Here is a 106983-nt window from a genome sequence, read left to right on the forward strand (position 1 = left end):
GCGATAGTCAAGATCTTTGGATTGCGTTAGATGAGTTCCCGACAGCCGAAAACAGAGCATGGGATCGCAATCATTTCAGAACAAGTGGCGCATTCAAAGCCTAACCAATTGAAAAGTTAAGTTATCAAGGAAAAATCATGCTGTTTCGTAACAACATAAACGCGTTGCGAGCTTTAGCCGTTATCGCCGTTGTCCTGTTTCACTTCAAAATCGACGGGTTCAACGGTGGGTTTACTGGAGTTGATGTCTTTTTCGTCATATCCGGATTCTTGATGACCGGAATTATTTTTAGCGGTCTGCGAGATGGAAACTTTTCGTTGTTTGCTTTTTATGCTTCCAGGGCACGCAGGATCATTCCAGCGTTGGCTGTGATGTGCGCTGCGCTTATGGTGTTCGGCTTCGTGTACTTGTCCCTGGATGACTATCGCGAGCTTCTGCGGACGGTGAAAAGCAGCTTGTTTTTCATGTCGAACGTCACGTTTGCCAAAGGCGGTAGCTACTTTGACGCGCCTTTGCATGAGAACTGGTTACTTCACACCTGGTCGTTGTCAGTCAGTGGCAATTTTACCTCCTGTATCCAGTCATCCTGATGGGACTGTTCAAGTACTTTGGCGATCGCGGTACTCGACATGCGCTGGTTGCCCTCGGGGCATGTTCGTTGATCGCTTCTGTTGCCGTCACTTCTACACATCCAGTGTTTTCGTTTTACATGCTTCCAACCAGGGCTTGGGAAATGATCGCTGGTGGGCTGGTGTTTCTCTTTCCGATGGGGCTTTCTCGCGGCGTTAGAGCAGCTTTTGAGGTGCTCGGCCTGGCGCTCGTAGGGACAGGCGTGTATCTCTTTTCAGAGCAGGATTTTTGGCCAGGCTACTTGGCTGTGGTCCCGGTGCTCGGTACAGCGCTGGTGATCTATGCGAACACGAATTCCATATTCAGTAGCAATAGAGTCCTGCAGTTCGCTGGTAAAATTTCCTACTCGGTTTACCTTTGGCACTGGCCGATCGTCGTCTTCCTTTACACCTGTGGACTGTTGGGCAGCACTGTTCACGCGGCCTGGGCGATTCTCATGTCCTTTGCACTTGGCGCGCTGTCTTATTACGCGGTCGAGGCTCGGGCAAAGAAAATCACAAGGACCTCGACCGCAATCTTCAAATACGGCGGCGCCGGTCTGGCCGTGGTGGTGTTGGCTGCAATCACTGCTTCGGTGGTCAAAGACCATCCTCAACTACGATTTGCATTTGCCGACCAGGGCCAGCCGGCCTACACCAGCAAGCTCTATACGCAGGAGTGCTACCCGAATGACTTCGGCGCAGCTGATTGCAAGCTGGGTTCGGGAAAGGTCGCAGTGATCTTGTTTGGTGACAGCCATGCCCAGTCCACTGCTGCAGCCGTCCAGCTGGAAAACAAAGACGCCGCGCTATCGTGGGCGCGCGGAGGTTGCCCGACCTTGCTCAACTTCCAGATGCAAGATAAAGATCTGGACAGCAAGTGCCAGGGATTCAATCGACTTAAGGTGGCGGCCCTCAAGGTCATACCCGGGTGTCCCGGTCGTCCTGTTCAGTCGAGCAGCGCTGTACTCGGACCACAGTCGAGATAACGGCTTCCGCGTGTTCTTCAATGGCGATAAGTCGCAAGATTCAGAGGCCTTCGCCAAAGACTTTACTGCTGAGTACGCGTCTGCGCGATCGCCGAGCAGCACCCGGTGTACATTGTCAGGCCGATTCCTGAAATGCCTTTCAGCGTTTACAATCAACCTGCAGTCGCGGATCCTTGGTAGCAGTTCAGACATCACAGTGCCTCTTGAGAGTCATCAGAAGCGCACCCGCCTAGCAAATGCGGCGATTGATACCGCAGCAGCGCAGTGCCATGCGAAGATCATAGATCCTGCGCCATACCTTTGTCCGAACGGGCACTGTCTGGGCTCAAAAATGGAGTGCCTCTTTACTTCGACGATAACCACCTGGTTGATTCTGGTAATGAACAATTACGTGGACTGTTCAAATCGGTGTTCGACCCAACATAAATTGTTTATGTGGGCTCTCCCACCATTATTTGCCGGCACCTCGGAGTTGACCAGGTGCTGGCTTGCTGGAGCATAAGAGAGAAAATATGGTAAGGCACGTCATTCATTTATTTTTCTTCAGCAATATTTTTGCAGGTCTTATCATTCTGGGCTCATATTTTGTTGAGTTTAATCTTAATATCTGGATTCGGCTTGGTATCTACGGCGTTGTTGTTATGGTTCTTTTCGTGCTGGCTTTGATGACAAGCTTTTATGAATATTTCAAGCCGCGTCCTTTGTCGCAATTTAATGGAATTGAATCTGATTTCAAGTTTTACTCTCGGTTGAGCTGAACTACTTAAAAAGGGTACAGTGAGTCGTTCCGAGCTTCTTCGCTACCATGCAGAATATCGGAATGAAATAAGTGTTGAGAGGGCGCGTAGAGGTTCGCCGACTAATGGATGCGTAGATTTTTAAAAATATCGTGGAAGTCTTGGTGAGATTAACGCAGTAACACTCAGTGGCGGATCAGACGAGACAAACTCGCTGTTGCGATGAAAGTCTTCGATTTAAGAATTAGCCACCAAGGGCAATTTGATCCACCAGTTCAATCAGCTTGACAGGATCTTCAGCTTGATTCGTTTCAATTGAGCGCAGTGTTATCTCTTCGCTGCGAAGTGCCTCACGCAGCCGTTTCAGCTTTGACCGCAAGCTGGCCTGTTCCATTCCAGCAGGTACGTAGCTATGGGAAAGCCAGGCCACTGCTGCAGTCGCATCGGGCAAAAGCATCTCGATATCGGTCAGACCTTCTGACTGCCATTGCCACTGGTATAGCCCGAACCCGGTGGCTAGCAATGCATCGCGAGTGATGTTTGCGCCGCCCAGGTTCATTTGAAGTGAGACAAGTAATTCCGTCCGTAGAGCTCTTTCAAGTGGAAGAAGCCTTGAGTCTGTAGATCAGGGCGCGCGTGTTCTTGGTCGCAGAATTCAGCGTATCGAGATTTCCGTATAGCGCCATGTAATTGGCGATACAGCCGAGCTCCGGTGCCTCCTGGCCTGCATGCTCAATTGCGAAGTCGACCAATGCATAGCCGCATTCTGGTACGCCTTCGGCGATAAATGTCAGAGCGACTGTCCACAGTGCTTCCGGCCCCGATCGAGCGAAGATTTTCTGAGCAAGTGTCAGACTGTTAATCGGTCTAGACAGGCTTGCCACAAATTCTCGTTGTGCGAGCTCTCGTGATTTGCGGTAGAGGCATTTGCAAGGCGTTTTTTGCCACCCAGGCGGGCTCAGTGATGGGCTTCCAGGTTCGCAAAGCGCGTGGGTCAGGACTCAGCCGGCAAGGCCGCCATATCTCATCATAGAAATATCTTCCAACCATGTCGGTGCGAGATAGCTCACCACCCGCAGTAGGGTGGGGTATCACAATGTACGATGGACTCCAGTGGGGAGAATAAGCTGTAGTCATCGCCCGGGTGCCGGTTGTGTCAATGCGCCTGCATCACGATCATGGTTGACATGCGTTGCAGCTGTCTGTGTGAGGCTGCTAATTGTGTCGACCAGGCTGGACAGCAGGGTCGAGTTAGCCCCCTCAGATACCCGAAGGATCGATGAAAGGTCCAGTTTGCTGAGTGTTGAGAGGAACGCGCCTGAGTTTTGAGTGGTTGTGAAGGTGTCAGCTGCTTTTTTTGCGAACTCAACGGCCAGCATCGCAGGCGCAAGACCAGGTACAGCCATTCCCGCCAATTTTGGGCCAAACTCAACAAGGGCTCTGCCGGCAAGATCGTTGATGATGTCGGCCTTCCCCAGCAATTTTCCCATTTCCATGGGGTTTGTCCCCATGCTGATGCCTTTAGAAAGAGTGCCGGTGCCGGGAATGAAGTTTTCCCCGCGCGTCAGGGCTTGTCCGAGCATTGGCATAGCTCGACTGGCCAGGGCGTTTTCAGCCAGTCCGAACACTTCCTTTGCCGCAAGGTGGCGCAAAACCTGTGGGCCCAGGAGACGAATGCCCTGGCCGGCAATCAGAGGAGTAGTGGCAGCATTTAGTACCCCTTCGTCACTGGTTGTAATTGATAGCCCGAGGCGCTCTGTTGCGATGCGGCGTTTCGGTTCGGGCACACTGGCATGCCGCCGCTTGCAGTGGGTTGAGTCTTATAGACCCTGTTCATTTGTGTGCTTGGATTGAAGCTGGGCGAGGTATAGGTCGTTTTGACGGGCGCCAGGATGTTGGACGGTGTGTTGCCGGCAACACTTGAGCTGAGCGAATCGAAAAGGCCGGTAACGTTCCAGTCAGCAGCAATAGCTGGCTGAGCGAATAGCACGGCCAGCACAAGAAAACAGTTTCTGTTCATTGTCTCTCCATCCAGCAAATGTTTTGTTACCGAGATTATAATGGTAAAATTACTCCAGTTCCTAATTGAGGTTCAAGGATGCCTACAAGTCAAGTAGAAGGCCTACCTCACGGCGTGTCTTGGCGTACGCCTGGTCTCAAGATGCTCAGGCCGGATCAACTGGTGCCTGGTCGTTTCCAGCCGCGGTCGCATTTCAATCAAAAAGCTTTATTGGAGCTGGCACAGAGTTTTTTGGAAAACGATCTGGGAATCATTGAGCCCATCGTCGTTCGGCCAAAGGCAGGGGACGTTGAGTTGTATGAAATTGTCGCCGGTGAGCGCCGGTGGCGAGCGGGATCGCTGGTGAAATTAGAGCTCTTGCCGTGCTTGGTGCGTAACTTTACCGATCTTCAGGCTTTGCAGGCTGGACTTGTTGAGAACGATCAACGTGAAGATCTCAACAGTTTGGAGCGGGCACGTGGTTACCAAATGGCGATCGACGAGTTTGAGCTGACTCATGAGGCGCTGGGCCAAATGTTGGGGGCCAGCCGGGTGGTGATTACCAACCACTTGCGCTTATTCACGTTGCCTCTTGCAGTTCAAGAGTTGCTCGAAGATGGCCAGCTCAGCGAATCGAAAGTCCGCTGCCTGTACGGACTCAACACGGCCGCCGCAGTTCGTATTGCGCGCGTGGCAGCTGAGCAGCGTCTCGGGTACAGGCAGATTGAATTGCTGGCTCGCGCCGAAAAAAAACCGGCCAAGCTATCAGCTACGCCCGCTCGTGACGATCCTGATGAGCGGCGTTGGCTCGATGTCATGTCGCAACGGCTCGGCCATGAAGCGACGCTGGAAAAAGCAACCAAGGGGAAAGGCGGTTATTTGCGGATCAGGTACACCACGATGGACGACCTGAGCTCGATAACCAAAAAGCTGCTGAAGGGCCATGATTGAAGAGGCGTCGAGATGAACAGTTTGGTGTCGTTGGGGCCGACCTCCTATTCAATGCCAGGTGGTGGAGGGCGTTGCGGTTTGCTCGACTTTGTTGCGAAGGCGCCAGTTACCAATAATGGGTGGAGCGTTGTCCATTTGGACATTGCCAACTTTAGACTCCTCAACAAGCTGCTCGGGCATGAGAGCGGCGACAAAATCCTCAGGTGATTGGCGCTGCCCTTTGTGAGGACGGTAGCGACATCATTGGTTTCACGTCGCCGGCGACGCGTGGGTAGGGGTTTCTGAGCGAAGAGATCCTTACCTGGTGGAACAGCAAATAAACCAACTGCGCAAGACGGTGCGCGCGCGGGTGACGGAGGCGGTCGGCAAACCTATTCGAATCGATGCGGCAGTTGGCCTGGCTTCTTGCCCTGATCTTTCTCATGCAGTTGCTCGGGCCGAAAGTGCCTGTCGGCAGGCCAAATCTTCGGGACGTGGATTGATTGCCGTGGACTCTGTCAAGGACGATTGGGAGTCCACCGATTTGATTGATCGGTTCATTCTCGGTGGTGACCTTGAAACCATCGTTGAGCTTTATCGCCAGCGAATCCAGTACCTGGATGGGAAGCATCACTTCGAAATCTTGTCCCGTATCGGTGGTGAGTCGGTTGGAACCGCGATGGTGATGATCGAGCAGCTCGGGCTGGTTCAGGAATACGACCTGATGCTACTTCGTATGGCGTTGAAAGCCATTCCAGAGTGTGCCCCGGTTCACACCGTCAACTTCTCAAGCCTTACGGCGTGTGATTCGGGAGCAATGCTTGAGGCGATCTCCATTCTGAGAGGTCGGAGCAACATTGCTATTGAGATCACCGAAACCGCAGAGATTCAAAATCTTGCCTTAGTGAAGCAGACGGTCGACATGTTGGCTTCTGCCGGCGTGGCTGTATACCTGGATGATTTCGGTGAGGGCGCGGCGTCCCTCGGCATGATTGATCTGCCTTGGAAAGCGGTGAAGCTGAGCCGGAGTATTTGTGGTGAGGGTGCCCCGCGGGATGTGCTGGAGGCGGTGATCAAGTTGGCCAAGAATCGTGGCATGGTGGTTATCGCCGAGTGTATTGAAACGAAAAACCACATGGACTATCTCACCTCATGCGGTGTCGATGCATTCCAGGGCTATTACATTCATAGGCCCGAGGCGTTCAAGTTCGGGTGATTCCAGCCGACCATTTGTATCGTAGGGTGCTTCGCTTGATGCGACGCCGATGTTGTCTGTGTGTTCTACTCACGCAAATTGTTTTGCTGTTTCTCCAGGTAATAAAAAAGGCCGCGGACGCTTAGATAGTTCCGGGGCCTTTTCTTTGCGGGTTTGAACTTGCCGCGGGCCCTTCAGTGGCGAACGCTACCCTCCAATCCGGCTGCGGATTTGAGTTTGAAAATCTCCCGCAGCGCCGGGGCAATCCCATTCGACATATGCAGGTCTTCGCCGGTGATGCCCAGGGACTCATTGATATAGGCCATCGCAAGGGCGTATTGCGCGTACAGCCGGCGATAGTTTGGTTCTTCTGTGACCGATGTGATCGCGCCACGACAGGGCTGGCCCGGACGCGGCATCGGTTTGATTTCTGCACTGATGGCCACCAGCTGTTCAATGAGGAAGTCCAGGGATTGAATGCCGATCAATTTAGCGCGCCGTCCATTCAAGTGAATGTACAGGGATCCATCACTGACCTCGATCTGATCGTCTGTGCCGACGGCTTCAGGGTAAGCGCAGGGCGCATCAATGGGGTAAAACCTGGTGGTAGGCGTCATGAATACGTTCCTTGTTGGGGTTTATATAGGGTCGCTATATGAAGCAGCCGCTGGCCTGCTGGCGACCAAAAGCAGGCAGCGCCTCAAGCATGGTATGCTCATAAATCAAATCGTGCTATAATTTAATATGACATATACAAAAATACATCAACAAGGAGAGAGCATCGTGAGCGACCTACGCCAAGAATACCCCTGGCTGGATGGTTTTTCTGACGAGCAGGTGAAGGCCGCCACGCATGCCAGTCGACACGGCCTAGTTTCAGCGGCGCCTGGTTCAGGGAAAACGAAAATGGCGATCGGGTATTGCGGTTACCTGTTGTCAAACAAGGTGAAGCCCGATGAAGTGTTGGGGCTCGCTTTTAACGTGGACGCAATTAAAGAGATCAATGCCCGGCTTGCTTCATTGCCGATGGTTAATGCCAGCAAGCTGAAATTCCGCACTATCCATTCCTTTTGCAAGGAGGTGCTCCAGGTTGCGGAAGAAGAAGGTCTGCTGCCTGTCCGTCAGCTGCTCGGTGAGCCTGAAGCGGCTACCCTTGCGCGCCGTGCCTGGCGGGGCCAACTGGCAACAGTGGAGTTTACGACGTCGATGAGTTGAAAGTCGGGCTGTTGCGCCAGGGCTTGACGATGATGAAGGCTGGCCTGGTCCGGCTGGAACAGATCGATAATCACGAGGACTTGCTGGAATACGCAGAAGATGATGAAGAAGTGGCCATGGCCATTCTTGAGCATGAGCGCATTCGCAAAGAGGAAGGCCTCAGGACGTTTGATGACCTGATTTATGACCTTGCTTGCTTGTTCCGTGACTCCCCAGATGCCGCAAAATGGGCGGGTAACGAGTTTGAGCACATCATTGTCGACGAGTACCAGGATGTTGATGATGCTCAGCAAGAGGTGATTATTGCCCTACTGGGGACGCGCGGTAACTTGATGGTCGTGGGAGACGAGGACCAGTGCATCTACGGGTGGCGTGGCGCGAACCTGTCCTACATGATGAGTGGGCTCGAAGAGCGCTTAGGCAAGAAAATGTCACCCGCTATCAGCTGAGTGAAACCTTCCGTTACGGTCATGAGGTCGCGGTGGCGGCCAATAGTTTGATTCGCAACAATGAGGACCGACCGCAAAAGCTTTGCATCTCCAACACCGGCACCCCAAGGACCTCCGTGCAAATGCGTATGGCGTCAACCAAGACCGGCGATCGTTACTGGCCCCACGCAATCATGCAGGACCTCAGGGAGTGGAAGGAGTCCGGGCGCAAAATGCGAGAGGCGGCTGTGCTGGTTCGCACCTATGAGTTGGCAGCGCCGCTGGAAATGCATCTGATTCGTGAAGGCGTGCCCTATCTGATTGAAAGCCGCGGCATCATGGGCATGCCAGAGGTGAAGGCCATTAATGCGTACGCCGTGATGAGCGATGCAGAGCTGTTCCGTGAGTGTGGAGCGGAAGGCCGGCAGGAAATGCTTGCTTCTGTCCTCAGTTCGCCGGGGATCTTCTTGACGCGGCCACTTATCAAAAAGCTGTCCGGTAGCCTGGCAAAAATGGAACTGGCCGACATTCCGAAAATGATTCGGTCGTTGACTGAAAACGATGGCATCAAGCCAGGGCAATTGAGCGGACTGCGGCGCCGTGCGGACGTGCTTGAACGTTTGGCCGAGCCTGGTACGGCCATGTCCGAGTTGGCCGGAATCATCTGGAAGCAGTTGGACTGGCGGTCAGACGTTCAACGGCGCATTGCAAATCCATTGAAGCAGGCTGATCGTCTGAATGTGATCAACTTGATGTCCCGGGAGGTGTCCCGCTACGAAAACGCAGGAGCCATGCTGGACGCATTCTCCGAGCGAATGGACCAACAGGACCAGCCAGAGGTGATGCGCGACCCCCTCCTAATTACCTCGGTGCACAAGTCAAAGGGGCTGGAATTTCCGCTTGTGATCGTCCCGGGTATGATTGAAGGGCAATTCCCCACTTCATGCCGGACCGTCCAGTCGATATGGAGTCCGAGCGACGCTTAGCCTATGTGGCGTATACCCGGGTGAAAGAAAAATTGATCCTGGTCGCGCCGAATGATCTCGCGCTGGCAAATCGTTGGAAGATCCCGGTCAACCCCAAAGAGTCTCGTACGCCTGAGGAGTCGGCAAACATCACCAGCCGCTTCCTTACGGAGATGGACCCTGCAGCGATACGGGCGGCGAGAACGTGGTTCTACGGGGACGGCAATCATCCGATGGTGGACTCCTTGTCTGAATATGTTGTGAAGGTTGGAGCGACAGGCGCATCAACCCAGGACCTGCCGCCACTGACCGCGGATCTGACCATTGCCGAATTGGTGGAGTTGGCGGCAGAGCCTGAACCGGCACCCGAATATGAATTTCAGTTTTGATAGCTTGAGGATCCTCCATTGAGTACGCCAGAAGAAACCCAGGCGCAAACCGGAGCAACGGCTCTTACCGAACTGTTCCGCAAGCACGCCAAAATTGAAACTGCTCAGGAGCAACTGTCGGGGTAATCGGTAAGCGACACAGCTTGGCCGACAGTATCGCTACTGCGGCGCAGCAACTGGCTGTGATCCAGGCGGAGATTGCTCGCTTGGAGTCTGAAGACTCAACTCTTTCTGCCGAGCAGGCGGAAATTGAGGTCTGGTTGAGCGCGAATGCTCCTGGTGACGGCGTGTCGCTTGATGACCAGGTACTTAATTTTGTTGAGTCGCTTGCGCTGACGGTTGCGGTTCCCGATGTTGGAAAGTCGACCAGCCGCGGTCGATTTGATGCGATCGAATCTGAACTACAGCGTTCAGGGTGGGCAGACGATGGCATGGGACTGATTGTACGAAATTTTTCGGCGGTCGAGAGCAGTCCTCCTGCAGGGTACGTCTACGTGCAATTCAAGGCCAATGAGGCCGGGCCGATTTTGACGGAGGCGGGTGAGCAGACGCTGGTTGTCGGTATCGCAATGGCCACCGGTGTAAATGAATACGACCTGCGCACCGACCTGCGCCGCAAGGTGTTGGATGACTTAAATGGTTCGGTGGTGGAGATCGTGTCCAAACTGAATGCCAAGGCGGATGAGCTTATACACGCAGCTCTCGATGTCACCGAGAGCAGAGCTGATACGCGTGATCTGCGCAGCCCGTCGGATGACCTTCGTGGCGTTTTTGAGGATGCCAAATGCGATAGTCACTTTGTGGCGCCTGCCCTAATTCCAGCGGGTGCGGATGGGCATGAAGTAATCACAGGCCATCTTGACGACATGCCCGGGTTTGATGACGTCGGCATTGTGGCGAATGAAATAGATGAGGTGCAGGGTTTTGGCGGTCCCGAGCTCATCCCCGAAGCTGTATACGAAGAAATTCCTGGCTTTGCTGATGATGTGGTCTCGCTGCCAGCTCCAATGGTCCAGGAGTCAGAATCGACAGAGTATCAGTTCAATTTCTAATTGGTGTTAGGGTCGCGACGTTGTTTGCTTTAGAGATTTCGATAGTATAAAGTCTTCATCGTGTATTTTGCATTTGTTGTAAGGCATATGACGTTCCCCTTCCGTTACCTGTGCCTGGTCAGCAATATCGAAGTACACCCTTGAGCCTGCCCTTCGGCGGGCATTTTTTTAACCAAGGGGTGACCGATGAGAGTTTCCTGGGGTCTCGATGCCGCGGCTTTGAAAGCGCAAAAACAGGTTGAGGTTTGCCTCGACACAAGTCAGGCCATTAACGGACACGTTTTGCTGGTCGGAATGAGTGGAGCTGGTAAAACCTTCCAACTTCGCAAGATGATCCGGCAGATGACCGACTCTGCCGCCGCGGCCAATGAACCGCTCCCGCGCTTCCACGTTTTCGATGTGCATGGGGACATTGATATCCCCGATGCTTCCCTGGTGCTGTTTAGTGAGCAGACCCAGTGGGGATGAATCCCTTCGGGTTAATCCGGATCCGGATTACGGTGGTGTGCGCAAGCGTGTTCAGGGTTTCATCAAGACCGTCAATCGTGTGATGCGTGCATTGGCCCCTAAGCAGGAAGCTGCGCTGCGCAATATTTTGCACGACGTGTACGCCAAGCACGGTTTCAACCAGTACGAGCCATCCACTTGGTTGGTTGACGATTCCGTGGGCCAGCTGATGTCGGAAGGCGGGGATAACCGGTTTTACATCGACGTTCCGATCGACGAAAAAGACGATGCCAAGGCCTTAGGGGCTCGCTGGGATGGCAACCTAAAAAGTTGGTTTATTCCATCGGGCGAATACCAGGGCGCGATTACACGCTGGTCTCCCAAAATGACTGATCGATCACACCCCTCGATCAGTGATGTTTTGCGGATGGCTCGTAACGTCCTTCAACAGTTGTTCCTCGGCACTGGGATGACTGCTATTACCAACCTTGAGTTGTCCAACAAAGCAGCCGCTGCGTACCAGCGGAAACTGCTGGAGGCGTTGCGCCGGGGTGAGAAAGCTTTCGAAGATGAAAAGCTGCAGGCCGACCTGGAGAAAGCCAAAGCCAAAGCGATTGAGGCCTACACTGCGTACGCTAATTCGATCGTCACCGGGCGCGAGCTCGAAAGCGTCATGAAGTACGACAGCACCGAGGTGCTTAAGTCCGTGGTTGATCGCTTGGAAAATCTTGACGGCATTGGCATCTTCAAAGCCACTCCGCCGCCGTTTGATCCTGACGCCAGGGTGTGGCGCTACAACATCAAGCCCCTCTCGATGGATGAGCGAAAGCTTTTCGTATTGTTCAGGTTAGAGGAGCTCTTTCTCCAGGCCGTCCAGCGCGGCGAGCAGAAGAGCATCTTAGATGTGTTGATGCTGGACGAGGCGCACATCTATGCCGATGACGACGAAGACAACATCATAAACACCATCGCCAAAGAGGCGAGGAAGTTCGGTATTGCGATGATTTGCGCCAGTCAGTCCCTCACGCACTTCCCCGATGATTTTATCGCCTCCGTGGCCACCAAAGTGGTACTGGGCATTGACGAGATGTTCTGGCGCAGCTCAGCGACCAAGATGCGATTGACGGAAGATGCACTTAAGTGGATTCGGCCTAAAAGGTCGATGCTCGTTCAGTTAAAAACGCATGGCGAAACGCGCAATGACTGGAAGTGGGTGGTCATCCCTCCAAACAGCGTTGGCTCTTAGAGGCTTAAATATCATTTAATGCTATTAAACTTTTATTTCCGAGATAACCCCGATGAGCGAACTCGATTTTGCTTCTATCTTGCGAACCAATGAGCTTATTGGTTCGATTACACAATATGCCTCAGCGGTTCACAGTGATATGAATGTCACTTGGTATGAGAAGATGTTAGAGGCGTTTGAAACAGAATTGTTTGATCGAGGATATAGGTTTTGCCATAAAAGTGCAGATGACGAGTTATACAAAGTTCATCTCAAGATCGCGACGAAAATGGAATTAGGTGAACTTGTCATGCTTGCTCGTGCACGACATGTCTCGCCAACTCAGTCAGTTTCGGAAATCCGCGAGCGTATTTCCAGGCTCAGGCCTGACGGTGATGCAATTCTCTGGGTCGACGGTATTTTAGCTGCACTCGAACGGAAAGGTCTCTATCTGGCTCATTCAGATAATTTGCCTCCATTTTTACGGCCTTCAGTTGAGCCAGTTCGAGCCGCCCCCCAAATCCACAGCAATGAAGGTGGAAGACGGTCCACTTGGAGAGTATGGGCCTCTTTAACGGTTATCTCGATATTGCTCGGCGGGTTGGCGGTTAAAGCACCATCCATTATCGAAAAGTTCAAGGCTCGCGACTTTTCTTTTAGTGAGTTGGGCATTGACTCATATCCCAACCTTGAAGAATTTCCGAAAATAGAAATGGCTTCACCCGGAGCGCACCAATATCCAACAGCAATGCGCGATTGGTGCAGTGGCGATGAGGTGTTTTGCGCATCTATAAGTACAGGCAACCTCACTGAGGCGTTGAGGGTATGATTTCAGCGATCCCCAATAGTAACGCTAAGCAATTCAAGGTGCGTCTTGCGGTATTGCCAGTCGATGACTACGAAGATAGCAATTAGATATGTTATTTTGTAATTAAGTCCAATGGCTGATGCGCAGCCATTGGATTATATATCGATCACTTATCTTGAGTATTTTCTTTAAGATTTGAAGCGCTTTTAAGCACCTTGGATACAAGATCAGTGGAACTACCAGATTGGGAGCGGCCGTCACTGAAAAGAATGTGCGGAGTGCCTTGGAGCTGTGTCTGTCGGCCGACGTCCTGGTAGCGATCAAGAACAGGTTCACCACACTCCTGCCTTTCTAGCTTCTTACCTGCCATTGCCTCGTCCAGCAGTGACTTTCTGTCGCCGGCGGAGCACCAAATGTTGCTCATGGTGTCCCAGGCGGATCCCTGCCGGCCGCTGCGAACGTACGGCAGATATCGAACCTCAATACCTGCTTTATTCAGGTCGGGGATTTCTTTGTGAAGCTTGCGGCAGTAAGCACAATCAACGTCTGTCATGACGTAGATGAAAGCCTTGGCTGACTGGTTTGGCGAGTAGGCAACGTAGTCGTCTTTGCTGATGGTTTTGAGCAAGGACTGGTTAGCCGCTTCCAGGGAGAATTGCGTCAGGTCGACTATGGATTCGTTGGATACCTCATAAAGGCGGCCAACCATGATTGTTTTGTCGCCAGGTCGGCTATAGACCAAGTTGCCGCTGTCCAGGCGCACTTCGCACAATGACAGCGCATTGGCCGAAGCGACTGCCTGAATGCTCGCCGGTTGCCCAGTCGATTTGCCCAGGGCGGCAGTCAGCCATTTGTAATCGGCTGGAGTACCGCAGTTCAAACCCGGATCCGGATTGTCGTTCGCCACTGCGCAGTTTGTGACGCCGGTGAGTGCGCAAGCGAGCATCAACATAGTGGTGTTTTTCTTGACCAAGGAGCCTCCTCAGATTGCATTCTGCAATCAGTCAATTGATTTGCTAAAGCGTATATGGAAATATAACATTCATATAGTTTGTGTCGCAATGGTTCAGCATCGGGCTGGATCAGCTCAGTCAAATCACCGGAGCAAGGTTATGGAATCGAAAAGCGGGTCTGCATATCGGCGTCTGGCCATGACGCTGATTGCGCTGCAGCTGGCCGGCTGCGCTGCCCCAGGTCAGCTTCCGTCTGGCTTTGGTGGTGTTTTCTCGAAAACTGAGCATGCCTATAAAGGGCAGATGAGTGCGCAAGATCAGGCTTCATCTCGTGCCGCGCGTTCGATTTTCACAAGCACCTCCACGGGCGTCATCGGGTATGCGCAGCCCGAGTATCAACGCCGTCTTGCCCGGTTCCACTCTGCTCGGGATGTGATCAAGGCCACCGGCAACCAATACTCACAGGAACAGTTTGTGGAATTTTCGTCCGCGCTGACGGACTTGCTTTCGTATGTGGATCAAATTGAAGCAGGTGTCAGCACCAGGAAAACCGCCGTAAGTCAGCAACGGATCCAGGCGAGCTACCAAATTCAGCCAGGGCAAACAGTTACCCTGAACTTCAACGGTTACTGCATGAAAGCCGGTCCTGATCGTCCATACCTGGGGGAGGGGATGCAATTGATCGGGGTAAACGACGTCTGGTCGCCGGCCTACGCCGGCGTGTATCGCAAGGTGATGCAGCAAGGCCGGCTGGGAGAACCGACTCCTACCCGTGTCTACCGAGGTGACCAGGCTGACAAGCAAGTAGCACTCTGGGCTCTGCAGGGGTTGAATGACGGTGAACTGAATCCGAAGGTGGCCAGCTCGATGACTGCGAAGCAGCGTCAGGTACTTTACAGCGCCGGGCTTTCACCTGTTGAGCTCGAAGCCAAAATTCAGTCAGCCAACTATTTGAATACGTCCCAGCCGGCCCTGACAGGTCTGTTGAGCGGACAGGGCCTTAATGGCTTGATTAGTGGCGCCGTCAAATCTGCCGGTTTGGGGTCTGGCTTTGGAAATGGTGAAGTCGCAAAGGCTGCACGCAGCCTCCAGCAATTCGTCGATATCCCCAAACTTCTCACGAGTCCTCAGGTACTCAGCGATCCGGCAGCCCTCGCGGTGGGCTCAGCAACTGGGCTGGTGCGCCATCGGAACGGACCCTTGTGGAAAACGCTGATGCGTTGAGCCAATACAGCTTGCTTGCACCTGGAGTTGCCGCCCAGACGATATCGAGTGGCCAGTTGTCTGGGCAGTTCAAAGTGACAAACCATTCCAGCTCAGCATTTAATCTGCGTCCCGCGGAATACATCGCGAATGCCAGGTCCGACACCCAGCCAGTGGGGCTCGCTAACTGGGCTCTGTCCGACACCGCTCCTGCTGCACGAGTCGAGCACACCGGCTCAGATGACGCGATCAAAAATGCGCTGAAGGGCGATCTTGAAAAATTGGCGATGGATAAGTCATTTGCCGCTTTCACTAATCCCAACCCGGCCTTCATGGCGTTCGCAAAAAGTGTGTTCAAGTCGAAACTCACTCAGGACCTGGTCACCTCCCTGCCGGTCGTTGGCAACATCGTTAGCATGGGCATGCTGCTAAGCGGCAAGAATCTTGATGGGTCTGAAATGAACAATTACGACTACGCGTCAGCTGCGATCGGTATGGTTCCGGTGGTGGGGAATGTGGCTAAGGCGCTCGGTGGAAGCGCGAAAATTGCTGCGCAAGAAATTGCTCATTTGGGCACTCGTTTCCCGGCGGGCTCCCTGGATGCTATTGATCTCGGGTTGAACGTAATTGGCTCAAATACCGCTGAAGCCGTCTCTGACGGCACGCCTGGCTGGTTATCTCGGGAGTTTGATGCGGTCGCCGGCAAAGCCATTTCCTATTTGCCAAAGACGTCACAGGCAGTTGCTGCACGCGGTTCGATTCTGTGAGGTCATGCACCAGAAAAAGAGGCCTGCTTGCAGGCCTTTTTTTACTCGCTGCTCCTGCAGGGGGGTGGGCAGATGATGTCGTGTTGATTGATCGGGGGACTGTGCCGACGTCCCAGGTGCAGGTCGGCGATCGCGGAGAGCTCACGATCAAGCAGTCATTCAAAACATACCCCGTTTCAGGGAGCTCGTGGCAGGAGGTGATGCGATCACTGTCCACCTCCCCACTTGATGTGAAAGGTGAAACAGCCTACGGCATCACCAATTCAACTTGGGACTGGCGATATGACGTGGTGAGTGACGAATCCAGTTGCTGGCCATCCCATTTTTCGCTGACGGTTGAGGTCGTTGTCATTGTGCCGGAATTGGTGGGGGCGAGCCTGAGAGAAGGGGAGATGAACCTCTGGCGCCAGTACGCCAATGGTGTGGCAACTCACGAGCGGATTCACGCCCAGGACGCGCTTGATCTGAGCATGAGGGTAGTCAACAAGGTCGTAGCTTTGCCTCCTTTGAGAAGTTGTAGCGAGGTGGAGAGCGAGATCAGGACCATCTACCAGGACGAAAGAGTCTGGTACGAACAGCGTGCTGCTTTTGTCGATTCACAAGCGCTTGGGTTTCCGCGAGATTTCCGCTTTATTCGGACTGACTGAAAGGGCTTTTAGCGTTAAACTCACAATGACGTATATCCGAAGATAAACTATCAGGTAATAAATATGCGGCTTATAAAATCAACGTTTGCACTGGTCGCGTTCGTGCTTTCGACTCCGGTGCTGGCCTTTGCTGCCCCTCTTGATTGGCAGTGGAACGACCCGGCGTCAGTTGGTTTCTATTCGGGGAGTATTGGCCTGAGTGGTGGTGCCGGCGCGAGCGCTTTCTCGCGCTACGACGCAGGCTCGACTCCCAACATGACCAATGACACGGTTTCCACGCCGCCCGTTCTCTTGATGGCCGGTGGGGTTGATGTTGATTTCTCAATCAGCAACACGGGCGTCGCCATCGCTAAAAAAGCGTGTACGCCGCCGGCGGTCCTGGAGGTGTACGCGACCCCTGTTACAGTCTGTGATAGCGGGACTGCAAGCAATATTCAGGGTTTCAATGTGACCGCGACAAACACAGCAACAACTTTTACGCCTCAACTCTGGATCTATGTTGCTGGTACTGGGTGGAAGCAAGTGGCAGTCAACAATGCGTGTGGCCGACTGGAAGTGAAGCAGCTCTGCAAATAATAGGTTCAGCAGGCCTCAGGGGTCAGGGTGTCATCAGGTTGTGGCGTCATGACCAGAACCTGGCCTGAGTTGTAAGCGACAATTTCCTTCGAGCCGTCCTGGTATTCGACAATAAGTCCGTCGAAATCTCTTTCCTCAAGCGCCACTTGGATTTCCCTGCCAAACCCCGCGTCTGTAGCCATGGCTGACTGCAAAAGGCTTTCTGCCGTGCTCCAAGAGAACAGCTGGCGGACCAGGTCCACGGCGGGCGAATCGAGATCGACATCGTGTTCGAAGGTTGCTCGATAGTAGTAAGGGGCGTGAAGGGTGACCTGAGTGGCCAGGACCACCCCCTCCTCGCCGGCATACTGTTGCGCGGCAAAATCATCAGCCAGGTATATCCCCGAACCAAATGTCCCGCGAAGTGAGGGCTTAAGCGCGCTGTGGTGTTGTTTCGCGCCGTGGAAAGCCTGTAGCACTACGGAGTTGCTCGATTCGCAGATGCGTTTCCTCATGGCTCAAAGCTGTCAAGGGTGTAACCAGGCTCCGCACTTTCATAAGGCAGGTTCACCAAGTCCGCGGTGGATAGGGGGGCAACTGGGAAAACTCCCCAATCCATTGCGTGAGCAATCTCTGTGTGAGGAATGAGTGGACTGACTACAGCATGACCGGAGACGCCGAGGATGCCATCGATTCGAATTCCGTCACCGGTCACGATGATTGTGGAGTGAATGAGTGGCTCTCCATAGGCGGATTCGATGTCCTCAACGGACATGTCGACCTTCGTTGTGCGCGAGTCAGGGCTGGCTATCATGTCCCGCAGTACAGAAATTTCGTGCAACAAAACGCTCGTCAACGGGATTACTGTCGCGACGGTATCCGGAGCTGATTCAGGCGGCAGTTTGGTTTTGAACGGAACATAAAGTTGAACGGGTTTTAGGTCTGAGCGGTGGTTCAAGGTGATGCCCTCCCCGGAGAAGTCCATTGCTGAACCTTCAATATAAAAACTGTGCGCCGGTGACTCGTCCCAGCTCACCTCCTCAATGGTGACCCCGTGATGCTGCTCGTGAGTCATTCGCCGGGTTAGCAAGCGGTGTAGGTCGATTGTGCACTCGGCTTTGAGGGCGGCCTCTTGTGGTGACGTCGCCCAAATGCCTGATGTGGCCACGCGAGCCGTGGTGTAAAGGTTGACTCGATATTCCCTCAACTCTTGAGGTGTTTCCTGCAGAAGGGCGTGTTCGTAGCCTGCGCGTAACGGAGTGATCACGCCGGCTTGGCCGTCCATTTCCTCGAAACGAATAATTTCGCCGGTGTCGCCCATGTGGCCTGCGACCAGGTTATCCACCACGGTGGTAATCACCCCACCCCGAAATTCAATCGCGCGTGCCTGGGCCACATTCAGGGCTGTTGTGAGGTTGGTAAATGTATCGGCGGTGGGATCATTGAGCTCTTTGCCCGGGTTGATGCTCAACAAGCATTTGACTGAGAAGGTCATAGGGTTCTCTCGCGAGAGTGCAATAGTAAACAGATGCGAATTATAAGACATAAAATGACATCAAGTCTCACCCGGGCTTGTAATTATAATAATCGTTAGAAATAATCGAGTATTGATTTATTTTGCAATTGCGTCAGAATAAATTTATCAATTCATAATTGTTTTCTCACACAGGGCGTTTTTATGACCAAATCGGATATTGTCGACGTCGTTGCAGCATCGACGAAACTGTCCAAAGCGGATGCTGGGCGCGCGCTCGCGTCAGTTCTGGAGTCGATCTCAGAGGCGTTGAAGCGCGGTGAAAGCGTGTCGATCATTGGCTTTGGTACTTTTTCCGTTAAGCATCGTGCCGCGCGAATCGGGCGCAACCCGCAAAACGGCCAGGCCATGGATATCCAGGCGAGCCGCAATCCGAGCTTCAAGCCAGGGAAAAGTCTGCAGGAAGCTGTGAATGCGTAAATAACTGTGCAGACAGGCGAAGCCCCTCATGAGCGAGGGGCTTTTTTTTGGGCTGGAGTAATTGGTGGTGAAAACGAGGGATTAAGAAGCGTAACTTGCCGTCGACAATAATTGTTTGGCATGGATTCGCATAGTTATGCGGGCCTAGCTTGACCAGCTCCGCACGGAACCTTTGTCGACGTGAATGAATCCGCGTTTTGCGTAGAGGCCCACGCCACCCAGTCCGAGCATTTTCCCCATGTTGGCCAGCAGCACGGGGGACACGCCAGGCATATAGATGTCGGAGGCGCGTCCATAAAGGTGCATCGAGTTCTTGGCAGCACCTTCCAGCGTGGAATTGTGGTGCGCTGTCCGATACCCGGAAAGGACGTGAATATCGTGTTTCTGGCCATAGGTTGCCAGCCACATCTGCATAATGAAGAGGGTGTCGAGCAATCCGGTGTCCATGTTGACCGCGGCGCTGTACTTCACATCGCGCAGAAGCCAGCACGCTTGGCGGTAACCATCTACATTCCAGCCCCCTCGCTGCGTCCAATAACAAAGTGTGGCTTTTTCTTTGCTGTCCGGACGGATGAGGCTCAAGTTACGGTCGCGATTCAGCGCCTGGGCGCGCCAGTCAGGACCGGCAGCGCTCCCGATCTCTGGAAAGGCCAATGCCGCTGATGCACCCAATGAGAACTGGATAAAGTTTCTTCGAGTCAGCACGACTGACCTCCGTTGGCTGCGTTCAGAATTCGATTGGTGGTTCCGAGGACTTTTCGGTGATAGCCCAAAAAGCCAACTCCAGGGCAGAAACTTGCGCCCCGGTTTCTTGATAGATTTTTTTAGGGTCGATGTTCAGTCGGCAGGCTAGACCGCTCACAAAAGGCGCGTCGGTCGGCTTGATGTCGATGCCGTCGATGTTCATCTGGCGGTATTGGCTGGCCGCCGAGAATGCCGGCTGAATGACGCCCCTGAGCATTCCGAGCTCGGGTCTGGAGGAGATCCAATCAACTGAGGCTAAACCCAGGTGGTAGAGGGTTTCACTGAGCGTCTCAAAGGTGTCTGTTTTAAGTTGCTCGATAGGACATGAATGGGTCAGCGGTGGGGCGACTGCTCCTGCGCCGGGCGTTATCTTCTTCTGCAGTTCCTGCAGGCACGTTTTGTACGCTCTGATACTGGACTGGAGTGCGTCATGAATATCGGGGTGCTTTTTCATAAACCGCACACTGGGGTCGTTGATAAAATTTAGAAATAGGCTGCTTGCAAGGCTAATGACTTGCTAGAGCAATTACAATAGAATAAATCTACACATTTCTATTGTGAGTGTTGGCTATGCGCAAGCCTGTCGACGACCCCTATGGTTTCGAACTGCCGGTTCCGGCGCCGAGGGTAGCTGCGTCCTCAAAGAAGCAACGTGCAGGCAGCTTTTATTTGTATGTCGACTTGGTGCCAACCTCGGCATGGTTCTCAAATTTAAGGGCTGAACTGTCTCCTGGTGAATGGAAATCCTGCGCAGCCTACACCGCCAAGCGAGCCGGTTACTGCTGTGAGATTTGTGAAGGGCGAGGGCCCAAATGGCCGGTCGAGTGCCATGAGCGTTGGTTATTTGATGAGGCCACAGGGATTCAAAAACTCATCGGCCTTGAAGCGCTATGTCCGGATTGCCATGAGGCCACGCATATTGGCCTGGCTCAGGCCCGTGGCCATTATGAGCGCGCTGCGGGCCATTTGATGCGTATCAATAGGTGGTCTGCGGAGGAATTAAAAACACATCTGCGAGAAGCGGTGACAGTTTTTAACAGGCGAAGCGACCGCCCGTGGCAATTGGATGCGAGCCTGCTTATGACGCTTCCGATTCGGTTGAGCGATAAAAGCAAGGCGTTGATCGAGCGACACGCCGGTGCCGCTAAGATACCTCCCGGTGCGTCGACCAGGGATCAACTTATTGAACTAACGCTGGGCCGGTGACTGCCAAAAGGGGAATCATGAAGTTCGTTCCGAAAAAATACGCACCGATTGAGCGAGTTGTACTTCTGGTGATCGGGGTATCTCTAGCTTGCTGGGGGCTTGGTGGTTACGTATCTGGCGAACTGTACCTTCCAGGTCGCCAGGACGGAATTTACCTGCGTGATGGGTTGAGCCTCGTTCTCGGGGTCGTCGGAATTCTCTCAGGCGCGCTCGCGTGTTTCGCGGGTATCGTCGATCATTATGATGAGAGAGACAACGAGCAGAAGTACGCAGTTTTTTTCAAGCGCTGCAAGTTCACAGCGATCGCGTGCCTCACCTCAGCTGTCGCTTTGCAATTACGCTCGTAGTTTCCTACGCAATGCCAATAGTAAAAGATAAGAATTTATTGGCGTTTAGGCTATAATATTGTGGTCAATCAAGAGGAATTCTGGATGCGACCTTACTTGAAGCCAGTCAAAAGTGCGTCGGAACAGCTTAGTGATCTGTTGTCAAAACCCAACGCCTTCCTTATCGAGGCTTACCCTCACCTGGTGTTGATGCGCCTGCCTTTTGCGCAGCGAATTGAAGTGATGCGTCGTCAGTTGATGCCCCCTAGACCGGGCCCACGCAAGCGTTTGGCTAAGGCTGCAGGCGGGCATGATCATCAGGGTCAAGTTGAGGCTCGGATCCATGACGAAGCGAATTATCGTGTCCTGAGTGAACTGAATCCATTGGTTTTGGGTGTCGAGCTCCTTGCGGAGGCGCTGGAAGAGGTTGTTGGCTCTGGTGTAATCGACGGTGTCATGTCGGATGACGGCGAATTGAGCAGCAGCAACTTACTCGCTGCGATGGTTGTGTCGGAGATCGGCGCCGCGGGAGAGTATGGCCCACGTCCTGGACGCCGCAATTCACCCCGGTGATCCCCATTTCAACCCCTGGTAGGGTAAGGCAAATGACTGGTGCTTTCTCTGACCCGTTTACGGACTTTCCAGTGGCTGAAATCCCATTTCCTGTGGGTGTTGATCGACTGGTCGGTGTTTCTCTGACGAGAAAGCGCAACCTCGGCCTGGTTCTGGGAGGTGGGGGAGTTGAGACATTGCAGCTTGTGCTTCAAGCGCTACACCTTGCTCTGGCGATCGAGGTCGAAAGGCTCCTGTGGTGCACCGGATTAGATGTTGATGGAAGGTCCCAGGTAGAGCCCACCTGGGATCTACTCACAGCGGATTTTCCGGGCAGGGTCAGTCGTTTTGATGATTCGGTTCCTGGATTCCCCTGTCTCGGCGAGCATCATTTCAAAAGGAGGACGGTCCTTTTGATGGATGAGGGTTTTATCGCTGCAGGTGGTGGGTTGGTGGAGGTGCCCGAAGATGTGGTTGCCATCCATGTCATTTCAGCCGGGTCTCCTAGGGTGGACTCGGCGCCCGCCCCGGCGGTTTCGTTTGTGCTGAGTCCGTGGCCAGGACAGCAAGGCCTGCTTACACGGTACTTGCTCACTCTGCCTAATCAATCCTCCCACTTCGTGGATTTTGAGCGGTGGCAAGGCTGGTTGACGACCGCTGTTCGCAAGTGTCGAGAGCAGACTACTTCGTCCATCCGGTATGTAGAAGAGCGCTGGGGGGCCCAGGCCTCGCTCGGTCTCGGTGAGCCACTGACCCCGCTCGTTGCTGACGCATCCTTGGCACAACTCTGTGAATGGCCTCGGAAGGGTGTGGTTGGATATTCCGGGGAATGAAGGGGCTCGCAATGCTTGCCGTTGCTACGCTTGTTCCTCGCGGACAGACTGTCCAGTCTGTCCGCTTGCTTTCACTGTGTTAAGGCTGGTTCCCAGTCCGGCGTCTCGGGAGGCGGCCTAATCCCAGCATTTGAGTCAATGAGCGTATCTCGCCTCGACCTCCATTCCTGTTCCTCACGCTGAGCATCGATCTCCGTCCTGTCAAGCTCGGCTTCAGCCCACCCGTCATTCCAGGCCTTCAGCAGATAGGGGATTTCCTTCAACAGCAGTGGAGGGCTGGGGCGGACGCCTTTCTCCCAGCGCTCTGGCGATGTATAGCCGCTGGAGAAGGCGTTCTGGGATGCGGATTCCAGGAGTTCTTCGTCGTCGGAAAATGAGAAGCGCTCATGAAGGCCGCGCGCCGAGAGTGCGTGTTGAAATGATTCGTCTCCAGCGCTGAAGGCCTTTTTCAAGTCGGAAAGGGTAGGGGCGCCCGTGCGATAGGTAACCGCCAGGTCGGACGCCGAGCCCAGGTCTATATCGATCGCTGCGAGCCCTTCCTCCAGCGCCATGGCCAGGTCACCGCATTGAATTTGGTTGGTCATTTTATGCATGGACTGAACCCCCAGTAATGCGTCTCTCAATAGCCGGCAATGATTCTCCGGCCAGTGACAAGTGACGGACAAGAATTGAAGACGCTGCTGCCAGGCAGCCGAAGTCGCCGGCATTGCGTGCCTCAATAGCCAAGCGTGCCGAGAGGGCGATCCTATCAATCAACCTGGTGACTCCATTGACCAGGCGATCGCGCTGCGAGGGTGCGAGCTTCGGACAATTGCCGATTTTTGCAATGACGGCCGTGCCGTCTCTCAGCGCTGTTTCTGCCTTGATGAACAGGTCTTCCTGAAGAATTTCCATGCGTGTCCTTCAAAAGAGTAGAATTTGTGTTAACGCAATTGTGATAGTACATCGTGAATATATAGCAGGCAATCATAGTAGTTTTGGTGACATCTCATAAAGTCAATGTTATTCTTTTGCCAGTGCAATCGCGTTTGACTGCAAATACATACAGGTGCACCTGCCATGCTGAAGCTGACCAGCCTATTAGTCCTCTCGGCCTTTTCCTTCGCGACTCAAGCAGCGGATCTGCTCGCTGCAACTGCAACGCCACCCACTATGACCATTGGCTACGTGACCGAAGGGACTGCTTGTCCTGGCCCTGGGGCAACCGGCTTCAACACGGCGGGTCTGCTACTTTCTTGCCAATCCGGTGTGTGGAAAAAAGTAGGCTCTGGAAATTTTAAAGGCACCTATATAACTGGAACGTATGATGGTGGCTGTTGGCAAGGCAACCCGTTCACAGGAAGCTGTAAATGTCCTGCGGGCTCAACTGGTTACTTGACCGGCCAGGCTTGGCAGTCGTCACCGTGGGACTCCACAATTATTAGTTGTTACGAAGTTAACTAGATTGCCAATCCGGTCTTTGGAAATCGACAGGAGCAGACGTTGCTGGCCTTGGGACTGGCTTTATGACCGGTATCCCAAACCAGTACAAAAATAGGATCACTGGCGGCTACAGTTGCCCGACTGGATTGGTGCCGAACCTAATTGGCGGCATAGCAATTGGCGGTTGCAATCCTTGCTTATCATATTCATGCAGTAAGCCTTAGTAAACGCAAGCTACTTCACAGCCTTGCCAATCCGGTCTGTGGCGCTCTAACGGTGGCGGGAAGGTTTTTACTGGCTTTATTTCGCATGGCCAACAAATACCTCTTCCTTTTGGGAGTATTGCAAGTAGTTGCACTTGGTCGGCATCGGACGCCGCGAATCCACACCCAGCTTCTCGGCCAAACTACGCAGGAGGCAATTACGCTTACGCCGATTCAAATCGTATTGTTAGCTGCGGTTTTTATGATAAAGGAGCATTTAATGTCGGAGGTGTCTGTAGCTATATCATCTCCTGCAATTGACTGTTGACTGTTTTGCCAATCCGGTCTTTGGATGGGAGTAGAGAAAGTTTTGACTCAAACTGGCTCTGCGCAGACCTCTCAGTGCACTGTATGGGCGGACTTTGGGCAACGAATTTGTGCGGGACTCCCATCTACGTACATAGTCTTCCCTGAGCAGTTCACCTATCCACCTAATATTCTTATCTCTATCGGCGTTCCCTTTCCGCTAACAACCTGCAATGCGAATCAACTTGATTGGTTCGGTCATCAAGTTGCAGAAGTTACTCGCAGTGGATTCCGCCTATACGGCGGTGCAAGCCCGATCGGGTGTGGTGCAGCAAATGACGGGGTGGCTGTTAGTAATTTTGATTGGATAGCAATTGGAAGGAAGTAGAGACTAAGTAATCGTTAAGTGTGTTTTCTTCATGTTGACAATGTAATCTGCTACTTAAAACAGGTCCAATAGAACAGTCCAGCCCAATTTAAGTGGGATGCGGCCATATACCAACCCGATGCGTTTTGAAAAATGTACCCGGTTTCTGCTTGTCCAATGGCTGATGCTCCAGTTACGGAACACACTTTCCAAGTAAGATCCCCCAAGAAGCAAGTAGCTCCTGAGCAGGAGCCTTGCGTAATTTTGTTCTCCCAACCCCCTGGCGCTTTCCACAGACCGGATTGGCAAAGCAGTCAATAAAGCTGCCGACAATAGATGATCTTGTAGTCTTCCATGGGCGCCGTCATTCCTGTCATTACATATCCATCAGGGCAGTTCATAGGAACCCAGCCTTGTCCTGGATAGTTAGTTAATGACCAAGTCGCTCCAAGCTTAACGCCAGCCCCTTCCACAGACCGGATTGGCAAGGCTATATCTTAGGGTTTAAAGCAATTGTACGAAGCGCAAGGGCTACATCCGCCGACAGCGATCGCAAACGATTGAGAAACAGAATAGCCGACTGGACAACTACAGCCACCAGTGAACGGATTGCCCGATGCACAACCACCACCAGCCCAGGAAGCGGTCATGAAGGACCCCCCCCAGGTAGTTGAGGTGATCGCTTTCCAAAGACCGGATTGGCAATCTAGTTAACTTCGTAACAACTAAAAGCCAACGACTGCCAAGCCCGGTCAAGTAACCAGTTGAGCCCAGGACATACAGCTTCCTGAACGGGTTGCCTGCCAACAGCCACCATCATACGTTCCAGTTATATAGGTGCCTTTAAAATTTCCAGAGCCTACTTTTTTCCACACACCGGATTGGCAAAACGCACCTCAAAAAAAAGGCCCTCCCCGACAAGGCTTTTTTTTGTCGCTCCAATCAGGCCGTACCTTTCAAGTGGTTTATGGCTCCAGATCTCTAATACTTTATCGAAAATTTTGGTTGTTCAGGCCGCAGCTAAAGGGTCAATCATGACCACACTGGCCTCCTCGATCAGTTCAAGGTACTGGTCTGGTGCCGGAATAGGGGTTGCGTCCCTTAGAGCGGTCATCAGGCGTCGCAACAAACGGTCCTGGGCAGCTGCAAGCGTTGTGTTCTTGCACGCACCGGTGATCACTGGCTCTTCGAAATCAAGGAAGCGGACCGTCACATGGTCTTCACTTTGAAGAAGTATTGCGGGGTAGGGGATTAGATGGTTGATAACTACCTGCCGGCCTTTGCTCTTCCCGCCTTCCAGTTTTTTGACGAGTCGCTGAGCCTTCAGGTGGGTATATCGTTTAAGCATGCTGAGAGATTTGTGGCCGCTGATAGCTGCGACCTCCATCATGTCCAGCGTGCCCAACTCAAATAGCCTACTGATCGCTTCATGACGCAAATCATGGAAGTGGAGGTCCACGATCGCCAGGCGTTGAAGCATCACTCGCCAGGTCGATTTGAGTCCCTGGGACCCGTACTTGAAGACTTGGCCTGTATTTTCGACGCCCATTCGGATGATGGCATCACGCGCCTTCAATGATAGCGGTACGTCACGTCGCGTACCGTTTTTAGTATCTGGGAGGTGAGCTACTCGTGCCTTGAGGTTGATATTCTCCCAGCGCAGACCAAGGATCTCTCCCTGGCGCATCGCGGTTTCAAGTGCTACGACGATGATGGAGTAGAGGGAGTCATTACCATGGTTGTGGGCGTACCGTAAGATCAGGCGCTCTTCCCGTGCGGTGAGCCGCCGTTCACGCCCGGGCGGACTTTTCGGCTTCCTAACCTTCAGTACGGGATTGTCGTCACAAATACCCCATTCAATGCGGCCCAACTCGAAGAGATTTGAAAGCAACGACATTTCAAGGCGAACTGTTGCTGGAGACAGAAGCTTCCCGGTTTTCTGGTTCTTCTGGAGGAGGCGCTCATCGCGATAAGTTGCGATGTCTACTGAGGTGACGGCCCGGGCGTTCATTGGGCCTAAGAACGATCTGGAGAGCTGCTCGACGCGATAACACTCTTGGGCGTAGCCTTTTTTCAGGATCGAAACCCTTGTCTTGTAGTGATCAAGGGCCTGGGCCATGGTCATTTCGGTCATTTTGAGATTCGTCCAGGTCTTGCGCTCGTACGGCCAGCTCGACCAATGAGATGCCGAGCACTTCGCAGAGGGAAATTAGCGTGTCGATCGTTGGGGAACGCCGACCGAGTTCCAGGACAGAAATGTAGGTGCGATCCAAGCCGGCCTCGAACGCCAGAGTTTCCTGCGTGAGGCACCTGTTTTTCCTGAACTCACGAAGGGCCTTTCCGAAGGCTTGGTTGTGCGTGCGGATTTTGCGTTCCCGGCTTGATCATTTGAAGGCCCGGGATTTTCAGCGGTTCCGACTATAGTCGTCTTCCGTTTAAAAGCGGAATTGAGGGGTGCCGGAAAAACGCTGCACGCATCGAAGGCTCTATCTCATGGTCCCGGAGGGGGCAGCAGAGTATCTGAGTCAGCTTTTTTTTTCAGTCGTAGCGGAACGTGCGTCCGCTTTCACATATTGTCTACTATAGGCACAAGTGCCTATAATTGGTCGTTAGACTAGCTGTTCCCCGCGCGTGGCCACCGCGCACTATGTGCCATCAGCAATGTCAGGAAGGTCATCCTGAGGTGGATTGGGACGAAGGAAGTAACTGGGTTAGAATAGGCACAAGTGCATTATGAGGTGTTGGATGTCGAACCAAGACACATTGAGATCCCTGATCAGTCGTGCCTCTATTACCCAGGGAGAGGCCGCCGATTTCATCGCGGAGGAGACAAAGCGACCTTGCAGCATTCGGAGTATCCGGTCGTGGTTGGCGGCCAGCGTACTGAAGAGTGCGCGCCCGTGTCCGGATTGGGCATTGAATGCTTTGGAGACAAGCCTCAGGCGTCAGAACAAGATCAAGTAACTTCGGTAGCGAGAGCTGGGGGTAACTCAACCACGCTCAGAGCTGGGTATTGCTCAATAAGATCTATCAGCAGTTCCCGGATTGTGAACATGCCAGCGGTCGGGTCTTCGCCGGCGCGCAGTCGTTCAAGGGTCTCCAGTGCCGTCGCGGGGATCGCAGTCGTTTGGGGTTTGCCAGCTGTGTCCTTTCGCACGGATCCAGCTGCAATCGCCTGCTCAATCGTCAGCAGGTAGGCAGCACTTTGCCGCTGGGTTGAGACTTTCACGTTTCGCCTCCTCTTTTAAGGCTCAGGCCCATACATACCTCCGCAGCCGATATGCGTGAGAATCTCCCTGCACATCACCAAAGTCGGTGTGCCACTAAACCCACCTGGTGAATTGTATGGATTGTCCATCCATATGACGTCATCACCTTCGTCGTAACTGAAGGTGTGCCCATGGGCATCAACACTTTCTCCTGCGGCGAGTTGCTGCAGGAAATCTTCAGGAGTGGGCAGGTCGAGCTCAGACCATCGACCCGCTTCGATGCAGGTCAACGCTTGAGCGCGTCTGGCCAAGCGCTCTCGCTCAACTTCCGTTTCCAATCGTTCCTTTTGCCTGCGGGCCTCTTCTTCAGCATAGAGTTCCTCCACGAGCTCCCGCTCTTGACCTAATGCAGTGAGGTAGTGGTCGGCAAGTTCTGGGGTCTCCACAAGGAGAGGAGGGACGCGCTCCCCATAAACTGGGTTGCAGCTATTTGCCTCCAGCTCAGCGAGACAGTCCAGTGTCTCAAATGCGCGGCGCCTAGCTGCGGCGACGTATTTCTCACCCTCTCTAATTTCGCTGCAGACAACCACGTCGATCCACTGGAGTCTTGCTGAAAGGCAGAGTTCGAAGGATTGGTTCATGCTGAACTAAGCCTCTCTAAGGAATGGTGTTCGTATCTAATCACAATTGCGATAGTATTACTGTGATGATTATTAAAAGGGACATAGTTGCATGCTCAGGCGGCGCAGCTCACCAGTCACCGGCGCGGAGCTTCTCAAATGCGCGGTCTTCGACGGCTTCGACTATGGGTTGTCATTTGCCTATGTGGAGGGGCTAGGCAGAGTGCTGAGTGGGTTTAAGGCTCGTTGCTTCCGGAAACCCGGCCACCCCCTTCACAACACATGGCGCATCGGAAAGAACCTTGTTCACGAAGAGACTCAAGAGTTTTTTGCGACTCTCAAGGCGATCGCGGGGGAATCGTTCGTGGAAACATACGAAACCTTCACGCGCAAGCTTGATAGGTCCCGGGAGAAGCCGCTAGTGGCGGCGTACACAGCTGACCTCCAAGTCAGAATTGCGACGATGGCTGACGGCAAGGTACTTGCCCGTGGTGACTACCACCCTGGGTTGATTGCGATTTATCGGCGCATGGGCGGGCTTTATCTAGGGCTCAGTAAAGCTTGGAAAATAGCCTGCACTGCTGAAGCTCTACACAGCAGCCTCATCGACGGGCTCGGGCTGCGAGAAGAGCAGGTGCAGATCCTCCAAGGTCGCCATGAGTTGCTTGAAGATGGAGCCCTGGTGCAGGCTCGTGAATGGGAGAGCATCGCCGTTGGCGGCGAACGTCCGGAGCCCACGGGAGAAAGTGAGGACTCAGTAAACGAGGTGTATCTGGCGAGCATCCCACAAATTAAGCCGATCAATTGGACTCCGCGGGTGCTTGAGGAGGCTCTTAACCAGTACCAGCTCTATGATTATCAGCGTGCAGGTGTTGCCCACCTGGTGCAGCGCAGCAGCGCTTTGCTGGCAGACGATATGGGGCTGGGCAAAACCCGACAATCGATCGTTGCTGCACACATCCAGGCAAAGGGGCGTCCGATCCTGATTATTTGCCTGGCCAGCCTGATCATCAACTGGAGTCGTGAGATTCTGGCGGTTTGCCCGGATGCCAAAATCTCGATGCAGGCATCTGATCCCTCGGCCCAATGGATAATCATCAACTACGAGAGGCTTGGACAATTCGTTACGACGGCGTCTCAGTACAATGTGATGGTGATCGATGAGGCGCACCGTCTCAAGGAGCCAACCGCGGAGTGGACGCGCCACGCATTCGACATCGCGTCAAAAGTCCCCAATCGCTACCTGTTGACCGGTACACCGGTGCTGAACCGGGAAAGCGAACTTCATACTCTCCTGCGCCTGTCAGGCCATCCGATCGGACTCATGTCACTCAAGGCGTTTTGTGAGCAATTCGCCGGCAGTAGCGAGTTCCGAGCATCGCTTCGGATCCTACTGTCTGACTGGATGCTTCGTCGTACGAAAGACGTCCTGGTCAATTTGAAGGGTAAGCAGCGTCAGACTTTCGCCTCTCAGATGTCGCCGGCGGAACGTAGCCAGTACCAAGAGGTATTTTACAGCGACAAGTCGCCCCTGGCCCGGGTCGGCTCATTGCGTTCGATGCTGGAGCGTTTCAAGACCAGGACCATTGTGGATATGGTCAGAGAGCTCGATACCCAGGACAAGGTGATTATCTTTTGCGAGTTCATTGAGTCAGTTGAGTGGCTCAATAGAGAGCTGGCCACCCACGGTATTCAGTGTGTGACGCTGACTGGTAAGCATTCTGGCACACGCCGGCAGAAGGCTGTCGATCAGTTCCAGGGGGACGAAAATATTCGTGCATTTATCGGCACCACTGCAGCAGCTGGCACCGGTATCAATTTAACGGCCGCCAATTATGTGTTTTTTGCCAGTCTGCCTTGGACGCCGGCCTTGCAGGATCAGGCCGAAGACCGTGCCTACCGCAATGGTCAACTGCGCCCGGTAATTGTGAAAATCCCACTTGTTGACGATTCAATTGATCAAGGTTTGTGGAGCATGCTCGCTGCGAAGCGGGCAGTAGCACGGGACCTGATAGAACCTGACGATGCGGCTCAAAGAGCCGAAAAAGAGTTCGCTTCGGCTTTAATGAACGCAGCATAGAAGCACTACGTCTGTTCGAGTAGCCGTCCCTCCTGGGCGGCTACTTATAAAAATCAAATGACTATATAAGCCTACTCATCATCAAAGTTATAACTACCTGGCGCAAGGTTTTCGAAGCGTGTGTATTTACCGATAAACGCCAGGCGCGTAGTTCCAATTGGGCCGTTACGCTGCTTACCGATAATAATTTCAGCGATTCCCTTATGTTCGGTTTCCGGGTGATACACCTCGTCCCGGTAGACGAACATGATCACGTCAGCATCCTGCTCGATCGCTCCGGACTCTCGCAAGTCGGAGTTGATCGGGCGCTTGTTTGGCCGTTGCTCCAGTGAACGATTGAGCTGTGACAGGGCGACCACTGGGCAGTTGAACTCCTTGGCCAGCGCCTTCAGAGAGCGCGAAATCTCTGAGATCTCATTGGTCCGGTTATCACCACCAGAACCTGGGATCTGCATGAGTTGCAGGTAGTCGATCATGATCAGCCCAACATCTCCGTGCTCACGGACCAGACGCCTGGTCCGGGCGCGCATTTCTGACGGACTGATGCCTGCGGTATCGTCGATGAAAAGTTTGCGATCGTTGAGTAAGTTGACCGCGGCGGTCAGCCGCGGCCAGTCGTCGTCTTCCAGGCGGCCTGCACGTACCTTGCTCTGGTCAATGCGGCCCAGAGAGGACAGCATTCGCATGATCAGCGATTCACCTGGCATCTCCAGGGAGTACACCAGTACCGCCTTGTCACTACGCAGTACTGCGTTTTCCACCAGGTTCATTGCGAAGGTGGTTTTACCCATGGACGGCCGGCCTGCGACGATGATCAAGTCTGCAGGCTGCAGACCACTGGTCATACCGTCGAGGTCGGTGTAGCCAGTGGATAGGCCTGTGATGGCGTTGTCGGTGTTGAACAGGGTATCGATTCGGTCGATGGCCTTAGTCAGCAGGTCGTTGACGCTGACGGGGCCACCGGTTTTGGGCCGCGCTTCTGCGATCTGGAAGATTTGCCGTTCGGCTTCGTCAAGAATCTCTTCCGCGCTACGGCCTTCGGGGTTGAAGGCGCTGTCAGCGATCTCCGTAGCGATGCCGATCAGTTGTCGCAATGTCGCCCGCGCGCGGACGATCTGCGCATAGGCCTTGATGTTGGCAACCGATGGCGTGTTTTTCGCTAGCTCTCCCAGGTAACCCAGGCCGCCGACTTGGGTCGTTTGACCTTCCTTGTCCAATTGCTCGGCCAGGGTCACTACGTCAATGGGTGAGTTCAGGTCGGCCAACTTGGCAATGGCGCGGAAGATCAGGCGATGGTCATGACGATAGAAATCGCCGTCCGAGACTTGATCCAGCACGCGTTCCCAGGCGTTGTTGTCCAACATCAAGCCGCCGAGCACCGCTTGTTCGGCCTCGATTGAATGCGGCGGGACCTTCAGAGCAGCAGTTTGCAGGTCGTACTGCTCGGGTGCGGCAATATCGTTCATGTCTTCTTCCTCGGCCTGAATGGGCCTTTCGCATAGTTTTTCGTCTTTGGATCGTGTTTACGAAATTTTTCGATATGCACAAGCTCCGACGCGATGGCTCTCCCAACCCGCGGATCTTTGGGCTTAGGGACGTTGCCAAGTTCGGAATCGGAGAAGTCATGAGCGCCTGGTACGAGATTTTCAAAACGGGTGAATTGGCCAACAAAGGCCAGCCTTGAAAACCCGGTTTCCCCCTCTCGCTGCTTACCAATGATGATCTCTGCAGTGCCCTTGAATCGGGACTCTGGGTAATAGATCTCGTCGCGATAGACAAACATGATGACGTCCGCATCCTGCTCTATTGCACCGGACTCGCGGAGATCGGAATTCATTGGCCGTTTATTTGGGCGCTGTTCGACAGTCCGATTAAGCTGCGAGAGCGCGACTACTGGGCAATTGAATTCTTTGGCCAACGCCTTCAACGAGCGTGAAATTTCGGAAATTTCGTTGGTCCGATTCATCCCGCTGGATCCAGGGATCTGCATTAACTGCAGGTAATCGACCATGATTAGGGCAAGCGGCCCGTGCTGGCGGACTACTCGTCGAGTTCTCGATCGCATTTCCGACGGACTGATGCCAGCGGTGTCATCAATGAAAAGTTTGCGGTCGGTGAGGCGCCTGATGGCGTTGGTTAGTTTTGGCCAGTCCTCATTCACCAGGCGCCCTGAGCGCATCTTGCTGTGCTCGATACTCCCTAAAGATGAAAGCATTCTCAGGATGAGCGACTCGCCTGGCATTTCCAGTGAGTAAACCAACACCGCTTTTTCGGCATTCAGCACGGCGTTCTCGACTATGTTCATGGCGAACGTCGTTTTACCCATCGAAGGCCTTCCGGCGATGATGATCAAGTCCGCTGGACGCAGTCCATCCAGTTTTTGATCCAGGTCGGCATAACCAGTGGGTAATCCAGTTACCAGATCGCCAGACCTTGACCTGGCATCAATTTTTTCGGTGGCTTTGGTTAGAAGAGTGCTGATACCCACTGGTCCACCAGCCTTCGGGCGCGCGGAAGAGAGCGCGAGTATTTTCCGTTCCGCGTCCTCGATCAGATCCTGTGTCGACATTCCAGAAGGGCTTTGTACCTGGTCGCTGATACTCACGCAGGTGGAGATGATCTTTCGCAGTTGAGAGCGCTCGCGAACCACCCGGGCGTACGTTTCAATGTTGGCGATCGACGGCGTATTTTCCGCAAGCTCACTTACATAACCCTGGGTGAACCCCACCAGTTCGCCTTCACCCGAGACATTAAGCACTTCTTGCACAGTCACGGCGTCAAACGGCTTTTTGCGCTCCGCCAGCTCGATAATGGCTCGATAGATTGAGCGATGTTCCTGCAGGAAGAAATCATCGGGGTGGAGCAGGTACTGGAGTGAGTCCAGGGTCGCATTGTCCAGCATCAAACCACCGAGCACAGATTGCTCAGCCTCTACTGAATGCGGAGGAATCCGAGGTGCTGCAGCGTCAGCGGCGCCTTCTTCCGCGGTGGCGATCGTATTCAATGCGCAAGTAATCCGCGAAAAAATTGGATGCTTGGAAGCGCAGTGTCCGGTTTATCGAGGTGCGCAGTCCTTGTAGAGCTCAAATTCACCTGCAGGGTCTCCAGTCAATTGCCGGCTCAAGGCTAGGCACATGTGCCTATATAGTCAAGCGTTATTGCAACCAGGCCGTCCGCTGACGTTGTTGGCAGTGTCTTTCAATGCGGCGGTGAATAATCACCGGTTTTCCGCAGATTTTACTCGTCGGCGCTCTGGCTACTGCTGAGGGGGATAGGTCCCCTGCTCTCGTATATTTTATCGCTGATAAGTATCGTTATCAGCGATAATTGATTATTAGACGTTGCATTTGTAACGGGTATTTTTATTTCAAATGATTAAATGTGCTGAGTAATTCGAGCAAATCGCCTTGTATGCTGGTCATCGTGATTCTCAAGGTTGTTTGTTCGGATATCACAACTGTCGTGGCCATCGGCGCCGCTTCTAAACGGAACTACCGGAGCGCGACATCCCCTGCGCATCAAATCGCCATGAACATGTTGACGACCCTTAGTGCGTGAGTCCTAATGTTGTTCTATTGAGTATGTATAGGGTGTGATTTATGAACCGTTTCAAGGACCAGCTTTCTCGGCTGGATAAATGCGCAGCAGCCGTGGCCAACAGCGGCGAGTCTGAAGCTTCGAAAAAGGAAGTCGCTGGTCAGGTTGCGGTGTACGCCGCAGTCCTTATCGATCTAGGGGCTGAACCTCGTCCGAACGAAAGCGAGGTTCTGGTCCCCATTGAACAATTCTGCGTCCTGGTCGAAAGGACGTTCCCGCAAGCCATCGGAGCAAAACGATGACAATTCAAGCAGTTCCTGGCGAGAGCCTGTTTCAGCAGTTGTCGCGCAGCATTTACACAAAATGCACGGAGGGCCTTCGCCGGATGGGTTCCATCGAACTGTTCGGTCTTGCCTCCGTCGTGCCTACGGCAATGACAATGGTGGGGGCAGCGTTTGGCGCCAAATATGGCGTCGACATGGCGCAGCAAGGGTCTGCGGTGCATCAAGCTTACCTTGAGGCAACAAGGGTGGCCGGCTTGGGTGAGGGAGTTGCGAGGGCGCTTACAGGTGGATTTGAAAGTACCGGTGTTGCCGCCTTTTGGGCCGGCGGCGCAGGCATGATCGCATTCCCTTCGCTTGCGATGGCTGCAAAAGCTGTCGTCCATGCGTTTGACCTGGGTAAACCCAAGGTGGAACGTGAGTCCATCATGGAAACTCACCACGATAACTCCAGCCCTTCGATGTAGCTGTCTTAACTGAGCATAGGTTCCATTCAGTTTCAGGTGTGCCGGATGCGCCCATCCCAGGTGGGCGCACCCCTCCTCTCACCCCATTGCAAATTCTCAGCTCGCCTTTCAATAGGTAGCCATTGACACAAAAGAACGCAAGTTATAGTTTGGCGACTACAAAAGCATGTCGCGAGGCATTTATGCGTTCTCCAAATAAGGCTATTCCACGCTCGCCAGCAGAGCATCGCAGTCACTTGGTGAAGCTCCTGCGAGCCAATGCGGGCCGGCGCAACCTCTGGGATGTGTTCGGCGACTTCATTGAAATGTCGGCGCTGGCCATCGCTAACAAAGTGGACCATGCCCAGTTTGATGAGCGCGAAAAACGCTATCTGGCTATCGTCCAGCGCTATGAGCCACACGAGGTGGCGCGCTTTCCGGTGATGTTCGCTGAGCTCACCAATGCTCTTGAATACGGACCAGACGATGTCTTGGGCCAGGTATTCAGCGAGCTGGAACTGCACAACGCCGCTCGTGGCCAATTTTTCACGCCCTATTCCTTGTGTTCGCTTATGGCCAACATGCAGGTACAGGATGGAAACAACATTCGAGAACTGATCGCGCAGCGCGGGTTTGTTACGGTCAGCGAACCGGCCTGCGGCGCCGGCGCGATGGTTATTGCCACTGCTGAAGCCATGCTCGGTGCTGGCATTAATTATCAGCAACATCTCCACGTCACCGCCCAAGACATCGACTCCAGGGCAGTCCATATGGCTTTCATTCAATTGAGCCTTCTTCATATCCCTGCGGTCGTGATTCTCGGCAACACCCTGATGATGGAGGAGCGGGAGCACTGGTACACGCCGGCACACGTCCTGGGCGGGTGGCAGCGAAAACTGAACCGCGGATACGCCCTGGGCAGCGGCGCCGATCCTCATCGCGGGAACGACTCAGATCAAATGGCGCCTGCAGCGCCCCACCAGGAAGAGATGTTACAACGGGAGCTGGTCGCATGAATGACGATCATGACTGTTCAGTTCAACGAGCTCTGTCTCGACTAAGCGACTTTTGCTCGAAGCAGCGCCTAAACATGGCACTCGAAAAATTGGCGCAGGCGGATCTCGAAACAAACCTGCTGCAGGGTGGCTTCAAGTTCAAGCGAGAGCAGGAGCTTTCGAAGCGAGACAAGCCGGATTTTTTGGTGAGCATCGACGGCCACACCATCGTGCTGGAGTTAAAAACGCGCGCGCAGCGTAAGGCAATTTATCGCCAGCTGGAGCGATATGCCCAGCACGCGTCGGTTGATGGTTTGCTGCTGATGACAGGCACCGCCATGGGCCTTCCGCCCCACATCAACAACAAACCTTCTCGTGTCGTATCAATGGGTGGGGGCTGGTTATGAGCTCTCGATACGGTCAGTTAAGCCTGGAAAACGGCACCCAGTGGGTCATGCGCAGTATTGCGCCGCACGTTGCAATTCGCCTCAAACAGTTATTCCCACGTCTGCCAAAGTGGCAGACCGATGAGTATGTTTTCCCAAACGACCTTGCGCATTGTGCAGATATTGCTTGGTTCACTTCGCGCTATCCATTGGCAATCACTCCCACCGACGCCCAGGCCTTGGATTGGGGGCGTCAAAGTTTCGAGCGCGAGCAGGCGCGGATGGAAGAAATCCTTCGTCCGGAATATACCCCCCAGACCACCGTTGGACTCAAACCTGGCTGCGCTATTCGTCACTACCAAAGCCAGGCTGTTGACCTGACACTTGCCCGCCGATCCCTGCTATTAGGCGATGACGTCGGTCTGGGAAAAACGTACACCGCTGCCGCATTGATCCTGCACATGAAGACACGGCCAGCAGCCATAGTCGTGCAAACCCACTTGCAGCAGCAGTGGTTTGAAAAGCTCAGTGAGTTCACCGACTTAAAGCTGCACTGCATCAAGGGAACCCGGCCGTACGAGTTGCCGCCGGCGGATGCGTACATCTTCAAATACAGTCAGTTGCTTGGCTGGATCGATACATTTAGCGACGGTTTTTTCAAAGCCGCTATTTTTGACGAAGTTCAAGAGTTACGCACTGGGACCAACAGCGGCAAGGGGAAAGCAGCCCAGGAGTTGGCACTCCACGCGGATTATCGTTTGGGTTTAAGCGCAACGCCTATCTACAACTACGGTATCGAGATCTGGAACATTGTCGAGATCATCGAACCAGGCCTGCTTGGCAGTCACGGGGATTTCCTTCGAGAATGGACAGATGGTGACAAAAAAGTCACTGACCCTCAGGCACTTGGGACATTCCTAAGGGAACAGATGGTGTTCCTGCGCAGGACCAAACGTGACGTCGGGCAGCAGATGCCGCCGCTTAACGTCATTGTTGAGGAAATTGGTTCGGACGACGAAACACTTCGATCAGTAGAGCTGCTGGCTCAACAGTTGGCTATCCGAACAACCGAAGGGTCGTTTATGGAGCGCGGCCGCGCCGGACGCGAACTCGATCTGCTGATGCGTCGGATCACCGGCGTGGCAAAAGCGCGCTTTGTTGCGCAGTACGCACGGCTCCTGCTCGATGCGGATATTCCAATCATGCTGATGGGGTGGCACCGGGATGTTTATGATATCTGGCTCAAGGAGTTGGCTGACTACAACCCAGTTATGTACACAGGGTCGGAAAGCGATAAACAGAAGATTGAGGCAAAGGAAGCGTTTGTCGCCGGCAAGACCAACCTTTTCATCATGAGCCTTCGCTCCGGTGCGGGGCTGGATGGGCTCCAACACCGGTGTTCCACCGTCATTTTCGGTGAGCTCGATTGGTCACCCAAGATCCACGAACAGGTTGTGGGCCGCCTTGGGCGCGAGGGCCAAGATGAGCAAGTTACAGCGATCTACCTGAACAGTAATGACGGAAGCGACCCGCCTATGGTTCAGCTACTTGGCCTAAAAGCATCACAGGCCCTAGGCATCATCGATCCAAATGCTCCCCTCACGCAGCGGCACTCTGATAAGTCGCGTATCCAAGCACTGGCGGCTCAGTTTCTGAAGCGCAGGTCTGCGGCTTGATGGCAATCCACTTATTTCTTGCAATCCAAGGGCAAGCCAATGACTGATCGATTGAGCGCACTGATTGCCCTTGGCTGGCTACCAGGGGTTGGAGCTGCAACGCTGCGCAAGGCTGCGGTCCATGATGACCTGGAGCGCATGTCCACTGGGGATCTCGGGGCTATTGACCCGCGTATCTCTCGGGCACTTTTGGAGGCAGGTGCCTGGGATGCCGCGCTCCGAGCGGCGGACGCCGATCGCGAGCAGGCTCTGAAAGCTGGGGTTCATCTCTTCATCCATGGCGACCCTGGCTTCCCGCAAACTCTGGCACTAGCATCAGAGGTGCCATTCTTCCTGTATGTCAAAGGGACCCTGCAGGAGCAGAACACCCTGGCAGTAATTGGGACCCGCGCGCCAACGCTCCGCGGATCAGTCGTGGCCAGCAAGATCGCGGCGCACTTCGCGGCGTCGGGCGTGTCCATCGTCAGTGGATTGGCATTGGGCATCGACGCGGCCGCGCATGTGGCCGCGCTCGACGCCGGCGGTCACACGATGGCGGTATTGGCCCACGGACTTCAAACTATCTATCCCAGACAGCACGCCGCGCTGGCTGAGCGCATTCTCGACCAGGGGGGAGCCCTGGTGAGTGAGTACCCGTTTGGAACTCCGCTGGTGCCGAGTCGATTGATCGAGAGAGATCGCATCCAGGCTGGATTGAGTCAGGCTGTGATCATGGTTCAGAGCAAGTCCGACGGGGGCAGCATGCATGCTTCCAAGGCTGCTCTGCGCTACGGTCGTCGACTCTTCGTTCCCACGCCTCTTGACGCCGATCTGGCTGGCGACAATCCCGCCATCGAAATTCCTCGAATGCTTACACAGTCGTCTCCCGAGGAGATCTGCGCACTTTTTCGTTGTGACGAAGAGAAGCTGGTCGAGATTCAGATGATATCTGGTCGTGATGATTATCAAAGAGTCACTCAGTATCTGCAGGACACCGCTGTATGGCCAACTCCACCTGCTCAGCAAACCCAACCACAGGAGACATCGTTCATGCGTGGCAATGACATATCCACTTCTGACGCCGTATGGCTCAACCCAGGTCCTGCTAGAAATTTGCAGACTGAACCCCAGTCACCACAACTGGAAGCAAAGATTTCTCTGCTTCAGGAGCTATCACGCCAACCTCAAGACCTGGATGCGCTTGCTGAGATTCACAGCTTTCACGATGAAATCACCGACCTGGAAAACGTCACGGATGAGATGAAACGTGGGAACAGAGCATATAGCCTAGCTCGCAAGCACATTGTTCAGTACTACGGGTTTGACGGTACAGCTCATGAACAGGACATGCTTCAGGTAATCCTTGATGGCATGGACGCGAGCCCAGTCTACCGACGCACCATGAACGAGGAGGCAACCAGCGAGCTCGACTTTGCGCTGCTGGCGGCTGCTGTAGTGCGCGATCGGGCGATACTTGCAAAAGAAACGGGTAAGGATGTAGGCATGCAATCCACTAGCGTAGAGCCGGCGCCGGAATACGAGTTCCATTTCTAACTGTCTCAGGTTTCTTGCAAACCTCGGTAGGCCTGCCCGGAGGGGTCTACTCTTGCCTTGCATGAATAGGCACATGTGCCTATCATGATCTGCATTATTAAGGAGCCTTCTATGAATCACCCTATGCAGCCTCTCGAACCGGACGAACAATACGGTTTTCGTTTCAAGGAAAACGCGATCGTTACATACCTGCTGGACCACGGCGGCATCGACATGAACGCACTTGCGGTGCTTGATTTTAGTGTGGAAGATCGCGAGCAATTTGCGCAACTCATTGGATACCCCCTGACTGGTTTTGGTGAGCTGAGCTATGTGCGCGCACAAACGTATGCTGTTGCGGCAAGCATGGCCAGTACAGGCAGCACGGAAGTCGAATGCCGTATTGCTCATCTTGAGGCGGAATTGAAAGCGCTGCGAACCTCCGTCGGAATGGTTTCACCGTAAATTGAGTGTAGGGAGTAAAGTTTGGAGCGTCCTCGATGATTAAGCCTTACAGCCAGCAGACTTACGCCGCGGTGATGGATCTCCTGCGTGCCGGTCAGGTCCCATCATGGAGGCGAGTGCGCGAGATTACCGGTACTGGATCTAGCAACGACCTCCTGCGCGAAATCCGGCAAATCGTGCAGGAGGTCGCTGAGCGTGCCGCCGCCGGCGACTACCCAAAGCAGGCGCAGGACGCTTTCTGGTCGCTCTGGATGGAGCTCAAATCCCTCGCTTCCAGTGACCTGGATGCGCTGCGCGAGCAACTGCTGGAACAGAACCGCTTGGCACAGCAGGCCACAACTGATGCGCAGGTAGATGCCGCCCAAGCGAAGCAACAGCTTGCTGAGCGCGAGCGCCAGGTTCAACTGTTGGAAAACCAACTGAGTCTGGCAGGAGCTCGTGAGTTGAAACTCAGTGGCAACATTGAGGAGCTCAACGGCCGGATTGTCCAAGAGCAAGAGAAATTGGCCGCATTGCATCAGACTCACCAATCAGCGATCGACGCGAAAGATCAGGAAATCCGTACCTGGCAAGGAAAGCTGGAAACAGAAACTAATCACCGCCACCAGGTACTGGCTGAGACGGTTGCCGAGCACCAGGTCAAGGTTTCCCGCCTCGAACAGGAAGTCAAAAACGAACTCGAACGCTACGACAACGACACCGCGAAACTGATGCGCCAATTGGACGCCGATCGAACTGAGCATCGCAGGGAACTCAAGGCAGTCAACGCCGAACTCAAGCTTGCTCGCGAGCAGTTGGCAGACTCACGACAGCAGAACGCTGCTGTTGCCGGCGAGAACTCAGCACTGCTCCGACAAATCGAAGACCTGACCAACCAGAGACGGACACTTGAACAGCGCAATGATGCACTCCTGGACGAAACCCGGGCAATGTCCAGCCAGATCGTCGAGCTGTCTGGAGCATTGAGATCTTTGGAAAAGCCAAACCTAGATGCTGATCGGATAACCGAGTGAGCTTTGATCAGCTGCGCTCCCATGCGGGCGCATTGTAATCAAAGGCGAATCATTGGTGGGTGGCCTGAATACGCAGGCGTTGCGTGATCCCGAGGTGGAGAGCCAAGGGGTGGCAACTGGGTAGCCGTTAGGTTGGACAAACGATGTTCTCCTGGCAATGCGCTCAACGATGCCCTGCTGGGTTCGCAACCAGCCAGGCCATCCACCAATGGCTCGCAACTGATAGCTCCCTTCCCGCATGCGACACCTTGAGCCGCGTCCGCGGCTCGCGCGCTCCCTGTCAACTTTCCCCCGCCTCAGTTTTCGATCAGCCCTCTCCCCTCCCCCTCTTATTCAGCCGGTGACCGCAGGATGTAATTTATCGTTGACACGAAAATAACATAAGTATAATTTCGAGACTACGAAACAATACTTGAAAGGATCCCTGCATGTTCAACCAACCCCTAAACGGCATTCCCAGCGCGCTTCGTCGCGTATTCAAACATTTCCACTTCTGCTGCGGGCTTGGTAGCGGCGCTGCAGGGTTTAACGATTCGAAGGCCGTAGTCTCTGGTGTGCAAGCTGAATGGGAATGCCTCGGCGGGATTGATGTTGACCCGGCAGGTCTGCGCGACTTCGAGATGCTCACCGGCGTTAAAGGCACCTTGATGGACCTGTTCACGCGCGAGCAGTACACAGCGTTCCATGGTAAGGAGCCGCCACCCGGGTGGCGTGAGGCGACACCCGAGGATGTACGCCGGGCCGCTCGCAACGAAAATCCTGACGCGGTGTTTATCAGCAGCCCTTGCAAAGGCGCCTCTGGACTGCTTTCTGAAACCATGAGCCAGACGCCTAAGTACCAAGCCCTCAATGAACTGACGTTACGCTGCGTTTGGCTGATGTGTGAGGCCTGGAAACATAAGCCTGTGAAGCTCATCGTGTTTGAGAACGTACCTCGCCTTGCGAGCCGTGGCCGCCACTTGCTTGATCAGATCAACAAACTGCTTACCTACTACGGTTACGCCGTTGCCGAAACCACTCACGACTGTGGCGAAATCGGTGGTCTGGCCCAGAGCCGTAAACGTTTCTTGCTGGTTGCTCGGCACGTTGAGCAGGTGCCTGCATTTCTTTACGAACCTGAAAAGCGCAGTTTGCGCGCAGTTGGGGATGTGCTTAGCCGCATGCCGCTGGCGGGCGATATCGAGCAAGCTGGTCCGATGCACCGGGTGCCTGCCTGTCAGTGGAAAACCTGGGTTCGCCTTGCCCTGGTCGAAGCTGGGAAAGACTGGCGCAGCTTGAGTCGATTTGCGATCGAGGATGGCCACCTGCGTGATTTTGTAATCGTACCTGAGTACCGGGCTGGTTATCTGGGCGTTCATCAATGGCAGGACACAGCGGGCACAGTTGCAGGACGATCAACTCCCACCAACGGCAAATTTTCAGTAGCGGATCCGCGCCCAGCCAGCAACGCCGAATATACCCAGTATGGCGTGCTCCCTTTTGACCGCCATTGTGGCGTAGTCACCGGCCAGAGAAGCCCAGGCCAGGGTACTTTTAGCGTTGCCGATCCACGCATGTCCGGTGAGCGGCACAAAAACGTATTTCGCGTGGTGCCAATGGAACATTCCGCCGGCACCATCACTTCTGGGCACGGGCCAAGCTCAGGCGGGCAGTCAGTTGCCGATCCTCGTCAGCCAACGAAGGGTTTTGGCAAATACCTGGTCACCGACTATTCCAAGCATGCAGGCACTGTGATCGCCGGTAGCACGACCGGACAGGGCGCATTTGCTGTCGCTGATCCTGCGTACAAAAACTCGCACCCCAGCGCGAGTCCAGTTCCAAGTGACGCCCTGCAGATCGCTGATCCTCGCACTGGCATGTCACGGAAAAAAGGGGATGCCTATCTCACCGGTGGCCATTACGGGGTGGTCAATTGGAATGAATCCGCCGGGGCCGTCTCTGCAAGTGCCTGCCACGATAACGGCCGGTGGTCCGTCGCCGATCAAAGAATGCCGGCGCCGAATGATCGCCTCACCTGCATGATCACCAGCCTGGACGGCACCTGGCACCGTCCATTCACGACTTTGGAATTGGCAGCTCTGCAGTCGTTGTTTGATCCGGACGAAATGTGGTCGAACGACCCGCAAACTGCACTGGAGATTCAGAGATCGCAGCACATGCGCAAGCTGGAGCAGGCACGGCACTTTCAGTTGGACGGCATCAACGATGGTTACCACAGAGAGCGTATTGGGAATGCTGTACCTCGCGCTGCGGCCCGAGCGATGGCTGACGTGTTCGCCACAACTCTTCTTCTCGCCGAAGCGGGTGAAACCTTCATGCTCAGCAGCGTACCGGTTTGGGTTCAACCCGTGGCGATGGCACTCAGCGTATCCCAGCTTGTAACCCCCTGAGATCACTTGCACAGCAGGTGATCCCCGCAATAGCGGAACCAATAAAAACTCAGCCGGGCACGCCATTTAACGCGTGCCCAGCTGCCATGGGAGAAACAGTGATGAGTGAAGTTACTGCCGATGTCGACGCAGCGCTGGCCCGCGAGGCTGCGCTGCAAAACCGCCTTGCAGCAGCGAATGAGGCCAACGAAAAGCTGACACATAGCGCCGCGACCATGCAGGCGCTGCTGGCTGGTCAGCATCAGGACACCCTTTATCGGCTTAAGCAGATCGAAGAACTGCGGCACCAGGTGGATGCCCTGGAAGGATTGCTGCGGGAAGCAGCCAAGTTCGAAGTCGGCGAGAACGATGAAGAAGCTTGGCAGGATCTATTGAGTCGCATCAGTCTTGAAACAGTACACGTCGGCGAAACTGTGCCGCCGGCTACCTGCACCTGGTCACAAGACAACAATTCACTGTGGAACAGCACCTGCGGCGTAGCTTGGGCCTTCATGGATGGCTCACCGCATAGTCACGGCATGCACTTCTGCCATTCCTGCGGGAAGACGCTGGTTGTTGGTCAGGTAGCGGGTGATGGTAAGTAAGCCCAACCACTGATTGAACGAGGTTATTTATGAGCCAAGCTGAGTTAATGGCCAAGCTTTCGGGTGAGGGTTGGATCTCAACCGATGATGAAAAAATGCCGATTGGGGTGACTGTTGATGCCGTGTTGGTCTACCAGCGCCGCGGGTTCGGAGGTGTGATCTTGAGCACTCGATACCTCGGTGTCGATGCGGTTCGTACAGAGGAATATCGGTACACCGATCTGACCAACAACGACAAGCTTCTCGCCGCCAGCGACTTTATGGCTTGGAAGCACAAACAGCAGGTGCAAGCATGACCGAAAACAAAACGATTGACGGTGTGTCGCGTTTGCTACTCAGAGACTTACTGGAGCCGCATAGTGCGCGGTGTCTCAAGAGTGCCCAAGATAGGCTGCGCGCCCTGCTGGACGCACCAGCCGTCGAGCGCGCGGATGACCCGGTGGCATTGACAACGGTTGCGGTTATCCGCGAGCGTGATGACGAAAAGCGGCTTGAGTGGCTGCTTGAGGGTGGAATTGCCGAACTTGAGCCAGGCCAATACCTGATCGTCGCTGATCAAAAGGTAACTGACGATGAGGGTTACGGCGAACTCTACCGCCATCAATCCGAGCGGCCCGAGCCGATAGCTGTAGGATCACTTGAAATCGTTGGGCGCGAGTGTTTTCCATCTGAAGCGATGAAGTCCACGCAAGGCTATCGGAAAGAGCCTTGGGTGGATGGGGAATTCAGCCAAGTACCTTCGGAGCCTGGGTTTTACAGGGTCGAGCCGCTTGTTCGCCTTTCGGACGTGACCCGCCTGATCGCCGATTGATCCGAGTTGCACATCACATCAGAAACCGTAATCGCGCAGAAGAGCGAACAGGCCTAGGTGCATGGGGTAAAAAAGATAGCCCCAGCGCCCTACTGGCCTGATCGTCAAGGTCAGCTTTGCGCTGACCAACCAAAAACCAACCAACGGAGCTGCCAAAGCAGCGACTGCCAAGGCTACAGCTTCCCCCTCTCCCGACAACAACATCGCCTGCACCTCCGGCACAAGCATGTTTGCCAGGCAGCAGATTACGCAACTGGCTGTGACCCAGGCCCAGCGCGCAGCCCCCTTACTTCGTAAAGCCATTACCATCACCGCCGGAATCAGAACTGCGATTGCGTGATATCCGAGATGGTCGTGAAGAACGATCGTGAGAATTGCACCGATTGTTCCCAGGAGCAGTGCTTTTGGGGTGCGGTGGTGCACAGCGAGCGTGATGGTCAACGCTGATGACAGCAGCCAAAAGATGTTGAGGTCGTGCCCAAACACCGCGTGAAACATTGGCTGGCTGATCACTCCGAAAAACAGCAGTGATCCCAGATACCTGACATTTCCTGGGGTGTTCAATGAACCACGTTGCTGGCGAATCACATTGCATGCCATCACCAGGCAGAAAAGGGGGAACGCTAATCGACCAGGAATAGCCAGGACCTGCAAGGATGGCCAAATTGCACGGGAGTGATCCAGGACCATCGCTGTGATGGCCAGCCATTTGATGAAGTCCAGCACGGAGATGCGCCGGCGGAGGGCCTTTGCCCCGGCAGTGGTTGGGCACCCGGTTCGATTGGACTGTGCCATGGGAGTGTTTTGCATGCGTGCGCCAGTCAAAAATGGGTGAGGAACCGTGACCACTGGTATTGCAGTAGAATAGCAAGTCGTCTATTGCCAGACTAAAGTTACCGCATTTGGCATTGATCGCTTTAGAGCGGATCGGCCCCGTTATCATCCGGATCTCGTGCGAGATCAAGAGGAGCTTCAGTATGCTGTTACACAACGCGCGCCCGACGAGAATCGTCATGTGGTACGGCGGCCGTCAATGGGATGGGGCGTCGGAAATCCGCCCAGGTCGCAAAGGGGGAACAGAACAAGGCCCAGGCATTTACTGCACGAACCACTATCTCGCAGCCAGGAAATATGCAAAGGAAGAAGGCCAGGTTCGCAAGCTTGAGCTTGAGCCACGCTTACTCCTCGAATCCGCGGCGCTGCCGTTGCAAACCGTTGAAAAATTTGTCCGGGAGAATACGCCCAAACGGGCGCACAAGCCGTTGCTCGATGGGTTGCGTAAGGCAAGTTCGGAAAGCGATCTGAGCAAACGTAATTTGATTGGAGAGGCACCCCATTGCCCCGCCGAGTCAATTTTGAATCTTTGCGTGGAAGCTGAACTTGCGCACGGAGCAAGAGGACTCGCACTGGCGACTCTTTTCATTGTGAACGGAATCGACGCCAGCCTGCAGCGCATTAACGGCGACGAAGTGTGGGGAGTGATCTTCAATCCGGCCTGTATCAAGAGCAGCACGCCGGCGGACCCTGATCACGTCGACGCCGAACATTACCAACTGCCCGATCCCCTATTGTCGCTGGAGCAAGGGTCTTAACAGCTGATTGATTTTTAGCATTGCAAAAGCATATAGTTCACAAGAGCTAATTGGAAATCTTGATGACAGTTGATTTTGAGAAATGCGAACGCGTACGTGTGACGGCCGAAGGCCAGGAAGTACTTGCCTTCTTGGGGCGATGTGACGCCGCGGCCGTGGAGCTCACTTTGGTTGACCAGGCAACTCGCAAAGCCTGGTACTCCAAATTCACGAGCAAACTATCGCCTCGACTCTATTTCGCCACGGAGCTGGCCACTTTCATCGCGGAACAACTCTGCAGCACAGGGGAGGCTGACCGAGCGCTGATCTCCCGTATGGCTCGACAGCAAATCATCAAGCAGCGCAGATTGCGAGCGTTGAGCCAGGAAAAAGCAAGGGCGCTATTCGACGCGGCGTTCAGCATTCCAAACATCGCAGTGGAAGATGATTGGCCTGAAGCAGTTCTTGAGTTGGCCTACGGACTTGACTGGAGAGCACGCTACCCAAGACTTCGAGATCCTGCATTTCAGACACTATTTCAGCATGTGACATTGCTTCAAAAAACGCTCGTTGCCTCCTCAACTTAACTCAGTGCGAGCGTCTCCAAATGCGCAAGATCAGGCGAGCCGTAGGTTCGCCCGGGCGCCCATCACACGCAAGCCGCCACCCGCACCGAGTGATAAGACGATCTCACGCATCCGGCGCTCCAGTCGCTCAACGAATTGAAGATTATCGATTTCAAACAGTCGCGACACACTCCGAGCATTCTGATGAGACCACCATTCGTTGCGCACCAGGTTCACGCTCAGCAGGTGTACGGGAGCATTTTCCGAATGGATCGCGTGCACTACCGTGACTCGGTCGCCAAAGGCGAATGCTTCCGGCGCGACAGGCAAGGCAATCACGCATTCCTTGCCTGTTTCGTCATCCAGGAGTTTGACGCCGATGCCATGTTCGTCAGGTTTGGAAACCCAGATGATCACACCGGTAATCGCGGCAAATCGAACGACTGTTTCGCCATCTTGAAGCGACCGATCGATGGGTGAGGAATGAAATTGCAGAACATTACCGCACGCATTGATTGATGCGTTTGCAGGTGCCGAACCGACCCAATGAGTCTTAGACATTACGCGTGCAGCGCAGAGATGATTGGAGGTGAAATGCGTTGTCGCTGAATTTCGCCAAGCCCTGGTGCTCACCGGTAGAACTTTATCCATAAAGAGGCGCTTTAACTGCTAGTAACGGAGGAGTGATGGCTCGTTGCCATCTGTGAACTGTCGCACAGTTTACGCATCTGAGGAATCAAATATTTCGATATATAGCGAACTTTTGACGCTAAAAAAATGTCATATCACGCCTTGCGATTTCAATCCAACGAAAATATCCGTTTATAGTCAGAGGAAGTGGGCGTTTTCCGATCTATTAGATCGGTCTATCTGATGGAGCAGTAAATAGCTTGGGTTTCCAGCAAAGGCACATCGGCGTACTTTACGTCCGACCGGCGCTGGCGTTTGGCGTGAGTGGAACTCGACAACGGAGGAATGTCCGGACCTTCACCGCAGATGAACAAAGGCAGCGAGGTCTTTACTTTCAGCCTCTCTCCATCGCTCCACGCCAGATTGACGTGGTAGATGTACCCTCCCCGATAGATGTAGGCAAGATCCGGAATCGGGCTCAAACGCATGAGGGAGGTGAGTCTTGATACATCGCGCTGCGCTGCAGCATGCCGCTCCCCTTCCTCCTCCATAATTCTCTCAAGGGCCTCGATCAGCACCGTAGGATGCCGCTTCTTCACAATGTGTTGGATCGTTTTGCAAAATGATATTTTTCGCGGCGTATTTCCCCGGGCGCCTTCAAGCATCAGGGGGCGAACCGCATACCTGATGCGAATCCGTGGCTCCCCTACGGTCGCTATAACGGCCTTCCAGATACCATCTTTAGGTCGAAGAGTTATCCAGTGCGAGAGCTGGCCACCTCCCAGCTCCATACCGGTTGGCAGCCTGGACAAATCCGCGCGCTTTAGTTTCCGCAAGGGGATGCTGATAGCATTGAGATGAGCCCTGGCAGTCTCCGCCGCGAAAACAGATGCAGAGGCTTCTGCCGGCAAGAAAACGGCACCGGTCACACGAAATGCAGATTCATGCTCAACGTCAAGGGAGCACAGTGCACGCCGGAGTTCGGCTGGGAGCTCAGAACGTCTCTGAAATGTCTTGAGACCGAACTCGCCAAAGATCCAGCCTCCTGCATGATGCTTTTCACAACATTGCAGCAAGGCCTCCTGGGTGCTTTTCCACCGGGTAAGTGCAACGCGCAGATCGTCGATCTGAGCCAACAATACTGGCAGGTCGATCGGGGTTTCGGAGCTGGTGTCGGCCATTTCGCTTTCGTTCTTCGTCCTGGACAGTCAGAGCCAGACTACAGGCGAACGAAGGGCCAGGCCACTCGGACCTGGCTTCAATATCCCTGATCCCGAACACTCCTAGAGCGATCAGGCCGCAGAGGTGGACTGGCAGATTTCCGCCACCCAGCAAACCGGGTCGAAATCCCAGGGCGCGCCCGGGTAACGTTGATTCCAATGAAAGGCGTATTCCGTCCAGTTCTCGTAGCCTTCAGCACGTATGGTCGCGTCGGAAATAAGTTCAAGTGGCTCGACCTTGATGGCGGAGATTCTGGCCTTACCGACGGGCTTCGAACGACTAAACCCCTGCAGCAGATTGACGTCGACACTATCTCCAGCTTGGCCAATCGGACAATGCGCAGCCAGCTCCTGCGATGAGAAAAAACAACCAGAACCTGCAGGCCACTCGTAGCCACTTTCGGTTGGTGCCGCCTCAAACAGAGACTGTTGCTCCCCGCGGGCCACCATTTCACGCCGTGTAAGGCCCACGCCGATGGGTATCCGCAGAATGATGCGGCCTGCGCTATCCAATTGCCGAGCCCTCAGCTCGTCCAGCACAACCGGCAGGCTCACGATGCTGTCTCCTCACCGACCAGTCTCCGGCTACCGTCGGTGTGCAACATGGTGACGACACCACGCTGCTCCATTTCCTCAAGGATACGAGCGGCCCTGTTGTAGCCAACTTGAAAGTGCCGTTGAATCGCACTGACGCTGGGCCGTTCTTGGCTGCGTACAAACTCCACCGCGGCTGGGTAGAGTTCGTCACTTTCCTCAACGCCAGCGCCAAGATCGACGTTACCGGTCAGTCCCATTGCCTCCTGCGGAAGCTCCTCTCCCCCCAGCGCGTCGAGGAGCAGCGGCAGAAACTCGCTAAAGGACAACATCATCAACTCAAAACTTGCTGCCAATTGACCCTGCGCCTCATCACCGCCATCTTGCTCTGCCTGATTCTGTAGCAAATCATCAAACTTCAGGCGTTTGATCACCATTTTGTCGTCGAGCACGAACGACAACTTGTCCTTCCATGCAACTGCCAGCTGGGTAACAACCTTGCCGGTGCTCAGGTGCATCTGCAGCTCTTCGCTCGTCAGGTCCTGGCGCTTGCAACGGACGCTACCTCCTTCCTCATGCGTATCGCGCAATTCGCATTCATCGAGCACGAAAAAGTCTTCAGCAGCTTTCTGCGTTTTTACCCAGTCAGTCATGGTTGCCGAGGGGGAAGTTTTCACTGTCGCCGGGCGCACCGGCAGCGTGCCCAGGACCTCGCGAAGCGTGGACAACAGATCTTCAGCACGTTTTGGGCTTGCGGAATTGACCAGGATCAATCCCAGTTTAGGCGCGATCGCTGCGAACGTTGACGATCGGCGAATAAAGGCGCGGGGCAGAAATGCTTGCACGATTTCATCTTTGATTTGGTCGCGTTCTTTTTTGTAAACCTTGCGCATCTGCTCCGTCTCGATCTCCTCAACTTTTTCGGCTACGGCGTCACGGACCACACTGCCAGGGAGAATGCGCTCTTCTTTACGTGCGCCTACCAGCAGGAACTCGCCTCCAACATGCACGAGAGGCGCGTCGGCACCTTTGCCTAAGGGCGCAACGAACCCGTAGGTGGTCAACTCCTGACTTTCGCATGCCCTGGCGCGCTTGGAGCCGAGCGCCTGTTCCAACGCATCGCTGTCAAATGGCAGGTTTTGAGTGAGGCGATAAATAAGCAGATTTTTGAACCACATGGGCTGAGTCCTGAATTGAAGATTTCAAATGTTTGCTAACGCAATATCAATAGCAAAACATTAGACTAAAATGCAAGGCAAGAGTAAATTTGCATAGTCCCCTCTCTTGAGTCCCCCCCCACATGCGATCACCCAATCCAAACGCCGGCCCCCAAGCAAGTAAATGGCTTGATCAACTCCCGCATGACTTTCTGTCCCATCGCGGCACTTGGCGTCAGGCGTTCGAACGCCTGATTGAACTGGAGCCGGTAAGTCATCTGCCCGACCAGGATGAAAAGGGATTCTGGAAGCACGAGTTAAATGCGTTCGATGTCGCCTATCGAGAGCTGGATGTTTGCGTCGACGAGGTAGAGACCGATGAAGTATGGGGAGATCGGTTGCCCCATGATTTCTTGAGCCACCGCGAAACGTGGCGCCAGGGCTTCGAGCGTCTTATCGAACTTGAACCAGAAAGCCATCGACCCGACGAGGATCAAAGAGGGTTCTGGCAGCACGAGCTCGACGCATTCGACCTTGCGTATCGTGAGCTTGATGAAATCCTCACGAAACGCTCAGTAGTGGCGCGCTATGAAGTGCGGCACGGGCAGACGAATGTTCTTTCTACCCACAAGACATTGAGTGAGGCAATGAGGTCGTACGCGCAATGCTTCGCCCTTCGGGATAGCAACCGGCTGTTTGCCGTCGGCACGCTGGGCGCGCATGAATTGTGTTTGATCGATGTCGGCCATGCCTGGCAAGGATCAGGTAATCAGCTCATCTACAACGTTCCAGAATTACAGGCGTTTGAACATGCCCTTTATTTGGAGGGGCTCAACGCCACAAAGCACCCGATCACACTCAGAAGTGACGAAGTGCTCAAGCCTGGAGTGCTCGACACGACTGAAATGGCGGCCATCAAAGCGATCGAACAAAACCCTGCCTTGGTTGGTATTCCTACGCCAGATGAAAGCGCGCCAGAAATCGAAACAGCGGTGCTCCATGTTTCTCCTTGGTAGCTCAGCCAACCAGGTTCGCGAATAAAAGCCATAAGGGCGTTATTCGCCCAAGTTTTCTGTCGACAGGAGTTCGTACCATGAAGAAGCTCATTCCCCCGGCCCTGATCCTGACGATCCTCACCGGCTGCTCCAATATTCCGCCGCAATACCAGTACACCGCCCGATACGGTGGTCTTGGCGCGCTCGCAGGCGCCGCCTCCGGCGCAATAATTAATCACGATAATCGTGCTCAAGGCGCTGTGATTGGAGGTGCTCTCGGCGGCGCCGGTGGTGCCGGCTACGGCTATTACGTGGATCAGCAGGAGTCTGACCTTCGATCGAAATTGCTGGGTAGCGGCATTACGGTTAAGCGTGAAGGCGACAAAATCAACCTCATACTGCCTGAAAATATCGCGTTCCAGCCAGGCAGCTACCGGCTTACTGCCCAGGCCCAGCGCGCACTTGATGAAGTGGCAACGTCACTGCAACGCTACCCGGGTAGCTCCCTGATAATCACCAGTTCAACAAACGCTAGCCGGCCACATGCAGGCGCCGATCCACTGTTTGGACAGCGCGCCGCTGCACTCACGAGTTACTTAATGGCCAAGGGGGTGGAGCCATCCCGTGTCAGCATTCATGCGAGCATTGAGCATGAGACAAGCCGCATGAGCACTCAAAACTCAACATACCAGGTGCAGCAGTCTGCCATTCAGCAACAGGTGCGGCTGCAGCAGGCCCAACTGAATCAACAGCGGCAGCAGTATCAGTACACTCCGGCGCCGGTGTACCAGGCGCCCTATACCGCGAATGCGTCGACTCGCATTTTCAGCAACACCCTGATGCAAGGTATCTCGCAAGCCATTTCGAATGGCCCGGCCGCTGGAATGAGAGCCGGCGCGGCCGCTGCAGCTCGGGGTGCAGGCCAAGAGCTCAACCGCGGAATCAACGGCGCTGTGCGTGACTTCCAGTACAACAGTTTTGATCGCTAACCCCTCCCCCTTGTCAGGCCGGTGCATGCATACCGCGCCTGGCATTGTTATGCCAAACAATGCCAATTCAACCCTAAGAATGAGTGATTACCACTAATCCAGTTTCACGTCAGCTTGCCTGACCAACCTTCCGCGCAGGGTTAATAGGTGGCCGGCAAAGGCATTTTCTGGATTAGTGGTAATTAACTTATCGCGTAAACTCGTTATCAAACATTTGATTGTGAATTAAATGCGCTGCTATATTATCGCAATCATGTTGTTAAATTAGATTGCGCAAGGTGTGCCATGAGACAACCCAACCCCAGCGGGAATGCGTGCCCTGACGCGCTTGATCTGACCTCACTCCACGAATTCGATGAGCTGATCATCATCGGCGAAAACGACCAGGTGATTGGCCTTCAACTCGCTTCAGAGGCAGTGGCCATTGGGATCGACCCAGCCACCCTCTCTGGGCGATTCATCTATGCCGACCTCGAAAACAACCGTGCATACCCCGTCGCCATGCGCGAGCAGGCAGAATTTGTTGGCCAACTACCAACCTACGAGGTCCACGAAATTTCGTATTGCCTCGCTGGAAGAACACACGCCAATACCGATCTATCCCTGGGTAGTTATCACTCTCCGGCAGCGAGACACCGGGTAACAAATGCGCTGCGTGCTTCCAATCAAGGGGCTCACCAGCAGTTATCAAGCGCGCTCGCCTCCGTATTCAGAACCCGCCAGGGTGATCGCGTAATCACCGACCTTACCTCCGATCTCACGGAGGGCCTGCACGGTTCCACCGCCTCCGGCCGGGTTCGTCAGCTCGTAGTTTCAGCTCTGGAAACCCTGTGCGCCCACCTGGACGCGATCACGCCACTGGCTCAAAGGTCCGCCGCGGCGAACATTGGCGATGCAGATCATTACTCTCAACCCGGCCCAGGCCACTGACCAGGAGCATTCGGATGCAAACCCAACCATCCGTGGTCGGCACGGATGCCGACACCGTAATCATCACAACTGAACAACTCCTTGGCATGCCTGAGGACCAGTACATGTCAGCTCCACAACTGCTGTTTTTCGAATCGCTACTTCTGCACGAACTAGACGAGGCCCGGCAACGACACTCCCAGGCACGTCAAACGATTCAGGACAGACCTGCGGTCAGTGACGTTTCCGACTGGGCCAGCGCAGAAGAAGAGCGCGCGTCCGCATTGAGTCATGCAGAACGAAATCACCAGTTATGTCGAAAAATCGCCAAGGCACTTGAACGCATCCACGACGAGTCATACGGCTGGTGCGAAGTCACTGGCGAACCGATCGGCCTCAAGCGCTTGCTGTCGCGCCCTACGACTTCGCTGTGCATCGAAGAGAAACAGCGCCAGGAAGCCAAAGAACTGCATCACCACAAGGCACGCGGTGCCGCCTAACCCCCACCAACCGCATGGAGCACATCATGCTTATCGAAACTAGCCATCGTCTGCAGCGCCTGGAGCGCTGCGCCCAGGCGCTTCAACTCAGTGCTGAACCCGATGAATCAAAGGCAGAACTTCTGACTCACATCGCCGGCTACACCACGGTGCTGAAGGGAGTGGAGGCCGAACGAACCACCATCGAAAACGCCGATGTGGTGGCCGCCGTCGTCACAATCGACGAGTTCTGCGAGCTTGTTGAAAAAAACACGCAGTTGGAGAGCTGAAATGTCCATACCAAAAACAGTACTTCAAAGCGGCGCCCGGGCACTCTTCAAGAAAGTGACCGATTTGTTTCACAACAGCAGCACGCTGCAAGGCGTGGTGAGCAGTGGAGCGAAATCGCTCAGCAAAGAGTCTCCCGACAAAACATCCACCGCCGGCGCCCTGGTGGACATGTTCAAAGAGAAGGGCATCGAAATGGTCCAGGATAAACTCCTGGGCGAGGCCAAGTCGGGCGTACTGCGCAACCTTCTCTCGTCAAGCACAACATCCGGGGGGATGTTCAGCAAGGTTGTAGGCCCTGCTTTGGCCGCTGCAGTCGCTCTTTTGACCAGGGCAACCTCAGCACTTCAAGGCCTGAGCCCAACTCAGGCCCAGAAGGCCCCGGGCACCCCCCTCACCTCGTTGATTCAAACTACCTCGACCGCTCCGCCGGCGCCAAGCCCAGCTGCAGGCACTCCTCTGGCTGGACTGATCACGTCCGGGTCTACCGTAATTCAACCCGCGGTGGATCCCGCATACACCGCCTGGGCGAAACGTGATCGTGAATCGCTGGCACAGTTCACCCACACCGAGATTCAGCTGCGTGAGAAAACCAACATCATGCGCATGTTGGAAACCGACGTGCGTAACGATCCTCATAACGCCGAGGCGAAACGACTGCTTGGTGTTGCATCTCGTCAGTTCGCGGAAGCGACGGACATGCATGTGAAGTCGATCGATGACCGGGTCTCCGTTGAGCAGGCAGGTAAGCAGTTCAAACTCCCAGAGCGCTCCGGCGTTCTCAACGCTCCGGTTCCCGCTGATTGGAACCGGCCGAAGGAAGATGCGTACATCCCGCCGTCCTGGGATCAAAACGATGGGCCAGGACGCTAGTACAGTTTGACCCAAGTTGGTTTTCCAGCAGTGCGGTGGCAACACCGCACTTTCAACCCTGACATCATATTGAGGCGGAATTATGCGCAAGGAGCAGTTAGAGCAAGTCAATGAGAGTGCGGGTAACCGCCCTATTTCAGAATTCCCCCCCGAAGTGGCCGCAATTTTGGAAAAGGATGCCACCCTTAATACCGAGCACTCGATCAAAGACGCATGGCTGGTGTTGAAGGCTGAAGCAGAACGTCACGGATATGGCGCCCAACTCGTCCTCCCGTTTGATATGGAAAATCTTGAGGTTGAATACACCGATCAGAGAGGTATAAAGACCAGAATTTTTTCGGTGCTGTACGACGGTGGGACAGTTCACACAACACAAGACGGGCTCATGCTTTTCACGCCCGACGAAGACACTCCGTGGACGTCCAAGCCCGTGGAGGGGATCTCTAGCAATATGAAAGACCAGGCAGCTCTTTTACGAAGCTCCATCCAGTGGCACAAAAGGAATATGGAACCTGGTGTCGAGGGTGAAGGCCCTCAGCTGAACCCCGAAGGACCTTAATAGAACGCTTTTTGACGTAGCGGCATAGCGATCAAGCAGGAAAAACATCATGTTCTACGAGACAGTAAAAGCGGCATACCAAGCAGGGAAAGTTCGAGTTGGCCTCCCAGCCGTCGGTGGCGGTGACCGCGTCACCATCGAAGCAGAGGGTCTCATCGCTTGCAAGGCAGCATTTCTCTCCCAAGCAGAGCGGCTGAAGCTAGCCGAGCTTTCCAAAACCGAAGCGATGGCCATCAAAGCCAGTCAGTCGACGTAACAGAGAATAGCCGCCCAGGTTCACGCACGCCTCGCCATTGTGCGGGGCTAGGTCAGTATAAGCACACCGGGTTGGCCGAACTGCAATGAAGGAACGAACCATGCTGAAAGCTCGCATTACTTTGGCCGCGTCCGCGCTGGCCCTATTGTCGCTCACAGGCTGTGCCTCGAAGACACAATCAGTGAGTGCCAGCGATTTGTTGTTCCACTCTCTCGCGGGTGGACAACACCTTGTGTGGGAATACGAGCGGGTGTCGCTCAGCGCGCAACAGGCTTCCTCGTTGAGTGCAGCTGCAAGCGGTGACTCTCTGAAGCTGGCAGCAAAAATTGTGGAACAACGGGTATCGGCCAGTCCGCTGCCAGCCTCAAACCCGGTTGCGCTGACCTGTGGCAATCCCAACTTGGTTGTTATCACGTCGGAAGCTTTAACGTCGAAATACGTGGAGCGAGGTTGCACCATTGTACGGCAGGTCTAAGTTCAGGGAAAAATTCATGTCCAAACATACCGGCGATATCTCCAAAGCGCCTCGTCCTGAGTCTGTAGAGGCTGAACTTCCCAAAGTTGGGCCGGGGCGCAGCGACCTTTATCTGGACGCACTCATTGGCACGGCGATGGGTGATAGCTTGGGATTACCATTCGAAAACCTCTCCAAGCGGCGCGTTCGGGTCCTGGTTAGAGGCCGACTTACCCAGCGTTTTTTCGGTGGGTTCGGAATGATCAGCGATGACACCGAACATGCACTTCTGACCGCGAGGGCATTGATGGACTCACGCTCGGATGCGCAACTTTTTGAGCGCCACTTGTCTCGCAGACTCAAGCGTTGGCTGCTGGCGCTCCCACCTGGTGTGGGAAAGGCCACGCTTCTATCCATCATCACAATGTGCTTTCGATCCCCTGTCAAATCGGGTCGGCCGTCTGCGGGCAACGGCCCCTTGATGCGCGCGCCCATTATTGGCCTCTATCATGCCGGCGACCCAGTCACTCGTGATGCCTTTGTGGTTGCGTCAACGGGCATGACCCACACAGACCCTCGGGCCTTGTTCATGTCGGCTGCGGTGGCGGACATTTGCGCAGCATCAATAGCGGGTAGGCTTTCATGGCTTCAAATGAGCGACTTGTTCAGGAAGGCGGCCTATCGCCACGCGACCCCAGAATCACAGGACCATCTGGCCGAGCTTGAGAACCTTTTGTGTGCCCTGGACTATGAAGACGCCGAAGGTTCCTCAACAGAAAGCGCACTGGATGTTATTGGCTGCTCCTCGGGGATCGATGGCTACGTTTATCGAACAGCTCTTGCCTCAGCTTTTGTTGCTAGCAGGGCTCGTAGTGCCCGCCATGCAACCGAAGATGTCATCTTTCAGGGGGGTGATACCGATAGTACCGCAGCACTCACCGCTGCAATGTGTGCCGCCTCAGGGTTGTCTTTCCCGCGACGCGACATCGGCACCATTCGAGATTGGCCGGTTTCTCACGCCTATCTTGAACTGCACGCCCGCGGGCTATCCGAACGGCAGCCTTGCACAATATTGGAACCTAATTACGTGCTCCAAGTGATCAGAAACATAGCGCTTTTCTTCATCGTGGTCGGCCACGTCGGTCGAAGGATGTTGCCGCCATATTGGAGTTAAAAGAGAACCGCTCACCCAAATCGCTTTTGGTGGTTCCCTTCACTCCCTTGCCAGGCCGAACAACGAAAGAAGCTGGTAGCGAAGATCAGCGGTCGAATTAACCATGATCGTTCCTCGGGTTCGTCATCGACCGTTTCCCCGACTTACAGGCTCTTCGACTGTGCCTTGTTTTTTGATTGGGGGCCTGGCCGCGATCGATAACGCCTTGGGCATCTCGGATGAAACGCACATCTCTAACGCATCGAGGTACATAGCGGTATGCGTTGCTCGACCTGGAACCACTCCCCTTTCGGCTCGTACATCGAGAACGGCAAATAGGTGTCGTCGAGCAACAATTGTTTGAACGCTGGGATTGCCATGTGAGGGTCGAAGATCGCCAGATCGAGGGTCGGATGTCTAAACGCAACAACCCAATGCCACTTCTTATGCGCGCCGCGCCAATCGTCCCGCACCTTTAGCACGCCGAGCCCGTGAAATTGGTGCCATCCTTTCCAGCGTTTTGCCTCAGATAACAATCCTACACTGGAGATGGCCATGTGCATCTCCCGAGACGACGTCGAAAATGCTGCCCTTTGCGATCGACGTACGCCCAGTCCAATACTGATGAATTGAACACGCGCCTCGGCGAAGCTCATACCACTGATCATCGCCAGGCACGCGACGCCACAGCCATACGGATCATTCTCAGTCTGAGCAAGTTTTCGAACCCCGCAGTGCGCTTGCCAGTGGCTAGGATCCGGGATAAGCGGAAATGTATTACGGACGAATGACATCGTCACACCCTCTGCCAGCGCTCAGACCAATCCCGCTTAACCTCAGCGTCCATTTTCAGAGCGAGCCAGTGAATCATTCTGTTTCTTATATGTGCGTCTCTTAACTGCATACGGGTTGGCCTGCTGGTATAGGGCACTTCTGGCCATGCCACGTTGATCAAAACCTTCCGCAAAGCTATCTGCTTTTTGAGCCAGGCAAGGGCGCGACCAACTTCACTGGTAGCAGGGATAGACGCATTCCTGTAGCCCTTCAATTGGCGAAGATACAAATGATGAATGGTGGGTTTCTTCAACCATTTCGTCAGACCAAATTCAGCGGTGGCGAGCGATTTTCCCTCTATCCTGAACGAAACTATTCGGCTGTGACCGCTGTAGCAATTACCGCTGTAACCACTCACGCAATGGGACATGGCCTTTCCTTCAAGCCCCAGTTCATCAGGCAACAAAAGCTCAACAATTTCAATTCCTGTAGGCTCATGCAGAAGAGGACCAGGTAACATCGATACCCAAGGTCGATCGTCTTCTTCTGGGTTCGCTTCGTCATCCTTCGAAAGCTCTTGACTCAACCGCGCACGCACGTCGTGCCATTCGCCACTGATATTCAAGAGACGTTTGAGGGTCCACTTTTTTGCGGAATTGTTCCCAAAGCTCAACTCGTTGAATTCGAGGTCGTTGAGATCCCCGGCCCTCTCGCAAATTTCTGTCCACTGACTTGCGGACCACTCAGGCAAACCTGAAAGAAACGGGACAATCAATTCGCGGTGGAACATCCACTCAAGATCGCCTGGAAGCCGCCAGAAGAGCTTGTTCCAGGTCGACCACTCTGTCTTTCCTGTGGGCCGGCGATTTCCCAGTTCAAACCCCCGGTGCACGACACGAAGAGGAGATACCCAACCATTTCTTCCGATCTGCGTGAGGGCGGATCCTACGTGCCTCGGCGACACGCGGCCGGCGGACTTAATAAATGATTCCGAGCACCCATAAAACATGGCCAGGTAAGGAGCAATACTCTTTCCGTCGTCCACCAACACGCCGAGCGATTCAGCCAAAGCCATCCCCTCCTGAACCTCGCTTTCTCCACAGCGATACTCAGTATTCGGGCTGCTAAGCAACAGCACCGGCAGTACGACTGGATAGGCCCGAACCGCTTGAATTCTCCGCTGCACGTCTCCAGCTGAAATCCAGTTGTAGACAGTCGCAGACGGGCAGCCAACCCCACGAGCCACACGCAAAGCATCAGGATCGAGGAAACTGCAGAAACGCTTCAAAATTGCTGCACTCATCCTCATGTAGAAAGCCCTGCGCGGCCCCACGTAGCGCATATCCCGGGACTGGCCATCGTTCAGGCTCAGACCGACATCCGCGGCCATTGCCCGGTAGACCAGCTCCCCGAACGCTTTGCTATAGGTCGTAAGGCTGTCAAACGAGTTGACACACTCTATAACTTCCCGGCAAGCATTCTTTATTTGGCGAATTACCCTTTCAGCCCCGACCTCATCCGGATTGGACGACGGTAAGTCAATGAAGGCATAGCCGTATGTCACATGGTTGCGCCTAATTTTTTTTGGAATAAGTCTCCGAGAATGGATTCGCGAGCCATCGAACAGGTACACGACGTCCTCAATCCGGCAGGCGGCGTGCAACACCCCTTTGATCTCGGCCGAAACACACCAAAAACGATACTCACGGCAACGGGTAACATATCGATGTATAAAGCCATCTCTCTCGGCCTCGGCCACTCTGAAATGGTCCGCCCATGTTCTGGCAACAGCGGTGATCTTGTCCTCAGCCTGGTGCGCAACACCGCTGCTGCTCGACTCAAATTGCGAGGTGAGGCCGCCTAATCCATCCGTCATTTCTTGATCGCTCACTATCGGAAGTAAACACCAGGCAATCCACTACGACCGAGCCCTGATCATTAATTTGAAGGGCATCTACGCGCATGCGGCCACCGGAAAACAATAATAATTTAGTAAGATCGATTGTATATTATCGACACTATCAAATAAATTATTTGGTAGCCAGTGATGACCGTGTGCGTCGACAATATGCGAGCACGAGTTGGACGGATGGTGATGTGCCACCTGGTGGCCACAACTGACAAAGAGCTGCACGCGATGGCTGCAGCGATTGGCGTAGCCCGCCGATGGCACCAGGCCCCACCCAAGCAGGCCAGCCACTACGACATTGCGTTAAGCAAAAAGACAGATCGCGATCAATAACGGAGCTGTCGAAGTTACCTGGAGAGAGGCTGGTGCGATGATGATGCGCCGGCGGATAACCGGATCCATGGGGGAGCCACATGAGGCCTGTAAATGGTGCATGGACTATCGCCAAACACCTGCGGATAAATGCTTTAGGTAAACCGGTTTTTAGGCTTTGATTTTTACTATTCCATCATACTCATATGATGCTTTTTCAGGCTTGGTCAGCCAGCGGGCTCGTGATGAGCAACGACGTGCAGAGTGCGCACATCAAGCAAGTGGCCCGCTCTGTAATCGAGCCTTCCCGAACGAATCTCAAACTCAAGATCATCTGCATACCGCTAAGCGTTGAGCGGCACACACGCAGCGTTTATCCTCTTAGGACACCCCAGCATCCCGCGGGGGTGCCAACCCGATGAGGTACATCCAATGATGAAAGATGGCGTAATAGAACACTGCGAGGCCGGTATCAATACCGTGTGCGACACCATTTTGCTACTGACAGCGGCAGGTCAAAAAGTTGAGCACGCAGTTGAAGCGGCTCGGATTCTCACCCTGCAGTCAGTGAAAGATACCCTGGAGCAGAAACTCGGTAACCGAAGCGCCTCCGAGATCACCCACACCCTTGCGAAGGACCAGGCCCAGGTCGCCGCACCAGCCCCTCAACTCCAACCTGCAGGTTGATTTGCAGCACCGGCCGGAAGATCAGGTCTGCACATTAGGTCTTCCGAGCCGACGATCACCAAACCGCCTAAATTGCGGGTTCAACGAATTGATGGGTGAAGCAGACCGTCCTTTTTGCTTTGTTCAACCACCGGCCGCGTAGCGGCGCGTTACATGGCCTGGCGCAGCCAGGCGACTACACATACCAAAAAATACTACGCGGTCTGGGTAATCTTTTAGGCCGGCCGGGACAACCTCATTTTGGCATTGAAATGCGCCCAACTCTCCTCATCGACAGGGGAGACCTGCACCTGGTCTTCGTCGACAAACCAGAATGCATGCCGAGCGGGACTGCCAAAAGTAAAGTGCACCCGCGCCCGCCCTTCGACCATCTCAACCTTCATCACGACCACCTCAGGCCACAGCACTAGGGCGATCTCTGCGGCCTCGTCCAGAACAGCCTTTTCCATAGCCCGGGCACTGACGAATTTCGCCTCGCAGGCAGACCTACAGAATGCATCACTGCCGTCGATTACCACCTCAGCGACATCAGTGATCACCTCTGCGCACAAGGAGCAGTGAGCCTTGATTCCATGCTCCACCTTAGCCAACAAAGGAATTCGGCCTGATTGGGCATATTCATCAGCCCAGGGTGCGCGCTTGCATTCAACGGGTGCGTCAGAACTTGAACAGATCAATGCGGAGAGGATCTCCCGGGCCTGGCTCGTTGAAATGGCAAACACAACTTCGCGATGCTCACCTGTCGCCTCGTAGGCCAGCAATAGGCTTTTTGAATTAGCCATGGATCGATCTCACGGGACGCACCGAAAGCAAAGGTGATACAAGAATCTGGGATGAGAAAGGCGACATACAAACTCCAATAACTGCAATGGCAACGTGGGCGGCCCCCACCCGCGCTAATGCTTTTATGTATCCTAAAGCATATACATAGATTTGTCCGGTCATAAGGCCAATAGACCCTCGAACGATGTAGTGATGACGATGGCCAAGAGGGCTCAGTCTGACGGTGCAGCCATGCCTTCCCTATCTGGAGGGGTCGCCAGAGGGCATTACACCAGTAATAAAGGCCGCCCCCTTTAGCCCCTCGGTCCAGATGCGGAGGGTTTCTAAGGCTTGCGGCTGCGCAAGAACCTCGGCGCGACGTGTTTCCAGGCTGCGCTGTGTTTCATCCAGGCGCTGGGCTGGTGTGATGTTCAGGTCCCAGCCCAAGTAGTCGCGGATGGCTGATTTCATATCCGCCAGGAGGCTGGACACCTCACTTCGACGCCATTGAGCCATCGTTTGGTTAGCCCGGCGCGGCGGCTCGTCTTGCATCATCCTGCGCAACTGGGAGTAGTCCTTCAAATAGACCGCTTGACCCAAAACCACGCGAGCCACCAAGTACAGCTCCACTATTCGCAACTGCTCGGCAACCGTGTCCGCAGGCAGAGAAAAGTGTGTGCTGACAAGCTGATCGGCCTCTCGCTCCCACAGCCGGCGTTTCTGGGTCACGGCTTTCTCATCGCGGGCCTTGCGCTCTTTCGCATGTTCGACGTTGTACTTGACCGAATCCAACAGCGCAGCGGCGTTGGTCAGCAGCTCGCGTTGCTCGTGAGAAAGCTTCTCGCCAAGACGGCCGAGCAAAGAGCCGTTTTGGGTCAGGCTACGGAGCTCGCGGGCAGCAGTGGTAAGGCCGGTCTGCATCTTGCGCATGTCCTGGGCACTGAAATGGGCACCTAGCTCCAAGACGAGGTCTGCCGTGATGCCTGACGCCCGGGTCAGATCGTTGCGTTTATCCGTCATGACAAGATCGCCTTCTCGACTTCGAAAATCTTCGTGTGGTCGTCGACGCTACCGCCTTGTGCCATAAAACCGCACTGGACTCCCTCTTTCACAGAGGGGTAGACCATGGCGTTCGTTACAATCGACATCTGATTCAAGGCTGAACGCCTGACTTGTAAGCTGCCAGGGCCTGTTCTGCGCTTTTGCAGGCGTGAACACGATAGTCCACATGGGTGATTTCGGGATTCGAATAGTGCAGGACGAGTTTCTCCAGCGCTTCAACCAGCGTCGCTGTTGTCGGTTTTTCCGCACGTGCCGCATTCACAATTGCGACGATGAATGCCGGCGACACATCGTTGAGTGTGTGCGCTTGGTCATCCGCCGGCAGCTTCATAATCTCATCAAGCGCCAGGATCCGGCCGGCAGTGTTGTCCTCGTAGCCGCATTTCGGGCAGCCCTGGTTGTCGATCGGTAGAACCTGGGCACAGCCCGGGCACACCACCGATTGGAGAGTGATCATTTCCGTCATTGCGCATTGCTCCTACAATTCTCGGGAAAAAGCCCTGTTTTTACGCCCTCGGCCCCGGCACTAGCCGAGGCTTGCGGCGCACCTGAGCAACCTTTCCTATATGGGGTCGGCACCACACTCAGGGCAGCGACTACCGTACTTATCAGGATGGTCCTGATAACCGCACGACTCGCAGATTGGGACATTACGCTGTAGACCCAATTGCGCGGCCAACTCGTTGACCATCTGCAACGCGTGATGGACCTGGAGATTGTCGTCTGCGGTCACTTCAATACCAAACGCACTGACAAACTCGATCCAACCCTCTTGTACCGCCCCATCGATAACACGCTTCACACTAAACCCGGACTCACCCGACTCGCAGAAAGCTTTATCAATTTCAATGGGGTCCGTGCTATCGGAAAGAAGCACGACTTCACCCACAACAACGGAAACGCTGCAACCGACTTCAATTAAGCTCTCGGCAGCGGCTATTATAATTTTTTGCTCGTTATTTCTGCGGGCATCTAAGTCCGTGTTGATTTTCCCTAACGCAACGACTGGGGTGGCTGGGGTTATCAGCCCCAACCGAACACCGGCATCGCGGACCAATAGAATGTCGTCGTCATAGCCCCACGGGTTCTCCATCCCATTGTCCATTACGGGCTGGAAGTAGCCATAGCGCATTTCCGATCCGGTGAGTACATGCTTGCCAATTGCGCCGACCAACCATTTGAGCGTCCCCCCGTGCGAAAAGCCGTACCAGGATCCTTCCTTGGCCACGTTTATACGCTGGCCGGTGTAATTGTCGTGGAACCAGACAATGGTGCCCCGGCCGTTCATGGTCAGGTAGCCATCATGGCCGGCGCCAGTGTTGCGGAAGAAGTTGCGCCCGCAGCTGGCAACTACCTGCAGGAACTCATTGGCGTTGATGCAGCGCTCCAGGCGAAGCTGGCTTAGGGTAGGTTTCTTTACCGATGCGGATGTTGTGCTGGGGTTCATGGGATTCATTTCCGTGATGACTTAAGTTGGTGACCCAGCGGTTTAGTGCTGAGCTTGGGTCACCTGGCGGGATGGCAGTTTTTAGAGATCAAGAAAGACCGGTGTATTGATGCTCTCTTGCAGCTGTGCAGGAGTTTCACCATCCCAGTGACCGTCGGCGCTGTGATACGCCCGGGGATCGAAGTCATACGCACAATCAACTTCAGGCGCCCCATTCAGACCAATTGCAGCGCCGACGACACAGCCGTTTTCGAGAATCGCTACAGAACCAGCACCAATCAGCAGGGCCTTACCTGGATTCGATTCAAGCAACTGCCGATACACCTCCAGCACCTGCTTGAACTGCATAACCTCATTCATCGCCACCGCCATCGCCCTCCAGTGAAATTAATCGTCTCTACAGTTTAGTATCGTTCTGTTTAACAGAACTTGTAAAGCCCTTTTTGACTCCTCCTCCCTTCGAAACGCCCACCCAAAATCAAATGCTATGCCGGTTCCAAACTGACGCATCAACGGCCGTCAAAAATCTCCTTTTGCAATTGCAATAGGATAACAGAGTATCTATAGTTTGATGGTGTAGAGATGATATTTGAAAAATCGAAAGAAATACCCGGGCAGATCTTGGCCAACACCTCAAACTGATGAGCAAAACCTCATGAAAGCCTTTATTCCACTCGTCATCCTCTTTGTTTGCGCGGTGTCCGCCAATGCGCAGGCAGAAACGTACACCCCGTCATCGCAACTTGAAGACTTGGCGTTGCAATACGCTCAAGCGCGCTGCGGAGAGATCCAGGCCGGTACGGGGGAAGTCCGGGCGAACAACAACGACAAACTTCACTGCCAGTATTTGCAGGAAATGCTTGTGTCCCCCTGCAGCAATCAGGGCGCCTGTATCGAATTTGGGGCTTGGGCTAATCAACTGAATCCTGCCATTTCGCCGAATGACCGAAACTTCGATGCACTCCTGAAGCAACGCGGGACTGACTTCCGTCGCTCCCTTTCCCCACGCAAACGCTAATGGCGGCTTTCGCCTCCTAAGGAACCCCTATGCCTCTTCGTCACGCAATCGTCCACCTGATCGACAAGAAACCCGACGGCACGCCGGCGGTACTGCACGCCGCGTCCAGCGAGCTGGTTGAAAGCCAGGCGACAGAAAACCTGTTAAGTGACCTCAACGAAAGCTACAACGCTAAACAAGGCAAGGCCTGGGGCTTTTTCCATGCTGAGTCCGGTGCACACCCCTTCAGCGGCTGGCTTAAGGAGTACCTGGCACAGACCACCGATTTCACTGAATTCAGTAAAATCGCAGTCGAGCATCTGCAAAAATTGATGGAGGAATCCAACCTCTCCACCGGCGGCCATGTGCTGTTTGCCCACTATCAACAAGGCATGACCGACTACCTGGCCATCGCCCTGCTGCACCACAGCGAAGGCGTCGCGGTAACCGACCAACTGGACGTCACGCCGTCGCGCCATCTTGATCTTGGCCAACTGCACCTGGCAGCGCGGATCAACGTCTCCGAATGGCAAAACAACAAGCAATCCAAGCAGTACATCTCGTTTATCAAGGGCAAGAACGGCAAGAAGGTCTCGGAGTACTTCCGCGACTTTATCGGCTGCCAGGAAGGCGTCGACGGTCCGGGCGAGACCCGCACATTGCTCAAGGCCTTCAGCGACTTCGTCGAGAGCGAAGACCTGCCGGACGAATCCGCCCGCGAAAAGACAAAGACCCTGGTGGACTACGCCAGCAGCCAGGCCAAGCTCGGCGAGCCGATGGGCCTGGAAGAGCTGTCCGGGTTGATCGATGAAGATCGACCAAAAGCCTTCTACGATCACATCCGCAACAAGGACTACGGCCTGTCGCCGGAGATTCCGGCGGATAAACGCACCCTCAACCAGTTCCTCCGATTCACAGGGCGAACCAATGGTTTATCGCTCAGTTTCGAGGCGCACCTGCTGGGTGACACCATCCAGTTCAACGAAGAAGGGGGGACCTTGACCCTGCGCAACTTGCCGACGCAATTGATCGACCAGCTGCGCCGCGCGAAGGCCTAATTTGAGCGCTCCAGCCAAGGAGCGCATCTCTCTAACAATCCGAAGTGGTGAAACTATGGGTATCTCAGTTGGGGGAGTAGTCCTCAATCAGCGCCAACTCGACGCGATCACGCCGGTCATGAATGACCTCCTTCAGGGCAAAGTGAAGCAGTCCAAGTTTGAAGCAGCGTGTATCACTGCCATGAAGGATGCAGGGTGTCCGGTCGGCTACGACCAGGGCCTGGATAAATCGTTGTCCATTGACGATCGTGCTCGACGCTGGATCGTTGACGGACAAGTTGGAATGTCATCGAAAGCCATTTGGGCGCACATGACAGGCACCCCAAGTGAGTGTATGTCCGCCCCCTCTGATCCCGACGATCTGAACCGCTGCCTTCTGTTGCTGGACCTGGTCCCGGAGTGGACGGAACGCATGGGCGAAATGGCTACGCACGGTAAAAAGTGGGAGGCGCTTGCGCCTATTTGGGCCGACCTCACAAACACCTTCCTTGCAGAAGTGGGTCTTGACTGGTGCAAGGGCAATTCAGCACCTGAAACATACCAGATGATGAGATCCGCTTTAGCGGGCCAGGGGGTTAAGCGTGGCTAATTCTCAAAGCAAAGCAGAATTCAACCCTTCAAATGAACCCCAGCGTGCGTTCCCATGGCAGTACGGCGGCGTGAACTTCCGCTCCCGCGGCGAACTTGAGCGCACCGTCGAACAACTGGCCAACGGTCCAACCCGGCAACATGCAAAGGCAGCAGCCGATCTGGCACATGAGGCGCAAGCCGCGCGCGTGATCAGCCGCGACCAGGCCACGGATCTGAAGTCAAGGCTACACCTGTGAACGCCCGGCGTCAGTCCAAGCGGTAACCCCCCACGATTAGAGGGAAGCGTACATGTCTGCACACTTCATTGATGACCGTTTTGTTTTGCCACACCTGCGAGGACTGGCCGGGGTAAGTGCCCACACAGGAAAGACCTACTTCTCGGCCGCGGAAGTTGACCTTGATAGCTATGATTCGATCATCGTGTGCCTATCCAGCGGCAAAGACTCAATCGCGTGTCACCTCCGCCTGCTTGAGTTGGGCGTCGACTTGTCCAGGGTTGAGTTCTGGCACCACGACGTCGATGGGAATGAAGGCAGTCAACTCATGGACTGGGCATTCATGCGCGACTACACCCGCAAGCTTGCTGAGGCACTGAACGTCCCGCTGTATTTCTCTTGGCTCGACGGCGGTTTCGAAGGAGAAATGCTGAAAGAGCAGAGTTATAGCCGTCCACATAAGGTCGAAACCCCGGATGGCCTTATCACCCTGGAGCGTGACAGCCGCCGCGCTCAACCAGGCACTCGCCTTCGCTTTCCTCAGTTGTCGCCTTCGCTGCAGACTCGTTGGTGTTCAGCCGCCCTGAAGATTGACGTCGGCCGGCGCGCCCTAAACAACCAATCACGATTCGAGAACAAACGCACGCTGTTCATCACTGGCGAGAGGCGAGAAGAAAGCTCGAACCGCGCGAAATATAACCAGTTTGAGCCCCATGCATGTGACCGGCGGACGGGTCGCCTCGGTCGAAGTGTGGATTCATGGCGGCCAATCCTTCACTGGTCAGAGGAAGACGTCTGGGCCATCCTGGAGAGACATAGAGTGGCACCGCCGGTGCCCTACCGTCTTGGCTGGTCCCGCAGCAGCTGCATGACCTGCATCTATAACAGCCCCCGGGTCTGGGCCACGATCGCCAAATATTTTCCCGAGCGCTCTCGGGAGATCGCTGACCATGAAGATCGTTTTGGGGTGACCATTTCACGGAGCCGGATCAACGTGATTGATCTCGGTGCCACCGCACAAGCCTTGATCATTGATGACCAGGAAGCGTTGCGCCAAGCCGCCGAGTCAATCTACCAGTTACCGGTTATTCTTCCCGCCGGCACGCAATGGCAACTACCGATCGGAGCGTTCAACGGAGAAAAGTGCGGTTCCGACTGAAGCACCGGAGCAGACCAGGTGCTTGGACGGCCGGATACACACTCACCATAAATTGGCCGCTGGACCTACGTCTCGCGGCCTTTTTTTGCCACCAACTATACTGACCCATAGCGCCCAACAACTATGGGGATCGAAATGAACAAAGTGATGTTCTTCCTGTGGATAGCGAGCCTCAGCGCCGGCATCCTTTGCACTCAGGCAAATGCAGAAACGAAGTCCGCGCCCCGGAGCACTCCTGCTCCCACGTTCAATCAGCCAAACGCTTCGGTGAGACCTCAGTTCAAGAGTCCCCAGCAAGCAGTGCCAAAACCACCGCAAGCCATCCCCAGTCAGGGCCGGTTCGGTAGCTCAACATGGAACCAGGTTGAACCTGTTCCAGAGGGCACGACTCGCTTCGGGAGCCCTCCACTTGATCCGCCCAAGAAAGGACAGACGCCCTAATTCAAAAGCGTCGTAGCAACCTCACGGACGAAATGCCCCCACATCAGCGTGATCCAGCCCATCACCGCCAGACAAGGGCCGAAGGGCATCATCCTGCTCGCGCCGTTACTGTTACTCCCTGGGTTCAACGCTTGGAGGGCGAAGAACGCACAGCCAAGCAGGCAGGCGCCGTATAAGATGACGGGCACCAGCTGCCAGCCACACCAGGCCCCCAACGCGGCGAGCAATTTGAAGTCCCCATGCCCCATCGCCTGCTTGCCGCTGAGTCGCGTAAATACCGCGCTGATTGACCACAATCCGGCATACCCAATCACTGTGCCCCATAATGCGTCGTCCAACGTGGCGAACCCACCCTTGGAGTTGAGTACAAGCCCAATCCAAAGCAGCGGCTGTACCAGGCAATCAGGGATCAGCTGGTGTTTCGAATCGATCAGACTGATCGACATCAGCAGCCCTGTCAGAACGAGCAGTCCCGCCGTTTGGACGGTGAGTCCAAAACGCCATGCCGCAAAGGCGAACAAAATGCCGGTGACCAGTTCCACCAGTGGGTAACGGATGCTGATCGGAGTGCGACACGACGAGCACTTCCCTCGCAGAGCCAAATAACTGAGGACAGGGATATTTTCCCAAACTGCTATTGGGTGGTTGCAGGCAGGGCAGCATGACCTGGGAACCGAAAGATTCAATCGGGGGACCTCGGCCGCCGGCGGCAGACACAATTCGGCTCGGGCGGCGGCGGTCCACTGCCTTGCAAGCATCACCGGCAACCGGTGGACGACAACGTTGATGAAGCTACCAACGATCAACCCTAGAACGCATGCGTAGCTCACAAGCAGCCACAGTGGACCTTGAAATGAGAGCGTTGGCATTCAGAACTCCCTCCCGGCCCGGGCAAGTGCAGGGTTCATCCAGAATCCCTGAAAGGGCCTGAAAAGTTCCGCTCCCCCACGGAGATATTCCAGCATTATCTCAACGCATAGCCAACGTCGCTCGTTGAGCTCGGCCGCCAGGCCCGTAATGATCCGGCCTCCGAACAAGTCCACGACCAAATCGCCCGGTTCGGTAAGAAACCGAATAAAAAAATCCGGAATCGCCAACGGCCAGCCGGCACCATGAGTCGGGAGTTCAAGCGCCTGCAGCACCTTTCGATGCTCTCGCCCGATCGCGCAAGCGTGTCCCACCTGCAGAATATTGCGCGGTATGCGCCCTGCTGTGAGATTGCCAAAACTGCCTTTGCGAACTCGGTAAGCGCCATCGCCGTAGACCGCTTCGCGGTTCTCTCCGCCTTGGCGCATCAACTTCAGATGCCGGTCAGTGTGAGGCTCCAACACCCGACGGTTATCTGCTTTGCATTTAAGTGGATTACGCGCAAACCAGAGACAGGGTTCCCAGCACACGTTTAACTGATTACGCGCCTTGGAGGCCCATTGAATGGGACCAGGTGCCTTGCTCGGATTCTGCCAAATGACTCGATCCATCAGCGACAGCCCAAGACGATCCTCCAAGGCGATTGTTACCCGCTCAAGATAGGTCGATCGCGCTGGCGAGCGCTCCAAAAAGACGTCGTTTGAAAGATTCAGGACCAAAGACCCCGACTCAGCCATGCGGGGAATGATTGGCTCCAGAACCCGGCAAATGAAATCCACATACTCCGCGCAGGTCGGATTGCCATACGCGCGGGGAATTCGGAGCGGGTATGGGGCTGAGGTCAAAAGCAGCTCGATGGGCTGTTCGATTCCTTCGAGAGCTTCCGGACTCGTTCCCCACAGTGCCATCCCAAGATCGGTGCTGAACCCCAACAGAGTTACCCCAGGGCGAGCTTTGTGAAGGCCATTCCTGGTGCGTTCAGTCAGTCGCCAGGCTCCTCGAATTCCGGGGACTTTTTCGATCACCCCAAGATTCTTGAGTGTCTGCTGCTGCCAGCGAATAGCGCGCTTAGTAGGGCTTCGCAAACTACCGGCGGAACCAATGGGCATACGGTGGTTCAGCGTTGCCTCATTAATGCCGGCGCGTTTTGCGACCATCTCGTAAAGCTTGGAATTGGAAACGGGCGTATCGGGGTCATCCCGATAGGCTTCCATCACATGAGTGAACAAATTCATTTGCGAACAGGTGGCAGTGCCGATGCAGGACATTGCAAAATCCTTTGGGGTGAAGTTTTTGCCCGGACCGCTCGGACAGAAATCGTAATCACACTCTATAGTTGGTGTGGATAAAAAAAAAGCCTGCTGATATTCTTTTGAGACTATTATTTTATACAGGTATCAGCCATGTCTATCTCTGTAGCCACCCACCGCGTCAATTACGCCTACGTTTTGATATCAGTCATCATTGCAGTGCTCATGGGCTACAAATTTGGGCCTGCGTATGCCTTGGTCGGCCTCCCGGCCTACCCCCTGATTGCATTCCTTGAACAGCTGTATGAAAAACTACCCCAAGCGCTTCATCCCATCGCACCCTGGGCAACACTGTTCCTGCTGTTCATCTTCTCTGCAACACTGATGATTGTTGCGGGCAAAGCCATGGCCGAAACCATCAAACCACCCCAGACGAATGAGGCGGAATCGGTAAATCCATTTTCCGCAGGCGACGAGACAGTCGCCTCGGTTGGTCGCATCTACGTCATGTTTCAACAACAACTTGCAGAGCGGGCCGGCAACGCGAAGTTCGACAAACTCGCCTGGCTAAAGGCTATGCAAGATTGCTCAGGCCAATCGACAGAGCCATCGATCACCGAAGGCGCTATGGCGGAAATTGCCGCGTGCGCAGATGAGCGCGCCGCAAAATACACAAGCAGCCGGGCCGCTGCAAAATGATGAAAAGGCTATTTCTTGCCGGCGCACTCCTTGGACTGCTGCCGCCGTTGGCCCAGGGCGGTCCGCTCACCGCGAAAGATATGCCCTACCTGCATGTAATGCTCCTCCGGACACACGCTCCCCCGGAGCAAGTCACGGCGGAGCTATCCCAATTAAGCCTAGCGTCCAGTGGCAATGCATATCTGTTTGCTGCAGAACATGCTCAGGCCGAACGACTGCTCCAGGTGCTGGCCCCCATTCACCCCAAAGTCCTTGCCGATACCGACGTGAAGCCATCCGTTGCCGCTAACACGGCGATGGATGCGGTTGTGGATAATGGTGGCCTGCGTATTCGAACGAAAACTACGAGCATCAGTGACGGGCGACTGAAAATGTGGCTGGGGATCGAGCGATCCACTGCCGGCGGTGGCCCTGAAAACATTGTCGATCGAACAAGTGTGCCGGCCGAGATTGCCTACGGGGAGGCCTTCGTGACCACCACGACTTCCGGACTGATCGTAGTGGTCATCCCGGGAGCATTCGACACTGTTGAAGAATCTCCCGAACCTGATACCGGTCCACCCGCCGACGGCGGGAGAGTTGATCAGGCATCGGATCCGTCTCCTCGAATCATTTGGGACACCGCCGCCGCCGATGACGCCCAATGATCGAGCCCTGATCTCGGAACTGCCGCTGCACCATCGGCCCGCTTTTGCGGGCTTTGCCGGTATAAGGGCGTGATTTACACGTCCGCGAAGTCAAGGACGTTGCCATGACCGCAGCAGAGATAAACACCGACGGTAACGTTGCACCAGGAACGGGAATAGGCCAACTGCTGAGCGCGATTTCCCCAAAGAAGTCACCCGCGCTCTCGGCCAACTTGCATCGCTGGATGCGAAGTCACGGTCGCGCAGGAGATACCGTTTACCGCCTGAACGCCGGCGGTAAATTATCCGGACTCTACGCTGCTGGAACATTGTTCCTGGGCCAGCCATATGCTGATTACAGCGGCGATACTGACTTTTCAGGTGTTCTGCTAATGGGGGTGCTGTGCAATGGCTCCAGCGTGACACGAGTGTGTCTTGGCGGCGCTGCGCCGACGCTGGTCGAAGTCGAAGATTTTTGGGAGCAGTACAAGCAAGTAGGTCGGTGCGCTATCGATGTGAACCACACTGTCGGGTTCAGAGATGAGAGCAAACGGTTCCATCTTGTAGATGGTCAACGGACCTGCAAATGGTGCGCTGCGCCAGTAGAGAACAGCAAAGGGGTAAGCAATTGAACATGACTAAGGTACAGGCAAAAGCACTAAAAATATGGGGATTTATTCTTTGGACCGCACTGTGGTGCTGGGTTTATCGAAGTGGGCTCGGCGATCCGCCAGACGAAAGCGCAAACCGTCTGTTTTGTTTCGCAGGATGGTTTTGGCCTTTCGGAGTAGCCGCGCTCTGGCGGATCACTCAACTGCGCAAGAAGCAATTACGTGAATCCTGATCCCAGTCAAATCCTTCCGATGAATGCAAAGCGAGGAAGTCCGATGAATCACGCAATAAAAGACCTTGAGTCGAGAGCCTTGAGCAGTTCAGTTAAAGCCAGCTCCCTGATCCGCAAACTGGTGACCAACTCGCCGCATGCGTCCCTGGAAGCGCTCGAAGAGTGCGTAGCCGAATTGCAGTGCGTCCGAACAGAGTTGGCTGACCGAACCGGCCGTAGCGCACTGGAATAGGTAATAGGAGCTCCTGAAACACCACTCACCAACCTGAAGCCGGCGGGATCAGTCGATGTTCATCACGAAGCGCAAACACGAATCTCAGATCGCTTTGCTTAAAGCTGAGTTGGCCAGCAACGCCGCGAGCATTGCCCAACTTGAAGCGCGCGCCATCCAGGCCGAGCAATCAACACTGAAGCTGGTAGAAGGATTAAAACAGAACCTGCATAAGGCGTCTGCGTACAGCACTGCAGGAGAAGCTGCCTATGCCTACGCCGATGAGTTTGACGAGTGCAAGTCCGAGTGGGCAAGCGCTAACCAGGATCTTTGGGAGTACGCTGCATGCGGGGCGATTCTCTTTGGTCAGCAACATGCTGCAGATGCACAAATCGCCTTCTTCAAATTAGGCGCTTGTGTCCCCTACTACATTGATGTCGACAATCAAGACAAGGTGATGTCCGCCCAGCTGACCGATCCCGTGAACGGCGGTATCACAATCAAAGTCAACGGCGAGGACTTGAGATACCTTGAAACCGACGGACTGGAGCACTCCATCCAATGGTTCACCAATCTGGTCACATCTCCGCCGGGCTGGCTTGGTATCTAAGCCTCACAACGCATGCTCCAACGGGCACGCCGACCGAGAAAGGCCCGCATTGCGCGGGCCTTATTATTTGGTCAATTGCGTCGACCAGGACTGTTAGGGCCCATCAAAGCCAAGCCCCGGGTCACGAAACGCATCGCGCGCCAACGCTGCTTCTGGATAGACCTCTTTCAAACGTACCAGGTCCGACACCGCGTGACGGAGCCAGGCCGCAGCAAAGTTCGGATTTTTGGTAAACATCGAAGCCATCCGACTGTCAACAAAACGCGCCATTTCGCTGCTGAATTTGTCCTGAGCGTCGGGCGCCTGCATTCGCACGATCGCCGTGTCTACTCCGGCCAAAAAGTCGTCGTCTGTCCGGCCGTAATCCGCGACCTTTTGAGCCACCCATTCGTAGTTTGGCTTGATACCCTTGTCTGACAAAAACCGCACATCCCACACATCCCGGGCTTTCAAGTGCGTTCGAAGCCCCAAGGCGACGAGCTTGTCAGAGTAGATCTCCTCCTGACTCTCGGCGATCACAACGATGCCCTGCAGCCCTTGCTGATGCTCATAGGGGCTCCGAATCACGACCGGAGTTGGATCGATTGAGGGTACGTTGCACACCTCAAAATTGATGCGCTGCATCTGCGATTCCCAGGGCACTTTGATTTTGAACGTCCAGCGCTTGACGTCGATCCCATCGCCGAGCTCCGTATTGGGTCCGGCCACAGCATCGAATCCGATGCCATAACGAGCGTGCATTGCCTTTTCAAGGATGCTCGTCAGATGAACGACGTTCAGCGGCTCGGGAGAGCCAGAGCCGCAGACAAAATCGAGATCCTCAGACAGCCGCGTGCCGGCATAACAAGCCCTGAGGGCAGTGCCGCCTTGGAAAATCAAACGGTCCCCCAGATCTGAATTGGAAAGCGCGTTCAAAATCTCGTAGTGCAGTATTTCCTTCAGCACTACAGGCTGAGCCAATTGATTATCCGTTTGGCTCATCGCTTGCGCGACATGGTCCTTCAAGGTGTGAACGCTCAAAGGCGGTGCTCCTCAATCAAGTGGTCATAATTGCGCTCGTCTACCGGGCGCACGAGGTCAGTATTTCGTCCAATCGCAAGCAAGTCCGAAAGCGCAAGCTCCGGGGGGGCAACCCTGATTTGTCTCTCCTGGTCCAGTGTGGTAAGGCAATACCGCTCCTCAAAAAATTTATCACCGGATACACGATTGAACTCAATCATGCCCAACGGGGTCTCATACAGCGCTGAACGTCCGGTGGTAACGAAGGTGAAGCGGTTAGGGATTTGACTGATCCAGTCGACCTCATGCAGAACCGATTCCAGCGAAAGGTAAGACGGTGAGTTGGGACGCAAGATCGCCGACAACTGCACCAGCGCATGAATGGGCTTTGCCGCACGCTCGTTTAGATAAAAGCCGCGGAAGATCTGGCGAACGCCTAACAGATCTGCATTTCTGCCCAGGTAAACGTTCAAGGAGTGTTCCGCCAGACCGCTCAGTCTGGCCAACGACTTGATGTTGAACACCCACACATGCTTAGACGCAAATGCCTCAAGGGCTTTGATGATGACCGAACGGGTGGACTGTCTCATGTAATCATTACCTAAAATCCCTGTAGTTACATTATCGCATCACCCAAACAAAATCGACTGCGCTGTACGCTTAGACCCCGCGATTCTCTTGCAGTCGCGAAATGCAAGCGATGGACATATCAGCGCTGGGATCAGCTATAATCGGTGTATCTCGATGATTTTCAATCGACACGATATTGCCCAGAAAGAGGCTCTCCATGATCATAAGCAGTTACACCGCACAGTTGTGTCTGGATGACAATAAGGCACCGGTTTGCGCGATGCTCGTCCTGGATGGCCTGATCAAAACTGCTCCTGAGAAGGATCAGGTGATCACCGCAGCGCTCAATAGCGACAATCAGCTCACAATCGAATATGGCGACGAATCCATTTCGCTGCAGCAGCTTCAAACCGACATCTGCAAATCCCTTCGGGACGGGACGCCCTTACTCATCAAGCACGAGGGTTCCGGTTACGAAATTCTCGTGCCAGTGGCCTTGTGAGTAGGTAGACAAAAAATGCGTAAGCCTCAGAAAAATATTTTGCAAAGCCTGGGTGCCACTTCAGCAGTCAGTTATTGGCACGGCGAAATTTCGCTGAAACGTGCAATTCAAGCAGCTGTGGTTGCCGGTCTTGCAGGCTTGGCCATCGGCCATTTCAACGCAGATCACTCCACTGATCTTATGCAGGCTCAAACGGCACCCGGCAGCCTGACATTTCACGATGCGGGTATTAGTCGCATTTCCAACATCAACCTGACTGTCGACACCAGCCAGGGGGTGACCGGTTACTTCCAGCGAGATGCCTACACCCTGGACGGGGAGTTTCGCAAAGCACTCGAAGATGAAATCAACACTGTCATCGCTCAAGCCGAGGTTGCCGGCTCGTGGGATATCTACATGGCCGCTCGCCTAACACTGCTCTACATGAGTGAAGACGCGTTCGAGCGTCAAGTTGGCAATGCTACCCTTGCCTACATCCAGAGCAATCAGCACGCGGCCGCCGGCGAATTGCCAAGAGCAAGTTATTACACACGAGTGAAAGCGACAGAGATCGAAGCTGATCGCCAGATCTTTGCGATGGCCGACCAAATGGCGGAGGCTCTGCGGAACGGTGGTAAAACGCCGATTACCCGGCGCGCAGCAGAAAATGCACTCTTATCATTTTGCCATGACCCTGACCGACTGCTTGCGGCTTTCAACGTGGCCAAGGGCGCCGAGGAAGGCCCGCCAAATATCCGGAACATCCTTCCACTGGTTCAAACGGCAATCCAGGTTGAAACTACGCGCCTTTCGCTTACCAGCATGTCAGGGCAAATGCTTCGGAATACAGAAGTTGCCACTAACCCTGCCGTCCAGGCACTGACCCTTAGTCGCCGACTGAACATTCCGGTCGCCGTTCGCTCTTACAGCGGTGATTTTTCTGAGCACTACAACCAGGCAAACATTGAGCCCACAGAGCAGACACTCAACTCGAAGATCAAAACAGGATTTGACCTGAGCGATGGACTCGCTGTTACCGGCAGGGGCGTGATTCTGAACCAGGTTCCTCTTGATCACGAACGAACAGTGCACGTTCCTGAAATTCGGTACTCAGTGCTCAAAGTGATAGAGAACGAGAATTTGCTCGATCACGAAGACCCCTCTTACACCGCGGACTTCAAAATCTCGATGTAACCCCCCCCAAGAGGCCGCGTCGAGCGGCCTTTTCTTCGTTTGCCCGCTAAGTCGGCAATGCCGCTGTTTTGCCAGCATTGCCCCACGCGCTTTCACACCTCAAAATTCAAATTGTCACGATAGTTCCGGGAACCTTCGGTAGCCCCGTCGAACTATTTCGTGAATTTCGATGAATTTGTAAGCTACTCGGTACGTGTGAGCTTCCGTACATGACCGGGGAATGAGAAAATTGCGCGCCAGACAGACAGGACGTCCATCTTCACCGAGCTAGGAGCGCTCTTCAAAGAGGTCGTCAAGCAGTTCGACCTCATTAAAAAGAATGCTCCGCTGAAAATCCCGGCGGCAGGCGAGACGAACTGGAACACGCAATGGATCTTCCACGCATGGCTTGTCACACACCACTCCCTCCGTCGTTCCCTTGCCCATCGGCACTCTTACCCGCGTGCCTTTTGGGAACGCAGCGCCCACAGCCTTTGCCAAAGCGGCAGAGGCCTTACTGTGGTCACTTCTGGCCTTTTCAATATCCGAAAGCCGAGCTTCATCCAGGGGCTTAATCACTCAGCGCACTCCATTTGTTTTACTAACGCATACTCACGAGAATACACCTGCTACGGTCGACAGGCAAGGAGTGGTACTTTTCTCATGATGTGCTATTTTTATGCATGTTTTCCTATTGCAGTCTCAATTGAAGAAGGCCGCGTACAATGAAGAATCCGGCACTGACTTGGTCATTCCCATTTGAGCACGGAACAGCTCTACCAAAAGATCGGGATATCCACCCGAGTGAGTTTGATATTCCCCATGGTCACCAATCGTTGTACCCCGTAGTCGACGCAGGACGACAGCTCTACCTGTCTGTCACCCTGCAGGGAGAACCGGAGTACTTTTTGAGCCCCCGGTCAGGGCGCCCGGTAAACCTGGATCGAGAGCGCACCGAGAAACAACTGATTTCCGGCCTACTGGAAGGCCTCCCACCGCGGATCAACTCCATTACATTTTTCAGTCGGATCATGGTCCTGCCGGAATATTTACACGAGGCCGCGATCAGCTCCCTGGAACACCGAAGAATTGACACTATTCACGAGTCTCAGGCCGACTTGGTTACTGCCCTTCGCAGCATGAACAGCAGCATGGGCGCTGCCGTGCAGCGGTCGATGAGCATTGCAAAGATGGCCAGAGAGGTCAGTCTTGCCACGGCGGAGGAACGGGTTCGCCTTTGGAAGGGTTTTCGTAAAGACCACTCAGAAGCATGGATTGAGGACGCACGTCCAGTGGCGGAACGAATGATCCAGCGCGCAGAGCAAAAGCTGCGTGAGCCCCCTCCTGTTATTGAATACGACTTTAAGTTCTGAAGCTCGTCCTTGAGACGCTTGTACGCGGGCTCAGAAGGCAGCGGCCCTCACGATCGAGGGCCTGAAGTATCTGTCATTTCTTCAGCCGGTTCATTGGCAGAATAGTCCCCAGCCGAAATCAGCGAGAGGTTCGATTCGCTGCCTCGGAACGCTTGCTTGAACTCATTCTCAGTAAAGTCGGCCCACTCCTGAATCTGATTACCGTACTTTTCAACAAACCGATCCGACAGCTCGGCTCTGTTATCGTTGACCCACTCACGTAAAGACGGCTTTCTCATCATCAAACTCACTGTTTTGTAATCGGTCACCGACCCCAGTCGATGATTTAGGTGTATTGCTGCACGGGCGGCCAGCCTGGTACTGGAACCGTTTGGACCGCAACCCAGGCTCGAAGAGCCGGCGAATCCTGGATGACCGGTAGTAGCAACCTCAGGCGCAACGCACGATACTGTACATACATACAGATTAGGTGTTGATCATGGTTAACAGACTACCGCCATTCAGTCCGGTCACGCAGGACGAGTTACGCACAATCTGGTCCCACTACCCCGCCCCTGATATACGTCGCTTGGTGCTTGAGGTCGTGAGGTATCGCGCCGTTATCGCGGACATCGACGGACTCTACAGGACCACGCATCAAGCCTGGCGTGACAGTTTTGGAGGTAACCTGGCTGCATTGCATCTGCTCCAGCAACTGATGACTTCAGAACGCGATCGCCTACCTTAACGGCGACACGTCCCGCAACAGCCTGATCGTCGACCTTCAATGTCCCTTCTGAAAAAGGCGCCAGTAATAGTTTGCGAAAATCCGATCCACAACGTTTGTCGGCGGATTTATGTCCGGGCCTCCACCCTCCTCGATCACATCCAAGTTCAGCGGCACGTCGATGTTCCAAATCAGCGCACGCGGATACTTTTCAGTCGGGAGAATGAAGAGGTCGAAGCGCAACGATTGACCACGATAGCGATCCGCGAAAGACGTGAGGTCTACCGTTTCGTTGTTCACATTGGCCAGGCTGACGACCTGCCGGCGGCGACCTTCGCCGTCATAGAGATACACCAGTAGAAACGATTTCTGGCCTTTGTCGATGTAGCCCCGGTATGTCTTGCCTACCTCGCCCTGGACAGATCGCCCAGTGGACGCGCGATACTCCCAAAATAGCGCGTTGCCCATCATCTGGATGCGGTACTTCACTTCGGCAAGGCCTGAGGCCCTACCAAATGCCGAATCAGCGCCAAACCATCCCACAATGAGCAGGAGCGACAAGCAGCCGGCCGCGATCGATAGCCGCTGCTTACGGCTCCCCTCTTCAAAGGGGTTGAGAAGCCCCAATAATGCCCAGTTGAAATTCATCGTTTGAACTCAAGGCGATGGGAGTACTCACCTGCGACCAGGGTCACCGAGGAGCCAGAGACGTGTGCAATGACTGATACGGGTTGGCCGCCTGGTGCAGTAACGGTCATGCCAATGGCGGCGCCTGAGCGCACAAACCGGTCATTGATAAACGCGCCACCGGTTGTGATGCCACCAAGACTGACCGAGGCCAATTGGCTCCTCAATTGCTGCTCAGCTGCAGCAGCCTTCATAGCCGCCTCATCTACCTGCGGCACGGACGCCGGGACGAAAATATCGTCCAGCAATTCTAGGTCCGGCTCGGCGGGATCGTTGCTTACCGCCGGCGAAGCCATCGCTCCAGGTAAAGCCTGAGGATTACCCGTGACGGTCACACTCGGGGGAATTTCGTTGACATACCCCATGATCGAAAGATGAGAAAATTTGCTTGCAAGCGGTGGGGCCCCATACACGGCGGTCAACAACGCAATTGCGACCACTGCGCCTTGCATCAATAACACATGATTCGAAGTAATTCGGTTTCCAACCAAACCTAAACTGCTCATGTCCTTTAACCCTCCTGGCGAACCAGTACGCAAAGCCCGCCAAGAGTCGCCATAGGCTTCCCGTTCAACGAGGTGATGTCCAACCGATTGAGTTCAATGTCATGCCGAACCAGGCTGTTGATACCCCTCAGCATGGCCCTCATTGAATCAGCAGATACTTGGAGTCCAGTTTGATCACCACCGGCGACACACGTTCGAAGCAACCCCACGGGGCTGCCCTCAAACACAACAGCCTCTACTCGATCACTTCGTAATGTGTTGATGTTGAACTGAAGGCCTGTACTACCGAGGCGCAAAGACTGACCGATGCCAACCAGATCCTGTCGGCCGGGGCCAGCCGCTACCAAAAAGGCCTCCTTCCAACGTTCACGAACTGGCAAAAGTGCCTGGTATGCAGCCTTCCACGTTCGCAAATTCTCCAACGCTTTGGCTTGTGCCGACACGGCCTGGGCGATGCCGGTGGAGGCTTTCCAGCCGCCCAATCCAATGGCGAGGGCCACGATCACACCGGCTACCACACCAACAACACGTTCATTGGACATTCCAAACCCCCTCAACTTCAATGATCAGCGCGCCTTCAGCGGATCGTGTTTCTCCCGGGCGCAACCACATCTCGTATCCGGACTCCTCGGCCAACGCAGTGAGCAACTGCTTGGCGATAACACGATCTGGAATGCTAGGGTCGAGCGGTACTTTCAAATCCATCTCGAAATCAGTGGCACGCCCACCCAAACCGTGATTCGAAGCGCCGGGGCCGAACACCAGGATCCTTTTGATCTCAGCGCCGCTCTTTACGGACGCAGCGGCCAGTGTTGTCCAGCGACGGATCAAATCGCCCTGAACCGGAGGCTTATCAAGCATTCGCTGTTGGCTGGATAGTGTGTTGAGCATCGCCGAACCTTGTTCGTAAATTCCGCTCACGCCCTGGACTTCTAGACCAAACGTTTTCTGCAGATCGGTGTAACGCATCCATTGATAGCCAACAAAGGCCGCGGCGACCAAGCCTCCCAAGACAAGCCCTACCAATGGATAGGCCAGGGCCCTCAACGGGCTCTCCTTAGCACTCCCCGACCTCAGTGAACGTAGCCTCAATCGCTTGAGATTCAGTTTCTCAACCGGGACAGGGATGATCCTGAAACTGTCCATCAGCCGCTCTGGAAGCTCCAGCGGGAACGCCCAATAGACCGGGAGGTCATCCTGGGTGCCGCTGCGATTCAATACGTCGTTCAATGCGAGCAGGAACTGTGAAGGGAAGTCCCCCGAGCGCATTGCCGGTAAACGCTTGTCGACCACCTGGACGACCCGCCCGTCCGCTACAAGGAAAAATTCAAGGTTGGTGTCGGTGTCGGTTGCCGCGCCTCCAATGAAAAGAAAATTCCCCCTCAGTTTCCGCATGTAGTGAAGGTAGGCATCGGCCAGCAGGAAAAACTTCACCCGCGGCTGTGCCGCAATCTCAGCCATGATTGTGTTCGGCACCCCGACATGAAGGCTTGCTCCGTCGCCCAGCAGCTTGAAGCTCGCGGGACGAGGGGGCTGCATTTGCATGTCAGCAAACACGGGGGACGTAGCATCCAATGTGACGTAGGCCGCTTCTCCAGCGAGGTAAACAACCTCACCAGGGCTGTACTCGGCCGTTATCAGTGAACGAGCCTCAGAAATGACGCGCATGTTGCTCCCCTATCTCATGTGGCCCGACAATGTGTTGCTGACCATGGTGACCACTTCGAACATGTACGCGATGATTGGTAGCGCAGCGGATCCAGCGACGAGAACCAGAACGAAAATTTTCGAGAACTCAACCAACCTGTTAATGGTGGTTTCGGCGTCCTCAAGTAGATAAATACTCGCCGTGGTCAGCTGGTCGTCCGTCTCCATGGTCTGTTCAGAAATTTCCAATGCAACCTGCAAAAAGACTGGCCACTGCTGCCGTGGGTCGCTCGGATCCAGGCGTTCGGGATCGCAGGCGGCCCCCAACCCCTTACCCAGCACCATATCCGCCTGGTATCTCACAACACCCTCGCGAAAAACTGATGGTATGGACTTCAGGGTGATACCGATTGCCTTCGGCATGTCGGAATAACCTGCTCGCCACATCAACGCGAGATAGCGAGCCCAAAGGGCAAAGGAAATGTTCTTGATAGCGCTTCCCAAAAATGGAATTTTGAGAACCCAGGAAAACATCGTGATCCGCCCCTGGGGTGTACGACCGTAGGTGATCAGGGCAACGAGAACGATAACTAGCAGCACCATCAGATACGGCCCGCTGTTACGCAAAAAATCCGAAAGGCCGACCAGCCCCTCCATCAAAATTCCTCGCTCGGGTTGTCGGCCGCGAGGCTGGAGCTTCGATGAGGTTTCAGCCAGGATTGGAATCACTCCAAGGATAAATCCAATAAACACAGAGATGCCCATCAGAAGCATCACTGCAGGCTGTATCAATGACTGCGCGGTTTTGATCATCCGCACCTTCATCATCAACGTGTCGCGGATCTCGAACATCACGGGCACCATCTTCCCGGACTGCTCACCGACGACAATGGCCGCGATGATTTCCTCAGGCAACAATCCTTGGCAGGTGTGGGAAAGATATCGACCCGACGCAACCAGCTGGGACATCTCCTCAAGCTTGTCTTTCTGCTTGGGAAGCAGCGAAGAAAGCCTGGTGAGCGCACTCTCCATGGGTATACCTGCGCTGAGCAACGCCCCGAGGTTACGAGCGAACATGATCTGCTGCCGAAGGCTGAGCATTTTTATCTTGCTGGCCATTAGGTGCTCACTCCCGACAAATCGATTAAGCCAGCATGCAGTGCGTCGATGGCTTGTCGCTCAAGCGTAAATGCCTGTTTTTCAGCGGCTTCCTCGAATTTCTCTTCGCGCAGCAGCTTTTTAACTTCTTTCGTAAAGTCGAGGATCCCGTGAACCGGATACACGCCAATAAAACCAGTAGCGTTGCATTTGTCACAACTGTGCTCAGGTTTATCCCGGCTCGTCGTAGGGAAGCGAGTTTGGTTTTTATTGATGTCCAGTCCATCGGCGTCGATGCCGCGCAACGCCATGCTGTACCGAAACTTGGACCACTCTGCTTCAGTGGGGGCCCGCACAACAGAGCAGACGGGACACAGACGCGGCACCAGTCGCTGGGTGATAATCATCACAAGCGCCTGGAGCAGGTGGTTCCTGCGTTCCTCACTAAGCAAAGCCGCCAACGATGTGTAACCTTCCACCGGTTCCGTGGAGTGGTACGTCGACAGCACCAGGTGGCCCGTAAGTGCCGCCCGCGTGGCTACCTCGGCGCTTGCCCTGGAGCGAATTTCGGACAACAAAATAAGGTCCGGGTCATGGCGCAGGAAGCCTTCCAGATAGGGCTCATAAACCTCTGCATTGGGCAGACTAAACTGTTCAACACCGATCAAGGTCCGCTCTTTCGGGTCCTCCAGCGACAGGCGCTTTACCGTGTTGCCGAAGATAAGATAGTGCTGCCCCAGAAACGCGGCCAGAGTCGTCGACTTGCCCGAGTTCGTGGGACCGATCAGCAGGATGATCCCACTTTTCACGTTCAGTGCCGAAATCAGGTGCGCCTTCACCGCAGGAACAAAACTCAGCGTATCGATATCGACGAATCCATCACCATCTTCGTTGGGCAGATACCGCATCGAGATGGACACGACCTGGTCGTCGTCATTGAACGCGGTTGAGTTATCGCCTGGAATGAACGAACAGCGCATTTCAAATGAAAGGTTCTGACCTTTATAGAACATGCGGCCCGTCCTGGGCTGCATCAAACGAGTACCGGAAGGGTTAGCGCCCGACAGCTGCATCAGATAGTTTGTGACCTCAATCCTGTCCTGCAGGGTGATCCGGTAGGTGTAAAGTCGTATGCCGTTTTCACGGTAAAAGATCTCGCCTTCACCTGTTTCTAGCACTCGCAAAGAAACGTCCGTTGCCTTACGAGAAATGCCGGTTTCCAACAGGTCGATGGCGGTGTTGCGTTCCGGCCCGCGAGTACGGTCGGCGTAGTAAAGGCGACCCACCTTTGCCCCGGTGTCCGTACCGCTACTGTCTTTGCGAGCGTTGCGCAGCGGAGTTATGACCTCTGCCCGCGGAGCGAATGCAAACCGCAGCGTTCGGTGCTCGGTTTTCAAACCGGTGGCGAGAGGGCTTACGGCCTCCTCAGACACACCGCGCTGCCGGTAACGCAGCATCTCCTCATAGCTTGAAAAAATCAGGCAGTTATCACCAGACGGCATGCTGGTGAGCAAGCCGGCGATCTTCTCGCACTCATCTCGAACAGCATCAACTGCGATGAGGGGATGAGGCACAAGGGTATCTGGAAGCTTAGCGTAATATGGCAAGCGGTCCTTGACTGCCATTACCTCCACTTCGAAGCGGCTAAGCTGAGGGAACAGGCGAGTCAGATACTGGAAATAGGGTTCCCGGGCATGAGGCTGTTCATTGCTCCGGGCGTCCACCTGTTCCTGGGTGATATGGCCGAGTAGGCACACAATTTTGCCTGTCTGCTGCTCTCCAGTGGGGTTAAAACGGGCAACAGTTAAAGCAAATTGGCGCACCGGCTCAGGAGCGTCAGTCGACCATCCCCAATTGCGAAGAAAACCATTGGCAATTTGCTGCAGAACATCATCATCTTGTGACATCAGGGAACCCTTAATTCGCGAGCTATTTGCCTCGACGTACCGGCTGCGCGGCGCACAGTCGTCGCAGTTGATACAAGAGCCACATGCTTCGCAGAAAGCACGTTCAAAACAACAGGCTCACCCCATCGTGAAAACTGGTCGGAACAGTCCAGCGGCGTCTGATTGAGCATTACTGGCGACACACACTGGGTGTTGACACATGGTCCACCGCCGGCCGCACATATGGTGTTCGCGTTGCCGATCGCTATCGGCCCACGCGGAAACGTGTTTCGCTCCACCACCGAAAACCCTCGGCCAAATTTTTGCAAAGTCACCTGCATCCGCATCGCTTCATCCGTGAGCAAAGCCAGATAGGTTTCTCGGGTTTCAATCAGGTCAAAAGCAACGCCAGTAGTAGGGCCGCACCACGAAGCTGATGTCGCAAATCCCTGGGTCGCAGAGCAGGTATTGCTGGAAACAGCCAGCGGATCCCATGAAAGGTCGCCGTTATCATCCAGTGAATACACCAGGGCTCGATCAAATCGCCAAACACCATCTGAGACGTTGCTAGCACTAGCGAAGTACAGGCGGTTCGGATTTGCGCTTTTGAGACGAAACCCTTCGTCCGTAGACGTAATGTCAATCAGCGAAACAGTCCCCAGCCCACCGGTGCGCGCGAGGCGCATCCGGAGAGCGTCTGACGCTTGTTCGACGTAATACGTGTCCAGCCTGGCCCGGTGCTCGTAGATATTTTCCTGAAGGATCCAGGCCCAGCCGGTCATTCCGGCCATCAAGGCGCCAAATAGGAACACGACCACCAAAACCAGCATGATCAGTCCTTACAGGTCATAAACAAGGGTCAGCGTTGGGTGAGTAGTACCCGACACTGCTGTAAAACGAACAACACCAGTTGTGCGCGTGGTAGCAGGGTCGAACGTCCCCCCTCCCTCACGGTTTTGGAAAATTTCCTGCACCTGGTCAGTAGGAACGTTGGTCAACTGAACCCCGATTTGGCGACTGTTAATATTGACCAGACTGAGGATGCTGTCGCCGATCATGTACACGCCGGGTGAACCCGCACTTGGCTGGGTGACCACGATGACCGCGTCGGACATGTTGCGAATGCCGGATGTTGTGTAGCGCGGTGCGTAAGTCGATGAAATGATGCCGGCGACTTTGTCACCCATGATTACTGCATCCAACATCGTGTTTCCCGATGCCGTCAGCGGGTTGGAGGTGACCGTCGTTGGTGAGCGCATCGTCTGGTTCATCAAAGCGATCGATCGCACAATGTTTTGCGAGACCGACATCATCTTCTGAGCATTAGATTTTGACGTGATACCGTTGTTAATCAGCGGATAGACGATGGCTGCGACAATGCCGATGATGATGATCACAATGAGCATCTCAACGAGGGTGAAACCCTTTTGTTTACCGCGGCGGTTGGCTGTATGAATCATGTTTCTTCCTCTTCGTTTTCGCTCGAAATCATCACTAGAAGGTGATGACCAGATCACTGGCAAGAACCCCAGTGGGGGCCTGGCCAAGACTCACAGACCCATTGATGCGCAGGGCCCCGTAGTGCGGCTCTGCGTTCGCACCGTTGGTGCCCAAGGGGTCATAATCTCTGCAGTACTGAATCCGTCCGCCCCAAGGGGTCACACCGTACTGGGCTTGTGGCAGAGCCAGCTTGCTCAGGACATCAACGTTCGCGGCGTCAAGGTTGTACCAACCATCCCTGCATCCCATATTTGACGCAGGGTTACCGCCGGCCAGGTTCACGGCCGTCGCAGCGGGATAAAAGTTATTCGTCGCAGTAGGCGCTGCGCTGATGCGCATCAAGTTGAAGTACCGAACCAACTCATTGGTGATTTTCCGCATCCGCTCAGCAGTCATGTCGAGCCTGCTACGTTGCAGCCCAAGCGTCGAAACGTAGACCGCCCCAAGGTCAGGGTCCGTTACATCCCAGGTCTGGCGATTCGCCAGTGTCAGGACTGGGCTTTGCCCTGGAATCCCGAGTGCGGCGTTGGGATTGCAGACACTACCGTTACGGCCGCAAGCCGTTGTGTACAGGACGCCCAACTGATAAGTCAGGGTTGCGCTCGGACCGGTACTTCGAAACAGGGGGACGACCTCGGTAAGTCCGGTCAGCCGCTGATAAACCCTCACGTTATGCATCGCCGAGGCGTCATCAACAAAACTTGAGGGATCAACGCGCGATCGCCTGATCAGATCCATGAGCGCCAAATCAGTCACCGTCGCGCTATTGGGGTCGAGTGGCGCATTCGTCAACCCGGCGCCGGTGTAGGGCAAAGGAAGTTGACCCAATGCACTTTGCGAGGCCGCCCAGGACTCCATCGCAGCGCCGATGGCAGCGTTGGTCACTTTCTGGCGATCCGAGTACTCAATCTGACTCAGCCCGCCCAGCAGCGGGAACAACGACGACAGCGCCCGAGCAATGATGCCCAGGATGACGACGGTGATAAGCAGTTCCGGGATCGTAAATCCGCTCTGCCGAGCGCGTGAAATACGCATTAAATTGTCTCGCAATGTTTTTCTTTAGACTACACATTATAAAATCTTTGCGCAACGCGAGGTGGGCTTATAAAAGCTCTAAAGGCCTTTCTATGCTTGGTAATGTTGGCTACCATGGGAATATTGAAATAATCCAACGTTTCGGAGCATGTTATGCAATCAAATTTCAGCTTGAGCGACGCGGACGTCCGCCGGCTTGTTGACGATGCTCAGCACAGTCTCAACATCGACCTGCTCCGAAGCCACATCTACCGATTTGTCAGCCTGCGCAAAGAGATGGCCGTGGCTATCCACAATGCCGCGCAGGAACGAGTTGACCTGGCAAGGATCGTTGAGACCGCGAACAAGGTCCTGACGGAAGACAGAAGCACAGGCCTGCTGAGCCTGTTGGACCGTAAAGGGCTTATCAGTGGCCACCGTGAAAAACTCCGCGTTCAACTGCAGACCAACAAACTACTCGCTGACCAAAATGCTGACTTTCGCCAACGGCTTTCCGCCACCCAACACTTGGCTGCCCCCACTCAAACACTCCGCGACCAGGTAGCGAAGCTCTCCACCCAGCTGACGGATCTATCCACCCGCCACGAACAAGCGCTTCTAGACCTTGAGCAAGCCAGGCACGAAAAGGCGTTGTCTCCGTCGCGCGAATCAGCTCAGGTTGCGGATACCGGGGAAACAGAGGACTTGCTGGCCAAAGTCGCGCTGCAGGCTGAGGAAATTGAACGACTTCAAGGCGAGCTCAATGGCGTCCGTGCCGCGCTGAACGAACGTCGACAAGATGAATTGGCTGCGACCGTCACCACGCATGTTGCGGAGACGCCCGAACTTGAAAAAATCCAGACCATGTTCCGCGACCAGGTCAGCGGCTACCTGGCCGAAAACCTGCAGTTAAACCAGGCATTGCGCACCAACAAACAGTCTCTTGAGACGCTGGCCAGCTCGCTCCGGCATGTTGAAGGCCTGCTTGAAGTTGCAAACCAAGCCAACACCGAATCATCTTTGACCGTCCAGGACCTACGCTCCCAGATCAGCGCGGCCGAGGACCTGATCCAACGACTGCGGAACGACGTTGCTGAACGGGACAACACCATCGGGCTGCTGCAGGCAGAAATGCTCAAGTCACAACAAGCACTGAGTCTTGCCCAAAAAAATGAAGCCGGACTGAAAGAACAGCTCAGGGCGGCGCAAGGTACAATCGCTGATCAATCAGGGCGTATCGAGCAGCTGACGCAGGCCCATGGCAAGCTCGGTGAACAAGTGGCCCACCTCACCCAAAAACACGGCGAAAGCGAACAGAAAGCGCAGTCGCTGCAACACAGCATCCAACAGCACATCGATCAAATAGAAGCGGTACAGCGTCAGCTCGACGAAACGGCCACCAGTTGGCAGAACGAGCAATCTGCTACCGCGGTGCAACTTGCCCAACGTGATGAGCTGCTCAACCGCCAGCGTGCTGAAATGGCTGCCCTCGAAGCCAGCAAGTCCACACTTGAGCGGACAGTGACGACGCTGGCTGAAAACGCCCAGCATCTGGCTCAAGCAAAACAAGAACTGGAGGGGGCCTTAAGAGCAAACTCAGAAGAGCGACGTCGTGTTACCTCGCTCGCCAAGGACACCGCCCTTGACCTGCGCTGCGCGCTGCAGGCCAATAAAGCCCTGGAAACTCAGGTCAGCGTCCTTCAGGGTACTGTGAACGAGCTAAACTCACGCCTTCAAACAGCGAGCAAAGTGATTCATTTTGCAGGACCTGCGTCCCGACGCGAAGCCGCCGCCGATGAAATCACGACCTTCGAGCAAGAACCCTCGATCGAACAGAATGGCCCGGGCAGCTCGATGTGATTGATCAAATAACAACCAGGTAGCCAAAGCGGCCTGGTAACTGCGTCTCGTGATGCAACCCACAGAGTTTTCCACAGGAGCAGTGGATAAGTATGCAACGCAACCCCGTCGACCAATTGGCTGAAGAGATCCTCGCCGGGACTGAGGTTGCTCTTTTGCCAGTAACGATAACGCGCGAACTCAGCTCCGTTGAATTGGAGCTGAACGCGATCGGCAAGTTCTTTTATAAGTGGCGTAACTCCCGCCACACTCTTCGCCGGTATCAGACCGAAATAGCCCGGCTGTGGCTTTGGGCGTCCGACCAACACCTACTGATTTCTCAGTTGAGCGACAACGACCTGGAACGGTACGAACAATTTCTGGCGGATCCTCAGCCACGTAGCCGCTGGTGCTCCGGGAGAAAGTATCCGCGAGGCTCGGTTGAATGGCGACCCTTCGTTTCGGGCCTGTCCATCACCTCTACAAACCACGCCTTCAACGCTATACGCGCGATGTTTACCGTTTGGTTGAAATCGGGGTACATCCACAGCGATCCAATGGCTAACAAGTCGCGGATCGGTTCGTCCATGGATGATGGAGTGGACACAAGCTCATCTGCCGCGGTCGAATCAAGTGATCGGTGGTTCGATGACACGATGGCCATGGCCATCAAACAAGCTTTGGCGGCGATGCCAGACACATCCGCGAGCCTCCTAGCCAAACGTTCACAGTACACGCTCATCATCCGGACGCTGACAGTGACTGGTGCCCGGGTGAGCGAACTGGTGCACGCCAAACAATCACAGGTCTATGAAGATCGATCTGGATGGTGGATCAAACTCCGCGGGAAAGGGGGCAGGCTCAGGACGGTGCCGCTGCCAGTCGATTACATCACCGGTGTTCTGATGCCTTGGCGCCAAAGCCATGGGTTGCCGCTCATACCGGCAGCTGACGAGCTCACTCCGCTGTGTCCACCCAGAAAGTGGGTCGACGGCAAGTCAGGGCTCAACAGCCGCATGGTCCTCGACATAGTCAAGAACACCGCAAAATTGGCGGCTACTTTGATGCCGCCGGAGGCGCAGCGCGCGACGGCGCTGCTGGAAAAGGCAAGCAACCACTGGTTTCGTCACACCTTCATCACGGCTCTGATCGATGACAACGTACCGGTCAAGACCATCCTCACTACCGTTGGGCAGCGTTCGGAGCAGACCCTGCGGATTTATGACCATAAGCAAGATAACGACCGCCATGTCGACGTCACTCGCGTCGCATCCAAGCTTTGAGGCCTGCCGTGAATACTCCCTACCAGCTGGAATCGCTCTACAGCGAGCGGTATGTCAAAAGCGACCTCTATCGGTTTCTCCAGTCCCAGGCGGCCAACAACGCTCGCGGGGTGATTATCCCACTGAACGAACGGGGATCCCGAGCCTGTTTAATGCTTGACTCACCCACACGTAGGGAAACCCTGGTAAGCACGGGTTGGTCAAACCAGTTTCTCGTCATACCGGCATTCCACTGGCGATTGATCACGAAAAAATTCAATCTCACGGTGATTGAGAGTGATGAGTTTCCAGCCACGCTGCAGCCCGCTCAACTTTATCAAGTGGCCAGGAACGCCTGGAAGAAAGAAGTTGTGACAATCCCAGCGTAATCGGACAAGTCAATCTTTCGCTTCGCGTTACATGGGCCCAAGCGAAGCTTGGGCAGACAACCACATAAAAAAAATACAATAAAAAATACACATGACCGCGCAGCGTTGACCACCCCTTCACTGCCGGGATCACCTAGTAACAATAAGTCCCCCCTACCGAATGAAGACCAACCCGAATTTGCCAAAGTCCATCTCTGCGACTCCGGGATGCCAAACTGAATTTCTACGCTACGGTGACCGATATGCTCAAAAGAAGCCCCCCGCCCTACTCCAGCATCGTTCATCTTCCCCTGAATATTCACGGTAGGGATTTCGGTTGCGGTGATATCCATGGTGCCTACGACCTGGTACTCCAAGGAATGAGACTGGCCCAATTTGATCCCAAGGTTGACCGGTTATTCCCGGTCGGCGACCTTATCGATCGAGGCCCAGGCTCCCACCGCACAGCTCGCTTCCTGGCCCAACCATACGTGCACGCCGTTCGAGGTAATCACGAAGACATGCTGATGCAGCTCTATTCCGATCCGCTGGTAGATCCACCAGATGAGGTCGTGGAGTGGGCAGCCAAACGCAATGGACTGAACTGGTGGTTGGACACACCTGCAGACGCGCAAAAGGAGATTCTCAATTCAATTCGCCGGCTACCCCTGGCTATCCAGATTGAGACCACCCGGGGGACTGTAGGGCTGGTCCATGCGGACGTTCCCGAGGGCATGACCTGGCAAACATTCCTGCAGCAGCTCGACGAAGGAAACGAAAAGGTGACCGAAACCGCGCTGTGGGGACGCACCAGGCTTAATTCGAAGGACGACTCAGGGGTGGTAGGAGTTGGCCGTCTGTTTGTAGGGCACACCCCTCAATGGGAAGGATTGCAGAAACTTGGCAATGTTTACGCCCTGGACACCGGCGCGGTGTTTGCCCAGTTGAATCACCAAGATAAACCTGGTGCCCGGCTGACATTTGCGAATCTCGCCATGAAAACGATAGATCTGACGAACGTTCGACCAACTCTTGCAGACCATGTGGATGTGCGGGACGGATTTGTCGATGACAGTCCTTTCGGCAACTACACGAGATAACCGAGCGCCGGCGGCATCACTTGCCGCGTTCTACGTTTACTGTGGAGACTGAGGCGCGGCGTTTGAATCCGCCAGGTTCAACCCTTCGAAATGGCCGACAACACCAGTGATGTCTGGGTAGTCAAAACGCTTTTGAGGGCCTGGCACGCCAAAACCATGGAAGATCCTGTAATGCTGCTTTTTGGCGAACCAGCAAACACTTTTGTCGCCAAACACTGCCAACGGCACCCCCCGGGCTGAGCTGAAGAAGCGTCCACCTGGTAACGCATTCAGGACAGCCATCACACGCTGCGCGCCACTTAACTTACGCATGATCCCCTCCATTGATCTAACGTCGCGCTAACTACGCGACAGGCCTAGTAGGCTGGCTCCAACGGCTCGCCTTCATCCCACAACCTATGAAAATTACGGGCGTAGATCGTCGCCATTTCTGGCACGTCTCGCAGCAACAAGGCATTCTCCGCATTACTCTTTGCAGCAGCCTGGGTAAAGTTGAATGAGCCAGTCTCGACGTGCTGCCCATCGATGACCATATATTTGTTGTGCATAATGGCGTACTGACCATTGAGGCGCACGGGAACGCCTTTGTTCGCCAGGAAGTTTACAGCGGAATATTTCGCGCTATTACCCTTCATATCGGCAACGACACGGACATCAACACCGCGTTGCATTGCGTCGACCAAGGCGGTCGCAATGGGCTTGCTCGTGAAGGAGTAAGCAGCAACCAGGATCTGATGCTGAGCGTTTTTCACCCCCCCGAGTACGACACTCAATGCGCTCTTGCCGCCGGCGGCCGGTGAGAATCCAACCTCCATTTCTGGCTTGGCAACAACACTAGTCGCCACACCGAACAACAAAACGGTAAGCAGCATCATCGGACTCAAGCGTGACATATCGTTCATCATGCTGAACCAAGCCACTGTTCTGGCGACCAATTTATGAGCTCGCATTCGTATCAACACTTGCCTTCTTCGCTGCTTTGAACTTGTAGATCGATTGATCGGCTTCCAGTTGATTACCGTCGAAGACAAATTTGATACCCACCCCATATTCCGTTAGCGATTCATCCATCAATGGTTTTGGAACCGCACCTGGAGAAACCAACCAACCAGCAATTATAGTTTTGCCGTCAACTACACCGACGCAAATCTTCTGCTGAACCTTGACCTCAAAGCCGCCATGCATTTTTACAACGCTCGCGTCGCCTTGCGCGCACTCGCCGGACGCGACGTCGAAAGTCACGGTTGGTTGAGTGATAATCTCCCGGTTTGCAGCCAGATAGCTCGGTGTAAACGAAATAGTCCAATTCGAACCATCCCCCTTACCTTCTGGCTTTATGTTCCTCAATGGCGAAATTTCTAGCGGCTCAGCGCCCTGGGCAACACTTCCAATCAAGCAGATTGCGACTGCAGCAAATAACTTCACAGGAAAACTCCCAAACTAGTCTTGTTTATCATCTTCAGACGAAGAGAAACACGCGCTGATAACCATAATAGGCACATGTGCCTATGCGTTCAAGCTCTTCAAAAAAAATATGACGTCAATGACGGTCTCGAACCCATCGGGGACGATAGCTGACGGTTGTCCAGTTTGGCGCAGTTTGCGTAGAACGCGTAAACCGCTGCAGCGACATGACCCTAGTGCCGCTCTGACGATGAACCAATACCCGCTTGCCGTGATTTCCCCGCCAGCATCTTGGCTTTCCCAATGCCACCCATTGGCGCCGGGGCTTGAGCTTACCTGAGCGCTGTGACGCTCGTTAAACAGGCTGGTGGACGTGACGCGTGACTGCAAAGCCTGAAGAAATCGACGACACGTCAAAGTCGAAACCTAACTGCCGGGACATGGCGCGGAGGGCTGTCATTTCAAGATCATCGTGATAGCTCCTTCCATTCGCTTGGTACGTTACGCCAATCTCGTGAATTCGGTTCTCAATCATGTCGAGCAAATAATCGACGGACGCCAACGGGACGTTGACCAGTTTGACATCTACAGACGCCGCTTCACGTTGATCACTTTCCTCTGCGTCTGCACCTTTGGATTTGTCAGTACGGTGGCCGAACATCCAAACGAGTCCAAAAATGATGAGTACAACCAACCCTACAGTTACTGCCCATGGCGGGATGTTCATTTACCTTGCACTCCTTGAAGTGAGGCCTGCGAGCTGCCGGCCCCTCTACTGGCTCGGCCCCAGTACAAGGCCGGGGCTTGGGTGAAGATTGGTTGTCCCTTAACTGCGGATGACAGAAACGGTGCTGTTCACACGGCGCATAATCTCGTCCTGGTGCGCCTGAGAATTGGCCTCGGCCAACTCGGCAAGGTCTGCTGCAGTAAGGATGGTGGCGACTACACCGAACTTGCGGCCCTTGTCACGATAGAACTTGAACAACTCCAGTTCAGCCGGGGTAAGGGTGGAAAAAACGCGGCCATCCAAACCCAACACCAATTCGGTGCTCAGCGCCTGCTGTAAATCAGGATCGCCTTTTGTATCAATGGGAAAACCATCTGGCCCAGTGATTGGCAATAGAGCGGGGTAATAATTCTGCATTGCGACTTTCCTACAGTAGGCGCGGGCGAGGGTTTTCCCTCAACTCAAAGCTTGGCGACGGACACCGTGTAAGTCAGCGACTTGAGAACAGCTTTCGTTCCGTCAAATCCGAAAGAAAACGACTGATACAGGTCTACGTCCGGCTTAAATTTTCCAGCAGCAAGATCCTGTCGAATATGATCCGGTAGCACCCATCCTGTCACCGTAGGCAACCCATCAATCTGCCCGACACACAGCTTTATGTTTTTATCCGATTCGGTCCGGCCACGATGGTCATAGGCTTTCACGGTGCCGATGCGGCACTGGTCGTCTGGAACATCCAGTGAGAGCGATCTTACGGCGTCGCTGCCAGGCTCAAATCGAACGACGGTTGTCTGCGTCACGATTACCCGCCAAACGGGCGGGTTATTCGCTGGAGCTGCATCCTGGGCATGTGCGGTGCATGCCAACAGTGCGGTGAGAGCGGAGAGCGTGCGTTTCATTCATGTCCTCGTCGATTTCGCGGACGCGAAAATCGGCGTCCTTCTAATGCCGCTGCCCAGCTCGATGGCTGGGCTTGGGTTGTATCGCGACTTGCCTTAGTCGTCCAGGCCGGTGACACCATCACCCTTCCAAAGGCGATTTGCGACACGGCGAATCAGATCGAGGTCTGCCTGTTTGGTCGACGTGCTGAACAGGTTATCGATGAATTCATCTTGAGCGATTTCCCGACAGAAGTCCGGGCGGGAGAAGCCAGACCCGAACAGGTCGGAAAATTTATCTTCACCCAGCAGACGCTGTGCTGCTTCATCGAACTGCGCTTTCGTTGCCATGATGGTCGGATTCCTATGTGTGTTAGCGGTCGCGAAATGCCTGCCCTGGTACTACCGAAGCCCGTCTAAGGCTCGGCGGCCTGCCCGCCACTTTGTGGCGTTTGCGCGTAGCGCCTCGATCAGCTGTGTCATGGGCGACTCGTCCTATGCTGCTGGACGCTCGGGGCGGAGCACACATTCGTTTTCAGCGAAGTGAGCAATGAGGATGCCGTTACCATCGAAGTACTTCACGTTCCAGCTGGGGTGGCAGTTGTGGGTGTGCTTGCCGTGTTTGAGCTGATTGGTGAACAGCACATCCAGGTTCGCACTGGCGTTCATGCCCTGGATGGTGCCCATCTCACCATTTACCTCGACCATCATGCCCAGGTGAGCAAACTCGATCCCACGGCAACGAATCATGTCCTCTTGAAACCGTTGTGCGTTGAGTTCAAATACGCGCTCACCTTCACGCATTGCCTGCTCAGGCTCCAAACACATCAAATCCTGTTCAACGTCATTAACCGACACAATCCAATGGCCAGCAGCGCTGAATTCACCTTCAACCGCCAAATCAAACTCTTCAGGTGTCCCAACAAAAATTGCTGAGTTGGTGGGGTGACGAATAATTGTCATAACTGAATTCCCTTATGTTTTCGTTGCCTGGTCAGCTGCTGCTATTGGGATGGGGTTGCCAGAGTTTGATCCGGGCAAAGTGCACCGTAGGCAGCTAGGCTTACGGTTTTCCCAATTACTTGGACAGCTTGGCAACCTGCCCGCTGTAGACCTGGCTAAAAGCTTCCTTACCGTCTTTCTCAATCAGGAACTGAGCCGAACATTTCACGCCGCCATCTTCAGTGGTGGCGTACTCGCCCTGGTCGATCTTCAAAACGGTGTAGCCTTGTTTCGCCGCGTTCATTTCGGCATGACCGCGCAGATTAGAAATGCAATCGTCGCGCTCGGTGATGCGGCCAGTGTCTGCATTTGCAACACCAGAGAAGCCAAACAGAACCGCCAAAAACAAAGTGGTATTGCGCATTTTCCTATCTCCAAATGGGACACCATTACGGCACCCTTCTGCTGACTTAGCCCCACTTTTTAGGGCAGGGCAAGGGGTGCGGCTGAGCGACATTTTCAATTGTGTCTGTGACTGTCGGCAACCGAATCACAGAGTCGATTCCCAACAGGCTCGGCGATGCTCACAGGCAAACTCCAATGTTCGGTTCATGCGAGTCTCGGCGCCTCCACCACTGCCACCAGACTGGTGGCGCCCATCCATCGGCTTTAGCTAATGCCATGCACTCCTCGATTGCTTTCTCCTGTGAGGGAGCGAACGCCACAATCTGACGTTTTTTGAACCAAAGCAGATTCGTCACTGTGATTGTGGCGGAGTAGTTATCACCTGTGTGCAGAAGGCTCATTGTGTTGCTCCTTTGATGCAGAAGGCGTGCAGCCCAGCTCACGAGGCCCGGCCAGGCGGGCCACATAGCGAGGCTTGGGGTTGCGGGACCAATCGTTTTCTTCTGCACAAGTCGCGGCTCCGTGCCCTGTTCGAGCTCGCACGTACATGGTGCGGACAACCTTTTCTTTTTTGCCCCGTCCCTGCACCAGATCCACGGCATAGGTTTTCCACTCTCTATCTTTCCAGAACGCGTGAGCGTCAGCCTCATCGCCGAACAGCATGCGCTCTTGCTTCGGCGCTGGAGTCCTGGCCCTTTCCTCGGCGTCCACCTGGGCCGCCTCCATAACCTTGGCAGCGGTCATCTGAACATCCATGCCCTTGCCCCACGACTGCTGCATGTAGAACGGCTGCGCCTCAACGATGCCCGAGGCGTCGGAATGACTGATGGCCATAGCCTCGGCCACCGCCTCGGTCACTGCACCTTCCCACTCGAAATACTTCATCGCGGCATTTCCCCTTAACTGGTGTGGTGTTCGATGCAGGCTGCTTTGCTCTCAAACACCTGCTCGCTGCCTGTCAGGTCTAGCGCGATGCGAAGCTGGTCCGCAAGGCGCACAAATGCGTTGCCCTGGCCGTTAATGAGCATGTGCCCTGCGCACTGCATATCCGTCTTCTTGTGGCAGACAAACGAGTCTGCGGCCAGGATTTCGGTCGCACGATCCTTGCCCAGCCACCCTTGCAAGGCGTCCTTGCGAAACGGGCAGTCACGGCACGGTTTCTTGATGTGGGGCAGCCTGGGCATGGCTCTACTTGTACGTGACTGAATCATCTGTCCCTCACCGTGCCACGAGCGTGAACACAATCGCCGACACAGCCAGTACTGCTAGGCATGCGAAGAACTCGTACTGCGAGACCTTGTGGCGAATTGCTCGAACACTAGCCTGCTCGTGTTCTAACTGGGCCATTCTCCGAACATTTCTCATGTAGAGGTAAGCGTGCCCATGAATCATGGCCACCCCAACCACCACACAAAAGGGCAGGGACCACAGCAGTTTTTTGTGAAAGTCGGCCGTTACAACCTCATCAGCTGCGCTCGCGGCAGAGTCCATGGCAACACCTAAGATCAGACTTGCGAAAAAGACTGCACCGCCTGTGAATACGCAGGCTACAAGGGTCATTACGCTGAACTCAATCAAGGTGATCTTCGGAAAGTCTGAAAACGTCATATAGTGAGCGTCCTTTTTTCCTATCAGTTTGGAAGCTGTACGAGGTTGCCTGCGACCATCCCGGCCAAATCGGGATCTAGGCTGTCAAGCATGAACTGAATTACCTCTTTCGTAGCCCCGAGGCGAATGCCATTCGCCCGACCTGCGAGCAACAACTCATGATGCTTTTCCATCCAAACGCCTAGCTCTGCTAGAGCCAGTAACTGCTGCTGTGTTGCCTGACGCAAGTAGCCGTGAAGCGCATCCCGTTCGGGGATTCGAGGTTGATTGGCGCGTTCGTTATTCATTGGTCTTGTCCTAGATCTTGTCTCAGATTCCCGCACCCCGTATTCGAATTCCGCCTCAAACTTTTCGCTATGGCCGCAAGAATTACACTTCAGGCAGTCGTGTAACTTTACCGGTGGGGCTTTCCCTTCCCACATTGCGTTAGAACCCACCGCGAAAAGCGCTTTGCCTTTCAGCATGGCTCCGCCGCATCGCGGACATTTATCATCCGGAACAGGTTGAATACGAGTATGTTCAACGGTATCGCTCATGAAAAGACCCTTATTCTCACCGAAGCGACAACCGCGCCTCTCCTACTGACCCAACCCCGCGTTGAAGGCGAGGTTTGGTGTGTACCTGTGGGACTTTTCCCCCTAGCTTGTTCTGTTGGCTTTCCAGCCAAATTCGGTTTGACGCCAGATGTATCCGAGCTGACGACCGAGGCGCAGGTAGCGTGCTGCTGCTTCGCGAGTAACCCAAGCTGCGTGGCCATCGGCATCAATCAAGCGGGAATTATTTCGAGTGTTCATCGCGTTTTTCCTCCACCACTTCGCTGGCTATACGCCGCCGTTAGGCTTCATCGCCTTCCAAAAACTGGCTCACAAAGGCGTCAACCTTTGCAGTCAGTTCACGGTGTTCACTTTCCACTTCGGCGAGCCGCTCCTGGTAGTAGGAAATGCACTCTACGAAGGCATCCTGTGTCGTTTTTGCGCGCATACTTAGATTCATGCCGCGAGTCTTGTCATACAGCCAAAATCCGTCACTACACTCCGAGAGCGTCAGAGTCTCTGTGAGTTTGGTGCTATTGATGTGTTTGCCCATCTTGGATTTCCCTTACGAACGTGCTGCTGCGCGGGCTTTCTGCTCCAGATCCATGCAGCGCTTAACCTCGCGAGGTGAAGCGGTGCGCTGAGCCCATTTCGATTGCAGGCGTTTCAGCGTACTTTGCTCTTTTGCAGTCATGGCCTTCTCCTTGACAACATGGCGGACCGGGACGATTCCGATAGGCCATTATAGTTCTGTTAAACAGAACTAATCAAGTTTTTAAGCCGAATTCTGTCATGGCCAGAATGAGTCCCCCGCACTCCGGGTGCCTGCCGGTGCCCGAGGCAACGCAAATCAGGTGCTTGCATTGTTCAGAGGGGAAATGAAGTAGAGCGACGGGTAGGCAGAGTGTTTTTTGATCAGGATTACCCGGGATTCGTGCTTGATCTTGAGAGAGTGATAAAACGCTGTCAAAGGCTATCGCATGCTGGGGACCGAACTGAAATCGAGATCGTAGTCGAGTGTCTGCTCGCTCGTGGGTGACTTCGGCGTCAACTCGTTGACCAGGGCATCGGACAGTCCCTCAGCTTCATACTTGTTGCGCAATATCGCGTGTCGATGCCGATCGAATTCATCGACTTGGAAAAGAGCCGCTATTTGCATGAAAACAAGAGCCTGGTCAGATCCGCGCGTTCCAGTGACATCCACCAACAGCACCGCACCTACTCTGTGGCCTTCTATCACCAAGCGAAAACTGTAGCCAGACGCCGGCCGACCGCGAGAGCCCTGCACCACCCGATCACAATGACGCGCAGAACGGCTCATGAGACTTTCCACTAGCCCGGGAGGTATCAACGGCAACTGAACCTGGTTATCGCCACTGAGGAGCCCTTCAACCGCTCTACTGAGCCCCTGTGCAAAAGAGTCGACCGGCAGGTCGGGATCAGGCCAACACGATATGAAGAGATCACTCAGCGCTTCCATTAAAGGCGCACGCAAGGACTCTGGGTGAACCAGCCTCGAACGAGGACTGGTCTTTTCTTTCATGACGGCTTATTGGCCTGCTGGCTTAACACACTCTTCAACAAATCAAGTACAACGAGGTCATCCGTTGAGATAAGCGGGATTGCACCGGTTTTGAAGTTCTCGCTCAACCACCGGCCATCCTTCAATGCGCGAGCCTGCACATGAATTGAAACGCCATCAGCCCTGCCGCTTTTGAACGGATTGCGCTGATCCCGGTGAGTGACGACAAGCGTGGTCCCCCTATCAGGGTTTGACGTGGAGACGAGGTAAAGTGCGAACGTCCCAACGGATCTGGAGGCAAGCGGTGGATGCTTGGTCGTGACCTCAGGGTTTTCCGCGAATCCTTTTTCAACAGCGGCCTGGCCGATTTTGGTAAGCCAAGCGGTTACCTCTTCTGTGAAGCGCAGATTGCCTTCACGCGTCCCCAGGCCGAGAACACCGTAATCTTGGCGCATTCCTTCCTCCATCACAGCTTGAACGACTCACCCATCTTGCTCAGGGACTGGTTCGCGACCCTGCGCTCACGCACACTCTGCGTTGCGCGATGCCGCTCGTCCGGAGAGACGGAAACGTTCGAAGAATCGCTCTTGGCTGCCTGCGGAGCCGGTTTGAGGACATTGCTCAAATCAAACCCCCGGGTAGCCCTGGCCAGGCTGGCTTGTGGAACCAGGCTCAATACTTCATTGAAAAGCATGGCATTGGTGGACGCAGTATCGGTTCGACGCTGCGAAGGAGTTTCCTTGCGCAGGCTCCACTCCAGAAAACTGAAACGTACCAGGTCGGCGAGCATCTCCTCACCGTTCAGGACTGGAAGGTTACCGTCGATGATGTTCAAGGATTGCCGAATCAGCCACAGCAGGTGAATTACCACCTTGTGAGGCTCGCGCTCAGCACTCCATTGACGAACACTGATCTCCTGACGACCTACAAGTAGGCCAAACGCCGCCGGCGAGAGATTCAGCCGACTGCGCAGCTCTTCAGCAGTTTCAGTCGTGTAGAACGGCATCAATTCCGGATAGGCAGAGTAGAAACGCACGAGAACAGCCTTCGGCACGTTTACTACTTCGTCGGCCTTTTTCACCGTCATGTCGTACCAGGACCGACGGGACGGAATCGCAAACACCGCCTCCATCAAGTTGATGTCCAGGTGAAAACGCTCCAGGAACTCCTGCACATCTCCGCCGGTTACCGGACGATCTTCCGGCGGCCATGGCGCAGAAGATTCTGTGTTGGCATTCCGAGCTTGAGTTGCAGTCATGTGTCCTCCAACTGATATCTACTTTTGTCTATTCAATAGCATACACGATTTGCGCTGATAAACTTAAGGGGGGTCGATCATTTTGAGCGCGTATTTTGCTTGAAAGTCCACGTAAGGCACATAAACCGCGGCGTCCATGTCTTCAAGCATCGCGACCATCCCAGCTGGGGTGACGAACATGTACTTGCGCCAAAGCACATGCCGCCGGAGCTGGAAGTACTGTCCCTTCGTCATTTCCAACTTGATAGCCAGAAACTCGTTCCAGAATAGGAAGCAGGCCTCGGCTTCCAGCAGCGTCACGAACGAAAAGTGGGCTTGGGCTTCAGGAATCAAGCTCAGCACACAGATCGCGTCGTCGGCCTCCATGCGGGGCCGGCGAATGAAATGTATCTGCGGCAGGTCAACCGAGGCTTTGATCCCGAGGTAGGCTGAGATTTCACAAGCGGCCAACTATCACCTCCTGGCGATCACCATCCACGATGGCAAACAGGTTGAAGTCAGTAGTCAAAATCTTCAGCGCGTCCGCCCAGTATGTCTGCGTGCGAAGTCTGATACGCTCATTTTCGACGTTGGGCGACGAGTAGCGGACCTGCCAGCCAGCAGGCAATATCCTTGCAAGTGCATCGCTTAAGGACGAATCGTTGATGTCTGCATTGACTACATAGGCGTCAGCCGGAGCCAGCGGCCGATTCAGAACAAACAGCCCGCGAGTGTTTTGACAGTTGACCAGCCTGGTGGACCCGTCATTCACGACAACGGCATCATGGACTACCAACTCGCCCGCCTGGGCTGTCGCTAAAAGCCCCAACCCGATCAGCACGATTCCGAGACCGATTGCGCGTTTACTTCTCATGACCTGCTCCTGAAAGGTTTGCGGCTGTTACCAACAGTCCATCTGCGAAAGCGTCGAACCATGTCGAACAGAGTGGCGTTTTGTTGCTTTGCATAAATGATGAAGCCGATACCCAGTACGCATAAAAGCTGGATCAACCAGAAATTCAGGAAGATCGCGATCAAGATCAGCATGATCCATGACGGGTGATAGCCTAAAGCTTCCGGTTCGCCACACGCCCGCACATAACTCGAAGCATCGCCTGCGACTTGGTAGACCTGAACCTGACTCATTGAAAAGCTGCCCTCTCTTTGGAATCCATGAATTCAATCCGGTCCAGCTCGGCTTTTGCCAGGCGGCCGTCCTTGTAAACCTCGCGGGCCTCGTCAACCATCAAGCGCCCGTGCGACTCCATCACCTTGCGCAGCTCATGACTCAGGTTCTTGGCTGAGCGAAGTCGATCTTTAATCTGCCCGTCGAAAATCAGTCGTTCACGCAGGGCAACACGACGCCCATCCGGTCCCTTCCGAAGCAGCTGACTGACGATCATCGAAAGGTTGTCTACCAAGTCGTACTGGACCGCAGGTATTTCCTCTGGAGTGAATGCCTGCAGAATCCTCGTTACGGTTTGTACCGCAGTCGACGTGTGCAGCGTGGACAGCGCACCATGCCCGGTAAGACTGATTTCGATCGCGGCTTTCATGGTTGCCTTGTCGCGCATCTCACCAACAAGTATCAAATCGGGGTCACAGCGAAGTGCGGTTTCAACGGCATAGGGGAAAGTGGCCATCATCCTGGGGACTTCCCATTGAGTCACCTCAGAAAAGGGATGCGGATATCCAGAATGTAGAAACTCGATAGGGTTTTCGAGGGTAATCAAGTGATCGCTATGGTGCGGCGATTGCATCCGATGTCGTAAAAGGGCGCCCAAAGAAGTGGACTTCCCTGAACCAGTAGGCCCCGTAAAAAGTATGATGCCGCGGTCCAACTTCATGACGGCGTCTACGATGTCGTCCGGCAGATAGACTTCTGCCACCGTAGGCGGATCAATGGTGATGCGGCGCATCACGATGCGGAAACCGATACCTTCGTAACTGCCACGCAACGTCACGCAGACCCGCCATCGGGATCCCATTTTTGCACCCTGACGGGCGGTATATGCAAAGTCTCGGCGGTCTCCTGCCAGAACGGAGGTCACGATTGAGGATGAGCAATACAGCACACTCATCACCGTCCGCACTTCGTCGTTTGTGAGCGCCCGGTGAGTGAGCCGATAAATGGTTCCCTGGACACGCATTGTGAGAGGCTCGCCATCACCGAATTTGAGATCGGCTGCCTCTTTATCGTGAACATAGGCAAGCAGATCATCTACATCCTGCTGCGACTTGAATGACTCGGGGGGGGTATAAACCTGCCCCTTGCTCAAGGTGTCAGGCAACATGTCTTCTGCGCGGCGCCGGCGATCGTGCAGCCGCTGCATGTCATCATCAACGAGATGCTGTAGTTCGCGCGCGGCGTCAGGATTTCGCTCGACCATCGTCTCGTAGAACTGGCGCTGCTCTTCCTGGTTGAAGCCACCAAGTGCTACGGTTTCATCGTTCATTTTTCACCTGGTGCCTTGAAGCCATAATCGAGGGCTTTCCAGCGCCCGGGTTCAGATACGAAGTAAGCATCCTTCGAGATGATTTCTTCACGAACACCGATCAACAATTCATCGCCACTCTCCGAGGTGATTACCTCACCCGGGCGTCGCTCGATAACCTGCGGCGGATCAATCATCCCGTGAAGCGCCAAGAGTCGGTAAAGCACCATTCCACGGAACCCGCGCTGCAGCGCTTCCAGCCTCAGATCAGCTTCATCTATGGCCATACTTCGGCCTTCCTCCCACCCCTCGCGCATTGCCTTATCCCAGCGCTCACTCTCTTCACTAGTGCGAGGGAGCAACGTTTCCCGGGGAAGCGGGGGTTTGACCATGTCATCCGGCAAAAGAAAATCTCGCCACGTCAGCGCAGTGTTACGAAACCTCGCTTGAACCATGGTCCGAAAATTTTTGTCGACCAGCTTTCGCAACCTGCCGTCGTCCTCAATCGCACGGTAATCCTCCGCTGAATCCAGGATAGGCGGCTGGAGTGTCCCGGATCTCAAATACAGGCGGCCAAACGGAAAGCTTTGATCGAGTTGCACGGCTTGATTGTCCAGTAGCCGTGCTTGTGCCAACCAGCGGTTATATCGCCCAAGTTGCACGCCGTAGTTACGACCGGCCTCGCTCATTAACTGAATACGCGCGAGCTCTTGTCGCTTGTCGTCGTCCATCGTCGGGCTGGGTGCTTCTTTGGCCTTTTTCTTCACTTCCAGCAGCGCTTGCTCCGGCGATATCGCTTCTTCTTGAGCGATGCTGTCAGCCAGCACGTGGAAGCTGGCCACCACCAGCATTAGGCCCAGCAGGACTGTTTTCAATTTCAGGATCCCCATCGTCAAGGCTGCCTTGTAGCCAAGACCACGGTCTTGGTTGCCGCATAGACGTGCAGTTTCATATCCGTGGGCACTTGGTCCATGACCTGGGCCATCACTTCTTGCAGGGTTCTCCCCTTGCCCTCAATGTTCACCATCGGCGGATTACTTGGAAGTGTGACTGCCGGGACAAACTTGTACCCGGCAAGATTCGCGACGCGCTCAATAGCTTTCGGATAGGGCAGCGTGAAGACCTCTTGAGTCTTGCGGTCGAAGCCAGGCAACACCGCAGCAACGGATACGGCCTCGCGCTGACGATCCAAAGCAGTGCGCTTTTGATCAGCGATCGCATTTTCTGCACGGGAGAGGCGTTCGAGATCGCGCTGCGCCAGTTCTGCTGCGGCTGCCAAGCGTCCCACAAAGGGGTCATTGTTCAAGTTCTCCGCCGGCGGAGGCTTTGTGACACAGCCCGCCAGACACAGGACGAACGAAATGGTGAGACTTTTTTTCATGCAATTACTCTCCGCCGCTAACTTCAACTTGGGGCAATGATCAGAGGCAATGTGAATTTCCTGCCCTGCATTTCGAATTCGGCCATGCCATCTTTTTCACCAATGAAACGGCAGTTCACGCCATACACCTGCTCGTTAGCAGAAACCACACGAACAACCCCATCAGCCGCCAAATACACAAGGCCTCCGTTCTCACGAAACCTGATGGGCGACAGCAGCATGCGTCCCTGGGCTTCGCTTTTCCCTTTCGAATCCGACTCCTTTTTTGATGGGCCATCTGGACCAGGAGCGGGAGCCCCACCAAAAAAAGCCTGCAGGCTTGTGGGAACTGGTAACGGAGCATCAACTCGCGGAGGCGTCGGCAGAGGCGGCAGGAATGACTCCACCTTAGTCACCCCCTCTTCCCGCGCTGGGCCAAAATTCACGGCACCGACGACAGCGCTCAGCGCCGCATTCGTTGCTCGCAGCCGGTCGACCTCATCGAGCTTTTTTTGAATAGCGACCGGAAGCTCCACGGCGGACTGGGGCTCGCTTCCCAGCACGTCAAGGGCTGCGGAGATATTGATGCTCGACTGATACGTCTGGACATTGAGAGCAAGCAGGGAGCCCAAGATCGAAAATTGCAACCAGGGTAGTTTCTGCATCATAGGTCGGATGCCAATAGGATTTCGTTCAATATAGTAATCTCAAAACTATACTTTTCCAAGTTTGTATTTTGGTATAAATTTTATCAGACTAGGCCCATTAACCTATACAAGGCCCCGCTCATGAATGATCCACTGCACCAGGCACTCGCGCTTGAACGGCGGGCAGCCGATCGCACTGCCTCGAAGGCGAGCAACCTTTCTTTGGAGCTTTTTGCCCAAGGCGACCTGCTTCCACCGGTTGCTGAGCTTGATAACAACGCACTGCCGGAATGGGGCGACAGCGTTCGAGGCGTTCCCAACGCAATCATCCGCGGGGCGCTCTTCGCGGCCATCCAGGGTAAGACACGACGCTACATGAAGGGTGAAGTCATCGAGCAAGGCGATGGGATGACGATTCGCTTCACAGGCATGCAGCTAGATCAGTCTGATCTCGACGTATGGGAAACACTGATTCACATCTCTCGACACACACCAAAAGGAGAGAAGTTCTATGTGCACGCGGGAGCCATTCTTTCCTATCTTGGCCGGCCGCGAGGTGGCGACCACTATCGCTGGCTCAACGAATCCATCGATCGAATGGTTTCCGGCGCAGTGAGAATCACCTTTGACGACAGATACAGCTACTCGTCGACGATGCTCAAGACATGGAAGGATGGCCTGACGCAGGAGTATTTCATCCAACTCGACGAACAACTCTTGTCGCTGTACTCCCTGGGCTGGACCCAAATCAACTGGGCACAGCGAGACGCGCTCCGCGGCAAACCGGTCGCGCTTTGGCTGCATGGCTGGTACTGCAGCCACACCTCTCCAGAAGATATTTCCATCGCGCGCATCCAACAGTTGTGCGGCTCAAGCAACCGCAACCGTGACT

The 106983-nt window shown here is 54.5% G+C and carries 138 protein-coding genes and 2 pseudogenes (1 of these 140 only partly in view); 68 read left to right on the forward strand and 72 right to left on the reverse strand.

What is annotated here, in order from left to right; genetic code table 11:
• Positions 1-137: 137 nt before the first annotated feature.
• From OZ428_RS33370 to OZ428_RS33380, 3 genes are all read left to right on the forward strand, one after another.
• Positions 138-590, forward strand: coding sequence for an acyltransferase family protein (locus OZ428_RS33370; RefSeq protein ID WP_269134353.1), 453 nt, complete (start codon positions 138-140; stop codon positions 588-590).
• Complete coding sequence (locus OZ428_RS33375; protein WP_269134354.1) at positions 590-1597, forward strand: acyltransferase family protein; 1008 nt, start codon at positions 590-592, stop codon at positions 1595-1597. The genes OZ428_RS33370 and OZ428_RS33375 overlap by 1 nt, the downstream gene beginning before the upstream one ends.
• 196 nt (positions 1598-1793) lie before the next feature.
• The gene (locus tag OZ428_RS33380) at positions 1794-2099 is read left to right on the forward strand and encodes an SGNH hydrolase domain-containing protein (protein ID WP_269134462.1); all 306 of its coding nucleotides are present in this window, start codon (positions 1794-1796) and stop codon (positions 2097-2099) included.
• 479 nt (positions 2100-2578) lie between these two features.
• Here the strand turns inward: OZ428_RS33380 and OZ428_RS33385 are convergent, their stop codons facing one another.
• The 4 genes from OZ428_RS33385 to OZ428_RS33400 all read right to left on the reverse strand — a co-directional run bounded on the left by OZ428_RS33385 (position 2579) and on the right by OZ428_RS33400 (position 4354).
• Positions 2579-2893: a hypothetical protein gene (locus OZ428_RS33385; RefSeq protein WP_269134355.1), complete on the reverse strand. Its 315-nt coding sequence runs from the start codon at positions 2891-2893 to the stop codon at positions 2579-2581.
• A gap of 37 nt (positions 2894-2930) precedes the next feature.
• The gene (locus tag OZ428_RS33390) at positions 2931-3218 is read right to left on the reverse strand and encodes a hypothetical protein (RefSeq protein WP_269134356.1); all 288 of its coding nucleotides are present in this window, start codon (positions 3216-3218) and stop codon (positions 2931-2933) included.
• Positions 3219-3467: 249 nt separating this feature from the next.
• Positions 3468-3917, reverse strand: coding sequence for a hypothetical protein (locus tag OZ428_RS33395; RefSeq protein WP_269134357.1), 450 nt, complete (start codon positions 3915-3917; stop codon positions 3468-3470).
• Between the two features lie 128 nt (positions 3918-4045).
• Positions 4046-4354: a hypothetical protein gene (locus OZ428_RS33400; protein ID WP_269134326.1), complete on the reverse strand. Its 309-nt coding sequence runs from the start codon at positions 4352-4354 to the stop codon at positions 4046-4048.
• A 141-nt stretch (positions 4355-4495) separates the two neighbouring features.
• Between OZ428_RS33400 and OZ428_RS33405 the strand changes: the two genes are divergently transcribed.
• Together OZ428_RS33405 and OZ428_RS33410 are read left to right on the forward strand one after the other, a co-directional pair.
• Positions 4496-5284, forward strand: a complete 789-nt coding sequence (locus OZ428_RS33405) for a ParB/RepB/Spo0J family partition protein (RefSeq protein WP_269134327.1) — start codon at positions 4496-4498, stop codon at positions 5282-5284.
• Positions 5285-5588: 304 nt separating this feature from the next.
• Complete coding sequence (locus tag OZ428_RS33410; protein WP_269134358.1) at positions 5589-6479, forward strand: EAL domain-containing protein; 891 nt, start codon at positions 5589-5591, stop codon at positions 6477-6479.
• Positions 6480-6652: 173 nt separating this feature from the next.
• Here the strand turns inward: OZ428_RS33410 and OZ428_RS33415 are convergent, their stop codons facing one another.
• Positions 6653-7075, reverse strand: a complete 423-nt coding sequence (locus OZ428_RS33415; protein WP_269134329.1) for a hypothetical protein — start codon at positions 7073-7075, stop codon at positions 6653-6655.
• 166 nt (positions 7076-7241) lie between these two features.
• Here OZ428_RS33415 and OZ428_RS33420 point away from each other — a divergent pair, with 166 nt between their 5' ends.
• From OZ428_RS33420 to OZ428_RS33455, 8 genes are all read left to right on the forward strand, one after another.
• Positions 7242-7673 (forward strand): UvrD-helicase domain-containing protein, encoded by a 432-nt coding sequence (locus OZ428_RS33420; protein WP_269134359.1) that lies wholly within the window; start codon positions 7242-7244, stop codon positions 7671-7673.
• The gene (locus OZ428_RS33425) at positions 7670-8122 is read left to right on the forward strand and encodes a UvrD-helicase domain-containing protein (protein ID WP_269134360.1); all 453 of its coding nucleotides are present in this window, start codon (positions 7670-7672) and stop codon (positions 8120-8122) included. The genes OZ428_RS33420 and OZ428_RS33425 overlap by 4 nt, the downstream gene beginning before the upstream one ends.
• A 122-nt stretch (positions 8123-8244) precedes the next feature.
• The gene (locus OZ428_RS33430) at positions 8245-9087 is read left to right on the forward strand and encodes a 3'-5' exonuclease (RefSeq protein WP_269134361.1); all 843 of its coding nucleotides are present in this window, start codon (positions 8245-8247) and stop codon (positions 9085-9087) included.
• A 20-nt stretch (positions 9088-9107) separates the two neighbouring features.
• Positions 9108-9455, forward strand: a complete 348-nt coding sequence (locus tag OZ428_RS33435; protein WP_269134362.1) for a hypothetical protein — start codon at positions 9108-9110, stop codon at positions 9453-9455.
• Between the two features lie 143 nt (positions 9456-9598).
• On the forward strand, positions 9599-10507 hold the full coding sequence (locus OZ428_RS33440; protein WP_269134363.1) for a hypothetical protein: 909 nt from the start codon (positions 9599-9601) through the stop codon (positions 10505-10507).
• A 186-nt stretch (positions 10508-10693) separates the two neighbouring features.
• Complete coding sequence (locus OZ428_RS33445) at positions 10694-10975, forward strand: helicase HerA domain-containing protein (protein WP_269134364.1); 282 nt, start codon at positions 10694-10696, stop codon at positions 10973-10975.
• Positions 10953-12200 (forward strand): DUF5710 domain-containing protein, encoded by a 1248-nt coding sequence (locus OZ428_RS33450; RefSeq protein ID WP_269134365.1) that lies wholly within the window; start codon positions 10953-10955, stop codon positions 12198-12200. Before OZ428_RS33445 ends, OZ428_RS33450 begins: the two co-directional genes overlap by 23 nt.
• 52 nt (positions 12201-12252) lie before the next feature.
• Positions 12253-13008, forward strand: a complete 756-nt coding sequence (locus OZ428_RS33455) for a hypothetical protein (protein WP_269134366.1) — start codon at positions 12253-12255, stop codon at positions 13006-13008.
• A 145-nt stretch (positions 13009-13153) separates the two neighbouring features.
• On the opposite strand, the gene OZ428_RS33460 is transcribed toward OZ428_RS33455, so the two are convergent.
• The gene (locus OZ428_RS33460) at positions 13154-13960 is read right to left on the reverse strand and encodes a DsbC family protein (protein ID WP_269134367.1); all 807 of its coding nucleotides are present in this window, start codon (positions 13958-13960) and stop codon (positions 13154-13156) included.
• Between the two features lie 139 nt (positions 13961-14099).
• Between OZ428_RS33460 and OZ428_RS33465 the strand changes: the two genes are divergently transcribed.
• The 4 genes from OZ428_RS33465 (at position 14100) to OZ428_RS33480 (ending at position 17133) form a co-directional block, all read left to right on the forward strand.
• Entirely contained in the window at positions 14100-15164 is a 1065-nt protein-coding gene (locus tag OZ428_RS33465) for a hypothetical protein (protein ID WP_269134368.1), read from the forward strand.
• Positions 15143-15910 (forward strand): hypothetical protein, encoded by a 768-nt coding sequence (locus OZ428_RS33470; RefSeq protein ID WP_269134369.1) that lies wholly within the window; start codon positions 15143-15145, stop codon positions 15908-15910. The genes OZ428_RS33465 and OZ428_RS33470 overlap by 22 nt, the downstream gene beginning before the upstream one ends.
• Positions 15911-16026: 116 nt before the next feature.
• On the forward strand, positions 16027-16557 hold the full coding sequence (locus OZ428_RS33475) for a DUF922 domain-containing protein (protein ID WP_269134458.1): 531 nt from the start codon (positions 16027-16029) through the stop codon (positions 16555-16557).
• A 63-nt stretch (positions 16558-16620) separates the two neighbouring features.
• Positions 16621-17133, forward strand: coding sequence for a hypothetical protein (locus OZ428_RS33480; protein ID WP_269134370.1), 513 nt, complete (start codon positions 16621-16623; stop codon positions 17131-17133).
• Between the two features lie 5 nt (positions 17134-17138).
• On the opposite strand, the gene OZ428_RS33485 is transcribed toward OZ428_RS33480, so the two are convergent.
• Both OZ428_RS33485 and OZ428_RS33490 read right to left on the reverse strand, forming a co-directional pair.
• Positions 17139-17627: a hypothetical protein gene (locus OZ428_RS33485; protein ID WP_269134371.1), complete on the reverse strand. Its 489-nt coding sequence runs from the start codon at positions 17625-17627 to the stop codon at positions 17139-17141.
• The gene (locus OZ428_RS33490) at positions 17624-18607 is read right to left on the reverse strand and encodes a hypothetical protein (protein ID WP_269134372.1); all 984 of its coding nucleotides are present in this window, start codon (positions 18605-18607) and stop codon (positions 17624-17626) included. Before OZ428_RS33490 ends, OZ428_RS33485 begins: the two co-directional genes overlap by 4 nt.
• Before the next feature lie 183 nt (positions 18608-18790).
• On the opposite strand from OZ428_RS33490, the gene OZ428_RS33495 reads away from it, so the two are divergent.
• Entirely contained in the window at positions 18791-19066 is a 276-nt protein-coding gene (locus OZ428_RS33495; RefSeq protein ID WP_269134340.1) for an HU family DNA-binding protein, read from the forward strand.
• A 144-nt stretch (positions 19067-19210) separates the two neighbouring features.
• On the opposite strand, the gene OZ428_RS33500 is transcribed toward OZ428_RS33495, so the two are convergent.
• Together OZ428_RS33500 and OZ428_RS33505 are read right to left on the reverse strand one after the other, a co-directional pair.
• A complete protein-coding gene (locus OZ428_RS33500) occupies positions 19211-19771 on the reverse strand; it encodes a YcbK family protein (protein ID WP_269134341.1) in 561 nt (186 codons plus the stop codon).
• 22 nt (positions 19772-19793) lie between these two features.
• Complete coding sequence (locus OZ428_RS33505; protein WP_269134342.1) at positions 19794-20264, reverse strand: hypothetical protein; 471 nt, start codon at positions 20262-20264, stop codon at positions 19794-19796.
• A 116-nt stretch (positions 20265-20380) separates the two neighbouring features.
• Here OZ428_RS33505 and OZ428_RS33510 point away from each other — a divergent pair, with 116 nt between their 5' ends.
• The 3 genes from OZ428_RS33510 (at position 20381) to OZ428_RS33520 (ending at position 21915) form a co-directional block, all read left to right on the forward strand.
• Complete coding sequence (locus OZ428_RS33510) at positions 20381-21016, forward strand: hypothetical protein (RefSeq protein ID WP_269134343.1); 636 nt, start codon at positions 20381-20383, stop codon at positions 21014-21016.
• Positions 21017-21033: 17 nt separating this feature from the next.
• On the forward strand, positions 21034-21363 hold the full coding sequence (locus OZ428_RS33515; protein WP_269134344.1) for a hypothetical protein: 330 nt from the start codon (positions 21034-21036) through the stop codon (positions 21361-21363).
• A gap of 84 nt (positions 21364-21447) precedes the next feature.
• Positions 21448-21915 (forward strand): hypothetical protein, encoded by a 468-nt coding sequence (locus OZ428_RS33520; protein ID WP_269134373.1) that lies wholly within the window; start codon positions 21448-21450, stop codon positions 21913-21915.
• Positions 21916-22798: 883 nt separating this feature from the next.
• On the opposite strand, the gene OZ428_RS33525 is transcribed toward OZ428_RS33520, so the two are convergent.
• Both OZ428_RS33525 and OZ428_RS33530 read right to left on the reverse strand, forming a co-directional pair.
• A complete protein-coding gene (locus OZ428_RS33525) occupies positions 22799-23320 on the reverse strand; it encodes a hypothetical protein (protein ID WP_269134346.1) in 522 nt (173 codons plus the stop codon).
• On the reverse strand, positions 23313-23621 hold the full coding sequence (locus OZ428_RS33530; protein ID WP_269134374.1) for a hypothetical protein: 309 nt from the start codon (positions 23619-23621) through the stop codon (positions 23313-23315). Before OZ428_RS33530 ends, OZ428_RS33525 begins: the two co-directional genes overlap by 8 nt.
• Positions 23622-23786: 165 nt before the next feature.
• Here OZ428_RS33530 and OZ428_RS33535 point away from each other — a divergent pair, with 165 nt between their 5' ends.
• A complete protein-coding gene (locus tag OZ428_RS33535; protein ID WP_269134375.1) occupies positions 23787-24170 on the forward strand; it encodes a hypothetical protein in 384 nt (127 codons plus the stop codon).
• 1864 nt (positions 24171-26034) lie between these two features.
• Here the strand turns inward: OZ428_RS33535 and OZ428_RS33540 are convergent.
• The 4 genes from OZ428_RS33540 to OZ428_RS33555 all read right to left on the reverse strand — a co-directional run bounded on the left by OZ428_RS33540 (position 26035) and on the right by OZ428_RS33555 (position 28875).
• Positions 26035-27159 (reverse strand): site-specific integrase, encoded by a 1125-nt coding sequence (locus OZ428_RS33540; protein ID WP_269134349.1) that lies wholly within the window; start codon positions 27157-27159, stop codon positions 26035-26037.
• Positions 27128-27391 (reverse strand): helix-turn-helix domain-containing protein, encoded by a 264-nt coding sequence (locus tag OZ428_RS33545; RefSeq protein WP_269134459.1) that lies wholly within the window; start codon positions 27389-27391, stop codon positions 27128-27130. Before OZ428_RS33545 ends, OZ428_RS33540 begins: the two co-directional genes overlap by 32 nt.
• Before the next feature lie 590 nt (positions 27392-27981).
• Positions 27982-28254, reverse strand: coding sequence for a hypothetical protein (locus OZ428_RS33550; protein ID WP_269134350.1), 273 nt, complete (start codon positions 28252-28254; stop codon positions 27982-27984).
• 15 nt (positions 28255-28269) lie between these two features.
• Complete coding sequence (locus OZ428_RS33555) at positions 28270-28875, reverse strand: hypothetical protein (RefSeq protein ID WP_269134376.1); 606 nt, start codon at positions 28873-28875, stop codon at positions 28270-28272.
• Between the two features lie 91 nt (positions 28876-28966).
• On the opposite strand from OZ428_RS33555, the gene OZ428_RS33560 reads away from it, so the two are divergent.
• Positions 28967-30934, forward strand: a complete 1968-nt coding sequence (locus OZ428_RS33560) for a DEAD/DEAH box helicase (RefSeq protein ID WP_269134377.1) — start codon at positions 28967-28969, stop codon at positions 30932-30934.
• A gap of 71 nt (positions 30935-31005) precedes the next feature.
• On the opposite strand, the gene dnaB (OZ428_RS33565) is transcribed toward OZ428_RS33560, so the two are convergent.
• Positions 31006-32400 carry a replicative DNA helicase gene (gene dnaB, locus OZ428_RS33565; RefSeq protein ID WP_269134378.1) on the reverse strand — a complete coding sequence of 465 codons (1395 nt, stop codon included), beginning with the start codon at positions 32398-32400 and terminating at the stop codon, positions 31006-31008.
• A complete protein-coding gene (gene dnaB, locus OZ428_RS33570; RefSeq protein ID WP_269134379.1) occupies positions 32397-33938 on the reverse strand; it encodes a replicative DNA helicase in 1542 nt (513 codons plus the stop codon). Before dnaB (OZ428_RS33570) ends, dnaB (OZ428_RS33565) begins: the two co-directional genes overlap by 4 nt.
• Before the next feature lie 595 nt (positions 33939-34533).
• On the opposite strand from dnaB (OZ428_RS33570), the gene OZ428_RS33575 reads away from it, so the two are divergent.
• From OZ428_RS33575 to OZ428_RS33630, 12 genes are all read left to right on the forward strand, one after another.
• Positions 34534-34773 carry a hypothetical protein gene (locus tag OZ428_RS33575; protein ID WP_269134380.1) on the forward strand — a complete coding sequence of 80 codons (240 nt, stop codon included), beginning with the start codon at positions 34534-34536 and terminating at the stop codon, positions 34771-34773.
• Entirely contained in the window at positions 34770-35219 is a 450-nt protein-coding gene (locus tag OZ428_RS33580; protein WP_269134381.1) for a hypothetical protein, read from the forward strand. The genes OZ428_RS33575 and OZ428_RS33580 overlap by 4 nt, the downstream gene beginning before the upstream one ends.
• A gap of 182 nt (positions 35220-35401) precedes the next feature.
• Positions 35402-36214 (forward strand): N-6 DNA methylase, encoded by an 813-nt coding sequence (locus tag OZ428_RS33585; RefSeq protein ID WP_269134382.1) that lies wholly within the window; start codon positions 35402-35404, stop codon positions 36212-36214.
• Positions 36211-36600, forward strand: a complete 390-nt coding sequence (locus OZ428_RS33590) for a hypothetical protein (RefSeq protein WP_269134383.1) — start codon at positions 36211-36213, stop codon at positions 36598-36600. Before OZ428_RS33585 ends, OZ428_RS33590 begins: the two co-directional genes overlap by 4 nt.
• Positions 36597-38255 (forward strand): DEAD/DEAH box helicase, encoded by a 1659-nt coding sequence (locus tag OZ428_RS33595; protein ID WP_269134384.1) that lies wholly within the window; start codon positions 36597-36599, stop codon positions 38253-38255. The genes OZ428_RS33590 and OZ428_RS33595 overlap by 4 nt, the downstream gene beginning before the upstream one ends.
• 39 nt (positions 38256-38294) lie before the next feature.
• The gene (locus OZ428_RS33600) at positions 38295-39788 is read left to right on the forward strand and encodes a DNA-processing protein DprA (protein ID WP_269134385.1); all 1494 of its coding nucleotides are present in this window, start codon (positions 38295-38297) and stop codon (positions 39786-39788) included.
• 111 nt (positions 39789-39899) lie between these two features.
• On the forward strand, positions 39900-40232 hold the full coding sequence (locus OZ428_RS33605) for a hypothetical protein (RefSeq protein ID WP_269134386.1): 333 nt from the start codon (positions 39900-39902) through the stop codon (positions 40230-40232).
• 35 nt (positions 40233-40267) lie between these two features.
• Positions 40268-41245, forward strand: coding sequence for a DNA-binding protein (locus OZ428_RS33610; protein ID WP_269134387.1), 978 nt, complete (start codon positions 40268-40270; stop codon positions 41243-41245).
• Between the two features lie 428 nt (positions 41246-41673).
• Complete coding sequence (locus tag OZ428_RS33615) at positions 41674-43635, forward strand: DNA cytosine methyltransferase (protein WP_269134388.1); 1962 nt, start codon at positions 41674-41676, stop codon at positions 43633-43635.
• Positions 43636-43736: 101 nt separating this feature from the next.
• Positions 43737-44219 carry a hypothetical protein gene (locus tag OZ428_RS33620; protein WP_269134389.1) on the forward strand — a complete coding sequence of 161 codons (483 nt, stop codon included), beginning with the start codon at positions 43737-43739 and terminating at the stop codon, positions 44217-44219.
• Between the two features lie 29 nt (positions 44220-44248).
• Positions 44249-44515: a hypothetical protein gene (locus tag OZ428_RS33625; RefSeq protein ID WP_269134390.1), complete on the forward strand. Its 267-nt coding sequence runs from the start codon at positions 44249-44251 to the stop codon at positions 44513-44515.
• Positions 44512-45030 carry a hypothetical protein gene (locus OZ428_RS33630; RefSeq protein ID WP_269134391.1) on the forward strand — a complete coding sequence of 173 codons (519 nt, stop codon included), beginning with the start codon at positions 44512-44514 and terminating at the stop codon, positions 45028-45030. The genes OZ428_RS33625 and OZ428_RS33630 overlap by 4 nt, the downstream gene beginning before the upstream one ends.
• Positions 45031-45048: 18 nt before the next feature.
• On the opposite strand, the gene OZ428_RS33635 is transcribed toward OZ428_RS33630, so the two are convergent.
• A complete protein-coding gene (locus OZ428_RS33635) occupies positions 45049-45756 on the reverse strand; it encodes a TraX family protein (RefSeq protein ID WP_269134392.1) in 708 nt (235 codons plus the stop codon).
• A gap of 251 nt (positions 45757-46007) precedes the next feature.
• Here OZ428_RS33635 and OZ428_RS33640 point away from each other — a divergent pair, with 251 nt between their 5' ends.
• Positions 46008-46622: a hypothetical protein gene (locus tag OZ428_RS33640; protein ID WP_269134393.1), complete on the forward strand. Its 615-nt coding sequence runs from the start codon at positions 46008-46010 to the stop codon at positions 46620-46622.
• A gap of 62 nt (positions 46623-46684) precedes the next feature.
• Positions 46685-47188, forward strand: a complete 504-nt coding sequence (locus OZ428_RS33645) for a hypothetical protein (RefSeq protein WP_269134394.1) — start codon at positions 46685-46687, stop codon at positions 47186-47188.
• A 30-nt stretch (positions 47189-47218) separates the two neighbouring features.
• Here the strand turns inward: OZ428_RS33645 and OZ428_RS33650 are convergent, their stop codons facing one another.
• The 5 genes and pseudogenes from OZ428_RS33650 to rdgC all read right to left on the reverse strand — a co-directional run.
• Positions 47219-47728, reverse strand: coding sequence for a hypothetical protein (locus OZ428_RS33650; protein ID WP_269134395.1), 510 nt, complete (start codon positions 47726-47728; stop codon positions 47219-47221).
• Positions 47729-48033: 305 nt separating this feature from the next.
• A complete protein-coding gene (locus OZ428_RS33655; protein WP_269134396.1) occupies positions 48034-48978 on the reverse strand; it encodes a hypothetical protein in 945 nt (314 codons plus the stop codon).
• A gap of 111 nt (positions 48979-49089) precedes the next feature.
• Entirely contained in the window at positions 49090-49572 is a 483-nt protein-coding gene (locus tag OZ428_RS33660) for a hypothetical protein (RefSeq protein WP_269134397.1), read from the reverse strand.
• On the reverse strand, positions 49569-49811 hold the full coding sequence (locus OZ428_RS33665) for a DNA translocase FtsK (protein ID WP_269134460.1): 243 nt from the start codon (positions 49809-49811) through the stop codon (positions 49569-49571). The genes OZ428_RS33660 and OZ428_RS33665 overlap by 4 nt, the downstream gene beginning before the upstream one ends.
• A gap of 6 nt (positions 49812-49817) precedes the next feature.
• Positions 49818-50729, reverse strand: a pseudogene (rdgC, locus tag OZ428_RS33670) (recombination-associated protein RdgC); the annotation flags it as partial.
• Positions 50730-50851: 122 nt separating this feature from the next.
• Between rdgC and OZ428_RS33675 the strand changes: the two are divergent.
• The 10 genes from OZ428_RS33675 (at position 50852) to OZ428_RS33720 (ending at position 57684) form a co-directional block, all read left to right on the forward strand.
• On the forward strand, positions 50852-51724 hold the full coding sequence (locus OZ428_RS33675; RefSeq protein WP_269134398.1) for a hypothetical protein: 873 nt from the start codon (positions 50852-50854) through the stop codon (positions 51722-51724).
• A 77-nt stretch (positions 51725-51801) separates the two neighbouring features.
• Positions 51802-52692 carry an OmpA family protein gene (locus OZ428_RS33680; protein WP_269134399.1) on the forward strand — a complete coding sequence of 297 codons (891 nt, stop codon included), beginning with the start codon at positions 51802-51804 and terminating at the stop codon, positions 52690-52692.
• Between the two features lie 285 nt (positions 52693-52977).
• Entirely contained in the window at positions 52978-53622 is a 645-nt protein-coding gene (locus OZ428_RS33685; protein ID WP_269134400.1) for a hypothetical protein, read from the forward strand.
• 14 nt (positions 53623-53636) lie between these two features.
• Positions 53637-54101 carry a TraR/DksA C4-type zinc finger protein gene (locus tag OZ428_RS33690; RefSeq protein ID WP_269134401.1) on the forward strand — a complete coding sequence of 155 codons (465 nt, stop codon included), beginning with the start codon at positions 53637-53639 and terminating at the stop codon, positions 54099-54101.
• 26 nt (positions 54102-54127) lie between these two features.
• On the forward strand, positions 54128-54370 hold the full coding sequence (locus OZ428_RS33695) for a hypothetical protein (RefSeq protein WP_269134402.1): 243 nt from the start codon (positions 54128-54130) through the stop codon (positions 54368-54370).
• A 1-nt stretch (position 54371) separates the two neighbouring features.
• Positions 54372-55241, forward strand: coding sequence for a hypothetical protein (locus OZ428_RS33700; protein ID WP_269134403.1), 870 nt, complete (start codon positions 54372-54374; stop codon positions 55239-55241).
• An 82-nt stretch (positions 55242-55323) separates the two neighbouring features.
• The gene (locus OZ428_RS33705; RefSeq protein ID WP_269134404.1) at positions 55324-55800 is read left to right on the forward strand and encodes a hypothetical protein; all 477 of its coding nucleotides are present in this window, start codon (positions 55324-55326) and stop codon (positions 55798-55800) included.
• 49 nt (positions 55801-55849) lie between these two features.
• The gene (locus OZ428_RS33710) at positions 55850-56056 is read left to right on the forward strand and encodes a hypothetical protein (protein WP_269134405.1); all 207 of its coding nucleotides are present in this window, start codon (positions 55850-55852) and stop codon (positions 56054-56056) included.
• Between the two features lie 100 nt (positions 56057-56156).
• Positions 56157-56531, forward strand: a complete 375-nt coding sequence (locus tag OZ428_RS33715) for a hypothetical protein (RefSeq protein ID WP_269134406.1) — start codon at positions 56157-56159, stop codon at positions 56529-56531.
• Positions 56532-56547: 16 nt separating this feature from the next.
• A complete protein-coding gene (locus OZ428_RS33720; protein WP_269134407.1) occupies positions 56548-57684 on the forward strand; it encodes an ADP-ribosylglycohydrolase family protein in 1137 nt (378 codons plus the stop codon).
• A gap of 233 nt (positions 57685-57917) precedes the next feature.
• Here the strand turns inward: OZ428_RS33720 and OZ428_RS33725 are convergent, their stop codons facing one another.
• Together OZ428_RS33725 and OZ428_RS33730 are read right to left on the reverse strand one after the other, a co-directional pair.
• Positions 57918-58220, reverse strand: coding sequence for a hypothetical protein (locus tag OZ428_RS33725; RefSeq protein WP_269134408.1), 303 nt, complete (start codon positions 58218-58220; stop codon positions 57918-57920).
• 239 nt (positions 58221-58459) lie between these two features.
• Complete coding sequence (locus tag OZ428_RS33730; protein WP_269134409.1) at positions 58460-60328, reverse strand: hypothetical protein; 1869 nt, start codon at positions 60326-60328, stop codon at positions 58460-58462.
• A gap of 204 nt (positions 60329-60532) precedes the next feature.
• On the opposite strand from OZ428_RS33730, the gene OZ428_RS34540 reads away from it, so the two are divergent.
• The gene (locus OZ428_RS34540) at positions 60533-60679 is read left to right on the forward strand and encodes a DUF4031 domain-containing protein (protein ID WP_330914077.1); all 147 of its coding nucleotides are present in this window, start codon (positions 60533-60535) and stop codon (positions 60677-60679) included.
• A gap of 411 nt (positions 60680-61090) precedes the next feature.
• Positions 61091-61345, forward strand: a complete 255-nt coding sequence (locus tag OZ428_RS33740; protein WP_269134410.1) for a hypothetical protein — start codon at positions 61091-61093, stop codon at positions 61343-61345.
• A 215-nt stretch (positions 61346-61560) separates the two neighbouring features.
• On the opposite strand, the gene OZ428_RS33745 is transcribed toward OZ428_RS33740, so the two are convergent.
• The 5 genes from OZ428_RS33745 to OZ428_RS33765 form a co-directional block, all read right to left on the reverse strand.
• Positions 61561-62127 (reverse strand): hypothetical protein, encoded by a 567-nt coding sequence (locus OZ428_RS33745; protein ID WP_269134411.1) that lies wholly within the window; start codon positions 62125-62127, stop codon positions 61561-61563.
• 241 nt (positions 62128-62368) lie between these two features.
• On the reverse strand, positions 62369-63127 hold the full coding sequence (locus tag OZ428_RS33750) for a hypothetical protein (protein ID WP_269134412.1): 759 nt from the start codon (positions 63125-63127) through the stop codon (positions 62369-62371).
• Positions 63128-63260: 133 nt separating this feature from the next.
• Positions 63261-63635 carry a zinc ribbon domain-containing protein gene (locus OZ428_RS33755; protein WP_269134413.1) on the reverse strand — a complete coding sequence of 125 codons (375 nt, stop codon included), beginning with the start codon at positions 63633-63635 and terminating at the stop codon, positions 63261-63263.
• A 96-nt stretch (positions 63636-63731) separates the two neighbouring features.
• Positions 63732-64616, reverse strand: coding sequence for a hypothetical protein (locus OZ428_RS33760; protein WP_269134414.1), 885 nt, complete (start codon positions 64614-64616; stop codon positions 63732-63734).
• A gap of 81 nt (positions 64617-64697) precedes the next feature.
• Positions 64698-64988, reverse strand: a complete 291-nt coding sequence (locus OZ428_RS33765; RefSeq protein ID WP_269134415.1) for a hypothetical protein — start codon at positions 64986-64988, stop codon at positions 64698-64700.
• A 283-nt stretch (positions 64989-65271) separates the two neighbouring features.
• Here OZ428_RS33765 and OZ428_RS33770 point away from each other — a divergent pair, with 283 nt between their 5' ends.
• The 5 genes from OZ428_RS33770 to OZ428_RS33790 are packed head-to-tail and all read left to right on the forward strand — an operon-like array spanning position 65272 to position 68636.
• Positions 65272-65634: a hypothetical protein gene (locus tag OZ428_RS33770; RefSeq protein ID WP_269134416.1), complete on the forward strand. Its 363-nt coding sequence runs from the start codon at positions 65272-65274 to the stop codon at positions 65632-65634.
• Positions 65635-65663: 29 nt separating this feature from the next.
• Complete coding sequence (gene yejK / locus OZ428_RS33775; RefSeq protein WP_269134417.1) at positions 65664-66671, forward strand: nucleoid-associated protein YejK; 1008 nt, start codon at positions 65664-65666, stop codon at positions 66669-66671.
• 55 nt (positions 66672-66726) lie between these two features.
• Positions 66727-67260 (forward strand): hypothetical protein, encoded by a 534-nt coding sequence (locus OZ428_RS33780; protein WP_269134418.1) that lies wholly within the window; start codon positions 66727-66729, stop codon positions 67258-67260.
• Positions 67253-67498 carry a hypothetical protein gene (locus OZ428_RS33785; RefSeq protein WP_269134419.1) on the forward strand — a complete coding sequence of 82 codons (246 nt, stop codon included), beginning with the start codon at positions 67253-67255 and terminating at the stop codon, positions 67496-67498. The genes OZ428_RS33780 and OZ428_RS33785 overlap by 8 nt, the downstream gene beginning before the upstream one ends.
• Before the next feature lie 52 nt (positions 67499-67550).
• Entirely contained in the window at positions 67551-68636 is a 1086-nt protein-coding gene (locus OZ428_RS33790) for a phosphoadenosine phosphosulfate reductase domain-containing protein (RefSeq protein ID WP_269134420.1), read from the forward strand.
• Positions 68637-69073: 437 nt separating this feature from the next.
• Here OZ428_RS33790 and OZ428_RS33795 read toward each other — a convergent pair whose 3' ends face one another.
• Positions 69074-69946 (reverse strand): prepilin peptidase, encoded by an 873-nt coding sequence (locus OZ428_RS33795; protein ID WP_269134421.1) that lies wholly within the window; start codon positions 69944-69946, stop codon positions 69074-69076.
• Positions 69947-71212 carry a DNA methyltransferase gene (locus tag OZ428_RS33800; RefSeq protein WP_269134422.1) on the reverse strand — a complete coding sequence of 422 codons (1266 nt, stop codon included), beginning with the start codon at positions 71210-71212 and terminating at the stop codon, positions 69947-69949.
• Between the two features lie 135 nt (positions 71213-71347).
• Here OZ428_RS33800 and OZ428_RS33805 point away from each other — a divergent pair, with 135 nt between their 5' ends.
• From OZ428_RS33805 to OZ428_RS33830, 6 genes are all read left to right on the forward strand, one after another.
• The gene (locus OZ428_RS33805; RefSeq protein WP_269134423.1) at positions 71348-71893 is read left to right on the forward strand and encodes a hypothetical protein; all 546 of its coding nucleotides are present in this window, start codon (positions 71348-71350) and stop codon (positions 71891-71893) included.
• The gene (locus tag OZ428_RS33810) at positions 71890-72540 is read left to right on the forward strand and encodes a hypothetical protein (RefSeq protein ID WP_269134424.1); all 651 of its coding nucleotides are present in this window, start codon (positions 71890-71892) and stop codon (positions 72538-72540) included. The genes OZ428_RS33805 and OZ428_RS33810 overlap by 4 nt, the downstream gene beginning before the upstream one ends.
• A 104-nt stretch (positions 72541-72644) precedes the next feature.
• On the forward strand, positions 72645-73151 hold the full coding sequence (locus OZ428_RS33815) for a hypothetical protein (protein WP_269134425.1): 507 nt from the start codon (positions 72645-72647) through the stop codon (positions 73149-73151).
• Between the two features lie 2 nt (positions 73152-73153).
• Positions 73154-73363, forward strand: coding sequence for a hypothetical protein (locus OZ428_RS33820; RefSeq protein ID WP_269134426.1), 210 nt, complete (start codon positions 73154-73156; stop codon positions 73361-73363).
• 43 nt (positions 73364-73406) lie between these two features.
• Positions 73407-73595, forward strand: a complete 189-nt coding sequence (locus OZ428_RS33825) for a hypothetical protein (RefSeq protein WP_269134427.1) — start codon at positions 73407-73409, stop codon at positions 73593-73595.
• A gap of 55 nt (positions 73596-73650) precedes the next feature.
• Positions 73651-74184, forward strand: a complete 534-nt coding sequence (locus OZ428_RS33830; protein WP_269134428.1) for a hypothetical protein — start codon at positions 73651-73653, stop codon at positions 74182-74184.
• Positions 74185-74277: 93 nt separating this feature from the next.
• Here the strand turns inward: OZ428_RS33830 and OZ428_RS33835 are convergent, their stop codons facing one another.
• Both OZ428_RS33835 and OZ428_RS33840 read right to left on the reverse strand, forming a co-directional pair.
• Complete coding sequence (locus tag OZ428_RS33835; protein WP_269134429.1) at positions 74278-75204, reverse strand: nucleotidyl transferase AbiEii/AbiGii toxin family protein; 927 nt, start codon at positions 75202-75204, stop codon at positions 74278-74280.
• Positions 75201-75773: a hypothetical protein gene (locus OZ428_RS33840; RefSeq protein ID WP_269134430.1), complete on the reverse strand. Its 573-nt coding sequence runs from the start codon at positions 75771-75773 to the stop codon at positions 75201-75203. The genes OZ428_RS33835 and OZ428_RS33840 overlap by 4 nt, the downstream gene beginning before the upstream one ends.
• A gap of 197 nt (positions 75774-75970) precedes the next feature.
• Between OZ428_RS33840 and OZ428_RS33845 the strand changes: the two genes are divergently transcribed.
• Both OZ428_RS33845 and OZ428_RS33850 read left to right on the forward strand, forming a co-directional pair.
• A complete protein-coding gene (locus tag OZ428_RS33845) occupies positions 75971-76255 on the forward strand; it encodes a hypothetical protein (protein WP_269134431.1) in 285 nt (94 codons plus the stop codon).
• 15 nt (positions 76256-76270) lie between these two features.
• On the forward strand, positions 76271-77428 hold the full coding sequence (locus tag OZ428_RS33850) for a hypothetical protein (protein ID WP_269134432.1): 1158 nt from the start codon (positions 76271-76273) through the stop codon (positions 77426-77428).
• A 267-nt stretch (positions 77429-77695) separates the two neighbouring features.
• Here the strand turns inward: OZ428_RS33850 and OZ428_RS33855 are convergent, their stop codons facing one another.
• Positions 77696-77986: a hypothetical protein gene (locus OZ428_RS33855; RefSeq protein ID WP_269134433.1), complete on the reverse strand. Its 291-nt coding sequence runs from the start codon at positions 77984-77986 to the stop codon at positions 77696-77698.
• Between the two features lie 146 nt (positions 77987-78132).
• On the opposite strand from OZ428_RS33855, the gene OZ428_RS33860 reads away from it, so the two are divergent.
• Positions 78133-78780, forward strand: a complete 648-nt coding sequence (locus OZ428_RS33860) for a hypothetical protein (RefSeq protein ID WP_269134434.1) — start codon at positions 78133-78135, stop codon at positions 78778-78780.
• Positions 78781-78827: 47 nt separating this feature from the next.
• Here OZ428_RS33860 and OZ428_RS33865 read toward each other — a convergent pair whose 3' ends face one another.
• The 10 genes and pseudogenes from OZ428_RS33865 to OZ428_RS34810 form a co-directional block, all read right to left on the reverse strand.
• Positions 78828-79088 carry a hypothetical protein gene (locus tag OZ428_RS33865; protein WP_269134435.1) on the reverse strand — a complete coding sequence of 87 codons (261 nt, stop codon included), beginning with the start codon at positions 79086-79088 and terminating at the stop codon, positions 78828-78830.
• Between the two features lie 455 nt (positions 79089-79543).
• Positions 79544-80134: a hypothetical protein gene (locus OZ428_RS33870; protein ID WP_269134436.1), complete on the reverse strand. Its 591-nt coding sequence runs from the start codon at positions 80132-80134 to the stop codon at positions 79544-79546.
• A complete protein-coding gene (locus OZ428_RS33875; protein WP_269134437.1) occupies positions 80131-80679 on the reverse strand; it encodes a hypothetical protein in 549 nt (182 codons plus the stop codon). The genes OZ428_RS33870 and OZ428_RS33875 overlap by 4 nt, the downstream gene beginning before the upstream one ends.
• Before the next feature lie 5 nt (positions 80680-80684).
• Positions 80685-81221, reverse strand: a complete 537-nt coding sequence (locus tag OZ428_RS33880; protein ID WP_269134438.1) for a hypothetical protein — start codon at positions 81219-81221, stop codon at positions 80685-80687.
• Positions 81211-82347: a hypothetical protein gene (locus OZ428_RS33885; RefSeq protein WP_269134439.1), complete on the reverse strand. Its 1137-nt coding sequence runs from the start codon at positions 82345-82347 to the stop codon at positions 81211-81213. The genes OZ428_RS33880 and OZ428_RS33885 overlap by 11 nt, the downstream gene beginning before the upstream one ends.
• 9 nt (positions 82348-82356) lie before the next feature.
• Positions 82357-83445: a type II secretion system F family protein gene (locus OZ428_RS33890; RefSeq protein ID WP_269134440.1), complete on the reverse strand. Its 1089-nt coding sequence runs from the start codon at positions 83443-83445 to the stop codon at positions 82357-82359.
• Positions 83445-85331 (reverse strand): ATPase, T2SS/T4P/T4SS family, encoded by a 1887-nt coding sequence (locus OZ428_RS33895; protein ID WP_269134441.1) that lies wholly within the window; start codon positions 85329-85331, stop codon positions 83445-83447. The genes OZ428_RS33890 and OZ428_RS33895 overlap by 1 nt, the downstream gene beginning before the upstream one ends.
• Positions 85331-86140 carry a hypothetical protein gene (locus tag OZ428_RS33900; RefSeq protein WP_269134442.1) on the reverse strand — a complete coding sequence of 270 codons (810 nt, stop codon included), beginning with the start codon at positions 86138-86140 and terminating at the stop codon, positions 85331-85333. The genes OZ428_RS33895 and OZ428_RS33900 overlap by 1 nt, the downstream gene beginning before the upstream one ends.
• Positions 86141-86149: 9 nt before the next feature.
• Positions 86150-86770: a prepilin-type N-terminal cleavage/methylation domain-containing protein gene (locus OZ428_RS33905; protein ID WP_269134443.1), complete on the reverse strand. Its 621-nt coding sequence runs from the start codon at positions 86768-86770 to the stop codon at positions 86150-86152.
• A gap of 997 nt (positions 86771-87767) precedes the next feature.
• Positions 87768-87845: pseudogene (locus OZ428_RS34810) on the reverse strand (prepilin-type N-terminal cleavage/methylation domain-containing protein); the annotation flags it as partial.
• A gap of 153 nt (positions 87846-87998) precedes the next feature.
• Here OZ428_RS34810 and OZ428_RS33915 point away from each other — a divergent pair.
• The 4 genes from OZ428_RS33915 to OZ428_RS33930 all read left to right on the forward strand — a co-directional run bounded on the left by OZ428_RS33915 (position 87999) and on the right by OZ428_RS33930 (position 92393).
• On the forward strand, positions 87999-89684 hold the full coding sequence (locus tag OZ428_RS33915; protein ID WP_269134445.1) for a hypothetical protein: 1686 nt from the start codon (positions 87999-88001) through the stop codon (positions 89682-89684).
• A gap of 92 nt (positions 89685-89776) precedes the next feature.
• Positions 89777-90946, forward strand: a complete 1170-nt coding sequence (locus OZ428_RS33920; RefSeq protein WP_269134446.1) for a tyrosine-type recombinase/integrase — start codon at positions 89777-89779, stop codon at positions 90944-90946.
• Between the two features lie 8 nt (positions 90947-90954).
• Positions 90955-91314, forward strand: a complete 360-nt coding sequence (locus OZ428_RS33925) for a hypothetical protein (protein WP_269134447.1) — start codon at positions 90955-90957, stop codon at positions 91312-91314.
• A gap of 242 nt (positions 91315-91556) precedes the next feature.
• Positions 91557-92393 carry a metallophosphoesterase gene (locus OZ428_RS33930; RefSeq protein WP_269134448.1) on the forward strand — a complete coding sequence of 279 codons (837 nt, stop codon included), beginning with the start codon at positions 91557-91559 and terminating at the stop codon, positions 92391-92393.
• Positions 92394-92429: 36 nt separating this feature from the next.
• On the opposite strand, the gene OZ428_RS33935 is transcribed toward OZ428_RS33930, so the two are convergent.
• The 26 genes from OZ428_RS33935 to OZ428_RS34060 all read right to left on the reverse strand — a co-directional run bounded on the left by OZ428_RS33935 (position 92430) and on the right by OZ428_RS34060 (position 106112).
• Positions 92430-92705, reverse strand: coding sequence for a hypothetical protein (locus OZ428_RS33935; RefSeq protein ID WP_269134449.1), 276 nt, complete (start codon positions 92703-92705; stop codon positions 92430-92432).
• A gap of 44 nt (positions 92706-92749) precedes the next feature.
• The gene (locus OZ428_RS33940; protein ID WP_269134450.1) at positions 92750-93298 is read right to left on the reverse strand and encodes a phospholipase D family nuclease; all 549 of its coding nucleotides are present in this window, start codon (positions 93296-93298) and stop codon (positions 92750-92752) included.
• A 31-nt stretch (positions 93299-93329) separates the two neighbouring features.
• Positions 93330-93818 carry a hypothetical protein gene (locus tag OZ428_RS33945; RefSeq protein ID WP_269134451.1) on the reverse strand — a complete coding sequence of 163 codons (489 nt, stop codon included), beginning with the start codon at positions 93816-93818 and terminating at the stop codon, positions 93330-93332.
• Between the two features lie 334 nt (positions 93819-94152).
• Positions 94153-94524 (reverse strand): hypothetical protein, encoded by a 372-nt coding sequence (locus OZ428_RS33950; protein ID WP_269134452.1) that lies wholly within the window; start codon positions 94522-94524, stop codon positions 94153-94155.
• Positions 94525-94623: 99 nt separating this feature from the next.
• A complete protein-coding gene (locus OZ428_RS33955) occupies positions 94624-94941 on the reverse strand; it encodes a hypothetical protein (RefSeq protein ID WP_269134453.1) in 318 nt (105 codons plus the stop codon).
• A gap of 44 nt (positions 94942-94985) precedes the next feature.
• On the reverse strand, positions 94986-95423 hold the full coding sequence (locus OZ428_RS33960; RefSeq protein ID WP_269134454.1) for a hypothetical protein: 438 nt from the start codon (positions 95421-95423) through the stop codon (positions 94986-94988).
• 96 nt (positions 95424-95519) lie between these two features.
• Positions 95520-95753, reverse strand: coding sequence for a hypothetical protein (locus OZ428_RS33965; RefSeq protein ID WP_269134455.1), 234 nt, complete (start codon positions 95751-95753; stop codon positions 95520-95522).
• Positions 95754-95897: 144 nt separating this feature from the next.
• Positions 95898-96365: a hypothetical protein gene (locus OZ428_RS33970; protein WP_269134456.1), complete on the reverse strand. Its 468-nt coding sequence runs from the start codon at positions 96363-96365 to the stop codon at positions 95898-95900.
• Positions 96366-96480: 115 nt separating this feature from the next.
• Positions 96481-96768 (reverse strand): hypothetical protein, encoded by a 288-nt coding sequence (locus OZ428_RS33975; RefSeq protein WP_269134457.1) that lies wholly within the window; start codon positions 96766-96768, stop codon positions 96481-96483.
• Positions 96769-97127: 359 nt separating this feature from the next.
• Positions 97128-97634, reverse strand: coding sequence for a hypothetical protein (locus tag OZ428_RS33980; RefSeq protein WP_269134251.1), 507 nt, complete (start codon positions 97632-97634; stop codon positions 97128-97130).
• Between the two features lie 14 nt (positions 97635-97648).
• Positions 97649-97933 carry a DUF6283 family protein gene (locus tag OZ428_RS33985; RefSeq protein ID WP_269134252.1) on the reverse strand — a complete coding sequence of 95 codons (285 nt, stop codon included), beginning with the start codon at positions 97931-97933 and terminating at the stop codon, positions 97649-97651.
• Positions 97934-97967: 34 nt separating this feature from the next.
• The gene (locus OZ428_RS33990) at positions 97968-98357 is read right to left on the reverse strand and encodes a hypothetical protein (protein WP_269134253.1); all 390 of its coding nucleotides are present in this window, start codon (positions 98355-98357) and stop codon (positions 97968-97970) included.
• 23 nt (positions 98358-98380) lie between these two features.
• The gene (locus OZ428_RS33995; RefSeq protein ID WP_269134254.1) at positions 98381-98893 is read right to left on the reverse strand and encodes a hypothetical protein; all 513 of its coding nucleotides are present in this window, start codon (positions 98891-98893) and stop codon (positions 98381-98383) included.
• Positions 98894-98995: 102 nt separating this feature from the next.
• Positions 98996-99151, reverse strand: coding sequence for a hypothetical protein (locus OZ428_RS34000; protein WP_269134255.1), 156 nt, complete (start codon positions 99149-99151; stop codon positions 98996-98998).
• 40 nt (positions 99152-99191) lie between these two features.
• Positions 99192-99443, reverse strand: a complete 252-nt coding sequence (locus OZ428_RS34005; protein WP_269134256.1) for a hypothetical protein — start codon at positions 99441-99443, stop codon at positions 99192-99194.
• Between the two features lie 12 nt (positions 99444-99455).
• Entirely contained in the window at positions 99456-99584 is a 129-nt protein-coding gene (locus OZ428_RS34010; protein WP_269134257.1) for a hypothetical protein, read from the reverse strand.
• 279 nt (positions 99585-99863) lie between these two features.
• Positions 99864-100211 carry a hypothetical protein gene (locus OZ428_RS34015; RefSeq protein WP_269134258.1) on the reverse strand — a complete coding sequence of 116 codons (348 nt, stop codon included), beginning with the start codon at positions 100209-100211 and terminating at the stop codon, positions 99864-99866.
• Positions 100212-100429: 218 nt separating this feature from the next.
• Positions 100430-100867, reverse strand: coding sequence for a hypothetical protein (locus OZ428_RS34020; RefSeq protein WP_269134259.1), 438 nt, complete (start codon positions 100865-100867; stop codon positions 100430-100432).
• A gap of 11 nt (positions 100868-100878) precedes the next feature.
• On the reverse strand, positions 100879-101670 hold the full coding sequence (locus tag OZ428_RS34025) for a hypothetical protein (protein ID WP_269134260.1): 792 nt from the start codon (positions 101668-101670) through the stop codon (positions 100879-100881).
• A gap of 63 nt (positions 101671-101733) precedes the next feature.
• Positions 101734-102120, reverse strand: a complete 387-nt coding sequence (locus OZ428_RS34030) for a hypothetical protein (protein ID WP_269134261.1) — start codon at positions 102118-102120, stop codon at positions 101734-101736.
• The gene (locus OZ428_RS34035) at positions 102107-102523 is read right to left on the reverse strand and encodes a hypothetical protein (protein ID WP_269134262.1); all 417 of its coding nucleotides are present in this window, start codon (positions 102521-102523) and stop codon (positions 102107-102109) included. Before OZ428_RS34035 ends, OZ428_RS34030 begins: the two co-directional genes overlap by 14 nt.
• Positions 102520-102795: a hypothetical protein gene (locus OZ428_RS34040; protein WP_269134263.1), complete on the reverse strand. Its 276-nt coding sequence runs from the start codon at positions 102793-102795 to the stop codon at positions 102520-102522. The genes OZ428_RS34035 and OZ428_RS34040 overlap by 4 nt, the downstream gene beginning before the upstream one ends.
• Positions 102792-104105, reverse strand: a complete 1314-nt coding sequence (locus OZ428_RS34045; protein WP_269134264.1) for a type IV pilus twitching motility protein PilT — start codon at positions 104103-104105, stop codon at positions 102792-102794. The genes OZ428_RS34040 and OZ428_RS34045 overlap by 4 nt, the downstream gene beginning before the upstream one ends.
• Positions 104102-104959 carry a type IV secretory system conjugative DNA transfer family protein gene (locus tag OZ428_RS34050; protein ID WP_269134265.1) on the reverse strand — a complete coding sequence of 286 codons (858 nt, stop codon included), beginning with the start codon at positions 104957-104959 and terminating at the stop codon, positions 104102-104104. The genes OZ428_RS34045 and OZ428_RS34050 overlap by 4 nt, the downstream gene beginning before the upstream one ends.
• A gap of 17 nt (positions 104960-104976) precedes the next feature.
• The gene (locus tag OZ428_RS34055) at positions 104977-105465 is read right to left on the reverse strand and encodes a DotD/TraH family lipoprotein (RefSeq protein ID WP_269134266.1); all 489 of its coding nucleotides are present in this window, start codon (positions 105463-105465) and stop codon (positions 104977-104979) included.
• Between the two features lie 23 nt (positions 105466-105488).
• A complete protein-coding gene (locus OZ428_RS34060) occupies positions 105489-106112 on the reverse strand; it encodes a hypothetical protein (protein ID WP_269134267.1) in 624 nt (207 codons plus the stop codon).
• 120 nt (positions 106113-106232) lie between these two features.
• Here OZ428_RS34060 and trfA point away from each other — a divergent pair, with 120 nt between their 5' ends.
• Positions 106233-106983, forward strand: the 5' portion of a protein-coding gene (trfA, locus tag OZ428_RS34065; RefSeq protein ID WP_269134268.1) for a plasmid replication initiator TrfA. It continues 131 nt past the right edge of the window; only the first 751 of its 882 coding nucleotides appear in the window; its start codon is at positions 106233-106235; its stop codon lies off the right edge, out of view.

The organism is Pseudomonas sp. GXZC (assembly GCF_026967615.1).
Taxonomy (GTDB): Bacteria; Pseudomonadota; Gammaproteobacteria; order Pseudomonadales; family Pseudomonadaceae; genus Aquipseudomonas; species Aquipseudomonas azotoformans_A.

Excerpts from the sequence above, each read along its gene's own strand:
- OZ428_RS33370 (WP_269134353.1), top strand. The coding sequence starts at position 138 with ATGCTGTTTCGTAACAACATAAACGCGTTGCGAGCTTTAGCCGTTATC.
- OZ428_RS33375 (WP_269134354.1), top strand. The coding sequence starts at position 590 with ATGGGACTGTTCAAGTACTTTGGCGATCGCGGTACTCGACATGCGCTG.
- OZ428_RS33385 (WP_269134355.1), bottom strand. The coding sequence starts at position 2,893 with ATGAACCTGGGCGGCGCAAACATCACTCGCGATGCATTGCTAGCCACC.
- OZ428_RS33395 (WP_269134357.1), bottom strand. The coding sequence starts at position 3,917 with ATGCTCGGACAAGCCCTGACGCGCGGGGAAAACTTCATTCCCGGCACC.
- OZ428_RS33400 (WP_269134326.1), bottom strand. The coding sequence starts at position 4,354 with ATGAACAGAAACTGTTTTCTTGTGCTGGCCGTGCTATTCGCTCAGCCA.
- OZ428_RS33405 (WP_269134327.1), top strand. The coding sequence starts at position 4,496 with ATGCTCAGGCCGGATCAACTGGTGCCTGGTCGTTTCCAGCCGCGGTCG.
- OZ428_RS33415 (WP_269134329.1), bottom strand. The coding sequence starts at position 7,075 with ATGACGCCTACCACCAGGTTTTACCCCATTGATGCGCCCTGCGCTTAC.
- OZ428_RS33430 (WP_269134361.1), top strand. The coding sequence starts at position 8,245 with ATGCGTATGGCGTCAACCAAGACCGGCGATCGTTACTGGCCCCACGCA.
- OZ428_RS33445 (WP_269134364.1), top strand. The coding sequence starts at position 10,694 with ATGAGAGTTTCCTGGGGTCTCGATGCCGCGGCTTTGAAAGCGCAAAAA.
- OZ428_RS33455 (WP_269134366.1), top strand. The coding sequence starts at position 12,253 with ATGAGCGAACTCGATTTTGCTTCTATCTTGCGAACCAATGAGCTTATT.
- OZ428_RS33465 (WP_269134368.1), top strand. The coding sequence starts at position 14,100 with ATGGAATCGAAAAGCGGGTCTGCATATCGGCGTCTGGCCATGACGCTG.
- OZ428_RS33480 (WP_269134370.1), top strand. The coding sequence starts at position 16,621 with ATGCGGCTTATAAAATCAACGTTTGCACTGGTCGCGTTCGTGCTTTCG.
- OZ428_RS33485 (WP_269134371.1), bottom strand. The coding sequence starts at position 17,627 with ATGAGGAAACGCATCTGCGAATCGAGCAACTCCGTAGTGCTACAGGCT.
- OZ428_RS33490 (WP_269134372.1), bottom strand. The coding sequence starts at position 18,607 with ATGACCTTCTCAGTCAAATGCTTGTTGAGCATCAACCCGGGCAAAGAG.
- OZ428_RS33495 (WP_269134340.1), top strand. The coding sequence starts at position 18,791 with ATGACCAAATCGGATATTGTCGACGTCGTTGCAGCATCGACGAAACTG.
- OZ428_RS33505 (WP_269134342.1), bottom strand. The coding sequence starts at position 20,264 with ATGAAAAAGCACCCCGATATTCATGACGCACTCCAGTCCAGTATCAGA.
- OZ428_RS33510 (WP_269134343.1), top strand. The coding sequence starts at position 20,381 with ATGCGCAAGCCTGTCGACGACCCCTATGGTTTCGAACTGCCGGTTCCG.
- OZ428_RS33515 (WP_269134344.1), top strand. The coding sequence starts at position 21,034 with ATGAAGTTCGTTCCGAAAAAATACGCACCGATTGAGCGAGTTGTACTT.
- OZ428_RS33520 (WP_269134373.1), top strand. The coding sequence starts at position 21,448 with ATGCGACCTTACTTGAAGCCAGTCAAAAGTGCGTCGGAACAGCTTAGT.
- OZ428_RS33525 (WP_269134346.1), bottom strand. The coding sequence starts at position 23,320 with ATGCATAAAATGACCAACCAAATTCAATGCGGTGACCTGGCCATGGCG.
- OZ428_RS33530 (WP_269134374.1), bottom strand. The coding sequence starts at position 23,621 with ATGGAAATTCTTCAGGAAGACCTGTTCATCAAGGCAGAAACAGCGCTG.
- OZ428_RS33535 (WP_269134375.1), top strand. The coding sequence starts at position 23,787 with ATGCTGAAGCTGACCAGCCTATTAGTCCTCTCGGCCTTTTCCTTCGCG.
- OZ428_RS33540 (WP_269134349.1), bottom strand. The coding sequence starts at position 27,159 with ATGACCGAAATGACCATGGCCCAGGCCCTTGATCACTACAAGACAAGG.
- OZ428_RS33555 (WP_269134376.1), bottom strand. The coding sequence starts at position 28,875 with ATGAACCAATCCTTCGAACTCTGCCTTTCAGCAAGACTCCAGTGGATC.
- OZ428_RS33560 (WP_269134377.1), top strand. The coding sequence starts at position 28,967 with ATGCTCAGGCGGCGCAGCTCACCAGTCACCGGCGCGGAGCTTCTCAAA.
- dnaB (WP_269134378.1), bottom strand. The coding sequence starts at position 32,400 with ATGAACGATATTGCCGCACCCGAGCAGTACGACCTGCAAACTGCTGCT.
- OZ428_RS33575 (WP_269134380.1), top strand. The coding sequence starts at position 34,534 with ATGAACCGTTTCAAGGACCAGCTTTCTCGGCTGGATAAATGCGCAGCA.
- OZ428_RS33580 (WP_269134381.1), top strand. The coding sequence starts at position 34,770 with ATGACAATTCAAGCAGTTCCTGGCGAGAGCCTGTTTCAGCAGTTGTCG.
- OZ428_RS33585 (WP_269134382.1), top strand. The coding sequence starts at position 35,402 with ATGCGTTCTCCAAATAAGGCTATTCCACGCTCGCCAGCAGAGCATCGC.
- OZ428_RS33590 (WP_269134383.1), top strand. The coding sequence starts at position 36,211 with ATGAATGACGATCATGACTGTTCAGTTCAACGAGCTCTGTCTCGACTA.
- OZ428_RS33595 (WP_269134384.1), top strand. The coding sequence starts at position 36,597 with ATGAGCTCTCGATACGGTCAGTTAAGCCTGGAAAACGGCACCCAGTGG.
- OZ428_RS33600 (WP_269134385.1), top strand. The coding sequence starts at position 38,295 with ATGACTGATCGATTGAGCGCACTGATTGCCCTTGGCTGGCTACCAGGG.
- OZ428_RS33605 (WP_269134386.1), top strand. The coding sequence starts at position 39,900 with ATGAATCACCCTATGCAGCCTCTCGAACCGGACGAACAATACGGTTTT.
- OZ428_RS33610 (WP_269134387.1), top strand. The coding sequence starts at position 40,268 with ATGATTAAGCCTTACAGCCAGCAGACTTACGCCGCGGTGATGGATCTC.
- OZ428_RS33615 (WP_269134388.1), top strand. The coding sequence starts at position 41,674 with ATGTTCAACCAACCCCTAAACGGCATTCCCAGCGCGCTTCGTCGCGTA.
- OZ428_RS33620 (WP_269134389.1), top strand. The coding sequence starts at position 43,737 with ATGAGTGAAGTTACTGCCGATGTCGACGCAGCGCTGGCCCGCGAGGCT.
- OZ428_RS33625 (WP_269134390.1), top strand. The coding sequence starts at position 44,249 with ATGAGCCAAGCTGAGTTAATGGCCAAGCTTTCGGGTGAGGGTTGGATC.
- OZ428_RS33630 (WP_269134391.1), top strand. The coding sequence starts at position 44,512 with ATGACCGAAAACAAAACGATTGACGGTGTGTCGCGTTTGCTACTCAGA.
- OZ428_RS33640 (WP_269134393.1), top strand. The coding sequence starts at position 46,008 with ATGCTGTTACACAACGCGCGCCCGACGAGAATCGTCATGTGGTACGGC.
- OZ428_RS33645 (WP_269134394.1), top strand. The coding sequence starts at position 46,685 with ATGACAGTTGATTTTGAGAAATGCGAACGCGTACGTGTGACGGCCGAA.
- OZ428_RS33650 (WP_269134395.1), bottom strand. The coding sequence starts at position 47,728 with ATGTCTAAGACTCATTGGGTCGGTTCGGCACCTGCAAACGCATCAATC.
- OZ428_RS33655 (WP_269134396.1), bottom strand. The coding sequence starts at position 48,978 with ATGGCCGACACCAGCTCCGAAACCCCGATCGACCTGCCAGTATTGTTG.
- OZ428_RS33665 (WP_269134460.1), bottom strand. The coding sequence starts at position 49,811 with ATGGGACTGACCGGTAACGTCGATCTTGGCGCTGGCGTTGAGGAAAGT.
- OZ428_RS33675 (WP_269134398.1), top strand. The coding sequence starts at position 50,852 with ATGCGATCACCCAATCCAAACGCCGGCCCCCAAGCAAGTAAATGGCTT.
- OZ428_RS33680 (WP_269134399.1), top strand. The coding sequence starts at position 51,802 with ATGAAGAAGCTCATTCCCCCGGCCCTGATCCTGACGATCCTCACCGGC.
- OZ428_RS33685 (WP_269134400.1), top strand. The coding sequence starts at position 52,978 with ATGAGACAACCCAACCCCAGCGGGAATGCGTGCCCTGACGCGCTTGAT.
- OZ428_RS33690 (WP_269134401.1), top strand. The coding sequence starts at position 53,637 with ATGCAAACCCAACCATCCGTGGTCGGCACGGATGCCGACACCGTAATC.
- OZ428_RS33695 (WP_269134402.1), top strand. The coding sequence starts at position 54,128 with ATGCTTATCGAAACTAGCCATCGTCTGCAGCGCCTGGAGCGCTGCGCC.
- OZ428_RS33700 (WP_269134403.1), top strand. The coding sequence starts at position 54,372 with ATGTCCATACCAAAAACAGTACTTCAAAGCGGCGCCCGGGCACTCTTC.
- OZ428_RS33705 (WP_269134404.1), top strand. The coding sequence starts at position 55,324 with ATGCGCAAGGAGCAGTTAGAGCAAGTCAATGAGAGTGCGGGTAACCGC.
- OZ428_RS33710 (WP_269134405.1), top strand. The coding sequence starts at position 55,850 with ATGTTCTACGAGACAGTAAAAGCGGCATACCAAGCAGGGAAAGTTCGA.
- OZ428_RS33715 (WP_269134406.1), top strand. The coding sequence starts at position 56,157 with ATGCTGAAAGCTCGCATTACTTTGGCCGCGTCCGCGCTGGCCCTATTG.
- OZ428_RS33720 (WP_269134407.1), top strand. The coding sequence starts at position 56,548 with ATGTCCAAACATACCGGCGATATCTCCAAAGCGCCTCGTCCTGAGTCT.
- OZ428_RS33725 (WP_269134408.1), bottom strand. The coding sequence starts at position 58,220 with ATGGCCATCTCCAGTGTAGGATTGTTATCTGAGGCAAAACGCTGGAAA.
- OZ428_RS34540 (WP_330914077.1), top strand. The coding sequence starts at position 60,533 with ATGTGCCACCTGGTGGCCACAACTGACAAAGAGCTGCACGCGATGGCT.
- OZ428_RS33740 (WP_269134410.1), top strand. The coding sequence starts at position 61,091 with ATGATGAAAGATGGCGTAATAGAACACTGCGAGGCCGGTATCAATACC.
- OZ428_RS33745 (WP_269134411.1), bottom strand. The coding sequence starts at position 62,127 with ATGGCTAATTCAAAAAGCCTATTGCTGGCCTACGAGGCGACAGGTGAG.
- OZ428_RS33750 (WP_269134412.1), bottom strand. The coding sequence starts at position 63,127 with ATGACGGATAAACGCAACGATCTGACCCGGGCGTCAGGCATCACGGCA.
- OZ428_RS33755 (WP_269134413.1), bottom strand. The coding sequence starts at position 63,635 with ATGACGGAAATGATCACTCTCCAATCGGTGGTGTGCCCGGGCTGTGCC.
- OZ428_RS33760 (WP_269134414.1), bottom strand. The coding sequence starts at position 64,616 with ATGAACCCCAGCACAACATCCGCATCGGTAAAGAAACCTACCCTAAGC.
- OZ428_RS33765 (WP_269134415.1), bottom strand. The coding sequence starts at position 64,988 with ATGGCGGTGGCGATGAATGAGGTTATGCAGTTCAAGCAGGTGCTGGAG.
- OZ428_RS33770 (WP_269134416.1), top strand. The coding sequence starts at position 65,272 with ATGAAAGCCTTTATTCCACTCGTCATCCTCTTTGTTTGCGCGGTGTCC.
- yejK (WP_269134417.1), top strand. The coding sequence starts at position 65,664 with ATGCCTCTTCGTCACGCAATCGTCCACCTGATCGACAAGAAACCCGAC.
- OZ428_RS33780 (WP_269134418.1), top strand. The coding sequence starts at position 66,727 with ATGGGTATCTCAGTTGGGGGAGTAGTCCTCAATCAGCGCCAACTCGAC.
- OZ428_RS33790 (WP_269134420.1), top strand. The coding sequence starts at position 67,551 with ATGTCTGCACACTTCATTGATGACCGTTTTGTTTTGCCACACCTGCGA.
- OZ428_RS33795 (WP_269134421.1), bottom strand. The coding sequence starts at position 69,946 with ATGCCAACGCTCTCATTTCAAGGTCCACTGTGGCTGCTTGTGAGCTAC.
- OZ428_RS33800 (WP_269134422.1), bottom strand. The coding sequence starts at position 71,212 with ATGTCCTGCATCGGCACTGCCACCTGTTCGCAAATGAATTTGTTCACT.
- OZ428_RS33805 (WP_269134423.1), top strand. The coding sequence starts at position 71,348 with ATGTCTATCTCTGTAGCCACCCACCGCGTCAATTACGCCTACGTTTTG.
- OZ428_RS33810 (WP_269134424.1), top strand. The coding sequence starts at position 71,890 with ATGATGAAAAGGCTATTTCTTGCCGGCGCACTCCTTGGACTGCTGCCG.
- OZ428_RS33815 (WP_269134425.1), top strand. The coding sequence starts at position 72,645 with ATGACCGCAGCAGAGATAAACACCGACGGTAACGTTGCACCAGGAACG.
- OZ428_RS33820 (WP_269134426.1), top strand. The coding sequence starts at position 73,154 with ATGACTAAGGTACAGGCAAAAGCACTAAAAATATGGGGATTTATTCTT.
- OZ428_RS33825 (WP_269134427.1), top strand. The coding sequence starts at position 73,407 with ATGAATCACGCAATAAAAGACCTTGAGTCGAGAGCCTTGAGCAGTTCA.
- OZ428_RS33830 (WP_269134428.1), top strand. The coding sequence starts at position 73,651 with ATGTTCATCACGAAGCGCAAACACGAATCTCAGATCGCTTTGCTTAAA.
- OZ428_RS33840 (WP_269134430.1), bottom strand. The coding sequence starts at position 75,773 with ATGAGACAGTCCACCCGTTCGGTCATCATCAAAGCCCTTGAGGCATTT.
- OZ428_RS33845 (WP_269134431.1), top strand. The coding sequence starts at position 75,971 with ATGATCATAAGCAGTTACACCGCACAGTTGTGTCTGGATGACAATAAG.
- OZ428_RS33850 (WP_269134432.1), top strand. The coding sequence starts at position 76,271 with ATGCGTAAGCCTCAGAAAAATATTTTGCAAAGCCTGGGTGCCACTTCA.
- OZ428_RS33860 (WP_269134434.1), top strand. The coding sequence starts at position 78,133 with ATGAAGAATCCGGCACTGACTTGGTCATTCCCATTTGAGCACGGAACA.
- OZ428_RS33870 (WP_269134436.1), bottom strand. The coding sequence starts at position 80,134 with ATGAATTTCAACTGGGCATTATTGGGGCTTCTCAACCCCTTTGAAGAG.
- OZ428_RS33875 (WP_269134437.1), bottom strand. The coding sequence starts at position 80,679 with ATGAGCAGTTTAGGTTTGGTTGGAAACCGAATTACTTCGAATCATGTG.
- OZ428_RS33880 (WP_269134438.1), bottom strand. The coding sequence starts at position 81,221 with ATGTCCAATGAACGTGTTGTTGGTGTGGTAGCCGGTGTGATCGTGGCC.
- OZ428_RS33885 (WP_269134439.1), bottom strand. The coding sequence starts at position 82,347 with ATGCGCGTCATTTCTGAGGCTCGTTCACTGATAACGGCCGAGTACAGC.
- OZ428_RS33890 (WP_269134440.1), bottom strand. The coding sequence starts at position 83,445 with ATGGCCAGCAAGATAAAAATGCTCAGCCTTCGGCAGCAGATCATGTTC.
- OZ428_RS33895 (WP_269134441.1), bottom strand. The coding sequence starts at position 85,331 with ATGTCACAAGATGATGATGTTCTGCAGCAAATTGCCAATGGTTTTCTT.
- OZ428_RS33900 (WP_269134442.1), bottom strand. The coding sequence starts at position 86,140 with ATGCTGGTTTTGGTGGTCGTGTTCCTATTTGGCGCCTTGATGGCCGGA.
- OZ428_RS33905 (WP_269134443.1), bottom strand. The coding sequence starts at position 86,770 with ATGATTCATACAGCCAACCGCCGCGGTAAACAAAAGGGTTTCACCCTC.
- OZ428_RS33915 (WP_269134445.1), top strand. The coding sequence starts at position 87,999 with ATGCAATCAAATTTCAGCTTGAGCGACGCGGACGTCCGCCGGCTTGTT.
- OZ428_RS33920 (WP_269134446.1), top strand. The coding sequence starts at position 89,777 with ATGCAACGCAACCCCGTCGACCAATTGGCTGAAGAGATCCTCGCCGGG.
- OZ428_RS33930 (WP_269134448.1), top strand. The coding sequence starts at position 91,557 with ATGCTCAAAAGAAGCCCCCCGCCCTACTCCAGCATCGTTCATCTTCCC.
- OZ428_RS33935 (WP_269134449.1), bottom strand. The coding sequence starts at position 92,705 with ATGCGTAAGTTAAGTGGCGCGCAGCGTGTGATGGCTGTCCTGAATGCG.
- OZ428_RS33940 (WP_269134450.1), bottom strand. The coding sequence starts at position 93,298 with ATGATGAACGATATGTCACGCTTGAGTCCGATGATGCTGCTTACCGTT.
- OZ428_RS33950 (WP_269134452.1), bottom strand. The coding sequence starts at position 94,524 with ATGAACATCCCGCCATGGGCAGTAACTGTAGGGTTGGTTGTACTCATC.
- OZ428_RS33955 (WP_269134453.1), bottom strand. The coding sequence starts at position 94,941 with ATGCAGAATTATTACCCCGCTCTATTGCCAATCACTGGGCCAGATGGT.
- OZ428_RS33960 (WP_269134454.1), bottom strand. The coding sequence starts at position 95,423 with ATGAAACGCACGCTCTCCGCTCTCACCGCACTGTTGGCATGCACCGCA.
- OZ428_RS33965 (WP_269134455.1), bottom strand. The coding sequence starts at position 95,753 with ATGGCAACGAAAGCGCAGTTCGATGAAGCAGCACAGCGTCTGCTGGGT.
- OZ428_RS33970 (WP_269134456.1), bottom strand. The coding sequence starts at position 96,365 with ATGACAATTATTCGTCACCCCACCAACTCAGCAATTTTTGTTGGGACA.
- OZ428_RS33975 (WP_269134457.1), bottom strand. The coding sequence starts at position 96,768 with ATGCGCAATACCACTTTGTTTTTGGCGGTTCTGTTTGGCTTCTCTGGT.
- OZ428_RS33980 (WP_269134251.1), bottom strand. The coding sequence starts at position 97,634 with ATGAAGTATTTCGAGTGGGAAGGTGCAGTGACCGAGGCGGTGGCCGAG.
- OZ428_RS33985 (WP_269134252.1), bottom strand. The coding sequence starts at position 97,933 with ATGCCCAGGCTGCCCCACATCAAGAAACCGTGCCGTGACTGCCCGTTT.
- OZ428_RS33990 (WP_269134253.1), bottom strand. The coding sequence starts at position 98,357 with ATGACGTTTTCAGACTTTCCGAAGATCACCTTGATTGAGTTCAGCGTA.
- OZ428_RS33995 (WP_269134254.1), bottom strand. The coding sequence starts at position 98,893 with ATGAGCGATACCGTTGAACATACTCGTATTCAACCTGTTCCGGATGAT.
- OZ428_RS34000 (WP_269134255.1), bottom strand. The coding sequence starts at position 99,151 with ATGAACACTCGAAATAATTCCCGCTTGATTGATGCCGATGGCCACGCA.
- OZ428_RS34005 (WP_269134256.1), bottom strand. The coding sequence starts at position 99,443 with ATGGGCAAACACATCAATAGCACCAAACTCACAGAGACTCTGACGCTC.
- OZ428_RS34010 (WP_269134257.1), bottom strand. The coding sequence starts at position 99,584 with ATGACTGCAAAAGAGCAAAGTACGCTGAAACGCCTGCAATCGAAATGG.
- OZ428_RS34015 (WP_269134258.1), bottom strand. The coding sequence starts at position 100,211 with ATGAGCCGTTCTGCGCGTCATTGTGATCGGGTGGTGCAGGGCTCTCGC.
- OZ428_RS34020 (WP_269134259.1), bottom strand. The coding sequence starts at position 100,867 with ATGCGCCAAGATTACGGTGTTCTCGGCCTGGGGACGCGTGAAGGCAAT.
- OZ428_RS34025 (WP_269134260.1), bottom strand. The coding sequence starts at position 101,670 with ATGACTGCAACTCAAGCTCGGAATGCCAACACAGAATCTTCTGCGCCA.
- OZ428_RS34035 (WP_269134262.1), bottom strand. The coding sequence starts at position 102,523 with ATGAGAAGTAAACGCGCAATCGGTCTCGGAATCGTGCTGATCGGGTTG.
- OZ428_RS34040 (WP_269134263.1), bottom strand. The coding sequence starts at position 102,795 with ATGAGTCAGGTTCAGGTCTACCAAGTCGCAGGCGATGCTTCGAGTTAT.
- OZ428_RS34045 (WP_269134264.1), bottom strand. The coding sequence starts at position 104,105 with ATGAACGATGAAACCGTAGCACTTGGTGGCTTCAACCAGGAAGAGCAG.
- OZ428_RS34055 (WP_269134266.1), bottom strand. The coding sequence starts at position 105,465 with ATGAAAAAAAGTCTCACCATTTCGTTCGTCCTGTGTCTGGCGGGCTGT.
- OZ428_RS34060 (WP_269134267.1), bottom strand. The coding sequence starts at position 106,112 with ATGATGCAGAAACTACCCTGGTTGCAATTTTCGATCTTGGGCTCCCTG.